The sequence below is a fragment of the Pseudomonas sp. DC1.2 genome (assembly GCF_034351645.1).
In the GTDB taxonomy this organism is placed as follows: domain Bacteria; phylum Pseudomonadota; class Gammaproteobacteria; order Pseudomonadales; family Pseudomonadaceae; genus Aquipseudomonas.
Genome location: NZ_CP133782.1, coordinates 3,566,144 through 3,681,486 on the forward strand (window position 1 = coordinate 3,566,144; position 115,343 = coordinate 3,681,486).

Below are 115,343 nucleotides of genomic sequence, written 5' to 3' on the forward strand. Positions count from 1 at the left end.
GATGAGTTTGCGCGGGGTGTGGCCGAGACTGAGGATGGTGTCGCTATCGTAGATACGCGGGTGCTGGAAATCGATGTCAGCCGGGCGATAAGGACGCGAACCGGTGGCGATGATGATGTGCTTGGCCACCAATTTTTCGACCACACCGTTGGCGCAGACCACTTCGATGGTTTGTTCATCGGCGAAGCTGCCGGTGCCGAAGAACACATCAACGCGGTTACGGGCGTAGTAGCCGGTGCGCGAAGCGACTTGCTTGGCGATCACTTTTTCCGCGCTTTTCAGGACGTCCGGAAACGAGAACCAGCGCGGCTCACCAATGGCCCGGAACATCGGGTTGGTGTTGAACTGCATGATCTGCCGGACCGAGTGACGCAGGGCCTTGGACGGGATGGTGCCCAAGTGAGTGCAGTTGCCGCCGACCTGGCGACGACTGTCAACCATTGCCACCTTGCGCCCTGCTTTGGCGGCGTTCATTGCCGCGCCTTCTCCCGCAGGGCCGGAACCCAGCACCACCACGTCGTAGTTGTAGACAGCCATGCGTACTCCTCAGAACAGGCCGCGGCGCCCTCGGCACCTGCGGCTAAATCACGCCGGTCTGCGGCGTGAAGGAACAATTTGGGGCCAGTAAAGAACCCGGACACAGTCTATAGAAGCGTCAACGCCGGGCACATTAACCCTTGGTCGCGTCGTAGGCTACTTTTGCCTGCACTACAACGCCAGCCTTCAATGCTCGAATCGCCGCAATCATTCGGTTTTAGCGCCACTGAGACGCTCGAACGTCCTGTTGGTCCGCGTGATAAAACCTGTATCGCCACGAATCACAAAGAATGCACCAATGTCATGTTTTTCCGCGTAGTCCCAGCCCCGCTCAGGGCCGAGAATCAGCAACAGCGTCGATAAGCCATCGGCCATCAGGGTTGAAGGATGAATGACCGTAACGGACGCCAGCGCGTGCGTGATCGGCGCACCGGTGCGGGCATCAAAGGTGTGGGAATAACGCTGACCGCCCTGCTCGAAGTAATTACGGTAATCGCCGGAAGTGGACACACCGTAGCCATCCAGACTGACGATGCGCTGGGCGACTTGCTGATCGTCGCGCGGTTCTTCCAACGCAATCTTCCAGGCTGAGCCGTCGAGCTTTTTGCCGACAGCCTTCAGCTCCCCGGTGGCTTCGGCGAGGTAGTTATGGATGCCCATGGCTTCCAGTTTTGCCGCAATCGTATCGACGGTGTAACCGGCGGCGATGCTGTTGAAGTCGACTTCGACGGCGGCGTCCTTGCACAACTGATCGCCGTCAATGCGCAGGTGAGCGTGGCCAACGCGCGTCATTACTTCAGCCAGCGCCTGGCGACTCGGGACTTTTTCCTCTCGACCTTGGGGGCCAAACCCCCAAAGGTTGAGAAGCGGTTCTACCGTCAAGTCGTAGGAGCCGTCGCTTTGCAGCGACAGTTGCTCGCCGACGCGGACTAATTCGAGAATCGGCGCAGGCAGGGTCTGACAGCGATTGGCAGGCAAATCGTTGAAGCGCTCGATGTCCGAGTCGCTGCGGTAGGTGGACATTTGCCGATCGACCTCGGCGAGGATTTTTTCAACCTCGACGCGGACTTCGCCGGAGGCGGGTAGACCAGCATGGCTCACGTATTTGATTGAATAGGTGCTGCCCATCGTCGGGCCGCCAAAGCTTTCCAGGGAGTCGCCATTCCCGCAACCCGCCAAGGCGCTGATCAACACAATGAAACTGCCCCAGCGCCAACTCGACAAATCCTGCATCTCCGGAAGAAACCCCTGACACCACGTCAGCGCCGGCCATTATGCGACACATTAGAACGACGCTGCCCCGACTGTTAATTCACTCACGCCCAAGATATGGCGTGGCTAATGGCTATAACGTTTAAGCAACAGGCTAACTAATGGTTGCCTAGGCCAATCTATACACATATCGTTACAAAACTGATCGGTGCGTGCCTGCATGCCTTAGGCCGACAGCGAGGAAGCGTCAAGATCATGGATTTCCAATAAGACAGCCAAAAGTGAGTGCGTACACATGTCCTCGAATACGGGCAAAGGCAAAGCGATTTTTCGCGTTGTCAGCGGTAACTTTCTCGAGATGTTCGACTTCATGGTCTATGGCTTTTACGCCACAGCCATTGCCAAGACCTTCTTTCCTGCGGACAGCGCTTTTGCGTCATTGATGCTGTCGCTGGCGACCTTTGGCGCCGGCTTCCTAATGCGTCCGCTGGGTGCGATTTTTCTCGGCGCCTACATTGACCGCCATGGTCGTCGCAAAGGGCTGATCATTACCCTAGCCTTGATGGCCGCGGGTACGGTGCTGATTGCCTGCGTACCGGGTTATGCCACTTTGGGTGTCGCTGCGCCATTGATCGTGCTGTTCGGTCGCCTGCTGCAAGGCTTCTCGGCGGGCGTGGAGCTGGGTGGCGTGTCGGTGTACCTCGCCGAAATCTCGACCCCGGGCCGCAAAGGCTTCTTCGTCAGTTGGCAGTCCGCCAGCCAGCAAGCCGCCGTAGTATTTGCCGGCCTGCTGGGCGTGGGCTTGAATCATTGGCTCAGCCCGGAGCAAATGGGTGACTGGGGCTGGCGCGTGCCGTTCCTGATCGGCTGCCTGATTGTGCCGGTGATCTTCGTGATCCGTCGTTCGCTGGAAGAAACCCCTGAGTTCCAGGCGCGTAAACACCGCCCAACCCTGAAAGAGATCGTCCGCTCGATCGGTCAAAACTTTGGCATCGTCATCGCCGGTATGGCCCTGGTCGTCATGACCACCGTGTCGTTTTACCTGATCACCGCCTACACCCCGACCTTCGGTAAAGCCGAACTGCACCTGTCTGATCTGGACGCGCTGCTGGTGACGGTGTGCATCGGCCTGTCGAACTTCTTCTGGCTACCGGTGATGGGGGCGTTATCCGACAAAATCGGGCGTAAACCCCTGCTACTGGCGGCGACCATTCTTGCGATCCTTACCGCCTACCCTGCCCTGTCGTGGCTAGTAGCGAACCCAAGCTTCAGCCATTTGCTGATCGTCGAGTTGTGGCTGTCGTTCTTGTATGGTTCGTACAACGGCGCCATGGTGGTGGCCCTGACCGAAATCATGCCGGTGGAAGTTCGCACGACCGGTTTCTCTTTGGCCTACAGCTTGGCAACCGCGACCTTCGGTGGTTTTACACCGGCGGCCTGTACCTACCTGATCCATGTGCTGGACAACAAGGCGGCGCCAGGGCTATGGCTCACAGGTGCAGCGATCATGGGACTGGTTGCGACGCTGGTGTTGTTCCGTGGTAATCGCCATGAACTGCGTACTGCGCAAGCTGCAATGGTTAGCGCCCGGTAGATAGCCTTTGCAATCCGGCTCGCCCCAGCAATGAGGGCGCGAGCCGGCTCGCGAAGCGCCACTTTCCCGCAGAACATCTCTTACATAGCCACCTTCAACGACTGACTCCAGCCCCCGCCCAACGCCTTATACAACGTCACCTGATTAATCTCCCGTGCCAATTCCAGTTGCGCCCATTTCTGCTGCGCATCAAACAGCGAGCGCTGCGCATCCATGGTGGAAAAATAGCTGTCCAGCCCCGCCTCGAACCGCAAGCGCGACTGCCGATATGCTTCCTGATAATCCCCCACCAGTTTTTTCTGAAACTCAACCTGCGTCAGCATTTCCTGCCGTGCATTCAAGGCATCGGCCGCTTCGCGAAAGGCATTCTGCACCGTGGCCTCATACGCCGCAGCTCGGCCATCGAACCGTGCATGACTGGCATCCACCTGTGCCCGCCGCGCTCCGCCGTCGATCAGTGGCATTGATCCCGCGAGCGCGATCGACCAGAACTCGGCCGGACCGCTGAGCAAACGTGAGAAATCCCCCGTCAGGCTGCCCAGCGCCGACGTCAGGGAAAAGGTCGGAAAATACGCACTGCGAGCCGCGCCAATGTCCGCGTTGGCCGCACGCAGTTGCGCTTCGGCGGACATGATGTCGGGGCGACGCTCGACCAGTTTTGAAGGTAAGCCTGCCGGGACGTCCAGCGTTGCCAACTGTTCACCGAGCGCACCGGTGGGCAACAATCCGACAGGCACCGGTTGCCCGACTAACACGCGCAAGGCGTTGCTGTTCTGCGCCACTTGCATGCGGTAGGTATTGACCTGCACGGCCGCAGTGTTGGTCTGCGCGTCTGCCTGATGCACGTCGATTCGCGCACTGGAGCCCAGGTTGAAGCTCTTGCGCAGCAACTGCGCGTAGCGATCCTGAGACTGATAGGTACTCTGCGCGAGGTCGAGTAAATGTTGATTAGCCTTAAGACTCAGCCAGGTATTAGCCACTTCGCCGATCAGCGCCAGCCGCGCCGTCTGATAATCCGCCTCGGAGGCCTCGAAACGCGCGCCGGCCGCGTTGCGCTGACTGCGAATGCGCCCAAAAAAATCCAGCTCGTAGGACGTAAATCCGCCCGTGGCCTGAAAGGTGTTAGCAATGCTGCCGGAACTGTCGCCGCCGCCCGGCGTGCGCACTAACGGCGGCAACTTGCTGCGCCCGGCGTAGGTATTGACGCCGACTGTAGGAAAAAGCCCCGACTGGGCGCTGTCATAACCGGCCTGCGCCTCTTCGACACTGGCCGCGAACTGACGCAGGCTGCGATTATTGGTCAGGGCCATTTCGATCAGTTGCCGCAGTCGATCATCGACGACAAAACCGTGCCAGTCCTGATCGAATGCCTGCTTGCCGGCACAACACCCACCCGCAGTATTGGCCGGCCACTGTTGATCAATGGGCGCTTCAGGCTTCTCGTAAGTCGGTTCCAGCGAACACCCTCCGAGCAACAGCAAAGACATGAAACATGAGGTCGGTAAGCAACTGTTCATGGCGCGCACCTAAAAGCGTTGACCGAGCAAAGCTCGCAAAGGAGAAAGAAGTACCGACCAAACCCCAGACCGAGAGGCACTGATCGGCGGCAGCGGCTGCTTGCGCGAACGAACAATGACCGGGCGCCAACTGGGCAAAGGAGCGTAGGACGGAACCTTGGCTGCCGCAGGCAAGCGCGGCGGCGGGCGTTTTTCACCTAGCAACGACCGACGCAGCAAAGTGCCGAACGCCAGCGCAGGCTCGGCCTTGCTGACGACATTGATCGTCGCGTCACTGAACAGCCGCGCGATCAGTCGCCGACGCAGCCCTTCATCAAGGTCGACAAACCTCAGCCCCAGTTGCTCCGCGCCATGATTGCGCATGACTTCGACGTCGAGCCAACCGAGTCCGTCAATCCATACCTGACCACACAGTCCCGGCTTGATCGACGACGCAAACGGACAACTCAAGGACGTGCCGCTGAGGGAAATATCGACCAATCGACCGGCAAGAATTTTGCCGCCAAAGCGAAAACCGGTGGGCTTATCGAATGGAAAACGCTCTTCGCCGTGCAACCGTGGTCGGTCGACACAGGCGACCAGTGTCGCGAGGTTGTAGACCATCGCGACCACCGTCCAACCTAGGTTGAACAGCATATTGCCGTCGAACGCCGCTGAGGTGCTGATGGCGATGTAGGCGCCGAACTGCGAAAACAGCGTCAAGGCCAAAAAAAATGCAAACAGCTTCCAGTGGACCATGGTCTTGGTCCTATCCAGGCCTTTAGACGTCACTTTGAACGGTCGCCCAAATGGCTGGATCATGGCGCTGGCAATAGTAGCGGTGACGGCCAGAGAGGCAACGATCTGCGTGACCTCAGTAAAAATGGGCAGAGTGCGCCGGTCGGTGACCCAGGTGCCGTAGCCCCAGAACGCGATCAGCGCCGGCATGCCGAAAGCGAGGAAGTCCACCGGATGCGCGTAGAACCCGGCGATGCCGAAGTACCAATACAACACCGGCGACACCAGCATCATCAAAATGAACGGCTTGGAAAACCAGTGCATCAGCCCGTGGATGTAGTGCAGCCGGTCATTGAGCGTATAACCGCTGCCTCGTAACGGCCCGTCCTTGAGCAGTGCCACTTGAATAGTGCCCAGGCACCAACGCCCGCGCTGGTTGATGTACTCGCTCAGGCCCTCGGCAGATAAACCAATCGACAGACGCTCGTTCAGCCAACGAGTGACGTAGCCCTTTTGCAGCAGCCGATAAGTCGTGTAGATGTCTTCGCAGACCGAACCTGTAGGAAAACCGCCAATTTCATTGATCAGATCGCGGCGCACGACGAAGGACGTGCCAACGCAAAACGCTGCATCCCAGCCATCCTTCGCAGGCTGAAACACATCGAAGAACACCCGCTGCTCATCCACCCAACAGTCAGACGAGCCCAGGTTGTGCTGAATGGGATCGGGGTTGTAGTAGAACTGCGGCGTCTGTACCAAGCTAACCTTGGGGTCGTCGAACAATCCCAGCGTGCGCATTAGGATCGGCTGCTGCGGCGCGAAGTCAGCGTCGAGCACCAGAATGTACGGCGCATTGCTGCTGGCCGCCGAGAGGCGCAAACCGTTGTTCAGGTTGCCTGCCTTGGCGTGGGCATTATCGGAACGACGCGTGTATTGCACGCCGACCTCGGCACAGTAATCGCGCAACCAGTCGCGCCTTGTATCGTCGAGCACCCAGACGGTGACGTTGGGATAGTCGATGGCCTGGGCGGCAATGATCGTTTTTTCGAGGATCTCCAGGCCTTCGTTATACGTGGCAATAAACACGTCCACTGCCGGCACATTCACACCTTGAGCGCGCAAACGTTGCTCGCCCGCATCCGCTTCTCGCGTGTGGTCCGAGCGGCACAGCATCACCACAATGGAGAACAGCGTGTAGCCGATCGCCAGCATTTCGAAAAATAAAAACGTGTAAGCCCAAACCGTAGCAAAGCCCGAATGGCTATCAGGCAAGGTGTCTCGAATCCGCCAGGCGGCATAATTGATCAGTAATAACGCGGTGACGGCGCCGAATCCTGCCCGCGCGGCCCATTGATCCCGGTGAGTGAGGCAGGTGAACAGAATCACCGTCGCCAGTGTCCAGAAATTAATTTGCAGCAGTTGCAGCGAGTCCAGTGCCTGCATGTCAGTCAGCCTCTAGCGAACCGGTAAAGGGATTGACGCCCGTGGCCGCAATCGCCGCCCACGCCGTAGCGCCCAAGTGAGGCAGGTGGTAATAAAAAAAGTCATTGGTGACAGAGTCCGGGCCTATGGCCAGCCCGGTACTGATGCGCGGTGCCGGTGTTGCGAACAGCCAGCCGTGGCCTGCCTCTTGCGCGAGCAACACGCTCCATAGCGGCTGCGCCTTGTCGCCCAGGCCGCTCAATTGCGCAACGGCAGCCGCCTGAGCGGTGCCTTCGGTCCACAAGCCGTCTGGGTCTCGGTTAAAGCCGTAACCTTCTCCAGCACGATGGGTACGATCAATAAAGGCGAAGACCCTACGCCAATCCTTCGGCGGATGTTGCAGCGCAATCAGCGGCCAGATCTGCGCGTCCAAGCCTGAACGCACGCGGTCAGACGTTTGACCATCCGCCCCGGTGCCGATCAGAAAACGTCCCTCTGCGGCGTCCCACTGACTCGCTACAAACTGCCGGGCGATCCGCGCCTGCTGCGCCGCTCCCTGATCGGGCTCCACGGCGTCGAGTGCCGACCACGCCGCCGCCAAGTCAACGTTATGCTCGGTAGATTTCCAGTTCTGCTGGACCTGCTTTGAAAAGTACCCGTAGTAGCCACCGCTGAAACCGGCCGGTGATCGTCCGTCGTAGGTGTTTTGCTGCGACCAATGCAGGACTTTTCGTGCGGCCTCAAGGTAAGACGCTTCGCCGCTCTGGCGAAAAGCTTCCAGCAGAGCCAGTGCCGCCCAGGCCTGATTGCCGGTGGCGCTGCTGACTTGATAAGCGTCCTGATTCCAGGCATTGCGTTCGGTACTCCAATAGCCCGGCAATTTCATCGTCGGCACCCCAACCGACCCTGCGGCGTAGGCATTGCGCAGGCGTCCATCCTGATACTCGGGATCATGATGGGTCGCGAACGCCAGGGCATCGGCAATTCGACGCGCCGACTCGACCTTGCCGCAGGCAAACAACGCAATACTGGCTAGCGCGTTATCGTAAGTGAACGCGACGCCGCGCAACGCCAGGATCGGTGCGGGCTGGCCGTCCAGCGCCGGATAGCTCGCCACCAGAACCGGACCTGCCGCTTGCGACGTCACGGCCTGGTCCAGCGCCGCACATGTAATGGCCGCCAGCTGTGGACGCGCTTGCGCCGCTAGCACCGACGCCCCGCTGCCAACCAACATCACGCCCACGAGACCTCGCAAAACGCTCTTCATGGTCGAGAGACCTCGGCACTGGCCCACAACCCCGGACTACAGGTCATGGCCCGCTCGCTATCCGTCAGATCCGAGGCAAACGTCCCCACCACATACACCGAGTTCTGTTCGGCGTAGGGGAACGGCACGCTGTAGGTGTTGGCCCGAATGTCCGAGGCGCTGGACAACAACTGCACCACGTTAGCCTTGAGCGGTTGATCCAGACCGCGGATTTTTACCGTCAGCACGCTGTCGCGATCAATCTTGCTGGCCATGCGCTCGGGGAACACCGCGATCACGTAGCTCTGGGCACAATCGGTGGCGCGCAGCAAGGTCGATCCGGCTTGTACCAGCGTGCCCTGTGGCGCCAATAGTTCCTGGACGGTGCCAGGCGAATACGCCACAACGTCATAACCGGCCATCAGTTTCACCCGGTTCTGCTCCGTATCAATCAGCTGGTTAAGGTTATCGAGCTCACGTTGATAGGTCGCGCGGTCACGGGCCTGGTTCTCGAGACTGAGTTTAAGGGTGGTCATTTGCGAACTAAGGTCGAACATGCGCAGTTGATCGGGATCGAGGTAAACCTGATTATTGGCAGCACTGACATCGCCATCATTGATCCGCAATTGCGAACGCACCGACTCCGCCGCCCCCTGTAGCGAGGCCAACTGGGCTTTGGATGAGGCAACTACCGCGCCACTCACCGCGCCCTGGGTGAACAACTCAAGGTTGCGCTCTACCGTCTCCTTGGCGTCCATCAACCGGGCACTCGCGGCGCTACTCTCGGCTTTAAGGGCTTTTTGGGTGAAGAGTTGGCGGGTATGAAACGCGGTCTGGTATTGCTGACTGGTTTTCTCTAGCGCTTCGTAATACTGCTGGTCGTGCTCGGCCTGGCTGGCGGAGGACGACAGCTGTTGCTCCAGAGACAAGCGCCGAGTTTGCAGGGTTAGCAGCGTTTCCTGATTGGCTCGCGGGTTTTCCACGACCGCGATCTTTTGGCCCCGAACAAAAGTCGCGCCAGGTTTGACTTCCAAAGTACTCACGACACCATCAATCGGCGTTGTCAGCAGAATCACCGGCGCATTCAAAATTGCCCGCGTGGCAGAGCCCGACACTAAGGGCATGAGTAACGTTGATAACAGCAACCAAACGACAAATACCAGCACACCCAAACCGACCAGCCGTGGCAACAGTGACAATAGTTTTGAGCGTTCTTCAGCCATGTTCGACTCTCCCAATAGACCCATGAACACACATGGCCGTCGCCATGACTGCGTAACAGTCAGGCAATAGCACGCCGTGGCGGCGAGACACTTTTGGCAGGGTAAACACTATCGAAATCAATACACCGCACGGCAACTAAGCCGATGCTAACTTGCTTGGATTTATAGTGATGTGAGCAGGAATGGGATCCCTGTCTTTTTGGAGAGTTGCTGTACCGCCAAGGAGAACGGGTCTTACCGAGCCCAAGGCAGAGCGGGCCATGTCAGGAGCGACACTAAATTCAGCCTCTAATACTGTCAAGCGTTTGAGCCGGACAATTAAATGGCGCCAAATAGGCAGCACCGAGGTTATTGGATCCGTTTTAATGAATTTACCGCGACACAAACACAACTTATTATTTTTACTAAGGGTTTTATTTTTCAATAAAAATTGAACTTCTTATCGAAAAACAGATGGTTCTCACCCTCCAATTAGAAAGATTAAAAAAATATAAGTAGCCACCCTGACGCGCAGTATTAATGGTGAAGGCAAACGTCCCCACGCAGCGTTACGGACAAAGATTCGAGTAGGAGGCGGCTTCACAGCCGCCGTCCTCTCACACCACCGTACATACGGTTCCGTATACGGCGGTTCAGGTTATACGGCTAAGCCGGTTTATCGTATCCAGTATCGAGACCAGCCCGAGTCCATCCCACAGTTTCTTCGGCAGCGCCTGATTCATATGTGGCGCTCCCGAGCTCCACCATGGACCTCGACCGTTGAACGCTGATTTGCAGGCACGCGCTTCGCTGAGTCCTAAGCGCATCAAGTTGCGCGCCCTCGTAGAGGGCTGCTTCCATTGACGCCAGATGATGCAGCGAAGTTTATGCCGCACCCAGCCGTCCAGTTCCTCAAGGGGCCGCTTGCTCTGACTCAGCTTGAAGTAGCCAGCCCAACCGCGTAGTACGGGGTTTATCCGCTCGATGACGTTCGCCATCTTGTGGCCCCGCGCTCCGCGCAGCAGGTCTCTGAGTCGGTCGCGTAAACGACCCAGACTCATCGTCGCCACTCTTAGCCTCGGCTGTTGATGCCAGCTCATCCCATAACCCAGATAGTCACAGGCCCAAGGCCTTGCCACACGGCTCTTTTCCCGGTTCAACGTCAGTTTCAGACGCCGATTGAGAAAGCGCTCAACACTGGCCATCACTCGCGCCCCAGCACGACGACTGCGCACATAAATGTTCGCATCATCGGCGTAGCGCACGAAGCAATGACCCCGCCGTTCCAGCTCGCGATCGAGTTCGTTGAGCAGGATGTTCGACAGCAACGGCGAGAGCGGGCCGCCTTGCGGCGTCCCTTCCTGCCGTCGACTGGCGATACCGCCTGACATCACGCCGGCCTCGAGGTAACGGCGAATGAGCCTGAGCACACGCTTGTCTTCGATTTGACGCTCTACATAAGCCATCAATACATCGTGGTTGACCCGATCAAAGAACTTCTCAAGATCAAGCTCCACACACCAGCGGTGGCCCGCCGCCACATGGGCACGGGCTGTTTCGATGGCGTGGTGAGCGCTTCTGTTTGGACGAAAGCCGTAGCTGTAGTCCGAGAACAGAGGGTCGAAGATTGGCGTGAGCTGTTGCAGCAGAGCCTGCTGGATCAGGCGATCCATCACATTGGGGATACCCAACTGACGGGTTCCGCCTTTGGGTTTTGGGATTTCGACGGCGCGCACACCTTGCGGGTGATACTCGCCGGCCAGCAGCCGCACCTTGAGGGTCGGCCAATACTGATTCACATAGTCAGCCAATTGGTCGACCGTCATGCCATCGGCACCCGGCGCACCCTTGTTGCTGACCACGCGTTGATACGCACGCTTGAGATTTGCCGGTGCAAGCACCCGCTCCATCAGCGTGTCCGGCTCCGCGTTCGTCCACGCCACAGACGCCGCCGATGCCTGCGCACTGCCAGCCGTCGCCCGCGGATTCTGTCCGGAACTTGGGGTCACAGTTCTCCCTCGGAGAAATTTCTGCTTTTCGACATTCGACGAGACTCTGACGCCTACTGGCGGCATAACCTGTTCAGCCCTTGGTGACGGGGTTATTCGTCACTTACTACGGCCTCGGCTGACTTCTGCACGCTCATCCCGTCGCCTCACGACGCTCGGTAGCACAATGGCAAACGTGCAGATCTCCCAAGGTAATTCGCGCGACCTTCCTGCTTATGCCTGTCGGATCTACGTCGTAGCGTTCCGTGCAAGTATCGGGCTTTGGTAATCATGGCCACCTTACCCCGCTACGCCGCCTCATCCGCTTCCTGTTCGTCAGGCCAGCATTTTGCCTAAGGCTTCCTTCAGATTCGCAGTCACCCGCGACACCCTTGCCTTCGGCTAACACTTCCCCTTGCCGGGTGTGTAGAGGACTTGCACCTCCAAGTCACCAGCGTGGCCACCACAGCCAAACTGGTTGCGCTTGCGCGCAACGCGCCATGCCTGGCGCACCACAAAAAAGCCCGCCAAGGCTTAACACCTTGGCGGGCTTTTGCGTAGACGGGAAGCTTAGAACGCGCCCATGTAATCGCGCTTGCCCACTTCCACACCGTTGTGGCGCAGCAGGGCGTAAGTGGTGGTGACGTGGAAAAAGAACTGCGGCAGCCCGTAGCTAAGCAGGTAAGCCTGGCCGGTGAAACGCTTCTCTTTCGGAGTGCCCTGGCGGGTCACGATCTCGATGCCTTCCTTACCGTCGATCTGCTCAGGCTTGATCTCGCCGATAAAGGCCAGAACCTTGGCGATCAGGGCTTGCAGCTCTGCGAACGTTGTTTCGGTATCTTCGTACTTCGGCAGTTCGACTTCAGCCAGGCGCGCGGAAACACCCTTGGCGAAATCAACAGCGATCTGCACCTGACGCACCAGCGGGAACATGTCCGGGTACAGGCGCGCTTGCAGGAGCGCGTTTGGATCGATGTTCTTGGCGCTAGCGTGGGCTTCGGCTTTGTTCAGAACGTCGCTCAGGGCGTTGAGCATTTGCTTGAAAACCGGGATGGAAGCGGCGTACAGGGAAATAGTCATGGCAGTCTCGTGTTGTGGCAGGTGTGAAACGTGCGCCGATTATAGCCATCCCAAGCCGTCCTGCGGCTTGTCTTTTATCCAGCAAGGATTACGCTAGGCGGCTTCGACTGCAGAGGGAAAGCGCGAATGAGCACTGAGCAAGAAACCACCCTGGACGAGCCGCGTCTCAACAGCACGGAAATCCGCATTCTGGGGTCTTTGATCGAAAAGCACGCCACCAGCCCTGAAACCTATCCCCTGACCCTCAATGCGCTGGTCATCGCCTGCAACCAGAAAACCAGCCGCGAACCGGTGATGAACCTCAACCCCGGTCAAGTCGGCCAGAGCCTGCGCGCCCTTGAGGGTCGAGGGTTCACCAAACTGGTGATGGGCAGCCGTGCCGATCGCTGGGAGCACAGGGTAGAAAAAGCCCTGGAGCTGGTGCCCGCCCAGTTAATCCTGACCGGGCTACTGTTTTTGCGCGGTCCGCAGACGGTCAATGAACTGCTGACCCGCAGCGGCCGCATGCACGAATTCGAAGACGCCGAGCAAGTGATCCATCAACTGGAGCGCCTTATTGCACGTGGCCTGGCATTGCTGATCCCGCGTCAGGCCGGTCAGCGCGAAGACCGCTACATGCACGCCCTCGGCGATCCTGCGGACATTGAAACGATCCTCGCCGCCCGACAGAACCCAGCGGAGCGTGCTGCTGGAAGCGGTGTTTCAGTGGAGCGCATCGAGGAACTTGAAGCGCGAATTGCAGCCCTCGAAGAGCGCCTGTCGCGCCTCGAATAACCCTGCAAAGGCTGCCCCACAACAGGCGTTATGAAATGAGGAGCGTTGTTGGCTATTCGCCGTCCCAGTCATCGACACCCTCGGCCTGCCTGGCGATGGCGACAAACCCAGAGACACTGCCTTGAGCGCTGACCTTGAAGTCATCCATCACCGCGTATTGACCGAAATCCGGGTATTCACCTATCTCTGGTGATTGCTGGGTACTGATCGCCAGGTAACGCAACTCATCCTCGCTGTTATTGATGATCTGATGCGCAGCTTCAGGGCCGCGCGGTGGGCAGGCGATCACATCACCGGTGCGGATCGGGAAACGCTCGCCGCCAAGGCAAAGCTCACCTTGCCCGGCCACCACATAAAACATTTCCTTATTGACGCGATGGCTATGAAACGGACTGCCGCGCATGCCGGACTCAAGAACGTGCAAACGATAGCCGAGCTTCTGCGCTCCCAATTGCTGCCCGATACGGGCCATGCGCTGTTGATAACGACCGGCGGCTTCACCCGTGGGGCCTGCCCAGGGGGCAATGGCACGAGTTCAGCCTGATCAAGATTGAAAATGGCAGGAGGCATAGAAACCTCGGTCGGTATTTTTAAAGGGCAAATCATTCTTGCGACAGCGTCAACACTGCCAACCCGTCATTTATAGGATCAGCCGCGGGCAAACGCCACCGCCGCTTGGAACTGCTCCTGCGTCGGGCGCACGCCGGTGTACAACACAAACTGTTCCAGTGCCTGAATCGCGATCACTTCCAACCCCGTGATCACGCGTTTGCCTTCGTTGCGAGCATGCACGATCAGCGGGGTTTCCGAGGGGATAGCCACCACATCGAAAACCGTCTTGGCCTCTGCGATGGCGTCAGCGTCGAACGCCAGTTGATCGGCTTGCGGCCCCCCCGTCATGCCGATAGGCGTAACGTTGATCAGCATTTGCGCGCGCCGATCACCCAACTCAGGCTGCCACTCATACCCCAGCGACTCTGCCAGTGCCGATCCGGCGCGCTCATTGCGAGCCACGATCAAACCGTGGGAGTAGCCGCCATCGCGCAAGGCACTGGCGACGGCTTTGGCCATGCCGCCACTGCCGCGCATGACGAAGGTTGAGTCTTGGGGCACCTGATGAGTTTCAAGCAACTGAGCGATGGCGATGTAATCAGTGTTGTAGGCCTTGAGGTGGCCATTGGTATTGACGATGGTGTTGAGCGACTGAATCGCTGCGGCCGACGCGTCCAGCTCATCGACCAGTGCAATGCTGGCTTCCTTGAACGGCATCGACACACCGCAGCCACGTATGCCCAAGGCGCGTATCCCGCCAACAGCACCCGCCAGGTCCTGACTACTGAAAGCCTTGTAGTAAAAATTCAGCCCCAATTGTTCATAAAGATGATTGTGAAATCGCAGGCCAAAATTCCCTGGGCGCGCAGAGAGGGACATGCATAGCTGCGTATCTTTGTTGGGATTCATCTGCACCGCAAACTCCTTCAATTGCACTTTCAGATGGACGGGATTAGCCATTCCACCCTGTTCTGTCCGATCATGGCGAGGCGTCTGCACCGGATAACACGGGACGGTCAGGAGGCCGATACAGACCTTACACAAAATTTACCTAACGGCTGTGCAGTTTTTCAAAAAAACGCTGTCTTAGAAGTATCCCCGCGACAATCCTTGGGTCTATTGCAGACTCAAGCGCCGGGTCGAAGAACCGAGGAATTATCATGATCCGTAAACTCCCCACAGTAGTCTTGCTGATCGGCGCTCTTGCTATCGCAGGGCAGGCAGAAGCCCATGGCGGTGGCGGTAACTATTGGCAAGGTCCAGCGATATTTGGCGCTCTCGTTGGCTCGGCGATCGTCGGCTCGGCCATCATTAACAGCAACCGGCCGGTGTACGCCGAACAACCGGTTTATGTTCAGCCGCAGCCGGTGTATGTCCAACAACCGCCGCCGGTCTACTACCAACCAGCGCCGGTTTACGTACAACAGCCGGTTTATTACCGCCCGGCGCCGGTTTACTACGGTCCACCACGCGGCTATTACGGTCCTCCCCATGGTTACTATGGCGGCCCACGCTGGTAACAGAATCACCCGGCCTCGCCTCACCCGCGGGGCTTTTTTTGGCCGCCTGTCGGATGACAGTCTGAATAGACATCACCAAGGTCGCTGCAGGGACAGTCGTGGTGGATAAAGTAGGCATGATTGACGTGAGCGCCCATTTCTCATCTTGAGTAAAACGGTCATATTTTTGTCATGCAAGGCCCGCAAGCTTGGGCCTGTCCGCAAACAACAGGTTGATAACAACAAGGACGACCCATGCCCACACAGAACCCACACCGCAATGTCGGCTTGTGCACTTCCAGCAAGGTGTACAACGCGCTGACCGAACTTAAACACCTGGAAGGCCATCGGAGCGCCAAGTTTCTCTCGCTACTCGCGGAGAACCTGGTACGCAAAGGCGTGCTTAATGAACAGGAAGTGGTGCATATGCTCGATCTCGTCGTGGATTGAACGCCAGACTCGCTGGCGTCAATGATCACTATTGAGAATGTTAATTGTTGGTTTAGCAGTTCGGTCCGTAAGGTGGCTCCATTGTTTGATGGAGGTACTTATGTCCCAGGTTCAGATCATGTCCGTTATCGGGAGCGCCGTCCCCGCACCGCTCAGAGAGCTAGGATTGCTCGCCTGTTGGTATTTGGTGCAAGACGGCGAACCGATCAGCGGTCCGCTTACATCACTACCGGCCGCAGAGGCATTGTCACAACGCCTTGGCCACCTGAAGGCTTAAGGCAACTGAACGCGCGGCTTGGTCTCGATAAAAATCCCCCAGCTCGACATAAACAGCGCGGCGATCAACGGCCCGATCACAAACCCGTTCAGGCCAAAGATCGCCATCCCGCCCAAGGTCGAGATCAGGATCAGGTAATCCGGCATACGCGTGTCCTTGCCCACCAGAATCGGTCGCAGCACGTTGTCCACCAAGCCGATGACAAACACCCCGAACAACCCCAGCGCCACGCCCTGCCAGACCGAGCCAGTCAGCAGAAAGTACACCGCCACCGGCGCCCAGACGATCCCGGCACCCACCGCTGGCAACAAAGACAGAAACGCCATCAATACTGCCCAGAGCAACGCGCTGGGGATATCCAAAAACCAGAAAATCAAACCGCCTAATGCGCCCTGCGTGATCGCTACCAGCAGATTGCCTTTTACAGTGGCCCTTACGACGCGGTTGAACTTGAGCTGCAACCGGCGTTTTTGGTGCTCTTGCAATGGCACAGCGGTGCGAATTTTGCGCGCCAGATCAGCGCCGTCACGCAAAAAGAAAAATAGCAGATACAGCATGATGAAAAAGCTCACCACGAAGTCGAAAGTGACCTGGCCGACACTCACTGCCTGAGTCGCAAAAAACTGACTGCCCTGCATTACCCCCTTGACGATTTTTTCCTGCAAACCCTTCAACTCACCGACGCCAAAGCGATCCAGCAAATGCTGGAAGTAAGGCGGTAAACCGTGCTTGAACTGCGTCACAGACCCCGCGATGTCCAGCTCACCGCTTTCGACACTCTTGTACAACGTCGTCCCTTCCTGAACCAACAAGACGCTCAGAATGATGACCGGCAAAATCGCGATCACCACACAGATACCCAAGGTACACAGGGATGTCAGGTTGCGTTTCCAGCCGAATTTAAGTTGCAGCCGGCGCTGCATCGGCGCAAAGACAATGCCAAGGATGACGGCCCAGAACACCGCGCCGTAAAACGGCAGCAGAATCCAGATAAAGGCCAGGGTCACCGCCACCAGCAATACCAGCAGCGATTTATTTTGTAGTGTCGTTTCGTTCATGTCCGATCCATGTCAGTGCGCGGGGGCTGATTCGCACCCTCATGCTTAGTCCGCCACGGGTCGCGCGAGTGCCATCCGTTTGTGCATCAAGCATAGATCCAGATCAATAAACGCCGCGGACAAGGCGCTTACGCTGCCGGACTTTTGTGGTCGACGCCCCCATGCCCCTCATCGCTCCTGAATTACTCGCCCCCGCCGGCACCCTGAAAAATATGCGTTATGCCTTCGCCTACGGCGCCGATGCCGTGTATGCCGGGCAGCCGCGCTACAGCTTGCGGGTACGCAACAACGAATTCGATCACACCAACCTGGTCATTGGCATTAGCGAGGCCCAAGCGCAGGGCAAGCGATTTTACGTGGTGGTGAACATCGCGCCGCACAACGCCAAGCTGAAGACGTTTTTGAAAGACCTGGAGCCTGTCATCGCCATGGCCCCAGACGCATTAATCATGTCCGACCCCGGATTGATCATGCTGGTGCGCCGGCATTTCCCGCAGATGCCGATCCACCTGTCGGTGCAAGCCAACACCGTGAACTGGGCCAGCGTCGAGTTCTGGCAGCAACAAGGCGTGAGCCGGATCATCCTGTCCCGGGAACTGTCGCTTGAGGAAATCGCCGAAATACGCCAGCACGTGCCCGCCATGGAGCTGGAGGTGTTTGTCCACGGCGCGCTGTGCATGGCCTACTCCGGTCGCTGCCTGCTGTCCGGCTACATGAATAAACGCGACGCCAACCAGGGCAGTTGCACCAATGCCTGCCGCTGGAAGTACACGGCGCAAGAAGCCACGCAAAACCAGCTCGGTGAGATTGTTCAACAGCAACCGGCGGTGCCGACCCTCGGTATCGGTGCGCCGACCGATCAGGTTTTTCTGTTGCAAGAGGCCAATCGCCCGGACGAACTGATGCCGGCTTTCGAAGACGAACATGGCACCTACATCATGAATGCCAAGGACTTGCGCGCCGTGCAGCATGTTGAGCGCCTGACACACATAGGCGTGTCCTCGCTGAAAATCGAAGGCCGGACCAAATCCCACTTCTATTGCGCACGCACCACACAGGTGTATCGCCAGGCGATTGACGACGCCGTGGCCGGTCGCGAGTTCGACCGCAGCTTGATGACCGACCTGGAATCTTTGGCCCAACGCGGCTACACCGAAGGTTTCCTGCGTCGGCATGTGCATGACGAATACCAGAACTACCAAAACGGCAGTTCGGTGTCGGAACGTCAGCAGTTTGTCGGCGAGTTGACTGGCGAACGGCGTGATCAATTAGCGGAAGTGAAAGTGAAAAACCGCTTTGGCCTAGGCGATCATCTGGAACTGATGACGCCCCAAGGCAATGTCCACTTCGATCTGCATCAATTGCACAACGCCAAAGGCGAGATGATCCAGGTAGCGCCGGGGGATGGGCACACCGTGTACCTACCCATCCCCGACGCGGTGGACCTAAAGTACGGGTTATTGATGCGTGATATCAGCGAGAACTGAACCTCATCACCTGACACGCAACCCGCCCCACAGCAACTCGCCGGTACTCATGCAATCAGGGCCCAGGCGCTGAAAACCGATCACGGCTGTTACTCAGGTGCAACCACATCGCCGCCCGTGCAGCCTCCGGATCCTGACGTTTGATGGCGTTGAGAATCGCCTCATGCTCAAGATTGGCCAACTGCCCAAGCTTGCTCAGGTCCGTCGCACCGCGCTCGGCGGCGTTAACCCGTGTCCGGGGGATCATCGCACTGCCCAAGTGCTGCATGATTTCGGTGAAACACACATTGTCGGTGGCCTCGGCGATCAACAGATGGAAGCGTTTATCGGCCTCAACACAGCTGTCGTTGTTGGTCAGCAGGTTTTGATAGTCGTCCAGAGCGTCGCGCATGCTCGCCAGTTGCTGTGCCGTGCGACGTACCGCTGCCAGCGCCGCCGCCTGGGTTTCCAGGCCCATGCGTAACTCCAGAATGCTGCGCACCCCCAGCGCCGTATCGATGTTCAGCCGCAAGCCCTGCTCCGCCGCGCGCGCAATGACAAAGGTGCCGATGCCGTGGCGGGTTTCTACCAGCCCAGACGCCTGTAACTTTGAAATCGCCTCGCGCACCACGGTGCGACTGACCCCGTGTTCCTGAACAATCGTGTTCTCCGACGGCAGTTTGTCCCCCGGCAATATCTGGCCGAGCAGGATGCGCTGGGTCAGTTTGGCCACCAGGTCGTGCGCCAAGTTGTGACTGCGCTTGCGGGTGGGGGCTTGAAGGTCTTCTTGCATGGCGCTCATCCGAAAAACAGGGCTGCCGGGATCGTAGCACTGCCCGTGCCTGGAATCTCTGAAAACAGCGTCCAGCTTGTATGACAACAATGAGAAATAACGTTCAAGAAGATATTACCTGATCGAAAAAAATCCAAAAAACAACAAAAATAGTCTTTAAATAGCCGTTTCATTGAGCGTAAGCGCTTGCGATTCGAAAAAACCAAGTTGTATGATGTCTATCAACACGCAGCATCCAGCGATACCCCGCATAAAAATAACGAGTGGGAGAAAAGCAAGTGAATACATCCATATCCAGGATGGACGACGGCGACGATTCAGTCCTGAAATCCGCTATCTCAAAAGTTAAACGCCATGTCCTGCCGCTGTTCGTGATCATGTTCATCGTCAACTACATCGACCGCGTAAACATCGGCTTCGTCCGTGTCCACATGGAGCAGGATTTGGGCATTGGGGCTGCCGCCTACGGCCTCGGTGCCGGTCTGTTCTTCATTGGTTACGCGCTGTTCGAAGTCCCTTCCAACATCCTCCTGCAAAAAGTCGGCGCGCGAATCTGGCTGACCCGCATCATGCTGACCTGGGGCCTGGTGGCCGCCTGCATGGCCTTCATCCAGAACGAAAGCCACTTTTACATTCTGCGTTTTCTGCTCGGCGTGGCCGAGGCCGGTTTTTTTCCGGGCGTGATTTACTACTTCACGCGCTGGCTGCCCGGCGTTGAACGCGGCAAGGCGATTGCGATTTTTCTCAGCGGCTCGGCGGTTGCATCGCTGATCTCCGGTCCGCTGTCGGGGGTGCTACTGCAACTCAACGGCTTCGGGCTACACGGCTGGCAGTGGATGTATTTCATTGAGGGCATGTTCTCCGTGGGCCTGTGCGTATTCGTCTGGTTCTGGCTCGACTCCAACCCCCATGACGCTAACTGGCTCAGCCGCGAAGAACAGGATGCGCTGGTCAATGCTATCGACGCCGAACAACGGGCGCGCGAAGCCGCAACACCGATCAAACCGTCGCTGGGCAAACTGCTCAAGGATCGCCAGATCATCCTGTTCTGCCTGATCTACTTTTTCATCCAACTGACGATCTATGCCGCCACCTTCTGGCTGCCGAGCATCATCAAGAAAATGGGCGACCTCAGCGATATTCAGGTCGGGCTGTTCAATTCGATCCCGTGGCTGCTGTCGATTGTCGGCATGTACGCCTTCGCCGCGCTATCAGCCAAATGGAAACACCAGCAAGCCTGGGTCGCGGCAGCACTGTTGATCGCAGCGGCAGGGATGTTCATGTCCACCACCGGCGGACCGATCTTCGCCTTCGTCGCCATCTGCTTCGCCGCACTGGGTTTCAAATCAGCCTCATCGCTGTTCTGGCCAATTCCACAGGCTTACCTGGATGCACGCATCGCCGCTGGTGTCATCGCGCTGATCAACTCGGTGGGCAATCTCGGCGGCTTCGTTGCACCGACCACCTTCGGCCTTTTGGAAGAACGCACAGGTTCTATCCAGGGCGGACTCTATGGCTTGGCTGCAACGTCAATCATCGCCGCGATCATCGTTTTTGCCGCGCGCAACACACCGAAAGCGACGACCACAGTGGTCGTCAGCACCCCCACGCCAAACCATGCCTGACCTGGCTTTGAAGGATAAGAACATGCAAGCACAAGACGCTGCAAAGGCCCCGATCATCACCAGCATGCAAGTGGTTCCGGTGGCGGGTCATGACGGCATGCTACTGAACCTAAGCGGTGCCCACGGGCCGTTCTTCACGCGCAACATCGTGATCCTCAAGGACAACGCCGGCCACACCGGCGTCGGTGAAATACCCGGCGGCGAGCGCATTCGCCAGACACTGGAAGACGCCCGCAGCCTGGTTATCGGCAGCCCCATCGGCACCTACCAAAAGATCCTCAACCAAGTACGCAAGACGTTTGCCGATCGTGATGCTGGCGGGCGTGGCCTGCAAACCTTCGACCTGCGCATCACCATTCACGCCGTCACCGGCCTGGAAGCCGCCCTGCTCGACTTGCTCGGCCAACACTTGGGCGTCCCTGTGGCCGCACTGCTCGGCGAAGGTCAGCAGCGCGATGAAGTAAAAATGCTCGGTTACCTGTTTTATGTCGGTGATCGCCAGCAGACCGACCTTGCCTACCACAGTGAACCCGACGCCGATAATGACTGGTTTCGCGTGCGTCACGAAACCGCCATGAATGCCGACGCCGTGGTGCGCCTCGCGGTCGCAGCCCACGCCCGCTATGGCTTCAAGGATTTCAAACTCAAGGGCGGGGTACTGAGCGGAGACGAAGAAATCGAAGCCGTCACCGCCCTGGCCGAACGTTTCCCCGACGCCCGCATCACCCTAGATCCAAACGGTGCCTGGTCATTGCAAGAAGCCATACGGCTGTGCCGGGATCAGCATCATGTACTGGCTTACGCCGAAGACCCGTGTGGGGCTGAAAGCGGTTACTCCGGGCGCGAAGTCATGGCCGAATTCCGCCGTGCCACGGGCCTGAAAACCGCCACCAATATGATCGCCACCGACTGGCGGGAAATGGGCCATGCCATTCAGTTGCAATCGGTGGATATCCCCTTGGCCGACCCGCACTTCTGGACGATGCAGGGTTCGGTGCGCGTGGCGCAGATGTGCCATGAATGGGGCCTGACCTGGGGCTCGCACTCCAACAATCACTTCGACATTTCCCTGGCCATGTTCACCCACGTTGCTGCTGCCGCACCGGGTGAAATCACTGCCATCGACACCCATTGGATCTGGCAGGACGGCCAGCGCCTGACCCGCGCCCCGCTGCAAATCATTAGCGGCTGCGTGCAAGTGCCGAAAAAGCCAGGGCTGGGTGTCGAACTGGACATGGATCAGTTGGCCAAGGCCCATGAGCTGTACCGAAGCATGGGCCTGGGTGCGCGGGATGACAGCGTGGCCATGCAGTTTCTGATTCCTGGCTGGAAGTTCGACAACAAACGACCGTGCCTGGTGCGCTAGCCCACGCGTGCCGCGTGTTGTAACCAGCCCTTGAAGGTCGCCATCGCTGACGTTTCCGGGCGCGACTGTAAGCGGGTCAGCCAGTAACTGCCGGTAGTGATTTCGATGGCAAAAGGCTGCAGGATCGCCTCCTCCGCCAGTTGCCGGGCGAACATCAACGGCGGCGCCAAAGCAACACCGGCACCTTGCAGTGCCGCCTCCATCATCGTCAGCGACGAGTCAAAGATGATGCTGCGTGGCGGCGCGGCTTGGGTAGCAAGACCGGCAGCCTGAAACCACTCGGGCCATTCGTCCGTGCGATAAGAGCGCAGCAGCGTTTGCTGCAACACATCCGCTGGTGTCCGCAACTGTCGAGCAATCTCGGGGACACAGAGTACCGACAGCGGCGCGTAGATCAGTTTTGATGCTTCAATACCATGCCATGCCCCGGCGCCAAAGCGGATCGCGTAATCCAGTCCTTCGGCGGCCACATCTACCCGGTTGTTGTTGGTCGACAAGCGTAAATCTATGAACGGATGTTTCGCCTGAAAGTCTGCCAGTCGCGGCAACAGCCAGCCCACTGCAAATGTGCCCACCGCGCCCACCGTTAATACTTCACGAAAATGCCCGCCTTCAAAACGCTCAAGGGTATCGGCGATACGGTCAAAGGACTCGCGCAACACCGGCAGTAAGGTTTCGCCCTCGCTAGTCAGCATCAGGCCGCGGGGCAAGCGTTTGAACAGCGTTACGTTAAGCTGAATCTCAAGGCCTTTGACCTGATGGCTGACCGCCGCTTGCGTCACGCACAGCTCTACCGCCGCACGCGTAAAACTCAAGTGACGCGCTGAAGCCTCGAAGGCACGCAGTGCATTAAGCGGTAACTGAGGCCGAATCATGCCTTACCCCTAATTTTTCTAATGGCTAATCTGAAATATTGTCGGTTGCCGATCAACCGCGGACTGCCTAAATTTAGCGCGCCGCTTACCGGCCCACTTGTAAAAAACACCAGCAGTTTAACGGGTGGAAAACTGAACACGAACGAACTTGAAGTAATGACGGACAAAAAAACATGACCAGACTCAATATTATCGGGGCTTTAATCGCCACACTCGCTGCTGGACCGTGCATTGCACAAGGCCAAACCGACGCGCAAATTCAACGTATTGTCGACGCTGCCATCCAGCCCGTGATGCAGCAGCAAGGTATTCCCGGCGTTGCGATCGCCGTGACCGTCAACGGCACACCGCATTACTTTAACTACGGTTTGGCCTCCAGGGAAAACCAACAAGCGGTCACCTCTGACACCTTGTTTGAAATCGGCTCAGTGAGCAAAACCTTCACGGCCACCCTCGCCGCTTACGCTCAGGCGACCGGCAAACTGTCGCTGTCGGACAAGGCCAGCCAGCTCCTGCCGACCTTGCGCGGCAGCGCATTCGACACCATCAGCGTGCTGCAATTGGGCACCTACACCGCCGGCGGCCTGCCGTTGCAGTTCCCCGACGCGGCAGATCATCCAGACAAGATGCTCGCCTACTTCAAACAGTGGAAACCCACCTACGCCGCCGGCACCCACCGACTCTACTCGAACCCCAGCCTTGGGCTATTCGGCTATCTGGCAGCTCACAGCATGGGCGCGCCGTTTGATCAATTAATGGAAAAAACCCTGTTGCCAAAACTCGGTTTGCAGCACACCTACTTCAAGGTGCCGCAGGACCAGATGGGCCTTTATGCCCAGGGTTACAACAAGGACGACCAACCCGTGCGGGTAGGACCGGGTGCGTTGGATGCGGAGGCATACGGTGTGAAAACCAGTGCCTCGGACATGATTCGCTACGTTCAGGCGAACATGAAACCAGGCAAACTGGAAAAGCCGTTGCAGCAAGCCATTGCCTCAACGCACACCGGCTATTACACCGTCGGCGACATGACACAGGGCCTGGGCTGGGAACGCTACACCTACCCAATCACCCTCGATAAATTGCTCAGTGGTAACTCCACCCCCATGGCAATGGAGGCGCATACCGTTCAATGGCTGAGCCCGCCGCAACCTGAGCCCAAGAGTGTGCTGATCAACAAAACCGGTTCGACCAGCGGCTTCGGCACCTATGTCGCGTTCGTGCCAGCCCGAGACATCGGCATCGTCATCATGGCCAACAAAAACTACCCGAACTCAGATCGAGTGAAAGTGGCTCATCAGATATTGAGTGCCCTGGCTCAATAGCCAGCTCACTGCCAGGCGAAGGTGACCGCTACGGCGCAGGGGACTTCGCATACCCTCTGCGCGCAGCAGCCCGGAGACCGACGCAGAGAGCGAGAGAGTCGATCTCTTGAACTAGGCTAAGGGCCGCGCAGTCATCCCTTTTACCTTCCTTCTAGAGTGAGCCCCCTCATGAACATCGACCTGTCCGGCAAAATCGCCCTTGTCACCGGTTCCACCCAAGGCATTGGCCTGGCCATCGCTAAAGGCCTGGCCCTGTCGGGTGCCGAAGTCGTGATCAATGGCCGCAAGCAAGAGGCGGTAGACGCCGCTGTCACCCAACTCCAGCATTTGCTCCCCTCTGCCAGCGTGCGCGGTATCGCCGCCGATGTCGGTTCAGCCAAGGGTTGCGATGAGATGATCGCCGCCCTGCCCCAAGTCGATATTCTGGTGAACAACGTCGGCATCTATGGTCCGCAGGATTTTTTCGCCACTGAAGACGAGGTCTGGGAGAAGTTCTTCGAGGTCAATGTGATGTCCGGCGTCCGGTTATCCAGGGCGTATCTGCCAGGCATGGCAAAAAATGGCTGGGGGCGAGTGGTGTTCATTTCGTCCGAGTCGGCACTGAATATTCCGGCTGACATGATTCACTACGGTTTTACCAAGACCTCTAATCTGTCGATTTCCCGAGGCTTGGCCAAGCGCATGGCCGGCACGGGGGTAACGGTGAATGCGATTCTGCCAGGGCCAACCCTGTCCGAAGGACTGCAAGGCATGCTTAAAGATGAACAACAAAAATCTGGCGAGCCGATGGAAAAAGTCGCGGCGGAGTTTGTGATGAAAAACCGGCCCAGCTCAATCATTCAGCGGGCGGCGAGCATGGAAGAAGTGGCCAATATGGTGGTGTATGTGGCGTCGCCTCAAGCGTCCGCCACCACCGGCGCGGCATTGCGGGTGGATGGCGGGGTGGTGGACACGATTGCATAACTTGCACCGCGAGTGTCATGCCGCAAGCAGACGCATGACACCTACGACTGCGAGCTTCAATCAGTCATCCGGCTGCTCCAACGGTTTGGCAGGCTTGGCCGGTTTACCGGGTTTTGCAGTTTTTGCGCCCTTGACTGGTGCAGCGTCAGGGGCAGGTGGTGGCGTCGGTGCGGCGGCCTCTTTCTCGGCCATTGGCATTTGGTCGACGGCGTCAAAAATAGCCTTGGGCTCGATCGGCCCCAGATGTTCCATCTTCTTCTCGCCGTCCTTACCCACCAGAATCACCTTGGTTTCAGCGCTCACGCCGAGCTTGAGCTGACGGATCAGCGCCATGGTCGTCTGGGCGTCCAGGTCTTTGCCCTCACGCTGGCCCATCAGGTTGACCACGGTATACAACACCATGTTGCGCTGCTTGAAGCCGTCGCGATTGGCCGGCTCGTCCAGCGCTTTTTTGAGTTTGACCAACGTGGGGTCGATGCTGCTGGACGCGACAATAATCAACGGCCGAGATTTGCCCAACTCGGGTGCCAGGGGTGAGTCGCCATCAGCGGCGAACAGTGGGCCGGCGAAAGCCAGCAGAGTAGCCAGGGTCAAAGACCTTATGAGCATGCGCATCTCCTTTTGATATCCACGCTCTAATGATTGCGCATCGCGGCGATCGTTCCGGGTGACGATCCGCGAATATGTTTCGCGTTGCCCAAAGCTTAGGTCAGCGCCGGCATTGCGCAACAGACGCCAAAGGATTGTGAGCGGCATTTGATTACGTTTGATGACGGCTTCATGGCGGCGCACAACGCCGCCTGAGCCGAGTCAGGTCTTCACGGCTCCCCCGACAAATGCCGGAATGGAAAAAGTGAACACACTGCCCACCCCCGGTTCGCTGTCTGCCCACAACTCGCCGCCATGGGCCTGTACGATGCTGCGGCAGATGTACAAACCCAAGCCGCTGCCATTGGGGTTGCCTTCGCGCACCGACCAGTAGCGCTCGAAGATGTGGGGCAATTGCGCGGCGTGGATACCGCTGCCATTGTCGCGCACCGAAATCAGCACCTTGTCGTCCACTTGCCAGGCATTGAGGTCGATACACCCGCCAGGCGGGGTGAATTTGATCGCATTGCCCAACAAGTTCGACAACACCTGGAACAGCCGTTGCGGATCGGCGTCGATGCACAGGCCGGCGGCGCTGGTACAACTGAGTGCGATGTCCTTGTGCGAGGTCAGGGTCACCAGCAACGCGCACGTCTGCTCAAGCAACTCGACGATATCCAGCGGCTTGCAGTCGAGTGGGTAATGACCGGCATCCAGCTTCGATTTGTCCAGCAGATCGGCAATCAGCGTGTTCATCCGCGCCGAGGCTTCTTCCATGGTGCCCAGCGCGGCACTCAGACGCGGGGAGTTTTTACCTTCGTCCCGAGAGACCAAGCGCTGCATCATCCCGCACTGCATGATGATAATGGTCATCGGGTTACGCAGGTCATGGGACACCACGGCCACCAACTCATCACGCACGCGCACCGCTTCATGTTCTCGGCGCACCTGACGGTCCAGGTCACCTTCAATCGCTGAACGCCGTAACTCCTTCGCCGCGTAGGCATCGGCGGCGCTCCATGTCCGCGACCGGCCCTCCACCTGCTGCTCCCACGCCGCGAACGATTTGCGCGGTTGCAAGCGGTTACTGGCATCACCAGGCGCGCTGAAATGTTCGTCGGGATTACCACTCCACCGCATGCTGGAGCGCAGTTGCGCGCCAAACCACATGACAGCATTGTCCACGGGCTTGGGCAGCACGAAGGCCAGCAGCCCGCTGGCGACATCGCTGTAGAGCGCACTGACGCCGTGCAGACCTTGCAAATGGTCGGTCAGCAACAGCTCGCCGCTCTCCAGACACTGCTCTCTAACCCATAGATACAGTGCCCGCACCTGCTCTTGGGTCGGACATTCGCCGATCAATTGCAGACGGTCCTCAATCAGCACGGCCACCCCGGTGGCGCCGGTCACGGCCAGCAATTGCTTTGAATGATCGACCAGCCCGACCAGCACATCCTTTTCAGCCACGCGCATCGCCAGCGCCAGTTCACTGATCAGCTGGGACTTTTCCTCGCGCTCTGCCTGACGGTCACGCGTGTGCAGTGCGGTGATTTGCACGCTGAGTAGTTGAGCGATCGCGGCACACATCGTGCGCACCGGGTGGCTGACCAGCAACGACTCGGGATGCGCGCAGGTAATCAGGCCCCAGAGTTGGTCGTTCTCCAGCAGAGAAAGACTCATGGAGGCACGCACGCCCATGTTTTCAAGGTACTGGCAATGCACTGGCGAAACGCTGCGCAACATTGAAAAACCAAGGTCCAGCGCCTGTCCGGTATCTGGGCGTAACACCGGGAGGATAGGCACCGGCACATAACGCGCATCGGGAATCACCCGAATCCAGTTCAGTCGATACAGCTCCCGCGCCTGGAGCGGAATGTCCGAGGCGGGGAAACACTGGCCCAGATAACCTGGCAACTGACCGCCCAGCGCCTCGCCGATGACCTGCCCATGCCCTTGAGGTTCGAAGCGGTAAATCATCACGCGATCAAACCCGGTCAGGTGGCGGATCTCTTCGACACTCACGGCATACAAGTCTTGCAGGGTCGTGGCCGCCTGCATCCGCCGCAGGGTTCGCAGCAGAATGGCGGTGTTGTCCTGAACCGGTTCGAGCAACGGCTCCAACTCAAGGATGATCACGGCGTCGTGGCGGCTGAGCGATCCATGCCAGCGCCGGGCGTCGATTTCCAACACCAGCGGGTTGGCGTCTTCCAGGTCCTTGAGCGATAACGCGTGATGCACCTGCTCGGCCACCGCGGCGCCCGTCAGCGTCGTCAACGGTTGCTGTAGCAACGCGGCGACCGACTGACCGAACATCGACACACAGTTGCTGCTGATCTGGTTGATGGTCAACGCCGGTCCGATCAAGGTCAGCAGCACGCCGTGAGGCTGGATCGATCCTGGAATGCGGATCGGTTCACTGGCGCACTGGGCGAGTGCCGTCTCCAGTTGTGCCTCGCTAAGGCGGATCACTTCAGGACTCCGCACTGTTCAAGCCAGCTTTCGAACGCCTTGAAGGTCGTCTCGGCAGCGCGTACCGATGTCGCACGCTCGACAGGGTCGCGGACTTCATACAGGCAAGCCAGAAAGCCACGCCACATCAGTACGGTGCCAGCGCCGTAAACCGCGAAATAGCGACCGCCCTTGTACTCGTCGATATCCAGGCGCGAATACACGCGGTTGCGCAGAATTTGTCCCCCCAGCGTCGCGCCTTCAAGGACGTACAAAACGCCCAGCACCTGGGCAATGGAGTTTGCCTGAAGGGCAAACCGGCACAGGGGGATCGCGTCGATGGCTGCTGCGTCCAGGCCCAGTGCGTAAAGGTCTGCTTCAAGGGAAGGGGTTTTGCTGCGCATCAACCAGTCCAGGTCCGGGACGGTCATCGCCACGTGAGACAGCAGGTTCTCCAACGGGCGATGAAAACCGTAATAGGCTTTGATCAACCGGGTATAGAGGTCCAGATCAGCCGTAAAAAACGGGATACGTTTCTCCAGTGCCTGATGCTGCTGGGTCGTGGCCGTGCGCAGCTCACTGAGAATCAGCGGCAGGCTCTTGGGCGGGGCGTTCAAGACCGGGTGTCGAGGCAATACCCGGTTTCGTGGATCTGAAACTCTGCGATGTCGATTAGCGGGTACACGTGCCACCTCTTCCTTGTCGTTCGCGGAGGGAATGCCGACAGGTCATTCGCAGGCGAATGAAAGGATGGCTTGGCACCGTAGCATCTATGGGATGACAGAAGTGGTTTGTTTTGAAAGCGTTTCTGCAGCAACGATCTGACTGATGGCTCGCAAACAGCCTGTGGCGAGCGGTTCAGAAGGCGAGTTTGTAGCCGATCAACACTAGCATCGTCGCCAGGCACGGTCGCAACAATTCGTCAGAGAGGCGCCCGGTCAGGTGACTGCCCAACCAGATCCCCGGCAACGAGCCGATCAACAGGAAACCCAGCACGTGCCAGTCCATGTTGCCCATGCTCGCGTGCCCAAGGCCCGCGACCAGGGTCAGCGGCACGGCATGGGCGATTTCCGTGCCCACCAGTCGGCGAGTGGGCAGCAGCGGATAGAGAATAAACAGCGCCACCGTGCCCAATGCGCCGGCGCCGATGGACGTGAGCGCAACCATTGTGCCGAGGATCAGACCGGTGACGACGGTCAGCACGTTCAGGCGTGTACCGCTGGGGTTGTAATTGCCACCGGCGCGCTTGTGGGCAAAATCGAGCAGGCGCTTCTTGAAGAAAATCGCCAGGGCCGTGGCAAACAACACGTAACCCAAGGCTTGCTTGATGATCGCGTTCATTGCCTCGGGCGCGGTGTGCAGGCTGCTCAGAAACCACAGCGTCATCATCACCGCCGGCACACTGCCGAGGGTCAACCAGCCGGTAATCGCCCAGTCGATGTTCTTGTTCTTACGGTGTACCAGCACACCGCTGGACTTGGTGATGGCCGCGTACAGCAAATCCGTGCCCACGGCCGTCGCCGGATTGACCCCGAACCACAACAAAATGGGCGTCATCAACGAACCGCCGCCGACGCCGGTCATCCCGACGATAAAGCCGACTACCAACCCTGCAACGACCAACCCGAGATTACCGAATTCCATTAACACGCCCACAAAAACGCATGAAAAAACTGGCCCGCAGCATAGCGATTTTTCTTATAACTACTTATATCAATGCGGTCTATCGTTATGCCCCGACCCGCAAACGCCGTTCCAGGTCAATGCTACCGGCGACCGGGTTTAAAACTGTAACGGCCGTTAACCCAAACCGTAACCAACGCGATCAGCGACAACCCCAGCAGTGCCCACGGAAATGACATCACCCCGGCCTGAGCCAGCAACACACCGCCAAACACCCCTCCGCCGGCGATAGCCACGTTCCAAGAGGTGGTGAGCATGGCCTGCACCACATCGACGTGCTCACCCGCTGAGTCAGCCGCCGCCGTCAGCAGCAGCGTCGCCGAGCCACCGAAGGACAGTCCCCACACCGCCATGCAGGCGTAAATCACCCACGGTGAAGTCGTGGCCAGCGCCAGCACCAACGCGGTCAGGGCAAACACCGCCAGGCAAACTAACGTCAACCGGCGCAACCAGCGATCCACCAGCACGCCGATAATCCAGATCCCCAGCAGAGAACTGAGACCGAACACCAGCAGCACCAAGTCCACCCGCTCGCCCAATCCGGACTGCATGAGGAATGGCGCTATGTAGGTGTAGAGGATGTTGTGCCCCAGCATCCAGGTCAGTACGACAAACAGTACCGGGCGCACGCCCGGCATGCAGAACACTTTGCGCAACGGCAGGCGTTCAGTGTCCGTCTGCCCTGGCCGGTCCGGCACGGCCATGACGATCCACGCCGCCAGCACCAGCGCCAAGGCCGACATGATGCCGAACGAGGCACGCCAGCCCATCACGTTACCCAGCCACGTCCCCGCCGGAGTACCGAGGGACAACGCGACCGGCGTGCCGAGCATCGCGATGGCCAGCGCTCGACCTTGCAGGGACCCCGGCACCAGCCGCCGCGCATAACCGGCCATGATGCCCCACGACAACCCTGCCGCCATGCCCGCCAGGAAGCGCGATACCAGGGTCAGCCCGTAATGGGTAGAGAACGTGGTAACGGTGTTAAACAGCAAAAAACCACCGACAGTTATCAGTAACACCCGACGCCGAGGCCAGCCCCGGGTGGCGACGGTGAGGGGTATGGCGGCGACAATCGAACCCAGCGCATAGAGCGTCACCAACTGTCCGGCCAGCACTTCACTGACGTTCAGCCCCGCGCCGATTTGAGGCAGCAGGCCTGCGGGCAGGGTTTCGGTGAGGATCGCAATGAAACCGGTCATGGCGAAAGCCAACAACGCGGCGTAAGGCAGTTTCTCCGAGCGCGTACTGCGCTCCAGCGACCCGTGGTGGGCGGTGGCGTGGTCAGTCATGTCGGTGACGCTCCTTACTGTCGATAGCGGTGGCGATTGTATACAAAAAACACGCCACCTTAATCGAATCACGACACCGAACTGCGCGTTCAAAATGCGTCGGGGTTACACGTCATCCACAGGATGAGCCGGGTCTACCCGATCTATTTTAGTAATACTTTTACTTGATGAATCCGAACAATAAGCTATAAATCCAGCTTGATTCGTTTATTTAGTATGACTAATAGAGTTTTTACAGCGTCTGCTGTCGGACGTCAGTACCCCCTGAAAAAAACAAGAAAAGGAAACCCCAGTCATGTTTAATTCCCGTTATCGACTGCTTGGCTTAGGACTGTCCCTGATGATTGCTACCGCTTCTGCCCACGCCAGTGGCCTGTCCAGCGAACACAAAGCCTTTGGAAAAACCAGTGACGGCAAGCCCGTCGAGCAATACATCTTGCGCAACAGCCATGGCCTGCAAGCCACCGTCATTACCTATGGCGCTACCCTGCAATCGCTCAAGGTGCCGGATAAAAACGGCAAGGTTGAAGACGTGGTCCTTGGTTTCGATGATGTGAAGGGTTACCAGCACGGCACGGCCTACTTTGGTGCGACCATCGGCCGCTTCGGCAATCGGCTGGCCAACGGCGCCTTCGAACTGGACGGCAAGCGTTATCACGTTCCGCTTAACGATGGCGTTAACTCACTGCACGGTGGGCCTCGGGGGTTCGATAAACACTTGTGGAAGGCCGAAGCCAGCCAAGGCAGCGATTCGGTGGGCGTGACCCTGACTTACGTCTCCCCGGACGGTGAAATGGGGTTCCCCGGCACGCTGAAAACCGAGGTGACTTACAGCCTCAACGAGAAAAACGAGCTGCGCATCGATTACAAGGCCAGCACCGACAAAGCGACGGTACTGAACCTGACCAACCACAGTTACTTCAACCTTGCCGGCGCCGGTAATGGCGATGTGCTGGGGCAGATCGCAACCTTGCACGCCGACCATTACACTCCGGTCAACAGCACACTCATCCCGACCGGTGAGCTGACGCCCGTGGCCAATACGCCGATGGACTTCACCCAGCCAACCGCCATTGGCAAAAACATCAAGGCCGACCACCCACAACTTAAATTCGCCGAGCCAAAACAGGGCGGTTTTGATTTCAACTGGGTCCTCAATGCTCAGGGTGACCCGGGCCAACTCGCCGCCGACGTGTTTGATCCGACGTCAGGTCGTCGCCTAAAGCTCTACACCACCGAACCCGGCCTGCAGTTTTACACCAGCAACTTCCTTGATGGCACGGTCAAGGGCAAGGCTGGTAAAACCTATCGGCATTGGGGCGCGTTCACCCTGGAAACCCAACACTATCCGGACGCGCCTAATCAGCCGGGCTTCCCCTCGACGCGCCTGGACCCCGGTAAAACCTACACCCAGAGCACCGTGTTGAAGTTCTCGGCGCAGTAAAATTGATCGTTGCCGTGGTGCGACCGACTGAACCTCTGCGCTATGGTGATGCCCATTGAAGGAGTGATCGACTCTTGAATGGGAGGTTTGCATGCGTACCCTCGAACTGGCCGGCGTTCACGTACCGGTCATCGGCCAAGGCACCTGGCGTATGGGCGAAGACCGCTCGGCACGCAAACGAGAGGTGACGGCACTGCGCCAAGGCATTGACCTGGGTATGACACTGATCGACACCGCTGAAATGTACGCCGAAGGCGGTGCAGAGGAGATCGTGGGCGAAGCCATTGCAGGCCAGCGCGACCAGGTGTTCTTGGTCAGCAAGGTTTACCCACACAACGCCAGCCGCAAAGGCATCCCTCAAGCGTGCGAGCGCAGCCTGCGGCGGCTGGACACTGACTACATCGATTTATACCTGCTGCACTGGCGCGGCCAGTATCCCCTTGAAGAAACCGTCGACGCCTTCGAGCGCCTGCGCGAAGACGGCAAGATTGGCCGCTGGGGAGTGTCCAATTTCGACGTCGATGACCTTCAGGCTCTGGGGCACCCGGCCTGCGCCGCCAACCAAGTGCTCTACAACCTGGAAGAACGTGGCATCGAATTCGAATTATTGCCAACGTGCCAACAACATCACCTGCCGTTGATGGCCTACTGTCCCATTGGCCAGGGTGGGCCTATGCTGGTCCACTCGACGCTGAAGCACGTGGCCGCCCGTCATGGGGTCACCCCAGCTCAAGTGTCTCTGGCATGGATTCTGCGTCAGGACGGTGTGATCGCCATCCCCAAAGCAGTCAGCCCCGAGCATGTGCAGCTCAATGCACGCGCCGCGCAATTACAGCTGGAGGCTGGAGATCTGGAGGCGCTGGACCACGCGTTTGAGGCGCCACAATGCAAGCAGCGCCTGGCTATGGTCTGAGCCACCCGCAGCCTGTCGGAGGGCTTGGGCATGCGAAGTACCGATTCGCGCGACACCTTCAACCTGCAACGCTTTATCCCGGCGCAGGATCCCGTGTTCGAATGGGTTCAGGAGGAATTGCGCGCTGGCCACAAACGCCGGCACTGGATGTGGTTCATTTTTCCGCAGTTGGCCGGGCTTGGCGGCAGCGAAATGTCCCGCTATTTCGCGATTGGCAGCGTCGAAGAAGCCACGGCCTACCTTGCGCACCCATTACTGGGCGCACGGCTGCGAACGTGTACCCAACTGGTTCTCAACACACGCCAGCGCTCGATTGCCGAAATTTTCGGCCACCCCGACGACCTCAAATTTTATTCTTCGATGACCTTGTTCGCTCTGGTCGCCAGCGCCGGCAGCGATTTTCACCTGGCACTAAAGCGGTACTTCCATGGCATTCCCGATGACACAACGCTGTCACTGTTGGACTCAAAACAAGCCCAACTGCCCCCCAATCAGCGTTGAAAAATCGTCATCGACAAAGGGCAGGATCCCATCCGCAACCGGCTGTAATTGCCGCGTTACGTAGTGATCGTAGTCGATCGGCGCGCTGCGAATTTCCAGTGGCTCGGGCCCGGCGACAGTGATCACGTAGCTGATCCAGCCGCCGTTCTGGTATTGCTGTGGCCGACCCTGCCGAGCGTTGTAGTCGTCCGCCATGCGTGCCGCCCGCACATGCGGCGGCACGTTACGCTCATAGTCATCGAGCGCTCGGCGCAGGCGCTTGCGGTAGATCAAACGGTCGTCGAATTCCCCGGCGAGCGTTTTTCGCACGTAGTCGCGAACATAGTCCTGATAGGGTTTGCGGTGGAAAATCCGGGAGTACAACTCCTGCTGAAACTGCCTGGCCAACAGCGACCAGTCAGTGCGCACGGTTTCCAGGCCCTTGTAAACCATTTCATCGCTGCCATCGGGGCGGATGACCAGCCCCGCATAACGCTTCTTGCTGCCCTCCTCGGCGCCGCGAATGGTCGGCATCAGAAAGCGTGTGTAGTGGGTTTCGAACTGTAACTGCAACGCACTTTCCAGCCCGTATACCTGCTGCACATGCTCGCGCCACCACTGGTTGACGTTTTCCACCAGGGCGTGACCAATCTGCGCGGCCTCTTGCTGACCATGCGCGCGGCGCAGCCAGACGAAAGTCGAGTCGGTGTCGCCGTAAATCACCGCATGGCCCTGGTCTTCGATCAGTTGTCGGGTGCGCAGCATGATCTCGTGTCCGCGCAGCGTTATGGATGACGCCAGGCGTGTATCAAAGAAACGACAACCGCTGGAACCGAGCACGCCGTAGAAGGCGTTCATGATGATTTTCAAGGCTTGCGACAACGGTGCATTGTGTTCGCGCTTGGCCGTTTCCCGGCCCTCGGCGACCCGCGCGACGATGGCCGGCAAGCAATGCTGAGTACGCGAAAACCGCGCCCCACGAAAGCCTGGCACCGACTCGCTGTCGTCAGGGTGTTTGAGCCCTTCAATCAGCCCCACCGGGTCGATCAGGAACGTGCGAATGATCGACGGATAGAGACTTTTGTAATCAAGCACCAACACCGACTCATAGAGCCCCGGTTGCGAGTCCATGACAAAACCACCGGGACTGGCTTGCGGTGGTTTACCGCCGAGATTCGGCGCGACGAAGCCTTTACGGTGCATCAACGGCATGTACAGGTGGGTGAACGCCGCCACCGAACCACCGCTGCGATCTGCCGGCAAACCGGTGACGCTGGCCCGCTCCAGCAGGAAGGTCAGCAGTTGCGTCTTGGCGAAAATACGCGTTACCAGTTCGCAGTCCTTGAGGTTGTACCTGGCCAGGGCCGGTTTGTCCTCGGCAAACAGCCGGTTGATTTCGTCCATGCGCTGGTAAGGCGTGCTGATTGCCTTACCTTCACCCAGCAAGGTTTGCGCAACGTTTTCCAGGCTGAACGAGGGAAAACTCCAGGTTGCCGAGCGCAGCGACTCGATGCCGTCGATGATCAGTCGGCCGGCGGCCGAGGCAAAATAATGGTTGCGGCTACCGTGTTCGCGCCACTGCATTTCTTCACCGCCACGCCCCAGTTGCAGCGGCACCCCCAGGCGTCGGGCGTGCTCATGCAGGACGCGCATATCAAATTGCACAACGTTCCAGCCGATGATTGCGTCCGGGTCATGGCGGGCGAACCATTCATTGAGTTTTTTCAGCAGCAGGGTTCGGGAGTCGCAATACTCCAGCTGGAAATCCACCGCGCTGTCGTCACCGTTTGGCGGGCCTAGCATGTACACCTGGCGCTCACCACAACCTTCCAGCGCGATGGAATACAACTCGCCCTGGGCGGTGGTTTCGATGTCCAGAGACACCAGACGCAGGGATGGCCGGTAGTGCGCATCGGGTTTCATTTGCGCATCGAGCAGCAGGCCGTCAGCGCCGGGCGTGCCGCCAAACAGCACCGGCGCCGTGATAAAACGCTCCATCATGTAGCGCTCCGGTGGGCGCACGTCGGCTTCAAACATCTCGACGCAGGCCTTGCGCAGCGCGGTCTCCAGACGCATCAACTGACCGTGTTGCTGGCAATACAGACCGAGCACCGGGCGGTGCTCGAAATCCAGCAACGCCAGAGGCCGTAGCTCGACATTCTTTTCGCCGCGCAGCACGTTTTCGGCCTGCTCGCGTTGCGCGGCCGGGATAAACGCCACCGACGGTTGATGCGGCAGGCGGATGCGCTGGGGACCCGTCTCGGTCGCCAGCCAGAACTCGACTTCGGTGCCGGCTGCGGTATCGCGCCAATGCCGTGTAAGGACGAAGCCCTGCTGTAAATCCACCACTGCAACCTCAAGATTTGACTCAACGGGCGATTCTACGCGTCATCGACCGCGATAGCGCCCACGGCACCGATTGAGCGGGCGCGCGAAGTGCCTGCGGCGATGCATCGGCCACGGCGGCGTGGCTTTTATCAAAGAAAAACCATTGAATGACGTTATTTGTGTGCTATCGAGCGCTTTCGCGCTTGCTCTGAACGCTCGCGTCTACGATTCTTCAAGAACAACGATAAAACCGAGAAGCCACCATGAAAACCGTCGCCCAACTGCTTAAGTTAAAGGCCAATGAAAATCAGCAAGTGCATACCATCTCGCCCCATCAAATGGTGCTGGAAGCACTGATGGTCATGGCTGCAAAGAACGTCGGTGCGTTACCGGTCGTGGAGAATGGCGAAGTCGTGGGCATCATCAGCGAGCGTGACTACGCGCGCAAACTGGTGCTCAAAGGCCGCTCCTCGGTCGGCACGCCGGTCAGCGAGATCATGGTGTCGCCGGTGATCACCGTCGGTACTCACCAAACCGTCGAAACCTGCATGGGCATCATGTCCGACAAACGCCTGCGCCATTTGCCGGTGGTGGAAAACGGCCAGTTACTGGGTTTGCTGTCGATTGGTGACCTGGTCAAAGAATCGATTGCCGAACAGGCAGAGCTGATTCGCCAATTGGAACAGTACATTCGCGGCGAATGATCCCAGGCCATCGGTGGGAGCCAGCATGCCAGCTCCCACCGATGGCTTACTGCGTGCCTAGGTCGGCCAATGCCGAGCGAAGACCGGCGCCAGCGTCGGATGCCGGTCGATGCGCTCAAGCCAGGCGAAAAAACCGGGTCGGGCGGTACGCAGATGCTCGCGACTGCCCGACCAGCGCGTGACCACCGCCGCCAGCAAATCCAGCGCCCTCGGCGTCTCGTCGCCCAGATACAACTCGCTGGAAAATTGATCGGCAAAGACTTCCCAACTCCAGTGCAGGCGCGCGCTCGCACCGGCCATAAGGTTTTCCCTCGACGATTCATCCGCCTTGGCTAGCCAGCGCTCGGGGTAATCGATGATGCCGATGGCCGCATAACAATTACTGACGATGTACGCCAGGCCACGAATGGCCTGATCGCGCTCGGCGGGACTTTTGGGGAGCAAACCGGACTGCGGAAATTGCAGGCCCAAGTGAATCAGAATCGCCGCACTCTCGGTCAGGCTACTGCCATCCGGTAATTGCAGGGTCGGTATCTGTCTCAGCGGGTTGAGTGTTTGCAACGCGTGCGCCGCCTCGGCCGAGGCGTCCACATCGATGAAGCGGTAAGGAATCTCACAAAGCTCCAGGGCCGCTTCGATGGCCGCCGCACCCGAGTCCTTCTGTCCATAGAGCTGGTACATATCAGCGCCTCCTGATGAGAAGAAATAGTGGCCTGTTGAAGCACGCTCGCACTAAACAGAGTGGCCCCTTCGCGCTCAGCAAACCGATGTATAAATTTTCTTACCTGCGTATCGACTTTGGCACGCTTTTCCCATGCACCTGCAGCTTGCGAAACCATAACCTCGCAAAACAGCGCTTACGGTGCCCACCCCGCACCAAGAGCAATCATCGGACGCTATCCGCGTTCTTGTAAGGTGCGATGCCGAATCAAAAGTTCGTGTATCCGGGCTGGCAATAAGGAAATCACCGCGTGAAGGTTCAAACACTATCAAGGCCTGTTCTGGCCAGCCATTGTACTTTTATACACTACCGCCCCAACGTGTCTCTTGGCAGCGCCCGTCTGTGGGCTCGCGCCAGCCCTCTTCGACATTACTTTATTACCTGACCAACACTACGGCGTTGCGCGGTGGCGCGATGAAACTCGCCCCGCGCGCAGTGCTATTTATTTTTTAAATAATACTCCTCACATTCTGGCGCGCCACAGGCGTAATCAACGACCACCAAAAAGTGTCGGACAATAACCAGTCAATATTATTTATTAGTGATCATCTGTAGACAGCAGTTAGTTTCAACGAACGCACCAAAAGTGTTCTCGAACCTTTAACGACGCTCGTGACCGCCGCCCGGTTTTATTTGCACAACAATAAGGAACATTCCCTGTGATTAGCTAAAACACTGATGCGCACCAAATCAATTCATGACGCACTGTTTGGTGCCATGAATAAATGGCCAGGAGCCGCTGTATTCCGCTAACTATCGGAATACAGCGACCGGCATGACTCGCCCCTGAAAAAGTAACGCACTCAGGGGTGACCGGTCGGTCATTGCCAGCCACAAACCCAGCGACCGGTAAAACTTATATAAATGCGACATGGGTACCGAGACTGAAATATCCACACTATATAAAGCGCAGATTTGGCACACCGGTTGCTAAGCAATTATTACGTAACAAACATGAGACACCGTCGACACATCGACCACTCTCGCCCCATAAAAGATTCACCAGGGACACGGTAATGAACACACGAAGTCGATTGCATTAAGCCACTAGCCTGCAGCAGCCAACTCAATAGATAGTTTAACTATCGGCTTCTGCACACCCTTGAAAAAGTTGAAATAAAACACTCGAACATTGCGCCAATGTTCGGACGGCACCTTATTGCCCTTCATCTACCCGAGGGAGCTTTAATGAACGATGCGGTAAAACATAGAACCCTGCCGGGGTCGCTACGGGATGATCCGATTGCGCCGGCGTCGAGTGGTCTTTCCTTTAAAACCAACACCTCTAGACCCGGAGGATTGAGCAAGCAGCAGGTACTGTTGCTGATCGCGGTATCGGCGCTGATACACGGGGGGGCCTGGTGGTTTTTCCAACAAGCCAAGGCTGAACCGCTGCCCACCCCGCCGCAGATTCCGGAGATGACCGTCGAACTCACCAGCCCGACGCCTCCCGCGCCGCCCACCCCGGAACCGCCACCACCGCCACCGCCACCGCCGGAACCCGAACAACCGGTGGAGGATGAGGACGCGCTTAAGCCGCCGCCCAAACCGGTGGAGAAACCCAAGCCTATCGAAAAGCCGAAACCGGTTGAGAAACCGAAACCGGTGAAGAAGGTCGAGCCGCCGAAAGCTGCGCCAGCGCCCGCCCAACCGGCAGCGCCCGCCACGCCCTCGACGCCCAGCGCCCCCCGCGCCCGCCGCCGCCCCTGGGCCAGTGAAAGAGTCGGCAGCCATTTCCGGCCTGGCCAGTCTCGGTAATCCGCCGCCGGAATACCCGTCCCTGGCTTTGCGCCGGAGCTGGGAAGGCACGGTAGTGCTGCGTATTCAGGTGCTGGCCAACGGTCGCGCCGGGGCGGTAACGGTCACCAAATCCAGCGGTAAACCGCAACTGGACGAAGCGGCAGTCGCGGCAGTGAAGGCCTGGAAGTTTATTCCAGCCAAACGCGGCGACACGCCAATCGACGGCTTCGCCACCCAAACCATCGATTTCAAGTTGCCGCAGTAGCGGCGCAACGAACTGAACTCATCACTGATTAATGCAAGCGAGGTGTAGCCATGAACGATTCACTGTCTTCGATGATTGTCCCGGGCGTGCTCTGGGGCCTGGTACTGTTTTCCGTGGTCAGCTGGGCGATTTTGCTGGTCAAGTCCGCCCAATACTTGCGGCAGAAATCCCAGAACAAACAATTCAGCAAAGCCTTCTGGGGCGCGCCGGATTTGCTCACCGCCGCCGAACACGCCAGCCAATATCCGGGCTCACTGGCGCGGATCGCCAGCAGCGGCTTCGAAGCCTTGCTGGTTGACGAGTCACCCCGTACCACCCAGCAACTGGCCCACACCATCAACCGTTCTGATCGGCTGGAACGCAACCTGCGACAGCAGATCCAGAAAGAGCGTCGCTCGCTGGAAAATGGCCAGGCGATCCTCGCCAGCATCGGCAGCACCGCGCCGTTCATTGGCTTGTTCGGCACCGTGTGGGGAATCATGGAAGCGCTGCAAAGCATCGGCGCCAGTGGTTCCGCCAGCCTGGAAACCGTCGCTGGACCGATTGGCCACGCGTTGATCGCCACCGGTGTCGGCATCGCCGTCGCGGTGCCGGCAGTGCTGATTTACAACTTCTTCCTGCGCCGTTTGAAACTTGCCTCGGCGGACATGGACGACTTCGCCCACGACTTCGACGCCCTCGCCTCACGCAGTGCGTTTTCCATCACTCGCCAGGCCATCGCCAGCAAAAACCCAGCCGCCGTGCGGGAGGCTAGCTAATGTCTTTCTCCACTCAAGACAGCGATGAAGTGCTCAGCGAAATGAACGTCACGCCGCTGGTGGACGTGATGCTCGTGCTGCTGGTGGTGTTCATCGTCACCGCGCCGCTCATGACCAACGCGATCAAGGTGAACTTGCCTAAAACCGACGCCGTCGCCCCTGCTGAAAAGAAAGACCCGGTGGTAGTCAGCGTCGATCAGGACGGCAAGTTCTACCTGGCCAAAACCGAGGTCGCACCCGAATCTCTGGAGGCCAGCCTCAAAGAGGTCAAGGCCAGGGACAGTGAAGTGCGTATCCAGTTGCAGGCCGATTCCGCCGTCAATTACGGGCAGGTGGCGAAGGCCATGGCCTCAATCGAGCGCTCGGGCATCACCAAGATATCGGTGATGACCACCCGCTGAGTCCGGTGCCGGGCGTGCAGTGAGGGTCTCGCCCGGCACCGTTCGTTGATTCCCGTCGCAATCAGCCGACCGAAAAACGCCACGCGTCTTCGGAGGGGATCGGCTTGCTTGAAGAAAGTGGTTTTCCGGGCGCGGTACCACCGATGCCGGAGCAATGAGGGCTCACAAGGCCATTTCGATAAACGTCTAATAAAGTCGGAAGTAACCATGCTGATGAACATTCCACGTTTCACGCTCAAGCCGTTGGTGGCGACGATTCAACGTCACCGTTTTGTTCCGTTGTACCTGGTTGCCATGGGGATGAGCGCCGGGTCGTTGCAGGCCGCGGAAACGGGCGCCGAGGGCGACAGCAGCAACGTCGTACCGGCCGCCAGTGCGGCGGTGGTCGCACCAGCCACCACGCAGCTGCAACGGGTTGAAGTGACGGGCTCGGCGATTCGTCGGGTCGATGCGGAAACGGCGGTGCCGATTACCATTCTCAAGGCCGACGAACTGCGCAAACAGGGCGTGAGCACTACCGCTGAGCTGGTGCAGCGCATTACCGGTAGCCAGTCGATCAACAACAGCGCCGGCTCCGTGGGCTCGGCCACCGGCGGCGCCTCGTTTGCCGACATGCGCGGCATCGGCGCGAACAAGACACTGGTGCTCCTCAACGGCCGGCGCCTGGCCAACAACGCCCTGTCCGGGACTAACTCGGCCGGCGGCGCCGTCGACTTGAACATGATTCCGTTCGCGGCCATCGACCGCGTCGAAGTCCTGCGCGACGGCGCATCGGCCCTCTACGGCACCGATGCGATCGGCGGCGTGATCAACTTCATCACCAAGAAAGCCATGACGGACGGCCAGTTGACCCTTGGCGGCGAGACCCCGACCCATAGCGGCGGCGGTGCGACCAAGGACATGAGCGCCAGTTGGGGTTACGGCGACGTGGAGCAGGACCGTTTCAACGTCCTCGGCGTGTTCAACTACAACAAGCAGCAGAACCTGGAAGCCAACGACCGTTCGTTCGCAACCGATTTCGTCCCCGGCCGAGGCCTCGACCAGACCTCCGGCACCGCGTTCCCCGCCAACTACAGTCAGAATGGCAACGCCACCAACCCGCTGTCCAACAGCAACTGCAACGCACCGAACCTGGTCGGTCGGGACGGCGTATGCCGCTTCAGCACACGGCAGTTCATCGACCTGGTGCCGCAAACCGAGAAGACGTCATTCTTCGGCAAGACCACCGGCAAACTGGCAGACGATCACAACGTCAACCTCGAATACTTCTGGTCACGCAACGACAACGCCACCACCGTGGGCCCGGCTCCGCTGACCGGCCAGACGTTGGACGCCTCCTCGCCCTACTTCCCTGGCAATGGCATCACGGCGGCACCGACCAGTTTCGCCCTGGACCCGACGCAACCAATCGGCGTTAACTGGCGCGAAACAGCGGCCGGCCCACGGCAATCCAAGGACCAGAACACCAGTCAACGGTTCGTATTGAGCTTCGATGGTCTGGTCAGCGGCTGGGATTACAACGTCGGCGCCTCGTATAACCAGAACAAAATCGTTTCCAGCGTTACCAGTGGTTATGTCAGCGACTCGGCCATGACCGCAGGCTTGGCCAGTGGCTTGCTCAATCCGTTCGGCCCGCAAACCAGCGCCGGGCAAACCTACATCGATAACGCGGCCTACCACGGCGCGTACTCCACCGCCGTTGGACGAGTGGCCGGGTTTGACGGGCGCATCAGCCGTGAAATCGGCGACTGGTTTGGTGCTGGCCCTTCAGGACTGGCGTTGGGCGGCGAGTACCGCAAAGAGAAATTCCACCAGGATTACGAACAATTTGCGGGTGATATCCAGAGCTTGGGCGTCGACCCGGCCGGCAGCGTCGAGGGCGACCGGAGCGTGAAAGCTGCCTACGCGGAAATCAACGTCCCGGTGCTCGACAGCCTCGAATTGTCCGCCGCCGTGCGTCACGACAAATACAGCGACTTTGGCAGCACCACCAACCCCAAATATTCGTTCCGTTACCAGCCGCTCAAAGAGCTGGTGGTGCGCGGTGCCTACAGCGAGGGTTTCCGTGCGCCGTCACTGTATGAGCTGTATTCGCCGCGCAGCCTGACCTACACCCTGGGTTACTACAACGACCCGGTGCTGTGTACCGGCGGCGTAGTGCAACCGGGGGGCAACGGCGGGCGCGACTGTGGTCAGCAGTTCCTCAGCCAGATCGGCGGCAACGAGAAACTGGCCCCCGAGAAGGCGCGCAACGTGACATTGGGCTTCGTCTATCAGCCGATTCGCGACCTGTCGGTAGGCTTGGATTTCTGGTGGATTCACATCTCCAACCAAATCCAGCCGTTCCCGGAATCCACCGTATTTGATCAGTCCGGCACTTATGCTGATCGCTTCGTGCGCAATGCCGACGGCACGCTGAACTACATCGTGACCGGCAACGCCAACCTGGGGATCGTCAAGACCAACGGCGTGGACGTGTCCCTCGACTATCGGTTCCCGAACACTCCGTATGGCCAGTTTGGCTTGGGGCTGCAAGGCACCTATGTCGATCGATACGACTTCCAGAGCACCATCAAGGGCCCGTACACCGACAAGGTCGGGGACTTCGAGGGTGATGGCGTGATCGCTCGCTGGAAACACAACCTGAGCGGCACCTGGACCCTGGGCGCCGCGCGGGCGTCGCTGACCAACCGCTTCACCACCGGCTACAACGATTACGACCGCACCACCAACCCTCGTGTTGCTTCGTACTCGGTGTGGGACCTGTCTGCCGGCTATACCTTCGACAAGGTCCTGGACGTGGATGCCGGACTGAAAAACATGTTCGACCGCGACCCACCCTTCTCCAACCAGGCCTACAACTTCCAGAGCGGTTATGACCCGCGCTACGCCGACCCACTGGGCCGCACCTTGTTCGCACGCATGACGTACCACTTCTGAGTCACGGTCGGGGATCGCAATACTCCGGCCTTCCCCGACCTCATTGCGAATTCGCACCCCACGGTGGCACGCCGGCCACTGTGGGCTTTTCGGGTTTAGAGGAACGACTTCATGACATTCATGCGCAACGTGGCGGGTCTGCTGCTCGGCGGCGCCCTGCTCTGCAACGGCGCGTCTGTAATGGCCGCCGGCAGCTACGCGATGACGGTGTATGGCGAGGCGCCAAAGTACCCGGCCAATTTCCAGCATTTCGACTTCGTTGATGCCAAGGCGCCCAAGGGCGGATCGCTCAGCCGCGCGTCCATGGAGATCGGCCAGTACAACTACATCACGCCGTATGCCGACCAAGGGATTTCGGTGGTGCAGGTCAACGACTGGGTGTACGCACCCTTGGCCTTTCGCTCACTGGATGAGCCCTACACAGTTTATGGCCTGGTTGCCCAGCAAATGGAACGCGACGCCGACGGCTTATGGGTACGCTTCACCCTCAACCCCGCCGCCCGCTTCGCCGACGGCACGCCTATCACCGCTGAGGACGTGCGCTACACCTTCGAGCTGCTGATGACCAAGGGCAGCCTGAGCTACCGCCAGCAATACGCCGACGTCCAGGACGTGCTGATCGAAGGACCGAATCAGGTTCGCTTCAACTTTAAGAACAACCTCAACCGCACCCTCGCACTGGATCTGGCGACGATGCGTGTGCTGCCCGAGCACTGGTGGAAAACCCGCGACTTCGCCAATGGCGGCGGTTTCGAGCCACCGCTGGGGAGCGGCCCGTACACCGTCAGCAAGGTCGATGCCGGGCGCAGCATCAGTTTTGCCCGCGACCCGAACTGGTGGGGCAAGGACCTGCCCGTCAGCCGTGGCATGTACAACTTCGACAGCCTGACGGTGAACTTCTATGGCGACACCGACGTCGCCCGCCAACTGTTACAGGCCGGTGCGTTCGACTACAACCGCGAGTTCTCCTCGTCCGGCTACGTGGTCGGTTACGACAGCCCGGCGCTACGTGATGGTCGTTTGCAGCAGTCAATCCTCGCCCCGGCCAAACCAACGGCGGCCCAGGGTTTCGTTTTCAACCTGCAAAACCCGCTCTTCCAGGACCGCCGTGTACGTCAGGCCCTGACCCTGCTGTGGGATTTCGAATGGACCAACAAGCAGATGATGCGCGGCTTCTACGTGCGCCAGAACAGCTACTGGCCGAAAAGCGAAATGGCCGCCAGCGAACTGCCGGACGCGCGTGAACTGGAAATCCTCGAACCGCTGCGCGGGCAAATCCCGGATGAGGTTTTCACGCAGGTTTATCAGGCGCCGAAAACCGATGGCAGCGGCTATATCCGTGACAAGCAACTGCAAGCGTTGAAGCTGCTGGCTGAGGCCGGTTGGACGCCAAAAAACAATCACCTGGTCAACGCCGCCGGCAAGCCGATGGCATTCACCTTCCTCGACGGCCAGGGCGGTTTCGACCGCATGTTGCTGCCGTTCAAGCGAACCCTGGCGCAGATCGGCATCACCCTCGACCTGCGGCGGATCGATTCGGCGCAATACGTCAACCGCCTCAACGCCCGGGACTACGACATGATCGTCACCAGTTTTCCACGCAGCGGCGACCCGATTGTTTCCCCCGGTCGCGAGCTTTACAGCCTCTACGCCTCGCAAAGCGCCACGCAAGTCGGCAGTTCCAACTCGATGGTGCTGGCCAATCCGGCGGTGGATCGGCTGATCGATGGCCTGGTCCAGTCCAACTCCCGCGACGAAATGGTGCATTACGCCCGCGCCCTCGATCGGGTGCTGCAATGGGGTTACTACATGATTCCCAACTACTACTCCAAAGGCACACCGACGGTGTACCAGAATCGCTTCGGCATGCCCGCGACCCAACCGGCGTATGACGAAGGCCTGAACACGTGGTGGGAAGTCGCCGCCAAGCCGTTGGACAACCAGCAGATGAGCGCCCTGCGCAAACTCGCGGGGGTGCAGTGATATGTGGCGCTATCTGAGTCGACGCGTGTTGCTGATCATCCCGACCTTGCTGTGCATTCTGGTGGTCAACTTTCTGATTGTGCAGGCCGCGCCGGGCGGTCCGGTGGAACAGGCCATCGCCCGCCTGCAAGGCTTTGGCGGCAACGCCATGGGCGGCGGCGGCGAAGTCTCGGCCGTCGGTGGCGCCGGGCGCAGTAGCCGCGGCCTCGATCCGGCACTGATCGAGGAGATCAAACACCACTACGGATTCGACAAACCGCTGCACGAGCGGCTGTGGCTGATGCTCAAGAACTACGCGCAACTGGACCTGGGTGACAGCTTCTTTCGCGGCGCAAAAGTCACCGACCTGATTGTGCAAAAGCTCCCGGTGTCGATTTCACTCGGGCTCTGGGCGACGTTGATCACCTACTTGATTTCGATCCCGCTGGGGGTGCGCAAAGCGATCCGCAACGGCAGCGCCTTCGATGTCTGGACCAGCACCGCGATCATCATCGGCTACGCGATGCCAGCGTTTCTGTTTGCGATTCTGCTGATCGTGGTGTTTGCCGGCGGCAGCTACGTCAACTGGTTCCCGGTGCAAGGTTTGGTTTCGGACAACTTCGACACTTTGAGCCCGCTGGGCAAGGTCGGTGATTACCTCTGGCACCTGGTACTCCCGGTGTCCGCGCTGGTGATCGGCGGTTTTGCCACGCTGACCATCCTGACCAAAAACAGCTTTCTCAACGAGATTAGCCGCCAGTACGTCATCACCGCCCGCGCCAAGGGCTTAACCGAACGCCGAGTGCTCTACGGCCATGTGTTTCGCAACGCGATGCTGCTGGTGGTGGCCGGGATTCCCCAGGCGTTGATCGAGGTATTTTTCGCCGGTTCGCTGCTGATCGAAACCATCTTTAACCTCGATGGCCTCGGGCGCATGAGCTACGAAGCCGCCGTATCACGCGACTACCCGGTGGTGTTCGGTGCGCTGTTCCTGTTCACCCTGTTCGGGCTGCTGATCAAGCTGATTGGCGACCTCTGCTACACCCTGCTCGACCCGCGCATCGACTTCTCGGCGAGGACTGCCTGATGTTCACATTCTCGCCTTTGGGTAAACGCCGTATCGCGCACTTCAAAGCCAATCGGCGCGGGCGCTGGTCGTTGTGGCTATTCATCGGGCTGTGCCTGATGTGCCTGGGCGGCGAGCTGATCGCCAATGACAAGCCGCTGATCGTGCATTACCACGGTGCCTGGTACTTCCCGATCATTGAGGACTATGACGAAATCACCTTCGGCGGTGAGTTGCCGTTCCAACCGGACTACGCCAGCGCCTACGTGCATAACCTGATTGAAGGCCAGGGTGGCTGGATGCTGTTTCCACCGATCCCGTTCAGCTATGACACGGTCAATTACGATCTGACAGAACCGGCCCCGAGCCCACCCTCGGCGAGCAACTGGCTGGGCACCGATGACCAGGCGCGAGACGTATTGGCCAGGGTAATTTTTGGCACGCGTATTTCGATTCTGTTTGCCTTGCTGCTAACCGCGATCAGCGCCGTGATCGGCATCGGGGCCGGGGCGTTGCAGGGGTATTACGGTGGCTGGGTTGACCTGATCGGGCAGCGCTTGCTGGAGATCTGGTCGGGGCTGCCAGTGTTGTATTTGCTGATCATCTTGTCGGGGTTTGTCTCACCGAGTTTCTGGTGGTTGCTGGGGATCATGGCGCTGTTTTCATGGCTGGCGCTGGTGGACGTGGTGCGTGCCGAATTCCTCCGGGGGCGCAATCTGGAGTACGTGAAAGCCGCACGGGCCCTGGGCCTGACCGACAGCGAACTGATGCGCCGGCACATCCTGCCCAACGCCATGACCTCGACCCTGACCTACCTGCCGTTCATTTTGACCGGCGCCATCGCCACCCTTACCGCGCTGGATTTTCTCGGGTTCGGCATGCCGGCCGGCACGGCGTCGCTGGGTGAGTTGATCGGCCAGGCCAAGCGCAATCTGCAAGCACCGTGGCTGGGACTGACGGCGTTTTTCGCGCTGGCGCTGATCCTTTCGTTGTTGGTGTTTATCGGCGAGGCCTGCCGCGATGCGTTTGATCCCCGATCTTGATCCACGATCTTGATCCACGATCTTGATCCCTCGAGTTTGCTCCCAGGAACTGAAATGAACGACAACCTGATCGAAATTCGTAACCTGCGTGTCGCCTTCGGTGGCCAGGAAGTGGTGCATGGGCTGGACCTGGATATCCGGCGTGGTGAGTGCCTGGCGCTGGTCGGTGAGTCGGGCTCGGGCAAGTCGGTGACGGCACACTCGATCCTGCGGTTGCTGCCGGGTAAAACCGTCGCCACCGAAGGCACTATTCGCTACAACGGCGTGGACCTGGTGTACGCCAGTGAACAGCAAATGCGCGGTTTGCGCGGCAACCGGATCGCGATGATTTTCCAGGAGCCGATGACCTCGCTGAACCCGCTGCACACAGTGGAAAAACAAGTCAGCGAAGTCTTGGAAATCCACAAGGGTTTGAAGGGCCGTGCCGCTCAGGCGCGCACCATGGAGCTGCTGGAATTGGTCGGCATTCGCGAACCGCACAAACGGCTCAAGGCCTACCCGCATCAGTTGTCGGGCGGCCAGCGGCAACGGGTGATGATCGCGATGGCGCTGGCCAATGAGCCGGAGCTGTTGATCGCCGATGAGCCGACCACCGCGCTGGACGTGACGGTGCAACAGAAGATTCTGGAGTTGCTGATTGAGTTGCAACAACGCCTTGGCATGTCGCTGCTCTTGATCAGTCACGACCTCAATCTGGTGCGTCGTATTGCGCAGCGAGTGTGTGTCATGCGCGAGGGCGAGATTGTCGAGCAAGCCGATTGCGAGACGCTGTTTCGGGCGCCTCAGCATCCCTACAGTCGCTTGCTGATCGAAGCCGAGCCGACGGGCGCGCCCGTGCCCAGTCAGTACGATCACAACTTACTGGAAGTGGACAACCTCAAGGTCTGGTTCCCCCTGCCCAAAGCGCTGTTCAGCCGTCATCAGGACTACATCAAAGCGGTGGACGGTGTCAGTTTGAGCCTGCATCGCGGCAAAACCCTAGGCATCGTCGGCGAGTCTGGCTCGGGCAAGTCCACGCTGGGTCAGGCGATTCTGCGGCTGGTTGAATCCGAGGGTGGCATCCGCTTCGGCAACAAAGAATTGAGCATTCTCAGCCAACGCCTGATGCGGCCCTTGCGCCGGCAAATGCAGGTGGTGTTTCAGGACCCGTTCGGCAGTCTAAGCCCGCGCATGTCGGTGGAGCAGATCATCGCCGAAGGGTTGTTGACACACGGCATTGGTACGGCAGCGGAGCGTGAGGCGGCGGTAATTCGAGTGCTGAAGGAAGTGGGCCTCGACCCACAAAGTCGCCATCGCTATCCGCACGAGTTTTCCGGTGGCCAGCGCCAGCGCATTTCCATCGCCCGCGCACTGGTGCTGGAGCCGGCATTGATTCTGCTGGACGAACCAACCTCGGCGCTGGATCGCACGGTACAAAAACAGGTGGTGGCGTTGTTGCGCGAGTTACAAATCCGCCATGGCCTGACGTATCTGTTTATCAGCCACGATTTGGCCGTGGTGCAGGCGCTGGCCCATGATCTGATCGTGATCAAGGACGGCAAGGTGGTGGAGCAAGGCTCATCGCGGGAGATTTTTTCAGCGCCGCAGCATCCCTACACCCAAGAGCTGCTCGCGGCCTCGAGTCTGAAGCGGCCAGGTGCAGTGAAGCCGCAGGCAATGCCCATCACCTAACGCAGTGGGCTTTGGGGTGGTCCTGAATTTTTTTCAGGTCGCTGCATCCAAACCCCTCTGCGGTGGGTAGTACCTGTAGCAGCCCCTGAGGCTGCGACGCAGGTTACTCATTGACGGAGAGCTATTGATGAACGCTAAACAGCTGATTTGCCTTGCCGGCGTGTTCGCCGCCGCCCCTTTTGCCTACGCACAGAGCGACTTGCCGGACAGTGTCAAAGTCCCGGCTGGGCACAAGGTTGCGATGCAGACCACCGCCATCGGCGAGATTACCTATTGATCTGTTGGCCCCCAAGTTGCGCCTCCTCTACAGATTCAACTGCATCTGAGCCTGTCCCTGGAGGCCGGATACCTGACTGGCGAAAAACCTGTCTCGCCGGAGCTGCTTGAGTCGGTGCTGTCGCGTCAACTGGGTGATCTGGAACCGACGCTGACGCGCCATGGATACTGTATGAAAGACTTGGTGGAGCAGTTCGCCGCCAGCTCCACTGAGATCAAAGCGTTGTTGAGCAATATGCTCGATCCGACACGGGCTACCGAACTGCGGGACAAGATGCTGGCCGCAGGGTTGCCGATTTAACATAACGGTCAGCTATCAGGACGTATTGTGGGGTATTGCGAGCATGGCCGTTTTCGATTGCAAACCGCTACCGATAGCACTCGCCCTATCCCGCATCCACTCATAATTAAGCGGTTACACCGATGAATAAATCTAAGTCCTCTGGTAGAGACTCACCAACAATGCTCGCAATCTGCTGTACCTGTACAGCATCAAGTAGCCAGTCACCATCAGGGCTGCTACCTAGATCAGACCACCCCAGAACATCCAACACTCTTTGTTCAAACTCATGAGCTACATCTAGCTCGTACTTCAGCGAGTCATCTTCGTTATCGCCTGGCAAAAAACCGCTAATCCATAAAAACATGATGATATCTCTCTTATTTCGGGGTTGTTCTTCCCGGTTTGGCGGGTTTGGTTTGTTCACCTGTTTCGGGGTCAAACTCGCCAAGGTGGATGGTTCCTTGCGGGCTATAAATTTCAACTTTCCCGTGCTGGCTGTCCCATTCGTAGATGCGCCCTTTGCTGTCTTTCCAACGTCGCCGCTTACCACCGCCTCCTTGGATAGAGCTTTTATCTTTTGCCGGTTTAGCGTCTGGAAAAGCAGAAAGCTCTTTGGGGGGCTTGTGGTACTTAATATCCCCGCCACCCCTGACGTTGATTGACAGGTAGATCGGCGCAACCTGGGGCTGGCTCGGGAACCAGATTATCGCGTCCTGGTAATCGGGCGGATGCACCGGGTTAATCAGGATCTGGTCGGCCTTCTCGCCCGGTGGATACACCCACACCGCAGGCTTTAACGAGGCGCCCTCGAGCGCAGGAATGCCCAACACTTTGTTGGGATCGGCGGCGGGCGTCCAGATGACCTCGATACCGCCCCCCATGTCCGCAACCAGTTGCGCACCACGCGCCTGCGCGGCGATAACAGGAACACGCTGCCATTCGCGTTTTGTCCCGGTATAGAACCCATATACGCTCACGGAACCATCCGGGAGGTGTTTAACGTTTACTCGCACCCGCGTATTTCCTTCGCTGAGCTGGGCGTATTGCTCGGACGTGTAGAACGCGCTGTCGGGTGAGGTCGTGTTAGGCAGCACCATGCCAATGATGATTTTCACATTCGGCGGGGCCAACGTAGACAAGCTGCCCCCCAAGCGCTTTGCCAACTCGATGGCGCTCCCAGAACCGCCAATCCACTCCAGCGCCGCCCCGGCATTAGAGACCGCCGTCCCCATACCCAGCACCGCATACGCGCCATACTGGCTGAGCGACTCCACCGGCACAAACCCGTTCGCGTTGCTGTGGTTGATAATCCCATCTGGCAACGCACACGATTTGGCGAAAACGCAGCCGTTGAGCAGGGGCGAGGGAACTTTTTTTACTGGAGCTGGGGGCTCTGGCCGGGGTGATGGCTCGACCAACTGCCGGTTCCGTTTTGCACGCAATAACGCGTCTAAACGCGCCTTTTCTTTCATCGCTTGCTCGTAACACACCTTGCAGTGGTGTCCTGCCCAGTTCCCTTCAGCCATTTCATTCTCATCCTGATTTCAGACAAGGAGTCTACCGGCCAGAGAGCAAGTGAAGCCAGACCTGTGCGTTTGGTCGAATAGCGCGTAATTCAATGAGGACGCCATGAGCAAAAGTGATCGCAAAGGTCTTGACCTTGCCCTGTTGATTGCGGGGTCGTGGGGATGTTCTGCGCGGCAAAAGCGGCGTAGATGTCGCTGGCCCAACCGGAGCGGTCGATGGTTTTGGCGGGCAGCAACTGCACGATTTGCGCGGTGACTTCGGCTGCTGGACGGGCCGCTGCCTCGTGGGCGCGCTGAGTGCCGCAACCGGCCAAGGCCAGCAAGCCGACGATGCTCATGATCAATCGATAGGGCGACATGTTGCTCCATGAAATCCGTTTAGCCAGGCCAACCCTACGACTAATGCAAGTTGCAGGCTATGACTGTGGTCATCGGTGGCTGTTCCCTTCTCTGCGCCCACGATTGGCCATGGCTCAATTCCGCGGTGATGACAAAATGATTGCAGGACGTTACTGAGAAACACTACCATTCGTACCTGGAGTCGCATTTGCGCAAGGAGTTCCCCGCGCCGTCATCTTTCCTTTTTCTCATCGGCGGCACGCCGCCAGGATTGAACATGCCCACTCCAGCTCGACTCGGCGTTCCTTTTCGTCCGACGCTCCTCGCCTTGTTTTGCTCACTGTCCTTCACCGCCCATGCTGCCGCCCCCGAAAGTGAAGGTAAAACATGGGTGCTGGACGACGTAAACGTCAACGCACAGGCGCCAACGGCATCGGGCCTCGCCCCGGCCTATGCCGGTGGTCAAGTGGCTCGCGGAGGCCAACTCGGCGTTTTGGGCAATCAAGAGACGATGGACGTGCCGTTCAGCGTCGCCTCCTACACCGCCAAATTGATCCAGGACCAGCAAGCCGAAACCGTCGGCGATGTACTGCTAAACGATGCCTCAGTGCGCCAAGCCACCGGCTACGCCAACCAGGCTCAGGTCTTCGTGATCCGCGGTCTAGCGCTCAATGGCGACGATATTTCCTATAACGGCCTCTACGGCGTGCTGCCACGGCAGATTATTTCCACCGACGCGCTCGAACGCGTGGAAGTCTTCAAGGGCCCGAACGCCTTCATCAACGGCGTCACCCCGACCGGCTCCGGCATCGGCGGCGGCGTAAACCTGCAACCGAAACGCGCCGACGACGTGCCGCTGCGTCGTTTCACCAGCGACATCAGCAGTGACGGTCGGGTCGGCGAGCACTTGGACATTGGCCAGCGTTTCGGCGAGGACAACCGCTTCGGCGCACGGCTCAACCTGGCCCAGCGCGAGGGCGATACCGGTATCGACGACGAAAACCAGCGCTCAAAACTATTTGCCCTCGGCCTCGATTATCGCGGTGACGCCCTGCGCATCTCCGGCGACTTCGCCTACCAGAAGCAGCGCATCAATGGTGGACGCAACTCGGTGTTCCTCGGCAGCGCCACCCAAGTTCCGGACGCGCCGTCGGCCGACACCAACTATGCGCCGAAGTGGGGTTACACCGACATCGAAGACACTTTCGGCATGCTGCGCGCCGAATATGACCTGAACGACAACTGGACCGCCTACGCGGCAGGGGGCGCCAAGCATACCCGTGAAGTCGGTCGCTACAGCTCCACCACCCTGACCGACAACCTCGGCAACGCCACCACCACTGGCTCCTTCATTCCTCACAATGAAGACAACACCAGCGCCATGACCGGTCTCAACGGGCACTTCCAGACCGGCTCGGTCAGTCACAAGCTGAACGTCGGCCTGGCCGGAATCTGGACCGAACAACGCAGCGCCTACGATTTCGACCTCACCCCCTACGCCAACAACCTCTACCGCCCGGCCAATGTGCCGGCGCCAGAGGGTGGCTTCTCCGGCGGCGACCTGAGCGACCCAGGCATCGTCGGCAAAACCTTCGTGCGCAGCGCTGCCGTGTCCGACACCCTGGGTTTGATGGACGATCGTCTGTTGCTGACCGTCGGCTTGCGTCGTCAACAGATGGTGATTCAGGGCTACAGCTACGGCGATGGCACGCGCACCAGCGCCTATGACGAATCGATCACCACGCCGGTGTACGGCATCGTCTTCAAACCGTGGCAACACGTGTCGCTCTACGCCAACCGCATCGAAGGCCTGGCGCAAGGTCCAACCTCGCCGACATCGGCTGGCGGTCGCGTGGTGACCAACGGCAACGAGGTCTACGCCCCGGCCCGCTCCAAGCAAATCGAAGCGGGTGTAAAAGTCGACATGGGCACCTACGGCGCAAGCCTCGGGGTGTACCGCATCGAACAGCCAAGCGATGGCTACCCGCTGATCACCAGCAACACCACGGCGGTCTATGTGCGTGAGGGTGAACAGGTCAACAAAGGCGTGGAACTCAACGTCTTCGGCGAACCGGTCAGCGGCCTGCGCCTGATCAGCGGCCTGACCCTGATGAATACCGAACTGAAGAACACCCAGAACGCCGCCAACGACGGTAACCGGGCGATTGGCGTACCGAGCTTCCAGTTCAACGCTGGTGTGGATTGGGACGTGCCGGGGCTGCAAGGCGTCGCACTGACCGGACGGATGCTGCGCACCGGCGGCCAATACGCCGACGCGGCGAACAACCTGAGCCTGCCCACCTGGAACCGCTTCGATGCCGGTGCCCGCTACGCTTTCAAGGTCTCGCAAAAAGACGTGACCCTGCGTCTGGGCGTCGACAACCTGAGCAACGAGAAATACTGGGAATCGGCCCTCGGGGGTTACTTGACGCAAGGCGAACCACGGGTGGCAAAGTTGTCTGGCACGATCGATTTCTAATCACCGCCGCACAATGAAAAGGCCTCGCAGCTTCAGCTGCGGGGCCTTTTTCCATTGGGCTGTCCGCAGGCCTGTGCGCCCGGAGTGAACCATACTGGGTCCAGACGCCCCGGAGAGCCGAACCATGAATCGTAGTGACGTACTGATTATCGGCGCCGGCCCGACCGGGCTGGTACTGGCGCTGTGGCTGAGCAAACTCGGGATACGGGTGCGCCTCATCGACAAAACCCAGGCACCCGGCACCACGTCGCGCGCACTGGCGATTCAGGCGCGAACCCTTGAGCTGTATCAACAACTGGACCTGAGCGACACCATCGTGCAGCAGGGTCACCGGGTGGCAGCCGCTAACCTCTGGGTCAACGGCGAAGCCGTGACGCGCGTGCCCCTGGACGCCATCGGTGAAGGCCTGACGCCTTATGCGTTCATGAAAATATTTCCTCAGGATGAGCACGAACGGCTGCTGATCGAACGCCTTGAAACCTTCGGCATCACGGTGGAACGCGGCACCACACTTGAACATTTCAAGGAAACCGGTGACGGCATCAGTGCTCAGTTGCGCCTGCCCGATGGCCGCGAGGAAACCTGCCAGGCTTGCTACATTGCCGGTTGCGACGGCACCCGATCAGTGGTGCGCAAGACCCTGGACAGCGCTTTTCCAGGTGGCACCTACCAACACATTTTCTACGTCACCGATATCCAGGCTAGCGGCCCGGCGCTCAACGGTGAATTGCACGTGGACCTCGATGAGGCGGATTTTCTCGCGGTATTTCCGTTGACCCACCCAGGTCATGCCCGGTTAATCGGCACCGTGCGCGACGAACATGCCGAACACACTGAAACCCTGCGTTTTGAAGACGTCAGCCACCGCGCTATCGAACACATGAAGGTAAAGGTCGAACAGGTGAACTGGTTTTCGACCTACCGGGTGCATCACCGGGTGGCGGAATTCTTTCGCAGCGGACGCGCGTTCTTGCTCGGCGACGCCGCCCACGTCCACAGCCCTGCGGGCGGGCAAGGCATGAACACCGGCATTGGCGACGCGATCAACCTCGCCTGGAAACTTGCCGCCGTGCTGAGCGGCGGCGCAACCGCCAAACTACTCGACAGCTACGAAATCGAACGCATCGCCTTCGCCCGACGCCTGGTGTCCACCACCGACCGAGTGTTCAGCTTCGTCACCGCCGAGGGGCGAATCGCCGACCTACTGCGCACCCGGCTCGCACCGTTTGCCATGCCGAAACTGGCGTCCTTCGCCCCGGCCCGGGAATTGCTGTTTCGCACGGTGTCGCAGATCACCCTCAACTACCGTGGCATGCCATTGAGCGAGGGCGTTGGCGGCCTCGTCCACGGCGGTGACCGGCTGCCCTGGGCACACGACGGCGAGGGGGATAATTTCGATTCGCTGAAAAACCCGACCTGGCAAGTACACGTGTACGGCGACACCAGCGACGAAATGATCGCCTGGTGCATCGAGCATCATCTGCCGTTACAGGTCTTCGACTGGCGGCCAGCCTTTGAAAAGGCCGGGTTGGCGCGCAACGGCTTTTACCTGTTGCGGCCCGATACCTATGTCGCGATTGCCGACAACAGTGCCGACCCCAAGGTGATCGAGCGGTACTTGCGGGATCACGGGATTCGGCTGTTTTTTGATTCGCAATGAACCCACTCTCCCCCGTGTGCGAGCGAACTGGCTCACACACGGGGCCTTGCAGTGCGTGTCAGATCCCGGCCAGGGCCAGGTCCATCGCGAAATAGGTGAAGATCAAGTCCGCCCCTGCACGCTTAATCGCGCCAAGGCTTTCACGCACGACGCGGTCTTCATCGATCGCTCCGGCCTGGGCGGCAAACTTGATCATCGCGTACTCGCCACTGACCTGATACGCCGACAATGGCAAGCGCGATACTTCGCGGATATCACGAATGATGTCCAAGTAGGCGCCAGCGGGTTTGACCATCAACGCGTCAGCGCCTTCCTGTTCGTCCAGCAGCGATTCACGTATCGCTTCGCGGCGGTTCATCGGGTTCATTTGATAGCTTTTGCGGTCGCCTTTGAGCGCACTGCCGCCGGCTTCGCGGAATGGGCCGTAGAGTGCGGAGGCGAATTTGGTCGAATAAGCCATGATCGCGGTCTGGGTGAAACCGGCTGCATCCAGCGCCCTACGAATCGCCTGGACCTGGCCGTCCATCGCCGCCGATGGAGCGATCACATCGGCACCGGCGTGAGCCGCAGCAACGGCTTGTTTGCCGAGGTTGATCAAGGTCTGGTCGTTATCGACTTCATGGTGATGCATCACACCGCAGTGACCATGGTCGGTGTATTCGCAGAAACACGTGTCGGACATCACAATCATGTCCGGCACCGCGTCCTTGGCAATGCGCGACATCCGCGATACCAGACCGTTGTCGCTCCAGGTATCGCTGCCGCTGGCATCCAGGTGATGAGACACACCGAACGTCATCACTGACTTGATCCCGGCACGCGCATAACGCTCGATTTCACCCGCCAGTTTCGACTCTGGAATACGCATCACGCCGGGCATGCTTTTAATCGGTACGAAATCGTCGATTTCTTCCTCGACGAAAATCGGCAGCACCAGGTCGTTCAAGCTGAACTCGGTTTCCTGGAACAGGCTGCGCAGGCTCGCATTGCGGCGCAGACGGCGTGGACGTGCTTCGGGGAACTGACTGGACATGGGCCTTCCTGAAAAACCAAAACGAGATGAAAGTCGTAGGGGACGAAGCTTATGCCCTGTGTGGTGCAAGGCACAAACCTCAGGCGTGGAAAAAACCGTTACTGACCCGGCAACAATCCCGGCCCGTGTGGGCGCACCGCACAGGGCTGACTACAGCGTCAGCGTCCCATTGATGCAGGTCACCGCCGAGCCGCCGACCCAGATTTCATCACCGACCTGCTCCACTTGAATCCGCCCGGCACGGCCCATGGTCAAGCCCTGACTAACTACATAGGACGCCGGGGCCAAGCCTTCAGCGAGCAACCATCGGGCAATCCCGGCGTTCAGGCTGCCGGTGGCCGGGTCTTCCGGCATGCCTTCACCGGAGATGAACGCGCGCACTTCAAACTGTGCATCATCGCCATCGCGCTCGGGGCACCACGGGGCGATGACACCCACCTCCAGGCCGCGCATGAGCGAATAATCCGGTTGCAGGTTCAGCACCTGCTGCCGATCCTCGACCATCACCGCCAGCCAGCCTATGCCGTTATCGACCCACTGCGACCTGACGATGAGCCCTTCAGCCAGGCCAAGCCCAAGCCGCACACGCTCCAGCACATCGGCGTCTACCGGCCCGGTCCGCAATAAGGGCGGCGCGAGGAAAGCCAACTCGGCCCCTTGACGACGGATCCGCACCAGCCCCACCCCGCACTCCTGAATGATCTCCTCCCCCTTGGGCACACCGCCCGCCTCAAGCCAGGCATGGCACGAGCCGAGAGTCGGATGACCGGCGAACGGCACCTCGTTCAAGGTAGTGAAAATTCGTACACGATAATCGGCCCGAGGGTCTCGGGGCTGAAGCAAAAACGTGGTTTCGCTAAGGTTGGTCCAGGCCGCGAAGGCCGCCATGCGCTCGTCATTCAGCTCATCGGCGCCAATCACCACCGCCAGCGGGTTGCCCTTGAGCGGGGTGCGACTGAAAACGTCTATCTGCTTGAAATTAAATGAGTGCATGGCCTGCCTTGGTCTTTAAAGTGCTATTTGGGGATGTCGAGCCCGCGGATCACCGCCGGCCGTGCGAGGAATCGCGCCAGAACCCGCGTGACATTGGGGAAGTTCTGAATGCCCACCAGATCGCCGGCCTCATAGAAGCCGATCAGATTGCGCACCCACGGGAACGTAGCGATGTCGGCAATGGTGTAACGCTCGCCCATAATCCAGTCGCGCCCTTGCAGTTGTCCATCAAGAACCTTTAACAAGCGTTTACTTTCCTCCACGTAGCGATCACGGGGCCGCTTGTCCTCGTAGTCCTTGCCGGCGAACTTGTTGAAAAAACCCAGCTGGCCGAACATCGGCCCTATGCCCCCCATCTGAAACATCAGCCACTGAAGGGTCTCGTAACGTGACGCCGATTCCTGGGCCAGCAGTTGCCCGCTCTTGTCGGCGAGGTAGATCAGAATCGCCCCGGACTCGAACAGCGCCAACGGTTGATCACCCGGCCCATGAGGGTCGAGGATCGCCGGGATTTTGTTGTTGGGGTTCAGAGAAAGGAACTCGGGAGAAAGCTGGTCCTGAGTGTCAAAGCCCACACGGTGCGGCTCGTAAGGCAAACCGATCTCCTCGAGCATGATCGACACCTTGACGCCATTAGGGGTCGGCAAGGAGTAGAGCTGCACCCACTCCGGGTACTGGGCCGGCCATTTGTGGGTGACGGAAAACGCGGACAAATCGGTCATCAGAGTCTCAATGCAAACCTTGGAGCGCCGATCATAGTGTGCAGCAGGTGCGGGCTGCGACCTTTTCCAAAGCCCATCGGGTGCGTCACCCTCGCAGACCGGTGCGCGGCAACGGCTCCCAGACTTGTCCTACCTAATCGATCTACTGCGTCCTACGCACTCTCGGGAGCACGCGACAAAGGGGCTGGGCTATCATGACTCAATCTCCCTTAATGTCCGGAATCCTTCCATGTCACTCACATCCGTAGCCGCCCCCACCCGGGGCTGGTCATTCTGGTGGAAACCCGCCCTGTTCTTGCTGGTGGCCTGCGTCGGTCTCTACTACGTCAAGTGGTCGCCTTACTACCTCAAGGCCTTCGTTGCCGCTGACAACCACAGCATCGGCGCCTCCATCCTCAACGACCAACAGTCTTCACCGCTGGCTGCGGCGCTGGCGTATGCCCAGGTGTATTTCCTGGCGATCTGGAAGGCCGCCGTGCTCGCGGTGATTCTCGGTTCCCTGCTGCAAGTATTGATTCCACGGGACTGGTTGCTGCGCTTGTTTGGCCGCGCCGGTTTTGCCTCGACCTTGCGCGGCGGCCTGTTCGCCCTGCCGGGAATGATGTGCTCGTGCTGCGCGGCCCCGGTGGCCGCCGGCATGCGTCGGCAGAATGTCTCGGTCGGGGCCGCGCTGGCGTTCTGGATCGGCAACCCGGTGCTCAACCCCGCGACGCTGGTGTTCATGGGCTTTGTGCTCGGCTGGGGGTTCACCGCGCTGCGGCTGGTGGCAGGTATCGTGCTGGTGTTCGGCGTATCGATGGTGGCCCAGCGAATCGCCGGCCCCGAAAACCTGCCTGAGGCCGCCGTCGAAGCCGTGGCCGAAGCCACCGAGCTGGATTCCCAACCCTTCCTGACCCGCTGGGGCCGGACGATCTGGCAGCTCTTCTGGAGCACGATCCCCATCTACATCCTCGCGGTGCTGGTGCTGGGCGCGGTGCGGGTCTGGGTGTTTCCGCATATTGATGGCGCGATGGCCAACAGTTTGCTGTGGCTGGTACCGCTGGCGATCATCGGCACCCTGTTCGTCATTCCGACGGCCGCTGAAATCCCCATCGTGCAAACCATGATGACCTTGGGCATGGGCACCGCACCGGCCGTCGCGCTGCTGATGACCTTGCCGAGCATCAGCCTGCCGTCGCTGTTGATGCTGCGCAAGGATTTCGAAGCGCGGGTGCTGGTGAGCGTGGCGCTGATGACCATACTGATGGGTGTGGTGTGCGGGTTGATCGGGGCTTGGGTACTTTAAGGTATTGGGTGCAGTGTTCTTGCCCCCTCATCGCGAGTTTGCGCGCGATGAGGGGGCGAAAAACCATCACCCGAGCCGATTAGGGCGCTCTCGCAAATACTCGAGAACAGCGCCCTGCTCGCCGGAAAACTCGATCCGGTGGCCTTTTTTCTCGCGTTGAAAGGCATACATCGGGTCGTAATACTCACCTAGCAGCACCTCAATCCAGTCGCGAAACAGCTCGACCGATCCGGTGCGCGCCTGCTCGGCCAATGCGTCTTCCATTTGTAGAAACATACGCTGGTGACGCTCACCACCGAGGCGGCGATAGATATTGTTCAAGCTTGAGATCAGCCGCTCGGCATAGAGCTCAAATCCCTGATCACCGTGCAGCGCTACAAACTCGGCATGCAGGTTGATCACGTAATCCTGAAGAATCCGTTCCACCCGCCCTTCGACGCTATCCTCCAGCCAAACCATGGCAAACCCTTGCATGCCTTGGTACAGCGGCAACGGCAAGGCACAACTGCCGACCATGCGACTTTCGTCTTCGAGCACAAACTGCTCGATACCCGTGGCGCGCTTTTTCAGCACATCCACCGCCAGACGGTTCTCGAAATCAATGTTGGTCGGTTGGCCTGTCGCCCGTTTGCCGAAACTGGAGCCGCGATGATTGGCGTGACCTTCAAGGTCCAGGCCATTGCTCAGTTGCGCCAGCACCTCAGTCTTACCGGTGCCTGTCATGCCACCCAACAGCACGAAGTCGCACTGTTCAACGGCCTGATCGACGGTTTCCAGCAGAAAAGTACGCATGGACTTGTAACCACCACCAATGCGTGGATAGTCGATGCCGGCCTCTTCTTTGATCCACTGCTGAACGATCTGCGAACGCAAGCCGCCGCGAAAACAATACAAGTAACCCTCGGGATTGGCCCGAGCGAACTCGACCCACGCCTGGATACGTCGGTCCTTGACCTCACCCGAGACCAGTCGTTGCCCCAGTGCAATCGCGGCCTGCTGGCCATGTTGCTTGTAACAGGTGCCAATTTGTTCGCGCTCGTTGTCGCTCATCAGCGGCAGGTTAACCACCCCCGGAAACGAGCCCTTGACGAACTCGATTGGCGCACGGGCATCCATCATCGGCCGGTCATTGAGAAAAATGTCGCGGTAATCGGTGAAGTCCATAGACATCAGAACACCTCTACCGCGTTGGTCTGTCGCTCAACCAGTTCACCAATAGGCTCAAGCGTCAGGCCCAGTTCGGCGGCGACCGCCAGGAACTGTTCGTTGCCCTCAGGCGTGACTGCAATCAGCAGACCACCGCTGGTTTGCGGATCGCACAGCACGCGTTTGTGCAACTCTTGCAAGCGTCCGAGTTTGCTGGCGTAGCTGTCGAAGTTACGCAATGTCCCGCCCGGCACACAGCCCTGGTCCAAGTAATACTCAACGCCGGGCAGCAGCGGCACGCGGGCGTACTCGATGCGTGCGGTCACATGACTGCCGTCGGCCATTTCCACCAGGTGGCCGAGCAGGCCGAAACCCGTGACGTCCGTCATCGCCGTGACACCGTCGAGTTTGCCGAAACGGCTGCCGGGTTTGTTCAGGGTACACATCCAGTCGCGGGCCAGGCCGATGTCGGCGTGACGTAGCTTGCCCTTCTTCTCGGCGGTGGTGAGGATGCCGATGCCCAGCGGCTTGGTGAGGTACAGAAGGCACCCCACGGTGGCGGTATCGTTGCGCTTCATATGGCGCTTTTGCACCAGACCGGTCACGGCCAGACCAAAAATAGGCTCCGGCGCATCGATGGAATGGCCGCCCGCCAGCGGGATACCGGCCTCATCGCACACCGAACGCCCACCGCGAATCACTTCACGAGCAATTTCCGGCGCCAGCACATTAACCGGCCAGCCCAGGATCGCAATCGCCATCAGCGGATCGCCGCCCATGGCGTAGATATCGCTAATGGCATTAGTGGCAGCAATACGGCCGAAGTCGAACGGGTCATCGACGATCGGCATGAAGAAGTCAGTGGTCGAAACCACCCCGCGCTCTTCGTCGATGGCATACACCGCCGCGTCATCGCGCGAGGCATTGCCGACCCACAATTTCGGGTCCAGGTTCTGCGCGCCGCTGCCGGCCAGAATAACCTCCAGCACCTGAGGGGATATCTTGCAGCCGCATCCTGCGCCGTGGCTGTACTGGGTCAGACGAATCGGCTCGCTCATGGGGGTACCTCGTGAAGTCAATGCCGCCGATTCTAGCAGAGCATGGACACCGCAAGGCATTTCGCCAGGTGCGCCGCTGGACGCAAGGTACAGCACAACGATGCAGGGGCCGGGCATTGACCGAAAGGACAGATTAAAGGGTTATTCCTTAGCCTTTTCCGCACCTTGAACGAAATTGGTATGGGATATGCAAACGTTTGCGAGTCGCCGATACCGGCATTTTTGCAACCTGACAGCACACACCCGACAACCGGGCATTCGATCCACACGAAAAGGGACTTTTAATGCATCGCACGTCCAGCCGCGCGACTTGCTCGCGCACTTTTGCTGTTTCCATGTTGTTGGCCAGCGTTACGGGACTACTCAGCTGCAACGTTTTGGCGCAGTCCTCCACCGTCGATGAATCAGCACAGGGCGAAACCCTGAGTCCCGACATCAGCCCGGTGAAAAAAGGCGCGTACCTGTCCGACTGGTTCAACCAGGACCTGACCGTCATTGGCAGCAAGGACATCAGCTTCGGCCCGCGTCCGGCCGACGATGTGTACCTGGAGTACGAGTATTTCGGCCGCAAAGGACCGTTCGAGCTGTATGGCTACGTCGATATTCCGAAGATTTTCGACATTGGCAACAGCCATGACAAAGGCGCATGGGACCATGGCTCGCCGGTGTTTATGGAACACGAACCACGCATTTCCATCGACTACCTGACCGGCCGCAGCCTGGCCATCGGGCCGTTCAAGGAATGGTACGTCGCCTTCGACTGGATCTACGACCACGGCAGCAGCACCGCCAACCGCGCCAATACGCTCTACAGCGGCTTGGGCACCGACATCGACACCCACTCGCGGGTCAACCTGTCAGCCAACTTCTACGGGCGTTATCAGTGGGAAAACTACGGCGCCAGTAACGAGTATTCGTGGGATGGCTATCGCGCGCAGCTCAAATACATAGTGCCCATCAGCCGCTTCAGCAACGGTGCGTCGCTGACCTATATCGGCTTCACCAACTTCGATTTTGGCTCGGACCTGCATAAGGAAAACCCGGCCCGGACTGCCAACGCCACCGTTGCCACCAACGTATTGTTGTACTCGTTCACGCACGTGCGTTTCACCCTGGTCGGTCGTTACTTCCACAACGGCGGCAACTGGGAGGATGGCAGCGAGTTGAACTTCGGTGATGGCGACTTCCGAGCCCGCTCAAACGGCTGGGGTTACTACGCCGGGATCGGCTATCAGTTCTAAGTCTTGTTTGAATCTGGAGATTTTATGAAGGCAATCACCCGTCTTTCCCTCTCCGTAGGCCTGGCCTGCGGCACGCTGCTCGCTTGCACTGCCTGGGCGGCTGAAGCACCGGTCACGCCCAAAGTGATGCTGATCACCATGTTCGCCCCCGAAGCTCAGCATTGGATCGATCGCCTGCAACTCAAACAGGAAATTCGTGTACCGGGGCTGTCCGCCGAGTATCCGAACATTCGCTGTAACACTCAGCAGGTGTGCCTGATGGTCACCGGCATGGGCCAGACCAACGCGGCGGCTTCAACCCTGGCCTTGGCCCTGTCGCCGAAATTCGATCTGCGCAAAAGCTATTTCCTGATCGCTGGCATTGCCGGCATCAGCCCCAAACACGGCACCATTGGCACCGCCGCCTGGGCGCACTATCTGGTGGAGTTCGGCACCCAGTGGGAGATCGATTCCCGGGACGTGCCGAAAGACTGGCCCACCGGTTACCTCGGCATCAACACCCAAGGCCCGAACGAAAAACCGCCGCTGGACTACAAGACCGAAGTCTTCGAACTCAACCCGAAGTTGCAGGCCAAGGCTTTCGCCCTCAGTCACAGCGTCCGGTTGAGCGAGAGCAAAGAGTCGGCAAACTGGCGTTTGAAGTACCCCTCTGCCGTGGCCAACCAGCCGCCGGTGGTCACCCGGTGCGACACCGTGGCGGGTAATACCTGGTTTTCCGGGACGCGCCTGAGTGAACGCGCCGAAGTCTGGACCCGACTTTTAACCGATAACAAAGGTGAATACTGCACGACCCAACAGGAAGACAACTCCACCTATGAGGCGCTGTTGCGGGCCAGCCGTGAAGGGTTGGTGGATATACAGCGCCTGGCGGTGCTGCGTGCCGGTTCCGACTTTGACCAACCGGCGCCTGGGCAGAGCGAAGTAGACAACCTGCTCAAATACGCCGACCAGGGTGGTTTTGTGCCGGCGCTAGAAAACCTGTACCGCACCGCAAATCCATTGGTGCAGGACATTTTGCAGAACTGGTCGGCGTGGGAGAACGGTGTTCCCCATACGTGATCTGAGCTGCAAACCTGTGGGCGCGAGCACGCTCGCGCCGCTGTCGATGGGGGTTACGGCAACAGAATCACTTTGTCGCTCGCCCCTTGATTCACCTCGGCATAGCGCGCCGGCCCCTCGACCAACGGCGACTCAACCAGCCCTTTGGGTAACGGCAACCGCTCTTGATCGAAGAACGTGCCAAATTGATCGAGCATCGCGGCACATGCCTGGACGCCATACAGCAACGAATTGATCCCCACCACCGAACCGCCCTTGCGGTACAAGCCCAGTGCCGGCAATTGCACGAAGCCGTCCACCGGCGCGGCGATGATCGCGATGCGACCGAACGGCGCTAACGCCGCCACCGAGGCCGGCAACCAGAAACCGGTGGTATCGAAGATCACCTCGGCGCCGCCGGTCAATACCGCGTTCACCTGAGCGCCCAAGTCCTCGGGTTTATCCAGTTGCAGGGTCGGATACCCCTGAGCCTGCAAAGCCTTGACCTGCTGGGGTCGCCGCGCCGCCGCCAGCAACTGCGCACCACGGACTTTCGCCAGCGCCAGCGCCGCATTGGCCACCGCCCCGCCACCGATCACCAACAATCGAGTCCCGGCCTTCACCACGCTGCGCTCCAGCGCATCCCACGCGGTGGTGTAAGGAACGCCGAGGCTGGCCGCTTGGGCAAAGCTGAGGTGAGTGGGTTTCAGCGCGACACCATTGGCTGGCAGCTTGACGAATTGCGCGTGGGCTCCGTCAGCGAAAAAGCCCAGTTCGCGGCCTGTGCCCCAGACGGCCTGACCAAGTAACGCCTGCGGCCCTTCAACCACCACACCGGCGAAATCCCGCCCGGGAATCCGTGGCAACGTGGTGTAGGGAAAACGCCCCAACACATTCTTCACGTCGCTGGGGTTGAGCCCCGCCGCCTTGATCTGAACCAGCACTTCGCCGGTGCCAGCCACCGGGGTGGGTACGTCAACGTAACGCAGGGCCGCGAGGTCGCCGGTTTGGTCAAATTGCAGTGCTTTCATGGGCGCGTCCATTAAGTCGATCAATAGGGTTCAGGAGATCCAGCCGGCGAGCAACTGCCGACCCATAGGCCATAACTTCTCGCCGGCCAGCATACCCAACAGCCCCGCCAGCGCGATGGCAGGCGGTGCCGGGGAACGAAAGTCGAGGGCGCCATAGAGCAAGCCGACGCCCAGACCGATGCCCAGCGAAATGAGGTAATTCATGGCGGACTCCAGAGAAGGAATGCACAGAGTCTAGGGGGCCGCGACGCACGCCATCGGCCAAGTGCTTCTGAATTTCGGCCAAAAAACCCGCCGGAACGCTTTAGTCGGCGTGTTGGCTCAGCGAAAACTGTGACGGCGCGACACCGAGCGCCCGCCGAAACATATCGCTGAAACTGCTGGGGGAGTAGCCCAGTTCCCGAGCGATGGCACTGACCGGCACGCCCTGAATCAACGCTGCCACCGCCGTGGCCAACTGCACCTGCCGCCGCCATTCGGCAAACCCCATGCCCAGGCCATCCTTGAACAAGCGCGCCAGGGTGCGCACGCTGGCACCCGCGTTTTCAGCGTGCTGTTCGAAAGCGATGGCCAAGGACGGCGCGGCCATGACCGCCTGACACAGGGTCATCAGGCGCCGGTCGGAATCGTCCGGCAGGGGGATTTTCAGTAACGATCGTTTGGCTCGCCTAAGCGCCAACAGCGTCAGGCTAACCAAAGCCTCGTAATACGCGCCATCACCCGCGTCGCCCTGCGCTACCAGCCCGACGATCAGTTCGCGCAGCAACCCGCCTACTTCGATCACTTGCACCGTGGCGTCGAGTGTTACCGCCAAGGCTGGTCGCAAGTAGATGTTGCGCATCTGTAAGTCCGACACCACGCGAATCCCATGCGGCACGCCTGGCGGTAGCCAGACCGCCCGTTGGGGTGGGACGACCAGCGCTTCATGCGGTGTCTCAACCCACATCACGCCGCTCATCGCGTACAGCAATTGGCCCCAGACATGCTCATGAGGCTCGATGTACAGCCCACGCGAATAGGTGCGCGCGAGCGGCTGCACGAGCACATCGGTATCACTGAGGTCAGGGGGCGCAGCCAGTGCCATGGGCCAGGATCGTTGAGGTTTTCAGGGCTTGCATGGTAACCAGCCACGGGACCTGTCGCCACTGGCGCGCACCGTCCGACAATCCAACTGAATTTTCCGTGCGCCCAGCGATCCTTTTATTACCACAGGGAGGAATACGGGCTTTATGAACAACGCAAAACTCTTCGTCATTGAATACACCCTTCATGGCGCCCCCAAGTCTTTCATCATCCGCCTGGACAAAATGGATAACGCGGAAGCTTGGCATTGGGCCAGTTGCGATGCCGGAGTGGGACGAATTCCGCGCTTTGGCCGTGAGAAGGTGCAAAAAACCAGCAAGCCACTGGCTGAAAAATTCGGCGTCGAAAATGTCAAATGGCGACCGACGAGTTGAAGGCAACACTGAAAACGAAAAGTGGAGCCTCGAAGGCTCCACTTTTTAGTTGGGATGAACGGTCAACCATGGGCACATTTACAACCGTTGCTGGTGCAGGCTTCGCCGTGTTCGTGATGCTTGGCGCAGCCTTCACAGCAGTAGTGTTTGCCGTGGCGCGCAATCGGATGTTCGCCCAGTTTGCATGAGCATTTAGGGCAGTCGCAGGTACGTTCAGTCATTGGTCTGACTCCATTTTTGTGGTCGTCCGGTGCTGCAACTGCGCACCGTTCTTCCAGTGTAGGAGCCTTTTTCAGTCACGCCTGACGAGTGCTGCTGCGATACATGAACACCAGCGCCAAGGCCAGGCACACCATCGCCAGTATCCGACTTGCGGACAATTCAATGGCGGGGTTGCCCAACCAGCCGAAGTTGTCGATCAACATGCCCATGCCCAATTGCCCGACGATCACCGCAACCGTCGCCACCGCCGTGCCAACCCGTGGCACCGCGCCCACCATGACCATCATGTAGACGACGCCGAACAACGCACCGCTGAGCTGCCATTTCGGCACATCCAGCAGGCTGACGGCATGCGCCGGCTCAAAAAACAGGATCAACAGTGCCGTGACCACCGCACCGACAGCGAAGGTCAGCAAACTGCTGCGCAACACGCCGACGGTTTCCCCAAGGCGCCCGTTGATCGCAGCCTGGATGCTCAGTACCGCACCGGCAGCCACGACCACCGCCAACAAAATAATCAGACTCATCATCAACCCCGAGCAATCAGAACAAGTGCCGCGACAATCAGCAGCAAGGCTAGCCAACGTTCACCGTTGACCTTTTTACGGGTGGCGCCGAACCAGCCGAAGTGGTCGATCAACACGCTCTTGCCAACCTGCCCGGACAGGATCGCAATCATGGTCATCGCGATACCGATATGGGGCGTCGCCAAGGTCAGCACCACCACGTAAATCGGTCCGAGAAAGCCACCGATCAACTGCCAGCGCGGTAACGTGCTGAGGGCGGGCCCTTGCTGCGGACCGCTGAACAGCAGTAGCAAAAACAGAATCGCCGAACCCACGCCAAAAATGCTCAAGGTCGCCCACAAGTGCCCGACTTGAACCCCGAGCGGACCGAGCAAGCCGGCCTCCACGGAAAGGCCCATGCCCGCCAGAATCACCAGCGGTAGCAGTAACAAGCGCAGCCCCGGTTTACTGGAAGGTGTTGCGACAACGCCAACGTCGTCGATTGAAGAAGACTGCATACAGAAAACCCATCCAAGGAAACAATGGCGGGCATTATCGGCTGGCGATCCTTTGCGATAAATGGGAGCATCCGGACAACACTTTTGCGTAATACGCACAGCAGGATTAACCATGCACGGGCTTAACGAACTGGGATTCAAGGCACTTCGGCTCTTCGTTGCAGTGCTCGACCACGGCAGTTTTTCAGAAGTCGCACGCCGCGAAGGCCTGGCACCCTCTTCGATTTCACGGCAAATCCAATTAATGGAACAGGCACTGAACCAGCAATTGCTCTACCGCCATACCCGCGCGGTGACACCCACGGAAGCCGGACGGATGCTCGGGCATCATGCGCGGCTGGTGCTGGCGCAACTTGAAGAAGCTGAACAAGCTTTGCAGGAACAGCAAAGCGAGCCCAGCGGCCTGGTGCGGATTAATGCCCCGGTAGTGTTTGGTCAACGGCATCTGACGCCGTGGCTGGGGGCACTGTGCGAGCGCTACCCGAAACTGCAATTGGATATCCAGCAGACAGACAGCTATGTCGATCCCTTGCAGGAGGGCGCCGACCTGTTATTTCGCATCGGCGCGCTGCACGATTCGAGCATGCAGGCGCGCATTCTGGCACCGCACCGCTTTCAGGTCGCAGCGAGCCCGGCCTATCTGAAACGCCACGGCAGCCCGCAACACCCTCAGGACCTGGCGGCGCACCAGTGCCTGGTCTACAAGGGCGTGGCCGGTCAGCAACGCTGGTTCTTTCGTCGCGACCAGCAAGACTGGACGCCCTACACGGTCAAGGGGCCGATCACCGGCAACCACGCCGACACCCTGACCCAGGCCGCCGAGCAAGGGCTGGGGTTGGTGATGTTTCCGTCCTGGCTGATTGGCGAAGCGGTGCGCGCAGGCACGCTGGTGCCGGTGCTGGGCGACTACCAAGTATCCAACAGCCTGGAACCGCAGCAAATTGCGGTGCTGTGGCCTGGCAGTCGGCGCCTGTCAGTGAAGGTGCGCACGGTCATCGACTTCTTTATCGAACGCTTTGGGACTGTGCCGTATTGGGACCGGCCCTGACAGCACACAGTCCCTGCGGACTCAGATACGGAACTGCCCCACCAGTTTGCCGAGGCGCTGACCGAGGTCGGCCAAACTGCGCGAGGTCTGGGCGCCGAGTTGAGTTTCGTCGGCCACGTTGTCCACGGCCACGGCAATCTGATGCACGCTGCGGTTGATCTCTTCAGCCACGGCGGTTTGCTCTTCGGCAGCACTGGCGATCTGGGCGTTCATCGAGTTGATGGTGCCGATCAGTTGGGCCATGGTGTCCAGTGACGCACCCGCTTCGTTGGCCTGGACCGAGGTGCCGTCGCCGGCCTCACTGGAGCGGCGCATGGCTTCGACTGCCGACTGAGTGCCAGCCTGCAAACGGTCAATCATGCTCTGGATTTCCTGGGTACTGACCTGCGTGCGACTGGCCAGCGCTCGCACTTCGTCCGCCACCACCGCAAACCCTCTCCCCGCCTCGCCGGCACGGGCCGCCTCAATGGCGGCGTTGAGGGCCAGCAGGTTGGTCTGCTCAGCAATCGAGCGGATCACGCCCAACACGCTGACAATCGACGACACGTCTTTTTGCAAGTTATCGAGGGAGACGCCGCTGCTGCGAATGTCATTCACCAGCGCATGAATCTTGACGATGCTACCCGCCACCACACGTTTGGCGGCCTGGCCCTCTTCGTCGGTCTGCTGGGCAGCAACCGCCGCGTTCTGCGCACTTTTCGCGACTTCCTGAGCAGCGGCCGACATTTCGTTGATCGCCGTGGCCACCTGATCGGTCTCGTGACGCTGGCGTTCCATGGCCTGCTCGGAGCGCTGGGCCTGCTCGGACACCTGATTCACCAGACCGGTCAGTTGCGAGGTCATTTCGGTGATCTGACGCACCAGTCCGTGGATTTTGTCGACAAAGCGGTTGAAGGAGCCAGCCAGTTGACCGAGTTCGTCCTGGCTGGTGATGTTCAGGCGGCGAGTCAAATCGCCTTCGCCGGCCGCGATGTCGTCCAGGTTGGCTTTCATCAGGTTCAGCGGACGCAAAATGGCGTTGGCCAGCAACATCCCGACGGCCGCGATCACCAGCAACACCACCACAGCGATCCCGACGATGCTCAGCACCACGCCTTCCATACGCTCGGTGACCTTGGCCTGAACCAGCGCGACTTGGGCTTCGATACCGTCCAGGTTGACCGAAGTGCCCACCGCCATGTCCCACTTGGGCAGGTATTCGGTGTAACCCAGTTTGGGCACCAACACCTGCGTGTTACCGGGCAGCGGTGAACTGTATTGCAGGTAGTGAGTGCCGTCCTTGGCGACCTTCACCAGGTCGCGGTTGACGTAGACGCCGTTCGGGTCACGGTTGTCCTTAAAGCTCTGGCCCACGCCGTCAGGACTGTTGGCCTTGAACAGGCGCACGGTGTTGGAGTCGTAGCCGAAGAAGTAGCCGTCCTTGCCGTAGTTGATGCTCGACAGCAACTTAACCACCTGAGCCCGCGCGACGTCGTCGCCCGGCGCGGCTGCGTCATAGAGCGGTTTGATCGCAGTCATGGCCACGGCGACGTAGCTTTGTAGCGTCGCTTTGGCGTCGTTGAGCAGGCTCTGGCGGGTTTCCTCGACCTCCTTGCGGGCCTGATCCTGCAAAATGAACAATGTGGTCAGGCTGATCACTACGGCAAAGAGCAACACCGGGAGAACGGCAAGGGACAGAACTTTAGCCTTCAGGCTCATGCGCATGACGGTTCACTCTTTTAGTTTTTTTGGCGTGGTTAAAGGCTGTAACGGCACGCCGAAGCAAAAGTTGAATCGTCGTCCCCGCTGTGGCCGCGAGCCTACTCACGCTAGCGGTGGCGCCACCAATATTGATGAAGGTCAGGCCGCCATCGCGAATGGGCTCGCTGCACCTGTTGATCCTGGGCATTCAGGAAGACGGGGTTACAACACCATCGCGCCGACCCAGCCAAACACCAACAGGGGCAGGTTGTAATGCAGGAAGGTCGGCACCACCGTGTCCCAGATGTGGTGATGCTGACCGTCAATGTTCAGGCCCGAGGTCGGGCCGAGAGTCGAGTCCGAGGCCGGTGATCCGCTATCGCCCAGCGCGCCCGCAGTGCCCACGATGCACACAATGGCCATCGGGCTGAAACCCAGTTGCACGCACAGCGGCACAAAGATCGCCGCCAAAATCGGCACCGTAGAAAACGATGAACCAATGCCGATGGTGACCATCAATCCCACCAGCAGCATCAGCAACGCGCCAATCGCCTTGCTGTGATCAATCCACGCTGCCGCACTTTCGACCAGCGTGCGCACCTGCCCGGTCGCTTTAAGCACTTCGGCGAAGCCTGAAGCCGCAATCATGATGAAACCGATCATCGCCATCATTTTCATGCCCTCGGTGAACAGGTCGTCGGTTTCATGCCACTTCACCACCCCCGATACCGAGAAAATCAGAAACCCCGCCAACGCACCAATGATCATCGAGTCCAGCCACAATTGGATGATAAACGCAGCGGCAATGGCCACACCGGCAATGCCCAGGGTCATCGGGTTGTAGGCGACGCTAACCTGTTCTACCTGCTCAATCTTCGCCAGGTCGTAGACACGTTTTTTGCGGTAGCTGAACAACACGGCCACCAATAAACCGACGACCATGCCCATCGCGGGAATCGCCATGGCGTGCATGACGTTGATCTGACTGATGTCCACTCCGCTTTTGCTGACGTTGGCCAACAGAATCTGGTTCAGAAAAATATTGCCGAACCCCACCGGGAACACCATGTAGGGCGTGATCAGGCCGAAGGTCATGACGCAAGCAATGAGGCGGCGGTCCAGTTGCAGTTTGGTCAGCACATAGAGAAGCGGTGGCACCAGCAACGGGATAAAAGCGATATGTATCGGCAAGATATTTTGGGAAGCGATCGCCACCACCCACAGCAAACCAATCAGCAGCCACTTGACCTGACGCCCCCCACTGGCGTGCTGGCGATCGACCATCAGTAGAGCCTTGTCTGCCAGGGCATGGGCCAGACCGGACTTGGCGATGGCCACGGCGAAGGCACCGAGCAACGCATAAGACAATGCCACCGTTGCCCCATTGCCAAGGCCGCTGTTGAAGGCCTTAAGCGTCGCATCAATGCCCAGGCCTGCGGTCAGGCCACCCACCAGCGCGCCAATAATCAGCGCGATTACCACATGCACCCGGGACAGGCTTAGCACCAGCATGACGCCGACGGCGGCAATTACAGCATTGATCATCGTGACCTCAAGGCAAACGAAATGAGTCCGGCCGGCAGTCTGCATGAGCCGCCAGCGGATAAAGGAATGGGTTTTATTAGAGGGCGCGCACTTTGCCGCACAGGGGCTCCGGTGTCAAAGCGCAGAGCCTTCGACGCGGTGTAACGGGATGTGATGTTTAAGCCGCACGGCTTATTTGAAGGGCGGTATCAAGAAAGCAGATTCGCCGCCGCTACAGTGCAAAGTCTCAGATATTTATCGAATAAAAGGACGCTTTCATGCCACTCAGACACCTTTCCATTCAATGGAAAATCACCCTGCTGGCCGGGCTATGCCTGGCCGGCATCGTGACCCTGCTGGTCGGTCTTTCGCTGTATCGAATGCAGCAAAGCTCCGAGTTAGTGAAAGCCTCGAGCATGGAGATGCTCAACGATGCGGCGCAAGCACGGATTGAGTCCCAGGGTGAAGTCCAGGCTCTGGGCATTCGCCAGCAGTTCATGGACGCTTATCAATACGGTCACGGTTTTTCGCGCCAGGTGCTGTTCCTGCGCGACCAGGCCGAAAAACGCTTTCTGGATGCCTTTGACCTGCGTGAGGATTTGACCCGTCAAGTCAAGTCAGCACTGCAAGCCAACCCGCAACTGCTCGGATTGTCGCTGGTGTTCGAAGCCAACGCGCTGGACGGCAAGGACGAACTGTTCGCCGGCCAGGCCGAGCTGGGCAGCAACGACAAGGGCCGCTTCGCCCTGTACTGGTCGCAGCCGACTGCGGGCAAGCTGACCTCAATGTCGCTACCGGAGAGTGACATCGCCGACACCCGCTCCGGACCCAGCGGCGAGGCGGCTAACGCCTGGTTCACCTGCCCGCGCGCCACGCTCAAGCCCTGCGTGATCGAACCTTACTTCTATGTAATCGACGGCCAGAACGTGCTGATGACCAGCATCGTGTTCCCGCTGATGGTCAACGGTAAAGTCATCGCGTCGCTGTCGGTCGACATCAACCTCAACAGCCTGCAAGCGGTCAGTCAGGACGCGAGCAAAAAGCTCTACGACGGCCAGACCAGTGTCAGCATTCTCAGCCCCGTCGGTTTACTGGCTGGCTACAGCCCGGATGCGAGCAAGCTCAGCCAGCGCCTGGACGCCGTTGATAAAACCAGCGGCGCCGAGTTGATCCGCCTACTCTCCGAAAGCAACAAAACCCAGAGCCTGCGCAACAACCAGCAACTGAAAGTGCTATCGCCATTCCAGCCAATTCCGGGTGGCAAGTCCTGGGGCGTGTTGCTCGATGTGCCGGAGAACGTCCTCGTAGGGCCGGCCGAAACGCTGAAAAAGCAGTTGGATGAAAGCAACAGCGCCGGCACCCTGACCGAACTCGGCCTGGGGGTTCTGGCGGCGTTGATCGGTTTGTTGCTGGTGTGGCTGATGGCCCGTAGCGTGACCCATCCGATCCTCGGCGTAGCGCGGATGCTAGAGGACATTGCCAGCGGCGAAGGTGACCTGACACGGCGCCTGGCCTATGCCAAGCAGGATGAACTGGGCCAGTTGGCGGGTTGGTTCAACCGCTTCCTCGACAAACTGCAACCGATCATCGCTGAGGTCAAACGCTCGGTGCAGGATGCCCGCAGTACAGCCGATCAATCGTCCGCCATCGCCACCCAGACCAGCGCTGGCATGGAGCAGCAGTACCGTCAGGTGGATCAAGTGGCCACCGCGTCTCACGAGATGAGCGCCACCGCCCAGGACGTCGCCCGGAGCGCCGCCCAGGCAGCCCAAGCTGCGCGGGAGGCCGATCAGGCGACTCGTCAGGGATTGACCGTGATCGACCGTACCACCACCAGCATTGGCAACCTCGCCGCGGACATGAGCGCGGCCATGCTGCAAGTTGAAGGCTTGGCAGCCAACAGCGAGAAAATCGGATCAGTGCTGGAAGTGATTCGCGCCATCGCCGAGCAGACCAATTTGCTGGCCCTCAACGCCGCCATCGAGGCCGCTCGGGCCGGTGAAGCCGGGCGCGGGTTTGCCGTGGTGGCCGATGAGGTGCGCAACCTGGCACGCCGCACGCAAGAGTCCGTCGAGGAAACCCGCGTAGTGATCGAACAGCTACAGAGCGGGACTCAAGAGGTCGTCGGGTCGATGAACAGCAGTCATCGCCAGGCCCAGGGCAGCGTCGAGCAAGTTGGCCAGGCGGTGACCGCGCTGCGCCAGATTGGCGACGCGGTAACGGTGATCAGCGACATGAACCTGCAAATCGCCAGCGCGGCGGAACAACAGAGCGCGGTGGCGGAAGAGATCAACAGCAACGTGGCAACCATTCGCGACGTCACCGAGTCGCTGTCCGAGCAGGCCAATGAATCGGCGCGGGTCAGTCAGTCACTCAACAGCCTGGCGAATCAGCAGCAACGTTTGATGGACCAGTTCCGCGTCTAACGCGAAGGCTGCCTCCACCGAAAATCAAAATGGGCGCGCGGCCTGCTCGCGAAACGCTGATCTGTCAGCGTTTCGCAAGCTTGATGACAACTTTCAAGCCGCCCCACTCGCTCTCCTGCAACGTCAACACCCCGCCCCAGGTGTCGACGATGTCGCGCACAATACCCAGCCCCAAACCATGCCCATGCGTCTGTTCATCCAGCCGCGCGCCACGGCTGAACACAAGATCGCGCTGGTCTTGTGGAATGCCCGGACCGTCATCCTCCACACTTAACTCAAAACTTTCCGCGGTTTCGATCACGCTCAACCGAACCTCGGCATCGGCCCACTTGCAGGCGTTGTCCAAAAGATTGCCCAGCAGTTCAAGCAGGTCTTCGCGATCCCATGGCAGTTGCAAACCAGCAGGTGCGTGAGCGCTGAGTTCAAGGTGTTCGCCATGAATCATGTTCAACGTCGCCAGTAACCCCGGCAGTTCGGCGGCGCAATCAAACAATGCCCCCGGCAGCGCATCGCCGGATAAACGGGCACGGTTGAGTTCGCGATTGAGTCGCTGCTGCACCTGATCGAGCTGCTGCTCAATGCTATTGCGCAATTGTGGGTGGGCGTCGAGTTTTTCGCTGGACGCCAGGCTGAGCAACACCGCCAACGGCGTCTTCAGTGCATGACCCAGGTTCCCCAATGCATTGCGCGAACGCTTGAGACTGTCTTCAGTGTGAGCCAACAAATGGTTGATTTGAGCCACCAAGGGCTCCAGTTCAACCGGCACCTGATCGTCAAGCAGTGACCGCTGGCCCTGTTGCAGTTGCGCGATTTGCTCACGGGCCTTTTCCAGTGGCCGCAAGGCCCGGCGCACAGTGAACCGTTGCAGCAGGAGGATCAGCAGCAACCCCGCCAGCCCCAAGCCCAGCCCGACTTGCCGCATGCGCTGAAAACTTTCGTGTACCGGGGTGTAATCCTGCGCGACGCTGATGGACATTGACTGACCCAGCCTCCGGTAGTCCGAACGCAACACCAGCAACTGCTGCCCCTCCGGCCCCAGTTGCAGGTTGCTGTGCAAACCCGGGCTGTCCATCAGCGGCAGTTCCTGATCCCACAGCGAGCGAGAGCGCCAGTGGCTGTCGACAAAGTCGATGCGGAAGTAGTGCCCTGAAAACGGTCGTTGATAGGCCGGTGCCAGGTGCCGCTCATCCAGTTGCAAGCCTTGAGGACCGCGCACCAGTGCCGCCAACAGGTTTTCGCTGTCGTTGCGCAGACCGGCTTCGAAGTAACGCTGCAAACCCATTTCGAACAGCCACAGACTGGTCTGCGCCAGCACCACGCCGACGATCAGTAACACGCTGATCAGGCCCAGGCTCAAACGGCGCTGGATCGACCTCACTGCGTTTGCCCACCAAACAGATAACCCTGGCCACGACGGGTTTCGATCACGCTGCGTCCGAGTTTACGGCGCAGGTGATTGACGTGGACTTCCAGGACGTTGGAGTCGCGCTCGGTTTCACCGTCGTAGAGGTGTTCGGCGAGGTGGGTTTTGGAAAGGATCTGCTCGGGATGCAGCATGAAATAGCGCAACAGCCGGAACTCGGCGGCAGTCAGCTGGATATCGGCCCCCTCGCGGACCACGCATTGACGACCTTCATCCAAATGCAGGCCGGCCGCCTTCAGGGTGGGCTGATTGGCCTGGCCGTGGGAACGGCGCAATAAGCCCTGAACCCGCAGGTGCAACTCTTCGGGATGAAAGGGTTTGGTCAGGTAATCATCGGCACCGGCCTTGAGGCCTTCGATCCGCTCGGCCCAGGAATCACGAGCAGTGAGAATCAGCACCGGCGTCGCCAAACCGCTCGCCCGCCACTGGGTCAGCACCTCCAGCCCCGGCAAACCCGGCAGGCCGAGGTCGAGGATGATCAGGTCATAGGGTTCGCTGCTGCCCTGATACACCGCGTCTCGGCCATCAGCCAGCCAGTCCACGGCATAGCCCTGTCGGTTGAGGCCAGCCATCAGTTCATCAGCCAGGGGTACGTGGTCTTCCACCAAGAGCAAACGCATCGGTCAATCTTCCTTGTCTTTCAGTAAGCGGCCCGTGGCGGCTTCGATATCCAGCTCACGGACGACCCCTTCGGCGGTCAGCAACTCGACTTCATAAATGTACACGTTGTGTTTTTCTTCAAGTTCGGCCTCCAGCAGTTTGGACCCTGGATAACGGTCCAGCGTCTGCTGCAACAGCTGCTCCAGCGGCAGAATCACCCCTTGCTGACGCAGGCGCAGGGCTTCGTCCTGATCCAGGTCACGCGCCATGCTCACCGAGCAAAAAGTCAGCAGCACCAGCGCCAGGTGGCTGCCGGCGCGCCGATTTAAAAAAGAAAGCACCTTCATTACATATCCTGATGATTCTTGAGAACCTGCCCACTGACAGCATCCAGCTCCACGTCCCACTCAATGCCCTTAGGATCAATCAACTCCACCTGATAGAGGTACTTGCCGTACTGTTCTTCCAGATTGGTTTCATTGACCTGGGCACCGGGATGTTTGGCCAATGCAAGGGCTGTGAGTTTCTCCAAAGTGACGATGGTACCAGCGTCGAGTAACCTGCGTGTCTCATCGGCACCCAGGCTGCGAGCCTGAGCGAAGCTGGCCATGCCGATGACGAACGCAGTGAACAAGACCCTCAGGGGTTTCATGCGGGGGTTCCCTCTTATTTTTATGCCATGCGGGCGAAGGCATCTTAGCCGCATGAACTTAATTGAAACTGAATGGCCATCATTGGCACTGCCCACCGTTTGCCCGAGATCGAGACCGGTATGAGCGCTATCCACATCAAGTTCCCGTCCCTGACCCTCAAGGCCGGGCCACGGGCCTTCACCCGTATCCGTGAGCACGGTTTGAGTGCCGCCGACGTCGGCACTGTGCCGGGTGCCGCCGGCGGACCCAAAGCCTTGGGGATTCAGGGGCTGGACCTGGCGCTGTTTGGCGAGTGGCTGCCGGCAGCGCCACGAGAGCGCTCGCTGATTGGTGCGTCAGTGGGCTCTTGGCGCTTCGCCAGTGCCTGCCTGCCGGAGGCGGCCGAAGGCATTCGGCGCCTCGGCCATCTGTATAACGAGCAGCACTTCGCCAAAGGCGTGACCATGGCGCAGATCAGCCAAAGCTCGCGGCGTATGCTCGACGAACTGCTCGACGGCCGCGATGCCGCGGTCCTGAACAATGCGCATTACCGGCTGAACATCATGGTGGTCAAGAGCCACGGCCTGCTCGCCGACGATCATCGCGGGCGACTAGGACTGGGCCTGTCGTCGGTGATTGCCGACAACCTGCGAAGTCGTGCGCGGCTGTCACGGCACTTTGAACGGCTGATCATCCACGACCCGCGCCGGGCGCCACCGGTCAATGCGCTCAACGACTTCCCGTCGCGTTTCGTCGCGCTCAATGCCGGCAACTTGCGTCAAGCCCTGCTGGCATCGGGCTCGATCCCAATGGTCATGGAAGGCGTGCGCGACCTGCCGGGAGCCGGCGCAGGAACCTTCCGCGACGGCGGTCTGCTGGACTATCACCTGGACCTGCCCTACAGCGGCAACGACATCGTGCTCTACCCGCATTTCACCGACCGAGTGATTCCCGGCTGGTTCGACAAGGCGTTGCCGTGGCGTCGCGCCAGTACCGAGCGTTTGCAGGATGTGTTGCTGCTGGCGCCGTCGAAGGAATATCTGGCACGCCTGCCCTACGGCAAACTGCCCGACCGTAACGACTTCAAGCGTTTCATGGGCGATGCCCCGAGCCGGCAAAAATACTGGCGCGCGGCGATGGATGAAAGCCGTCGATTGGGCGACGAATTCCTCGAAATGGCTGCCAGCGGTCGTCTTGGCGAACGCTTGCTGACCCTTTAGTCAGTGTTTTCCCGCATCACCAAACGCAAGCTGTTAAACTCGCCGACTGCCCACATCGCTGCGGCGATCGCCACCTGACAGAGCTCAAACTACTGTGGAAATTTTCAAAGAATTCACCTTCGAATCCGCCCACCGTCTGCCGCACGTACCGGACGGCCACAAGTGCGGACGCCTGCACGGTCACTCGTTCAAAGTAGCGATTCACCTCAGCGGCGACCTCGACCCGCACACGGGCTGGATCCGCGATTTTTCTGAGATCAAGGCGATTTTCAAGCCGCTCTACGAGCGACTGGACCACAACTACCTCAACGACATTCCTGGCCTCGAAAACCCGACCAGCGAAGTGCTGGCCAAGTGGATCTGGACCGAGTTGAAGCCGCTACTGCCGGAGCTGAGTGCGATTCGCATCCATGAGACCTGCACCAGCGGTTGCATCTATCGCGGCGAGTAAATCCTGGCTGTTAAAAAAACCACCGACGTCGGTGGTTTTTTTATGCCCGGTAAAACGCCACTTTCTGTGAGTCACTTTGCTGTTGAACCTGCGCCCGCGCTAACGTATGAGTGACTGACCGGCGTACCCGGTGCCCGTATCGCCGATGCTCCCCTACAAAATCTCTAAAAGGATTTGCCTGATGCACATCATCAACGCCCGCCTGCGCAACCAAGAAGGCCTGCATGAGTTGCACCTGGAAAACGGCCTGATCCGCAGCATTGCTCGACAAACCGAAGCACCACGCCTGGGCCCTGACGACCTGGACGCTGGCGGCAATCTGGTCGTGCCGCCCTTTGTCGAGCCACACATTCACCTCGACGCCACGCTCACCGCCGGCGAGCCGCGCTGGAACATGAGCGGTACGTTGTTCGAAGGCATCGAATGCTGGGGCGAGCGCAAAGCAACCATCACCCAGGAGGACACCAAAGCCCGGGCCAAAAAAACCATCCAGACCCTGGCCGCCCACGGCATCCAGCATGTGCGCACGCACATTGATGTGACCGACCCGCAATTGACGGCGCTCAAGGCCATGCTCGAAGTGCGCGAGGAAAGCCGTCACCTGATTGACCTGCAAATCGTGGCCTTTCCCCAGGAGGGGATCGAGTCGTACCGCAATGGTCGGGCGCTGATGGAAGAAGCGATTCGCATGGGTGCGGATGTGGTCGGCGGTATTCCGCATTTCGAGTACACCCGTGATCAAGGCGTCAGTTCGGTGAAGTTCCTGATGGACCTGGCTGAGCGCACCGGTTGCCTGGTTGACGTCCATTGCGATGAAACCGATGACCCGCACTCGCGTTTCCTCGAAGTGCTGGCCGAGGAGGCACGCAGCCGCGACATGGGCTCGCGGGTTACGGCCAGCCACACCACAGCGATGGGCTCTTATGACAATGCCTACTGCGCAAAACTGTTTCGCCTGCTCGGGCATTCGGGGATCAGCTTTGTATCGTGCCCCACCGAAAGCATCCACCTGCAAGGGCGCTTCGATAATTTCCCCAAACGCCGGGGCGTGACGCGGGTCAATGAATTGTTGGAGGCCGGCATGAACGTGTGCTTTGGCCAGGACTCAATCGTTGATCCGTGGTACCCGCTGGGCAACGGCAACATCCTGCGGGTACTTGAGGCCGGTCTGCACATTTGCCATATGCTCGGTTACCGCAACCTGCAAAGTGCCCTCGACTTGGTCACCGACAACAGCGCCAAGGCCATGAACCTTGGGCAGCGTTACGGGCTGGAGCCGGGACGTCCGGCGAATTTGCTGATTCTGTCGGCGGACAGTGATTACGAAGTGATTCGCAGCCAGGGCTTGCCGTTGTATTCGATTCGCGGTGGCAAGGTGTTGATGAAGCGGCAAATGCCAGTAGTGGAATTTATGGGTGACTCGATCTGAGACGCCTCATTGATTGAGCGGACGTCATCGCGGCTTATCCGCGATGACGGCCTGCAACTCAGTCGATCAGCCGCGCTGTCCCAAACAGTCTCACCCGGCTCAACTCACCCAGCTCTTCTTCCAGCAAAATCGGTGCTGTCCCACCGGGCATTACCACGCTCACTGCCCCGGCGCTCACCCAGCCCATTCGCCACGCCGCACAAGCCACCGCACTGGCGCTGGTGCCGGACGAGGCTGTCGGCCCTTCCCCGCGCTCGAACACCCGCGCCACGATCCGGCCTTCAGCATCAAGCATCGCCCATTGCAGATTCACCCCCGCGGCACAGGGCCGCCCGGCGCCGCTCGGCGGGGCATAAGCGATGCGCATCAATCCTTCGAACAATCCGGGTTCGAGCATCTGCTCATTACTCGGCAGCGCATCGGCGTCTGTTAACAACGTCACACAATGGGGATTACCGATCCGCACGAACTGGCTCTGGTTCCAGGCTCGCGCAAGCGCCGACAGCAGCGGTAGATGACTGGTCTCACGTCCGTTGCACATCACGTGCTCAACCCCTGATGCGCCCACCGCTTGCGGCCCGAACAAGGGTTTCCCCAAGTCCAGCCAGAAACCGCTCACGCCCTCGACCTCGGCCGTTTTCACGGACGTTTCCACCGGTGAAACCGCATCGCGCTTGTCGTGATGCACCCTAAGCACACTGGTTTGCGCACTTGGCAGCAGGCCTTGCTCACTGAGCGCTTGAGAAAAAATCGTCAAGCCATTGCCACTGCGCTCGGCGAGGGTGCCGTCAGTGTTGACGATCAGCAGGTCAAACGGCGTGGCCGCTTGAAATGGCCCCACGAGCAATCCATCACAACGGTGGTCTTTACTGCCGGGCGGCCGCGCGCCGGGCGTCCAGCCACAGCATGCCGTAACGGCCGCCAACGCCCAAGTCTCGCGCCTAAGCGCGGCCTGGCTGGCCTGCTCAGGCACATCGAAACCGCCAGCACGCAAGGCTTCGGGCGTCACAACTGCATAAATATTGCCCCGGGCATCGTAGAACGCGGTCATGGTTCGGTCCTGAAGTCCGTCACAAAGAGACCGTACTTTAGGGGGTGACGAGAAAAATCACACCTGCGAAAAACCGGGTCAAGGCCAACGCCGGGCCGTGACGCAAGATTGTGCCAGTCAGATGTGCAAGGATGTCAGCCTGCCTGAACGCGAGCCCTCGCAGAGGCTGATCGAACCCTTGGCGGTGAGTCAGGTCCTTTGGGTACACGACGTTTTTTTGCCAAGGAATGATATGACTCAACTCAACAACCAAGCCTCATTTGTTCCAGGGCGTCTGGAACAGATGTCCACCCGCATCGCCTTTTTCATCGCCGGTTTCGGGATTGCCGCGTGGGCACCGCTAGTACCCTACGCCAAAGCCCGTGCCGGGCTGGATGAAGGCACCCTCGGTTTGCTGCTGTTGTGTCTCGGCGTGGGGTCGATTCTGGCGATGCCGGTCGCCGGGATTCTAGCCACTCGTTTTGGTTGTCGCCGAGTAGTGAGCGCCGGCGTATTGCTGATCTGCATGGCCTTGCCGATGTTGGCGACGGTGTCCTCGATTCCGGCGTTGATCGTTGCGCTGTTTATGTTTGGCGCGGGGCTGGGCACCGTGGATTCGACGGTAAACCTGCAAGCGGTAATCGTTGAGCGGGCCAGCGGCAAGACCATGATGTCGGGGTTCCATGGGCTGTTCAGCCTGGGTGGGATCGTCGGCGCGGCAGGTGTCAGCGCCTTGCTCGGGCTGGGGGTTTCGCCATTGGGAGCGATGCTGGTGGTGATCGTGTTGCTGGTGCTGGCCTTACTCAAAGCTGGGCCGCACCTGTTGCCTTACGGGAGTGAACGCTCTGGCCCAGCCTTTGCCGTGCCCCACGGCATCGTGCTGTTTATCGGCGTGATGTGTTTCATCGTATTCCTCACTGAAGGCGCGGTACTCGACTGGAGCGCGGTATTCCTCGCATCCGAGCGTGGCATCGACACCGCGTATGCAGGGCTGGGTTATGCAGCGTTCGCCCTGACCATGACCGTGGGACGTTTGACCGGCGATGCCATTGTCCGGCGCCTGGGCGCCACCAAGGTCATCGTATTCGGTGGACTGACCGCCGCGGTGGGTCTGTCAGTCGCCACATTTGCACCGACCTGGGAAGCCGCACTGGTGGGGTATGCACTGGTGGGGGTGGGCTGTTCGAACATTGTGCCGGTGCTGTACACCGCCGTCGGCAAGCAGAAAGTCATGCCCGAGAGCATCGCCGTACCGGCCATTACCACACTGGGCTACGCCGGAATTCTTGCAGGGCCGGCCGTGATTGGTTTCGTGGCCCATGGCAGTAGCTTGAGCTTTGCCTTCGGATTGATGGCGATGTTACTGGTGGCGGTGGCCATCGGCGGCAAGGTGTTGAAAGTCTGAAAGGCATGGCGGGCAACGTCGCTCGCCCAGCACGGATTCTTAGTTAAAACGGGGTGGCGGTGACGGCAGAGCGCCCTGGTTCAAATGGGCCGTCGTCACGCAGACTTAGGCCCTGAAAACCGAGTCTGAAGCAGCGCCACCCAAGACCCGGCGCGTCCCCCCCCTTTTCATCAGGGACGCGCGCGCATCAGCCATCGGGCGTCATGCCGAGCCGGCCAGAGGTCGTATTACGTGCGGCTGCGCAGCCATTGCAGGAAACCTTTTTTTGGCGCCGCATGCGGTAGGTCCTGAGTCAGTGCGTGAGCTGTGTTCAGGCGAAAATCCAACAAGGCTTTCATTGCCTCGTTGATGTCATGGCGAGCGTCCAGGCACGGTTTGAGGTATTCCTTCTCAACGCGGTAAAGCGCGCACCGGGTCTTGGCTGAAAAGTCCGCCGGCACCGACTCGTCGGAGAGAATCCCGGCTTCACCGATCACCTCCCCAGGCCCCATGCGCCCGGCCTCGAACTTGCTGCCCGCGCGGGTCAGGGCCACCGACACCACGCCGGACTCAATGATGAACAGGTGATCGCTGACCTCCCCACTTGCCAGAATCACGTCCCCGGCACGGAAGGTTTGTAGCGTCATGTTCTGGCTGAAGGTTTCTTTCTCTTCCTGGCGCAGGGTGGAGAAGATGCTCGAACTATCGAGCAGTGCCCATGCCCGCGACAGCTTCGCCGGCACGTTAGGCTCAACACTCGACAACAGGCTCACACCAGACGCCTGAAGGTGCCGGTAGGCCAGGTCAAACAATTGATTACGGACCATGCGTTTTTGGTCCATGGACACCACGAACCCACTGATTTCGTACTCCACGCCACTGCTGCTGGACGTTTTCAGGGCCACACTCGGCGCCGGCTTGTTCAGCAAAAAGTGACAGCCTTGCACGGCTCGCTCCAGCGCTTCTATAACCGTGTGCGGTCGGGCATGAGGGCTCAACTGCAGGCTGATGGAGACCCCGAAAATATCTCTGGGCCGACTGAAATTGATGATCTTGGACTTGGCCGCCAGCGAGTTAGGAATGACCGCCAGGCTGCCTTGCGCCGTCTGCATGCGCGTGGCGCGCCAATCGATGTCAGTCACCCGACCTTCGGTGCCGTCAATCGAGATCCAGTCATCGATTTGATAGGGTTTAGTGGTGTTGAGCACGATGCCGGAGAACACATCACTGAGGGTGCTTTGCAGTGCCAGACCGACAATGATCGCCACCGCGCCCGAGGTGGCGAGCACGCCCTTGACCGGCAGGTCGAGCACATAAGCCATGGCGGCGATGATCGCAATCAGGAAAATCACCGCACCCAGCACATCCTGCAACAAGCGCCCGGTGTGCCCGACCCGCTGCATCATGACCGCGCCGATCAACACCGTCAGGGTTCGCGCGCCGAACAGCCACCAACCGATCTGCAAACCGGTCGCGGCCAGGTGCAACGGCACGTTGTCGGCCCAGGGCGGCGGCTCCATCGGGTTCAAGCCCTCGTTGAACAGCAAGACACTGAATAACGAGAAAATCACCAGGCGCACGCCCAATTTCCATTGGCGGCGGCTGGAACCGATCAAACGCCACAAGCCGATATCGATCAGAACCAGGGCCAACGCGCAGAGCAGCGGGTGATCGGTGAACAATGACAGCATCAAGCAACTCCAGCGAAGACCAATCAAGCGAAGATCTCACAGATTGGCCGCGGTGTTACAGCGTTCGATTCATTCGCTCATCCGTCCAAACCGACCCGACTGGAAATCGGCAAAGGCTTGGTGGATCTCTTGCTCGCTGTTCATCACGAATGGACCGTGGCCGACGATGGGCTCGTCGATCGGCTCGCCGCTGAGCAATAGCACCACCGCGTCGTCATTGGCTTTCAGGCTGAGCTGATGACCCTTGCGCTCAAATAACGCCAATTGCCCTTCGCGCGCCCACTCCAGCCCGTTAACCTGAACGGCGCCGTGAAGCACCACCAGGGCGGTGTTACGACCCTCGTGCAAATCAAGTGTCAGCAATTTTTCGCTGTTCAAGCGAATGTCCCAGACATCAATCGGGGTGAAGGTACGCGAGGGGCCTGTGAGGCCCTGGAACTCGCCGGCGATCAAACGCAGGCTGCCGGCCTGATCCTTGAGCGCAATAGTCGGAATGTCGCGGTCGAGAATCGTCTGGTATCCGGCGTCGGCCATTTTATCCTTGGCGGGCAGATTGACCCACAGCTGGACCATTTCCATGGTCCCACCGCTGTTGGCAAAGCCTTCGGAATGGAACTCTTCATGGATAATCCCCGATGCGGCGGTCATCCACTGCACGTCTCCCGGACCGATTTTGCCGCCACCGCCAGTGGAGTCACGGTGCTCAAGCTCACCTTTATAGACGATGGTCACCGTTTCAAAACCGCGGTGCGGGTGCTGCCCGACACCACGCCGCTCGCTGGTCGGGGTGAATTCGTAAGGCGCTGCGTGATCCAGCAGCAAAAACGGGCTGATGTGTTTGCCGAGGTTGTCGTAAGAAAAAAGCGTGCGAACCGGGAAACCGTCGCCGACCCAATGCGGTCGTGGGCTGCTGTAAATACCGATGATTTTTTTCATGGTGGCTCTCTAATCTGTCGCTGAGTCAGAGGGTGACGCGATGGACGGAGCTTAAAACTCATACCTCTTGAGCACTAGACGGCAAAAATCAGCTTTAGCGTTCTACCTGAAGAACAATGAGCGAAGGCTGGCCCGCCGTCTTCTGCAATCATCGATGGCTATTGCTGCGTTGGCGTTTGGTACGTTTGGCCTGCAAGGTACTGATCCAGGCTTGCCATGGCCTGTTGCAAGTGCTCGACGGCCGTGTCGATCAACGCCGCGCTTCCTTCATTGCAGGCCTGTTCCAAGTGCTCGCACCCCTCGATCAGACGCACCGCCTGAACCATCCGCGCACTGCCCTTGATGCGATGCGCCAGATCCCGCAGGACGTGTCGATCGCCCGCGGTTCGGGCCAGAAGCAGCTGGTCGCGGTCCTGGCGATTAGTCACCGCCAGCTCGTGCAGCAGAAGATCGAGCAACTGCCGGTCCGCGCCGATGTAGCACTCAAGGCCTGTGAGGTCGATGTCAGTCATGGAGGGTTCCTCTTCCGTCACCACCGACTCGCCGGAAAACTTTGATACCAGCCACCCGCGCAGATCTGCCAGGCGAATGGGCTTGAACAGACAATCGTCCATGCCCGCCTCCAGACAGCGCAGCTTTTCCTCCGGCTGAGCATTGGCGGTAAATCCCAGAATCAGCGTGCGAGGCAATCCCAAGGCGTGTTCTTCAGACCGTATCATTGCGGCCAATTCATAACCGCTACAGACCGGCATATTGCAATCGGTGATGAGCACATCAAACACCTGACATCGCCACTGCTCAAAACCCTCACTGCCCTGCTCGGCCTCTAGCACCTGATGCCCCAGATAACTCAGTTGGCGCGCCAGCAACAGACGATTGGGCGGATAGTCATCAACCACCAAAATCGTCAACGCGCGGGTCAGGACCGGTAATCCGCTAGCTGCCGCGGCACTGACGGGCAATGGGTCCAGGGCCAGCAGTTCAAGACTGACCTCGACCCGCGTACCTCGACCGAGATCGCTGTGCAACTGCAACTGCCCCCCCATCATTTCGCATAGGTTGCGGCTGATCACCAGCCCCAGACCTGAACCACCGCGGCCCGACTGTGCATGGTTGTCAGCCTGAATAAACGGGCTGAATAAGCGCTGTTGATCGGCCGCGCTGATGCCGATGCCACTGTCTTCGATACTCACGCTCACCGCCAAATGTCCGCCCGTGACGGGCTCCAGGCGCAGGGCCAAACTGACTTCACCGCCCTCAGTGAACTTGATGGCGTTGCTCAGCAAATTGGACAACACCTGTTTGAAACGCGTGGGGTCGATCAGCACATCGCGGTCGCTGGAACCGTCCAGTTCAACGCGCCATGCTAATTCCTTCTGTCGAGCCAGTCCTTCAAAGACCCGGCACACCGATTCGACCAACGAGCGCAAATTGGCCCGCTCCGGGGTGAGGGATAAATGCCCGGACTCAATGCGGGCGATGTCCAGAATGTCGCCAATCAATGCCAGCAATTGCTGCGCGGCATTCGACGCGACTTCAATGGCAAAACGATCAGTCTCACCCTCCTCCGAGCGTTTCAGCGCTAATTCGAGCATGCCGATCAGGGCATTCATCGGCGTGCGAATCTCATGGCTCATGGTCGCCAGAAAGGTGGTTTTGGCGCGACTGGCTTGGTCGGCGGCATCCTTGGCGTTCTGCAATTGTTGCAACCACTGCTGGCGCTGCCGGATCTGCCGACGCTGCCAGGCAATCCAGCCCAACGCTAACAGCAGCAAAGCGCCTGCTGCACCGAAGCCCTGGAGAATGCCATCACGATGGCGCAGCCAATAGTTGCCATTCAATGCCTCGTCATTGCTCCAGCGGGCCACCAGTTCTTCCATCTCCTGCGGCGAGATACTCAATAACGCCTTATTCAAAATCGAGTGCAATTCCAGCGCACCCCGATCGGTGGCCAGCGCAATACGGGCCGGTTCGTCACCCACGGTACTGCTGATGCGCAGACGCTCGTTATATTGCCGGGCAATTAAATAGCGGGCCACGATCAACGAGCTAACCACCGCATCGGCCTGCCCTTTGCTCACCCACTCCATGCCCTGGGAGGGGCTTTGCACTTCCACCAGGCGCACCGTTGGCGCGCGCGCCTGAATAAACTCATACAAAGGGTGCCCGCGGTAAATTGCCAAGCGCTTGCCAGCCAGATCGTCGAGGGTTTGAAGGCCCTGCGGGGCGGCGAGCGTGACCAACACAAATGGATTTTTCAAATACGCGCGGGTGAAGCTCAACTCGGACTCGCGCTGGGCACTCGGCGTGATAACGGGCAAAACGTCTATCTCGCCGGCCTTGAGCTGCTCAATCTGCCGGTCCAGGGAGTTGCCCCGCAGCACCTTGAAGTTTAATCCGCTGCGCTGGCTGATCAGGGTCAGCAATTGCGCAGTCAACCCGCGAAACCGCCCTTCGGCGTCGTAGAACGTCAGGGGTGCATAATCCTCGATGACGCCCACAGTGAGCATCGGATGCCGATCCAGCCAGCGTTGTTCAGAGACGCTCAAATGCACCCGTTGCTGTGCCGCCATATTGGCCCGACCCGCGCTCCAGCGCAGCTCGATAGCCGTGCGTTGATCCATGGGAATCGCCGCCAGGGCCTTGTCGATGATGCTTTTCAGCCGCGAGTTCCCTGCGGCCAGGGCAAAGCCGAACGCGTTCGCATCCAGACCAGAAGTCCCAGCCAGGTGCAGGTTATTCAAGTAGTTGTTGTTAATGAGGTAGTTGGCGCTGATCAAGTCGCCCAGGTACACGTCATCCTGGCCGAACGCGACGGCGCCGAGCGCTTCAAGCGTCGATGGATACAGGTGCAGACTCGCCTTGGGATAAAACGCCTCGACACTGGCTGCCGGTAAATAATCATCGACCATCGCAATGCGCTTACCAGCAAGATCGTCGGAGATAGGGTCGTCCTGCAAACTCACCAGCATGGGCTGGTCGTCGGCATAGGCACGCGAGGTTGTCAGTTCGGGATCGGCTAACTCGAAGTTGTTCGACGTCCCGAGCAAATCCAACTCACCGCGTTTGAGGGCGGCCATGGCCGCTGCGCGAGTGTCGTAATGCAACACGTCGATCTTGATGTACAGCAGTTGCGCAAGCAGGTCGGCGTAGTCGGCGGTAATGCCCTCCAACTCCTCACGGTTTCGAGTCACCTCAAAGGGTGGGTAGTCCGCCCCTGAGACGCCGAGGCGCAAGACCCGCTTGCTGCGCAACCACTGCCAGTCCTTTTCGTCCAGCCGCACCTCATACCCACCCACCGTAGAGCGGCCCAACAGCTGCAACGTCTGCGGTTCGTCCGCCCTGACCGTCAACGCGTGCAGCACTGAGAACAATGTCAGGACGAACAGAAAAGTCCGCACGGCAGGGCCACTTAAATCAGCTGATTGCGCATGGCAAACTCACGCAAATGCACCGCAGAGTCCAGCCCGAGCTTTTCCTTAAGACGGGTCTTATAGGTGCTCACGGTTTTGTGGCTAAGGTGCATGTGCAAGGCGATGTCCTGGTTTTTCGAGCCACGGGCCAAGTGCTGAAAAATAGTGAGTTCGCGATTGGAGAGGCTATCGATCATCTGCTTTTCGCTGAACTGGAGAGCGTTGGGTACCCCTGGCCCCGAGGACAGTTGGGCGAAATAGGTGTAACCGGCCATGATCGCGTGCGCCGCCTTTTGTAATTGGCTCAAGTCATTGGTCTTGGAAACATAGGCCATGGCGCCGGCACGCATGCACCGTTCTTGAAAAAACGCAGGGTCAAGCGAAGTGAACACCAACACCCGGCTCGATAGCTCGCTGGCCTTGATCCGCTCCAGCACATCAATCCCGTCGAGGGACGGCATGACCAGATCCAGCACCACCAGTTCGGGTGCGTGATCGCGCATCAACGCCATGACCTCACTGCCGGTGGACGCCTCGTAAATTCGCCTGAACCCTTCCTGTTGAAGAACGATTTTGACTGCGGCGCGCACAACAGGGTGATCGTCCACAATCAATGCTGACTTCATAACAACTCCTTGAAGCAAAGACCTAACGATCGCGCCACGAATACCCAGGACGTGGCCTGGTTCAGACGCAACGGCTGCGCTCGGACCTTCACATGAGAGACAAAACGAATCTACCTGTCAGAACTGACAGTAGCGACGAACGGTAGCGATTTTCAGCCGGTCTTTTGGTCGCAGCGTTCGGGCAACCAGCGCCGACCGCGCTCACTCACTGCGGGGTCGATGATCGCCATCAGCCGCTCAATGGTCCTGAAGTCAGGCATTAACCCGTGGCTGACCTGGACCTTTTGCTCCCGGCAGGCCGGGATCGGCGGCAACTGGATCGACTCACCCTGGTAGATCAGGGCATGCCGAACCTGTGGGTTATCAAGAAAGAACCCCAGCAGATCGAACGCGCCGGCCGCCAGCGCAGCATTGATCACCACCAGATCGAAGGGCTCGAGACCGTACTCCACCAGGTTCAACAGTTCTTCCACGTTTTGGACGGGTGCCACTCGGTAGTAGTCGAGCTGATTGAACAGCCGCTCGATTTTCATCCGGTGAAAATGCTGTTCGTCTGCGATCAGGATACGCAAGGCTTTGTTCGACATCGCAGGCCTCCAGGTCGGTCGCTGAGTGTTGGACGCCCAAGGCTACGCATGCATGAAGGCACTATCTGTAGGAAAAATCCTAAAGTATTCAAGACTTCATCGATCATTCACCCCGCAACGGCAGCCTGCGGCGCAAAGACTCACGGCGCGCAGGCGATATCGCACACGGCGATCGTCTGGTTCCGATGGCGTTTATTCAGTCGTACTCGGACTCCAGAATGCCTGCACCACCAACGCCGACATCGAGATCCGCGCCACCAAGGCATCCAGTTCGTCGCCATCCACCGAGGTGGTCGCCAGCGTTGCCTCCACCTCAATTTCGTCCGCACCGAAGGCGCGCACATCCACATCGCTGGCCGGGTAGTTGCTGCGCTCCAGCTCTGCCTCGAGGAGTGCCAACACGCTTTTTTGCTGCGAGCGACGGGCGATCACGTAGACGATGTTGGTCACCTCTGCCGAAATCACGTCCAGCGGCTGGCGGTTGATGTTGTTGACGATCGGGCGCAACAAGGTGTTGGCCGCGAGCACGAAGATCGTGCCCAGGAGCGCTTCCAGCACCAGGTCGGCACCTGCGCAAGCCCCCACCGCTGCGGAGGCCCACAAGGTGGCAGCGGTGTTGAGCCCCCGCACGTTGCCTTCCTCGCGCATGATCACCCCGGCCCCGAGAAAACCGATGCCGGAAACCACGTAAGCCACCACCCGCACCGCGCCTTCGGCCCCCCCGAGACGGTTGGCCATGTCAACAAAAATCGCGGCACCGACCGCTACCAGTACGTTGGTGCGCAGACCGGCGGTGCGTTGTCGGTACTGGCGTTCAAAACCGATCAGGCCACCCAGGATGAACGCCGCGCTGAGGCTGACCAAGGTGTCGACCAGGGACGTCAGGTTGATGTTTTCGATGGCTTTCATGCGTACCTGCCCTGATTACCTGGGATTTGGAACGTTCTCACTTAGCGTGAGAACGCTCGTCACCTGCCTATTGCCAGCCGAACCGCCGAATGTAGAAGCCCTTCACCATCTGGGTCAGGCCCATGTACGCCAGCAGAATCACCGGTAGGAACACAAAGTACAGCGAAGGCAGTGCCTGTAGCTTGAAGTAGTGGGCCAGCGGCCCCATCGGCAGAAAGATCCCGACCGCCATGATGATCCCGGTCATGACCATCAGCGGCATGGCCGCGCGGCTTTGCAGGAACGGAATCTTCGGTGTACGGATCATGTGCACGATCAGCGTCTGGGTCAGCAGCCCCACCACGAACCAGCCGGACTGGAATAACGTCTGGTGGTCAGGGGTGTTGGCATCAAAGACATACCACATCAAGGCGAATGTTGTGATGTCGAAGACCGAACTGATCGGGCCGAAGAACAGCATGAAGCGCCCAACCTCCACCGGCTGCCAGCGCAGCGGTTTTTTCAGCATCTCGTCATCGACGTTGTCGAACGGGATCGCGATCTGCGAAATATCGTAGAGCAGGTTCTGCACCAGCAAGTGCATCGGCAGCATCGGCAGAAACGGAATAAACGCGCTCGCCACCAATACCGAGAACACGTTGCCGAAATTCGAGCTGGCGGTCATTTTGATGTACTTGAGCATGTTGGAAAAGGTTCGACGCCCCTCCAGCACGCCCTCTTCAAGCACCATCAGGCTCTTTTCCAACAGGATAATGTCGGCAGCTTCCTTGGCGATGTCCACGGCGCTGTCCACAGAAATACCGATATCAGCCGCACGCAGCGCCGGCGCGTCGTTGATACCGTCGCCCATGAAACCCACCACATGACCATTGCCTTTGAGCAAACGCACAATGCGCTCCTTGTGGGACGGCGTCAGCTTGGCAAAGACGTTGGTTGTCTCCACGGCCAGCGCCAGCTCGGTATCGGTCATGCGCTCGATGTCATTACCCAGCAGCAGGCCTTGTTGTGCCAGACCCACTTCACGGCAAATTTTGGCGGTCACCCGTTCGTTGTCGCCGGTCAGCACTTTCACTGCAATGCCATGGGCGGCCAGCGCGCGCAGGGCAGGTGCGGTGCTTTCCTTGGGCGGATCGAGGAAAGCGACGTAGCCGATCAGTGTCATCTGCTGCTCGTCGGAGACGTTGTAAACCGTCTGTTCATTGGGCGTATGCCGTGCCGCCACGGCCACAACTCGCAACCCTTCCTCGTTGAAAGAGGCGGTCACCGCACGAATGCGCGCCAACAGTTCATCCGTCAGCGGCTCGTCATTGTCACCATGGCGAACCCGAGTACAACCGGCGAGAATTTCCTCCACCGCGCCTTTGCACACCAGCAAGTGATGCTGCTGGTCATGTTCAGCCACCACCACCGACATGCGGCGACGGGTGAAGTCGAACGGCACTTCATCGATCTTGGCAAACGCGGTGGCCACTTCCAGTTCACGATGAACTTCGACGTGCTGAAGCACGGCCACGTCCAGCAGGTTTTTCAGGCCGGTCTGGTAGTAGCTGTTGAGGTAAGCCATTTCCAGCACGTCATCGGACTCTTCGCCCCAGACGTCCACATGACGGGCGAGGAAGATCTTGTCCTGGGTCAAGGTGCCGGTTTTGTCGGTACACAGCACGTCCATAGCGCCAAAGTTCTGGATAGCGTCGAGGCGTTTGACGATGACTTTTTTACGTGACAGAAACACCGCCCCCTTGGCCAGGGTAGACGTGACAATCATCGGCAGCATTTCCGGGGTCAGACCCACGGCAATCGACAGCGCGAACAGCAGCGCCTGGGTCCAGTCACCCTTGGTAAAACCATTGATGAACAGCACCAGCGGCGCCATCACGAACATAAAACGGATCAACAACCAACTGACGTTGTTGACCCCGGTCTGGAAGGCCGTGGGTCCACGATCGGTGGAACCAACCCGTTGCGCCAACGTCCCGAAATAGGTGCTGTTGCCGGTCGCGAGGACCACCGCCATCGCCGTGCCGGACACGACATTGGTGCCCATGAACAGAATGTTGTCCAGGTCCAGCGGATTGAGGGTGCCGCGGTCCTGCTGACGCGGGAATTTTTCCACCGGCATCGATTCACCGGTCATCGCGGCCTGGCTGACGAACAGGTCCTTGGCGCTGAGCACGCGGCAGTCGGCGGGAATCATGTCACCGGCCGAGAGCACAATCAGATCGCCCGGCACCAGTTGCTTGATGGGTAACTCCAGGCGAGCACCTTTACCCGAACCCTGGGGTGCGCTGAAGTCGCGACGCAGCACCGTGGCCGTGTTGCTGACCATTGCCTTGAGGGCATCGGCAGCCCGGTTGGATTTGCTTTCCTGCCAGAACCGCAGGAGGGTCGAGAGCACCACCATGGAGAAAATCACGGTGGCCGCTTTCAGGTCATCTGTCAGCAGTGACACGACAGCCAGCAGGGTCAGCAGCAGGTTGAACGGATTTGTATAGCAGTGCCACAAGTGTGTCCACCAGGGCAGTGGCTGCTCATGCTCAACCTCATTGAGGCCAAATCGCTGGCGCAGGGTTTCAGCTTCCTGCTCGCTCAAGCCATCAGTGTGGCTACCGAGTTTATTCAGCAGTTGGCCGGTGTCACTGTTGGCAGCCGTTACCAGGGTTTGCGCCAGCGTCGGCGGGACTTCGCGGTTGACCTTGGCGTCAGTGAAACTTTCCAGCAGCGCCAGGCGGCGGAAGTGCCGGGCGATGTGGCGGGTGCGCAGGAATCCGGCAAAGAATTCTTTGAGCAGGGTCAGGTTCATGGCAGTTTCTCCCTGGGGTTAGCCAGGAGAACGTCGAGCGAGTACGGGCCGAGACAGGCCAGCAAACGGCGCTCGAACATGTACCCACTGTGGATCTCCGCTATTTATAAATCGCGCGAAGTGTGCGCACCGAGAGCGCGAGAGTAAACGAAGCCAAGGCTGATATTGGGGGAAACAGGGGGATCTTCAGGAAGGGTTCAGGATTGGGTACAGGTGATGTTTTTGATGCCTCTCCTCGAATCGCCGTCCGCAGCGAGCAGGTTCCGGGCGGTGATCCGAAGCAGGTCGTTTTTTCAGACGCGGAAAAATCTCAGCTCGCTGTCGCCAACAACAGGTCCATTACCGAACGACTGTGCCCACGGTGTTTGCCATGGTCGTACAGCGAACCGGCAATTTCATCGGCGCGGATCGGCAGGATCGACAGCAATGTGTCGCTCAAGCCATGGCTGGCCTGGCAGAAGCCCTGCATGTAGAGACCGGCCTTGCAGCGCTCGTCCGTGATCAGCTTGTAGTTGCGATCAACCTCAAAATCGCCCAGATATTGCGCCAGCGGTGCCAGCAGCTTGCGGTGCATCTGCCGCTCGTAACCGGTGGCCAGCACCACCGCGTCGTAATGACGGACCGCGACTTCACCGGTGGCATTGTTGCGCAGCGCCAACTCGATGCCGTGCTCAGTGGCGGTAGCCTTTTCGACCGTGGTCAGGGTACGGAACGCATGGCGCGCAATGCCCGAGACTTTCTGCCGGTAAAAGATGCCGTAGATGCGCTCGATGAGGTCGATGTCCACCACCGAATAGTTGGTGTTGTGGTACTCGTTGACCAGGCGCTCGCGTTCACTGCTGGCCTGCTGGAACACCAAGTCAGTGAACTCGGGCGAGAACACTTCGTTGACAAACGGGCTGTCGTCCGCCGGTTTCAGCGCCGAGCCACGCAGGATCATGTCCACCTGCACCGATGGAAAACTGTCGTTGAGGTCGATGAAGGCTTCCGCTGCACTCTGCCCGCCGCCGATGATCGCAATGCTCATCGGCTGATTAGCGACGCACGGCTGCTTGGCCATGCGTTCAAGGTACTGGGAATGATGGAAGACCCGACTGTCATCCTTGAACGCCTTGAAGGCCTCGGGAATACGCGGCGTGCCACCGGCGCTGACAACCACTGAACGCGCGGTGCGCACACACTGCTGGCCCTGCGTGTCCCGAGAGATGACTCGCAGTGCCTCGACTTGCTGCTGGTGCAGCACCGGTTCGATGGCCAGTACCTCTTCACCGTAGCGGCTCTGCTCGGTGAATTGCCCGGCCACCCAGCGCAGGTAGTCGTTGTACTCCATACGGCAAGGGTAAAAGGTGCTGAGGTTGATAAAGTCCACCAGACGGCCGTGCTGTTTGAGGTAATTGACGAAGGAATAAGGGCTGGTGGGATTACGCAGCGTCACCAGGTCCTTGAGAAAGGAGATCTGCAACTCGCTCTGGGTCACTAGGGTGTTGCCGTGCCAGCGATAGTCGGCCTGCTTGTCGAGAAACAGCACATCCAGCTTGCCCTGGCTCGGCCCCCGTTCTTGCAGGGCGATGGCCAACGCCAGGTTCGAGGGGCCGAAACCGACGCCGATCAGGTCGTGAACGATGGGCGATGCAATTGCCTGTGTCATTTCCAGTGTCCTCTGGATGAACCCCTCAACAGTGGGGGATAAAACCTGGGTGACCTGACCGGCCTTGGGCAGCACAGCAGATCGTCTGTTGAGTAGGAACGAGGGCAATGAAAATAAATTTAACGGCAAAGGATCAATGGGCGTCCCATTGTTTGATGCGTACCCGGCAATGCTTCATCGCATTGACGATGTGTTTCTCCACCAGTGCCCGGGAAATGCCCAGGTGCTCGGCTATCTCCAGGTGCGACAAGCCGTCGATTTTGCGCAACAAAAAACTCTCGCGACACAGCTGGGGCAATTGCGCCAATGCGCGCTGGAGCATCTCCAGGCGCTGGCCATGATCGAGGCTGTTATGGGGAGACGGAGTGAAGTAACGCTCTTCGTTGTCGAGCACTTCCAGCGGTTCGACCTGACGCAGCGCGTTGCGTCGGTGATCATCGATTACCAGGTTCAGCGCGGTGCGATAAAGGAACGCACGGGGCTGCTCGATCGGGGTGTCACCGGAGCGTTCCAGAACCCGCACATAAGCGTCATGCACCACATCTTCGGCAACCTGACGGTTGCCCAGCCTGGCGTTCAGGAAACACACCAGCTCACGATAGTAGTTTTCCAACATGACTCCCGGCCGCACACGGTGCGGATTCTGTCTTTTAGCCAGATCGGCGCTATCACCCTCGATAGCGGCACGATGATGGCCGCTCGAGGTGCGTAATTTATAGTAATTCTCATATAGATTTAAAGCACTGCGTCCACTTGCCCGCCAAATAGCGGGGAACCGCACCTGTAATCCTCGGTATCAAGGCTTAAATTCTCCCCCGGACTTCTCGTTTACAGGACAGCTTCCCGTGTCTGTCGGCCCTCCGACAGCGTATGGCGGCGCGCGAGACTGGCGCGAATGCCGCACGACGGGCCGACTCCCACCGGCTGGAACCCTGCATGAAACGTCCCCGTCCTACCCGACGCGCCCTGCTTGTAGCACTCTGCCTGATCCCCGCCATGGCCTTAGCCGCCTGGCAAGTTATGCCGGGGCGCGAGAAACCGGCCACCGCCAGGGTCAGCCGCGCCGACATCGAAAGCAGCGTGACAGCCCTCGGCACTCTGCAACCGCGTCGTTACGTTGACGTCGGCGCGCAGGCTTCCGGGCAGATCCAGAAAATCCATGTCGAGGCCGGTGACGAAGTCGAGGAAGGCCAACTGCTGGTCGAAATCGACCCCTCGACGCAGAAAGCCAAACTCGATGCCGGTCGCTTCTCGATCGATAACCTCAAGGCACAATTGCAAGAACAGCGCGCCCAGCACGATCTGGCGCAGCAAAAATACCAGCGTCAGCAAAAACTCGCGGCCGGTGGCGCCACCCGCGAAGAAGATGTGCAGACCGCCCAAGCCGAAGTACGGGCCACCCAGGCTCGCGTTGACATGTTCCAGGCGCAGATTCGCCAGGCCCAGGCGAGCTTGCGCAGCGATGAGGCCGAACTGGGTTACACCCGTATTTATGCACCAATGTCCGGCACCGTCGTGGCGGTTGGCGCGCGGGAAGGCCAGACACTCAACGCACAGCAGCAGACCCCGTTGATCCTGCGCATTGCAAAGCTGTCACCGATGACGGTGTGGGCGGAAGTCTCCGAAGCCGATATCGGTCATGTCGAACCCGGCATGAGCGCCTATTTCACCACCCTCAGCGGCGGCAACCGACGCTGGCGCAGCACCGTCAGACAGATTCTCCCGGTGCCGCCCCGCCCACTCGAACAAGCCCAGGGCGGCAGCCCCACCAGCGGACGCAGTGGCAGCGAGCGCGTTGTGCTCTACACCGTGTTGCTGGATGTCGATAACGCCGATAACGCTTTGATGGCGGACATGACCGCACAGGTCTTCTTCGTTGCCCAACACGCACAGAACGTCCTCACTGTACCGACCGCCTCGCTGCAAAGCAGCCCGCAGGCAGATCGACAACGTGTGCAGGTGGCGGCGGCCAATGGCGACATTCAGCCAAGGGACGTGCGCACCGGCATCAGCGACCGGTTACGCACACAGATCCTCGACGGGCTGGTCGAAGGTGATCACGTGCTGGCCGTTCCCGCTGCCAGCAATGGAGGCTGAATGCAAACGCCCCTGATTGAACTGCGCCAGATCCGCAAAGCCTACGGCGGTAACGACAGCCCGTTGGTCGAGGTACTCCGAGGCATCGATTTGTCGATTCATGCCGGCGAGTTCGTGGCGATCGTAGGCGCTTCCGGCTCCGGTAAATCGACGTTGATGAACATCCTTGGCTGCCTCGACCGGCCCACCCGCGGCGACTATCTGTTTGCCGGCGAAAACGTCGCGCAACTGGACACTGACGAGTTGGCATGGCTGCGGCGCGAAGCATTCGGCTTTGTGTTCCAGGGTTACCACCTGATTCCTTCCGGCTCAGCCCAGGAAAACGTCGAGATGCCAGCCATCTACGCCGGCACCCCGGCGGCTGAGCGCCACGCCCGCGCCAGCGCCTTGCTTGAGCGCCTCGGTTTGGCGAGCCGCACCGGCAACCGCCCGCATCAGCTCTCTGGCGGCCAGCAACAAAGGGTGTCGATTGCCCGAGCCTTGATGAACGGCGGTCACATCCTCCTCGCCGACGAACCCACCGGCGCGCTCGACAGCCAGAGCGGCGCCGAAGTCATGACGTTGCTTGACGAACTTGCCAGCCAGGGCCATGTGGTGATCCTGATCACCCACGACCGGGAAGTGGCCCAACGCGCCAACCGTATCATCGAAATTCGCGATGGCCTGATCATCAGCGATACCGCCGATGTCCCCTCAACCACCCCGCGCCGGGACAATCCGGGCGCATTGCAAGCGGTGGACCTGCGCCAGCGCCTGAGTGCTGGCAGCGAACACACAGGGGCCTGGAAAGGCGAACTGCTGGACGCCGTTCAAGCGGCGTGGCGGGTGATGTGGCTCAACCGGTTCCGCACTGCGCTGACCCTGCTGGGGATCGTCATCGGGGTCGCCTCGGTGGTGGTGATGCTCGCGGTGGGCGAAGGCAGCAAACGCCAGGTCATGGCGCAAATGGGCGCCTTCGGTTCCAACATCATTTACCTCAGCGGCGCCGCCCCCAACCCGCGCACACCGCCGGGAATCATCACCCTCAATGACGTCGCTGCGCTGGCCGATCTACCCCAGGTGCAACGCATCATGCCGGTCAACGGCTCGACGGCCGGCGTGCGTTTCGGCAACGTCGATCACACCAGTTATGTGGGTGGCAACGACACCAACTTCCCAAGCATTTTCAACTGGCCAGTGGTCCAGGGCAGCTACTTCACCCAGGCCGATGAAGACAGCGCTGCGGCTGTGGCGGTGATCGGGAAGAAGGTCCGGGACACACTGTTCAAGGGTATAGCCGACCCCATCGGTCACTACATCCTGATCGAAAACGTGCCCTTTCAGGTGCTCGGCGTGTTGGCCGAAAAAGGCTCCAGCTCCGGTGACTCTGACAGCGACAACCGCGTTGCGGTGCCTTATTCCGCGGCCAGCGTGCGCCTGTTTGGCAGCCGCAATCCTGAATACGTGGTGATCGCCGCCAGGGATGCACGCAAGGTCAAGGACGCTGAGCAGGCCATCGAGCACTTGATGCTGCGCCTGCACCAAGGCAAAAAAGATTTCGAACTGACCAACAACGCCGCCATGATCCAGGCCGAAGCCCGCACCCAGGGCACGCTGTCGCTGATGCTGGGCGCTATCGCCGCCATTTCCTTGCTGGTGGGCGGCATTGGCGTGATGAACATCATGCTCATGACAGTGCGCGAACGTACCCGGGAAATTGGCATCCGCATGGCTACCGGCGCCCGTCAGCGCGACATCCTGCGCCAGTTCCTCACCGAAGCGGTGATGCTCTCGGTGGTGGGCGGCCTCGCCGGGATCGGTCTAGCGTTGCTGGTCGGCGGCGTGCTGCTACTGAGCAATGTGGCCGTCGCCTTCGAGTGGGTCGCGGTGTTCGGCGCCTTCGGCTGCGCGTTAGTCACCGGTGTCATCTTCGGCTTCATGCCCGCCCGCAAGGCTGCCCGGCTCGACCCGGTCACGGCCCTTACCAGTGAATGATCGACCTATGAAAGCGCACTTGACCCTCGTTGCCGCCAGTCTGTTACTGGCGGCCTGCAACAGCCCTGCGCCACGCCCCGAGAGCGGACTGCAACCGCCCGTGGCATGGCAATCGCCCAACACGGCCACCGCCGCGCAGCGCAATCAGCAATGGTGGACAGGCTTCGGCAGCCCGCAGCTTGATCGTCTGGTTGAACAGGCGCGATTGGGCAGTTATGACCTCGCCGCTGCGGTCGCCCGAGTCCAGCAGTCCAAGGCCAGCGTAATCATTGCCGGCGCGCCGCTGCTGCCCGAGGTCAAGGCCGGGGTCAACGCCAATCGGCAACGACTCCTCCATGGCAAGGGTTACAGCCAGCTGGATGTGAGCCCGACGAATCGTTCGCTGGACTACTACGACGCCGAACTGAGTGCCAGTTATGAAGTCGATTTCTGGGGCGGCAAACGCGCGACCCGCGACAGCGCCGTGTTCGGCTTGCAGGCCAGTGAGTTCGACCGGGCCACGGTCGAACTGACCTTGCTCAGTGGCGTCGCCAACAGCTACACCCAAGTCCTGGCGTTGCGCGAACAAGGTCGAATTGCCGAACTGAACCTGGCCAATGCGCAAAGCGTGCTGCACCTGGTGCAAACCCGCTACAGCGCCGGTAGCGCGACGGCCCTGGAACTGGCGCAGCAAAAGAGCCTGGTGGCCGAACAACAACGCAAACTGCCACTGGTGCAGCAGCAAGCCCGCGAAGCCCTGATTACCCTGGCCGCCTTGCTCGGCCAACCGGTACAGGCACTGACCCTTTCCACGCAGCCGTTCGATCAATTGCGCTGGCCACAGATTGCCAGCGGAGTGCCCAGCGAACTGCTGAGCCGGCGTCCGGACATTGCCAGCGCCGAGGCTAAACTGGCCGCCGCCCAAGCTGACGTCACGGTCGCCCGGGCGGCGATGCTGCCCAACGTCACCCTCACCGCCAGCCTGGGCACTGGCGCCGATGTGGCGGCGGACTTGCTGCGCACGACTTTTTACAACCTGACAACCGGGCTCGCGGCCCCGGTCTTCAACAGCGGTCGCTTGAGCGCCGAGCGTGACAAAGCCACCGCACGCCAGCAGGAGCTGCTGGAGACCTACCGCGGCGCGATCATCAACGGTTTTGCCGACGTCGAAAAGGCCCTCATTGGCATTCGTGGCCTCGATGAACAACGTCAGTGGCAACATGAAGAGCTAACCCAGGCGCAAACAGCGTTCGACATCGCCCAGAGCCGCTACCAGGCCGGCGCCGAGGACCTGCTCACAGTCCTGCAAACCCAGCGCACGCTGTATGCCGCGCAAGATATGAACGTGCAACTGCGGTTGTCGCGATTACAGGCCAGTATTGCCTTGTACAAAGCGCTGGGCGGCGGCTGGCAGGTCATCTGACGAGGTGAATGCGGAGACCGCTTTCGCAAGCGGTCTCGCGTCCACATGAGGCTGATGATTCACCTTATCGACGGCTCAATATGAGCGCGAGCCTGCTCGCGAAGACCCCTAACGCGGGGCCCGGACTAAACCGGCCACCCCTTGACCTTCAAATGCCGCGCATACCAGGGCCGTTGCGGCACCTTGCGAAACAGCTCAGTCATGTTGTCTTCGTCGCCAAAGGTGATGCGTAACGCCAACTTCATGGTTTCGGGGTCCATCTCCACCGATCGCCCCACCTGCAAACCCGCGACCGTGCTGCAACCATGGGTATCCGGCCCGAGCCACGGGTCATCGACTTCCACCCAACGCCCCGGTGCAAACCACGGCACACCGTTGACCTCTCTTCGGTGCAGTTCCCCCGGATGAAAGCGCTCGTGGGCACGAAACCAGTCTTCGATGCGATCGTCGATCCAGCCGTGGAAACGCCAGAACACCGGGTTCACGTGAGACGAGAACGGATCACCGAGAAAGTCGTTTTCCGGGGCGTACCAACGCGCCGCAAAGTCGGCCTGATCACGAGCCATCGGCACTGGAATGTTATTGGACGGATCGCGGGCCACCGAAGCCCAGCGCATGTGCAACCAGTCGTGCAGGCCGAGTTCGACCTCCGAGCCGAACTGGCCAAGGGTCAGCGTCGACAGATACCGAGGGTCGCGGTACTGCGACTCCCACACCTGGAAGTTGCTGTGATAGGTCTCAGCGGCTTTTATGTCACTGACCCATCGCGTGTACTCGTCGTCGCCCTCGGTCAACCAGGTCGGCGGCAAGGCATTGCCATCGTGATTATCGAAGTAGCGGGCGAACCCTTGACGATCTCGCTCAAGCGCCGGTTGCGGTAACGGGAACGCCAGCCATGACGGCAAGTCCTGCTTGGAACGGGCGATGCCCAGCATGTGCCGGTGCATGAAGAAAAAATCGATGCCCGAGCCATTGCGATCCTTGCGCGGCCCTCGGGCATCGCGCTCTTTGTCTCGCGGGCCGGGTTGCCAGCCAATCCCACGCAATGCGTCGCGCTTTTTTTCCGACAGCTTGTGCCACTTATCTCGGGACGCATGCCAGAGCTGGTGGAACAAGCGGTGCTCGGGCGCTACCAGCCAGGCCAGCAGTTGCGGATTCAGGCCCGTGCGCTCCCGCGCCTCGGGAAACCGGCGCTTGATTGCGATAAACCGATTGTCCAGTTCCGGCAACGCCAGCGGCCGATCCAGGCGCAGCACCTGGCCGTTGAACGTACCGCTGCCGGCATTGCCGAATGCGGCCCAGACCTCGTCGAGTTTGACTTTGAACTCATACACCGGGGGTGCCGACGGCGCATCGGTGCGCATCAGTCGCCAATACAACTCGGCACCATTGCCTGGCGCCAGGTCACCGATCACCTGGTAACACGGCGTTTGTTCCGCACGCAGATTGACCGCCGTGTCCAGGTAACCGCGCAATCCACGCCCGCGGTGGGCGATGTCCAGAAACAGCTCCAGGCCTTCGTCCGGCACGCCATCGAGACCGGCATCGGCGCCCGTAAAACGCAGAGTCCAAACCCCGCGCAGGGCATCCGCCAACTGTTGGCCGGCCGTGTCCGCCAGATCGACTGTGGCCTCTCCCGGCGTAATCGGCTCCTGCTCGCGGATCAGTTCACGGTGCGCATAAAAAGCGGCAGGCAGCGCAGCGCCCGTAAGCGCCAGGCCCGCCATGAACCAGCGTCGAGAAATCGTCATTGCCCTACCTGTGTCAGCCATGAAGCAGGCTTTATCCAAGCTAGAACGTTTGCTGGCCGGACAAATTTAAAAGCACCACGGGTGCGCCTCGTCGCCCAGGAAAACCCGCCTAATTTTTTTCCGCTGTCACTCGTTCCTCCCAGATAGCAAAGGCCCCTGCGCCTGATCCACAACGGCGAACCTGACTGAGATGGCAATGACAAAAACACGTTCGAAAAAGGCGTTGTACCTCGGCCTGCCATTGGCCCTGGCCATCGGTGCCGGAGCAGGCTTTCTGGCCTGGGATTATGGGTTCAGAGACAACCCCGGCTACCCGGTCAAGGTGATGAAGCAAGCCACCGAGCTACAGGACCGTCTCATTTCCTTCGACAGCCACATCACCGTACCGCTGAGCTTCGGCGCCCACGGCAACGAGGCGGACAAAGACGGCAGCGCTCAGTTCGACCTGATCAAAGCCAACCGCGGGCGCCTGTCCGGCGCCGCCCTGACCGTGTTCGGCTGGCCGGAAATGTGGAATGGTCCAAACGCGCCGCATCGGCCCACCGAAGGCTTCGTCGAGGAAGCGCGTAATCAGCAAGAAGTACGCTACAAAATCATCACCGGCCTGGTGCGTGACTTCCCCAACCAAGTCGGCATCGCCTACACACCCGACGACTTTCGACGCCTGCACGGCGAAGGCAAATTTGCGATTTTCATCAGCATGCTCAACGCCTACCCACTGGGTAATGACCTGAACGCGCTCGACCGGTGGGCAGCTCGCGGCATGCGCATGTTTGGCTTCAGTTACATCGGCAACAACAGCTGGGCCGACTCCTCTCGACCGCTGCCGTTCTTCAATGATTCCCCCGATGCCCTCGATGGCCTGTCGCAGATCGGCCAGCAAGCCGTACACCGGCTCAACGACCTCGGCGTCATCATTGATGTCTCGCAGATGTCGACCAAGGGCCTGGAGCAAGTGGCGCGGCTGAGCCGCACGCCGATGGTGGCCTCACATTCGGCGCCCAGGGCCGCGGTGGACATCCCGCGTAACCTCAGCGACAAAGAACTGCAACTGATCAAAAACAGTGGCGGCGTGGTTCAGGTGGTCGGTTTCTCGCAATACCTCAAGCCGCTGACCCAAGCCACCCAGGACAAACTCAACGTTCTGCGTACACGTTTCGATCTGCCGCCCCTGCCGAATCTGGCCATGGCGCTGATGCCCGGAGATCCGATCATCAGCGCCTGGTCCGAACAAAAGCTTGGTCAATACGCCAGCGGCCTGTACGCGATTCTTGAAGAGGAACCCAAGGCAACCCTCAAGGACCTCGGGGACGCGATTGATTACACCGTGCGCAAAATTGGCATCGACCATGTTGGCATTGCCTCGGACTTCAATGACGGCGGCGGTATCAAGGGCTGGGAAAACGTCGGTGAAATACGCAACGTAACCGCCGAGCTGATCCAGCGCGGTTACTCCGAAGCCGATATCGCCAAACTCTGGGGCGGCAATTTCCTGCGGGTCTGGGAAGAGGTGCAACACGCCGCCAAGCCAACGCTGATTTCTCGCCAGGAGCCTGCCAAGCCATGACCGACCGCCGAACCTTTCTCAAGCAGGCCGGCGTCATTGCCGTCGCTCTGCCGCTGGGCGCTGGCCTCGGCAACCGCGCCACGGCCGCCAGCCTGCCAGCCCTCCCCCAAGACAAATGGGCGCAATTTCGTCAACTGTTCGAGCAGGACCCGAACTGCCTTCACTTTGCCAACTTCCTGATCACCTCCCACCCCAAACCGGTGCGTGAGGCCATCGACCGTCACCGTGCCGCACTCGACCTGAACCCAGGCCTGGCCATGGACTGGGACATGGGCGTCACCGAACAACGGGAGGAAAACGTGCGGGTCTGGGCCGCAAAATACCTGCAAGCAAAACCGACCCAGATCGCCCTCACCGGCAGCACCACCGAGGGCCTGGCGATGATTTACGGCAGTGTCCAGGTGCGCCCCGATCAGGAAATCCTCACCACGGTTCACGAGCATTACTCCACCCGCAATATCCTGGCGTTGCGCACCCAACGTGACGGCACCCAAGTGCGCAAACTCACGCTGTTCGACAACCCGCAAACGGTTTCGGCAGATCAGATACTCGACACCATCAACCGCAACATCCGCCCCGCAACCCGAGTGCTGGGCATGACCTGGGTGCATTCGAGCAGTGGGGTGAAGCTGCCAATCAGCGACATCGCGACCCTGGTCGATGAACACAATCGTCAACGCGAGGACAAGGACCGGATTATTTACGTGGTCGATGGCGTACACGGCTTCGGGGTTGAAGACCTGAGTTTTCCGGCGATGAACTGCGACTTCTTTATCGCCGGCACCCACAAATGGATGTTCGGCCCACGCGGGACTGGCCTGGTGTGCAGCCGCAGCGAAGAGTTGAAGTACGTCAGCCCCAGCGTGCCGACGTTCTCGGAAGCCACCACGTTCTCCACCACCATGACCCCCGGCGGTTACCACGCTTTCGAGCATCGCTGGGCCGTGGATGAAGCCTTCAAGCTGCACCTGGAACTGGGCAAGGCCGAGGTGCAGACACGCATCCACCAGCTCAATAACGACTTGAAACAACGCCTGCTGGCACATCCGAAAATCGAACTGGTGACCCCGACCGACCCGTCGTTGTCCGCCGGGTTCAGCTTCTTTCGGGTCAAGGGCCAGGACAGCGACGCGATGGCCGCCTACCTGATGCACAACCGCGTGGTCTGTGACGCCGTGAGCCGCGATGTCGGCCCGGTGATCCGCACCGCTCCCGGCTTGCTCAATACCGACGCCGAAATAGACCGGTTCATGACCGTTCTCAGCAAAAAGCTGAACGCCTGAACTCCGCCCTGAAGTGCAGTTTCCTTGACGAGAGACGACTCATGAACAAGCCCCAAACGCCCTCCGCCCTCAAGCACTTGTCGGCCCTGGCCCTGACCGCTCTGCTCGCCGGCCTGCTGCCCGTCACCGCCGAGGCCGCCAGCCTGCCGGCGCCCGGCAAAGTGTTCAAGGACTGCAAGGACTGCCCGGAAATGGTCGTACTGCCCACCGGCAGCTACACCATGGGCACCCCGGACGATGAGGTCGGCCGCGAACCCGATGAAGGTCCGCGACACGAAGTGACTTTCACCAAACCCTTTGCCATCAGCCGCTTTCAGGTATTGGTCAGCGAATGGGACGCCTATGTCCGGGCCACCGGCAACCAACCCTACGATTTCGATGATCGACCGGGTCGTCGCTGCACCGCCGGCAAGCCCACCTTTGCGCAAACCGCGCGCGACCCGGCCGTGTGCATGAACGTGGCCGAAGCGCAGGGTTACATCGCCTGGCTGTCGAAGAAAACCGGGCAGGCCTACCGTTTGCCCAGCGAATCAATTCGCGAGTACGCCGCGCGGGGTGGCAGCACCGGTTCGTTCCCCTTCCCCTTCGACGACGGGAAGGACTACCAGATAGCCAAACACGCCAACACCTATGGCGCAGCCGACGGCTATAACTTCACCTCCCCGGCAGGCACGTTCCCGGCCAACGCCTTTGGCGTGTACGACATGCACGGCAACGTTTACGAGTGGACCGCTGACTGCTACCACACGGACTATTCCGGTGTCCCTTCCGACGGCAGCCCCTGGTTGCAGGCCAACTGCGAACGTCAGGTCATGCGCGGCAACGACTGGGGCGAAGCCCCGGTGTTCTCACGTTCCGGCAATCGCAACAGCAGTTGGCCCACCAGCAAAGGCGACTGGCTGGGCTTTCGCGTAGTGCGCGACCTCTGATCCTGCCCCACGCGACCGCAGCCTCGCCTGCGGTCGTTTAAAGAAAGTGCGCAATCGTTCGTTTTCCTTAAGTCACTCCCTCCGCACCGAAGCAGGAATCCTCCATGACCAAGCCAACGCGAGGGGCGATCAACGAATTGTTCGCCCTGCTCAAGCCCTTCCGCCTGATCGTCTCTGTGTCCATCGTGCTCGGCATGATCGGCGGCCTGAGCGTCACCGTGTTGCTGGCAACCATCAACAATGCCCTGCATTCTGCCGACGGCCTGACCCGCACCGTGGTCATGATTTTTGCCGGCCTGTGTGTGCTGGCGCTGCTGACCTCGATTCTGTCCGACATCGGCACCAACTACGTCGGCCAGCACATCATTGCCAGGTTGCGAAAAGACTTGGGGGAGAAAGTGCTGTCGGCGCCCATCGATCAGATCGAGCGGTACCGCAGTCATCGCTTGATTCCGGTACTGACGCATGACGTGGACACCATCAGCGACTTCGCTTTCGCCTTCGCGCCCCTGGCGATCTCCCTGACCGTGACCCTCGGCTGTCTGGGCTACCTGGCAATGCTGTCCTGGCCGATGTTTTTGATGATGCTGGTGGCGATTGCGATTGGCACCACCATTCAAGCCATTGCCAGGGCCAAGGGCATGCGCGGTTTTTATGCAGCACGCGACAGTGAAGACGAACTGCAAAAACACTACAACGCAATTGCCGAGGGCGCCAAGGAACTGCGCATCCACCGCCCACGGCGCCAGCGTATGTTCGTGTCGGGTATTCAGAAGACTGCCGAAAAAATCTGCGACACGCAGATCCGTTCAATCAACATTTTCGTGATTGCCAAGTCGTTCGGCTCAATGCTGTTTTTCGTTGTGATCGGCCTGGCATTGGCCCTGCAATCGTTCTGGCCCAGTGCCGACAAAGCGGTAATGAGCGGCTTTGTGCTGGTGCTGCTGTACATGAAAGGGCCGCTGGAGCATTTGGTCAGTACCCTGCCCATCATCAGCCGGGCGCAAATCGCGTTCCGCCGAATCGCCGAACTCAGTGAGCAATTTTCCTCCCCCGAGCCGCACCTGCTGCTGGAAGACCAGGGACGTAAGCCGGGGCCGGTAAACAGCCTCGAACTGAGCAACGTGCGCTATGCCTTCCCCACTGTGGAAGGCAGCGAGCCGTTCCGTCTGGGACCGGTCAACCTGAAAATCGAACAGGGCGACATCGTGTTTATCGTCGGTGAAAACGGCTGTGGCAAAACCACCTTGATCAAACTGTTGCTGGGGCTCTATGCGCCCACCGAAGGCGAGATTCGCGTCAACGGTCAGCCGATCACTGCCCTCAACCGCGATGACTATCGACAGCATTTCACCACGGTGTTTGCCGACTATTACCTCTTCGACGATCTGATCCAGGGCGACCAGCAGGTGCCGCAGGATGCCACCCGCTATTTAGAGCGCCTGGAAATCGCACACAAAGTCAGCGTGCGCGACGGCGCCTTCAGCACCACCGACCTGTCCACCGGCCAGCGCAAGCGCTTGGCCCTGGTCAACGCCTGGCTCGAAGAGCGGCCGGTGCTGGTGTTCGATGAATGGGCAGCCGATCAGGACCCGACCTTCCGGCGAATTTTCTACACCGAGCTGTTGCCCGACCTCAAGCGACTGGGCAAGACCATCATTGTGATTTCCCACGATGACCGCTACTTCGACGTCGCCGATCAACTGGTACGGATGGAGGCCGGCAAGGTCAAAAGCGAACTGCAACCGGCTTGACCGACGAGGCCGCGACGCGACCGGAAAATAGTTTTCCGGTTTCCCGCGGCCTCCTCGTCTTAATGAGATGAATAAGAACCATTAACAACTATACCTGCCAAGGTCTTAACCTCATGTCCGCATTCCGCTTCATGCTTCGTCCCTTGACCCACGCTCTGCTGATGCGCAGCACCCCACGCTCCCGAGTCGCCGCCACCGGCCTCAGCCTGGCAATGACACTGGCCGTCGCGCCCTATGTCCACGCCCAGGAATGGACCCTGAACATTCCCGCTCAGCCACTCGCTCAAGCCTTGCAGAGCCTCGGCCAGCAAACCAGCCTGCAAATCATCTACAGCCCCGAGAGCCTGCAAAATCTGCGCTCCAGCGCGCTCAAGGGTCGCTATCAGGAGGATGACTCGCTCAGCGCCTTGCTCAAGGGCACGGGCATTCGCCATCAGCGCGACGGCAACACCGTGACACTCCTCGCGCCGGCCACTGGCAGCGCCATGGAACTGGCACCGACCAGCGTCACCGGTCAGCAGTTGACCGCCACCACCGAGGGCAGCAACGCCTACACCACCGGCGGCGTAACGATTGGCAAGGGCGTGCATTCGCTCAAGGACACGCCGCAGTCGGTCACGGTGATGACCCGCAAAATGCTCGACGACCAGAACCTCAACACCATCGAACAGGTCATGGAAAAGACCCCAGGCATCACCGTTTACGATTCGCCCATGGGCGGCAAGTATTTCTACTCGCGCGGCTTCCGCATGACCGGCCAATACCAGTACGACGGCGTGCCGCTGGACATCGGCAGCAGCTACGTTCAGGCCGACAGTTTTAACAGCGACATGGCCATCTATGACCGCGTCGAAGTGCTACGCGGCGCGGCCGGCATGATGAAGGGCGCAGGCGGCACCTCGGGTGCGGTCAACTTCGTGCGCAAGCGTGGCCAGGACACCGCGCATACCGAACTGTCGATGTCGGCCGGTTCCTGGGACAACTACCGCGCCCAGGTCGATACCGGCGGCCCGCTGAACGACACTGGCACCGTCCGTGGTCGCGCCGTGGTCACCCAGCAGACTCGGCAATACTTCTATGACATCGGTGATCGCAAGGACCAGATCTACTACGGCGCTCTGGACTTCGACCTGAGCCCCGACACCACCCTGGGCCTGGGCTTCGCATATGAAGACGTGGACGCAACGCCTTGCTGGGGTGGCCTGCCCCGCTACGCCGATGGCAGCGACCTGCACCTCAAGCGTTCCACCTGCCTGAACACCGCCTGGAACAACCAGCGCAGCAAACGGGCCACCTATTTCACCGACCTGAAGCAACAGCTCAACGACGATTGGGCACTGAAAGTGGCGGGCGTCTACTCGCGTAATACCCAAGACATGGAATACGCCTTCCCGAGTGGCTCGGTGCCGGTGGGAGCGACGCGCTCCTCAACCCTGATGCTGGGCAGTACGTATGACTACGATCAAGTCGATTACGGCCTCGACGCCTATGTCGATGGCAAATTCAACGCATTCGGCCAGCAACACGAACTGACCGTCGGTGCCAACGCCAGTCGCTCGCGCAAGGACGATTTCTACGCCGTGGCCGCCCTGCCCCAGCGCCAGAACGTGCTCGACCCCAACCATCACATCGCCAAGCCTGACGACAGCTACTACCTGGCGAATGCCTCGCGGGGGGGGCCGGTGGACATGAGCATCCTGCAATATGGCGTGTACTCGACTGCACGCCTGAAACTCGCCGACCCACTGACCTTCGTCTTGGGCAGCCGCGTCAGTTGGTACAAATCCGAGACTGACTCGGTGCAGTATTACCGAGGCGAAGGGACACAGGTCAACACCAGCTCCACCGAAACCGGGCAAGTCACACCGTTTGCAGGTTTGCTGTTTGACATCAACGACAACCTGACCGCCTACGCCAGCTATTCAGACATCTTCACCCCGCAAGGCGGCTACAAAACCATCGACGGCGCGACGCTCAAGCCGCTGATCGGTCAAAGCTACGAACTGGGGATCAAGGGTGAATGGTTCGCCGGGCGCCTCAACAGCTCCTTCAACCTATTCCGCACCCTACAGAAAGACGCCGCCCAGGATGATCCCGCCTGCGAAGACAGCAGTTGCTCGATGAACTCCGGCAAAGTCCGCGCCCAGGGTTTCGAAGCAGAAGTCGGCGGTGAAGTCATTGACCGCCTGCAACTGCTGGCCGGTTACACCTACACCCAAACCAAAGTGTTGGAAGACGCCGACGTAAGCCAGGATGGTCTGTCGTACAACACCTACGTGCCACGCCACTTGCTGCGAGTGTGGGGGGATTACGCCCTCAGCGGCCCGCTGGACCGCGTCACCGTCGGGGCCGGCGTCAACGCCCAGAGCAGCAACTACCGCACTTCACCCACCAGTGGCAACAAAATCACCCAGTCGGGTTATGCGATCTGGAACGGCCGCATCGGTTACCGCATCGATGACACCTGGTCCGTGGCCCTCAACGGCAACAACCTGTTCGACAAACGCTACTACGCCACCATCGGCACCGAAGGTTTCGGTAACTTCTACGGCGATCCGCGCAACTTCGTGATGTCGGTCAAAGCTGACTTCTGATTGCACTGAACAACCAGAAAGCCGCGCATTTAGCGCGGCTTTTTTGTTTAGGGTGGAACGCAGGCTGAAGTCAAAACGGCTAGCCGCTACCGTGATGTTTTCTTAACCGAATCCGCAGGCCTCGGTGTAACGGCTTTTATCACATCATCTATCACTGCCTTCCCCATCGCCGTCAGATAGTGCGCGGCCCAAGCATGCCGGTCAGTGTCTTTTGCAAAAGCCGCGTCTTCTGCAAGCGCCTTGGCAAGAAACAGCAAATCAGAGGCCTGTGACAATGCCTGGCTGATGGGAACACCAGCGCTTACGTGGAAAAGTGCTCGATCTGAACAGTAGATGAAAGGAGTGACACCAATGGTTGTGGCGTGTTTTTTTTCAGTCATTGGCCACCTCCATTAACGCGGAGGCCGTGAGGGCAAGGGTCTATATCAAGAGGAGAAAAATGCCTGACTTTGTGCAGATTTACAGCGCGCATGGTGTAACTCCTTAACATGCTGTTGCGCGACTCATCGGGTTTCCAAGCCCGTTCGCTGAATGCTTCAGCGACAAGAAACGATAACGGCGGCCCACCCTACCCACAAGCCGGGCGATTCTGGCGGACTTGTAGGCAATGACCCAAGGTGACGTAGCCCGAAGATATAACCAGCGGCAACCTCTGTAGAAACTGTCGAAGGCTCGGCCGGCGCTTTAATTGCAGCGCGCATAAAAAACGCCGCGTGCTCGTTAGGGGTAAGCGGCGTTTTTTAGGCTTGCCTATCAATCCGACACTCAACCCAAATACCGACTCAACGTCCGGCTCAAGGTTTCATGCACTGCCAGTACCTCGGGCATGACTGAGGCCATGCGCAGCAGGTCATGGGTCAGCCCTGGGCAGTGTTCAAGTTCGACGCTCACGCCCTGCGCGCGCAGTTTATCGACGTAGGCCTGGCCTTCGTCGAGTAACGGATCGAGCCCGGCAAGAAGCACAATCGCGGGCGCGAGGCCGCGCACGTTTTCGGCTAACAACGGCGAGAAGCGCCAGTCGAGAACGTCTTCAGGCGTGCGCGCGTAGTGCTGATAGAACCAGTCCAGCGTTGCGTTTTCCAGCAGATAGCCCTCGCCGAACAACACCCGTGAATCATGGGCGCGTGAGGCATCCGTGACGGGGTAGCAGAGCAACTGGACTGTCGGCGCGATGGCCACGGTGGCGGGCTGAATCACAGCTTGTAAGGCCAGCACGGTCGCCAGTGTCGCCCCCGCACTGTCGCCGCCAAATGCCACGCGTGCGGGATCCAGCCCGAGCGTGCGCGCCTGTTCGGCCAGCCACGACAATGCGTCCTCACCATCCTCGAGCGCCGTCGGAAAACGGTGTTCCGGCGCCAACCGATAACCGACGCTGAGGACTGCGCACGGTGTGCGCCGGCAAAACTCACGGCAAACGCCATCGTGAGAGTCGAGGCTGCCGACCACGAAACCGCCGCCATGGAAGTACACCAGCACTGGCATAGGCTCGGTCACAGCGTGCGGGCGATACAGACGTAACGCCAAAGGCGCGCCGTCGCGGCCCAGCGTGTTGATCGGCTGCACGTGCAGCTCGTCGGGCGCGGGCCAGCGCAGTTGCGCGGTGGTCTGTTCGAAGGTGTCACGGGCCTGGGTCGGCGTCAGTTGGTGCATCGCCGGCAGGCCCGCGTCGCGGCTGTCTTGCGCCAGGTCGAGAAAGGCTTCGAGATCAGGGTGTAACGGCATCGATTAGGTCCTTGTATGCACAAAAAAAGGAGAACGCAGCGGCCTACCTGTAGGCGTGAGCCTGCTAACGCCTACAGGGGGCTGCCGATCAGCTGATACGTGCCATGCAATGCTCGATCAGCGCTTCGAGTTCCTGCTGATATCCCTGCATGAAGCCCTCCATGGTCTGGGCCCGATAGCGCTGAGTGCTGTAAATACAGCGCAACGCCAATTGACCGTCATAGACCTGGCCGACAATTTCCAGCCAGTTTCCCAAGTTCGCTTTCAGGCTGTAGTTATCGCCGCTGTCCTCCAGCGCCGGCACCAGCAGCGCCTGCTCGTCGAAACTCTGGTCGAACTGCCCCAGGTAGTTGAAGGTCACACGCGCCTGCGGCAGATCGGCGAGTTGTCGCCCCAGTGACGTGCCGGCCAGATGGCGCAGAACGCCATAGCCGATGCCCTTCTGAGGCACGGCCGCCAACTGCGACTGGACGTTGAGGATCGACGTACCGATATCCTCGCGGTCTGGGTTCAGGCGCACAGGGAACATGCTGGTGAACCAGCCCAGGCTGCGACTCAGATCAATACTGTCGAACAGGTCTTCGCGACCATGCCCTTCCAGCAGGATCAACGCCGATGACTGTTCGCTCCAGCGGCACAACGCACGACTGAGCGCGGTCAGTAACAAATCGTTGATCTGGGTGCGGTACACCGCCGGAGCCTGTTTGAGCAACTGGTCGGTGTGCTCGCGAGACAACTTGAGCCGTGCCTGGGCTTGCTGGCGCACCTGGTTTTTGCCACGGGGGTTGTCGCACAGCAGATCGACGCTCGGCTGATCCAGTTGTTGCAGCCAGTACCCCAACTCCTGTTCGGCGATGACCGGCGCCTGCGTCTGCAAGGCTTCGGCAAACGCGCGGTAACTGCTGGTGCGAATCGGCAGTTGCGGTTCAAGGCCCATGGCGCATGCCTCGTAGGCCACTTTCAGGTCGTCGAGCAGAATCCGCCACGACACCGTATCGACCACCAAATGGTGAATGACCATTAACAGTCGCGCTGCACCGTCCGGCAACGCGATATGCACGGCGCGCCAGGCCGGCCCATCATCGAGTTTGAGACTGCGTTGGGTCAGGTTGGCCAGGGCTTCTACGTGTTCACTGGTTTGCGCCTCGCGCCGCCACAACAACGGCTCGCGCTGTTCGGTCGGCGTCGCGTAACGCTGGAGCCAGCGGCCACCTTCCTGACAGAAACGCAGGCGCAGCGCGTCGTGATGTTTTTCGATCCAGCCCAAGGCCTGTTCAAGTGCATCCAGGTCCAGGGCCTGACGCGCACTCAACAGCAGTGACTGGTTGTAGTGGTGCGGTTCGGCCATGCCCTCGGCGAAGAACCACTCCTGAATCGGCAACAAATTAAACAAGCCAGCACTGGCAACGTGGGTGACATCTTTCACCGGTGGCGGCGTGCCCGCTTTCGCCACGTCCTGTTCGACCAGCCCAGCGATGGTCTGCAAACGCATCAAGTCGCGAAGCTTGAGGTCCATGTTCAGCGTCGGGTGGTTCCTGACGCGTGAAATCACTTGAAGACTGAGGATCGAGTCCCCCCCCAATTCGAAAAAGTTGTCACTGATACCGACCTGCTCCACCTGGAGTACCTGCGCCCAGATCTCGGCCAACAGTTGCTCCTGCTGAGTGCGTGGCGCGACGTATTCCTCGCTTTTGAACGTTGGCTCCGGCAACGCCTTGCGATCCAGTTTGCCATTGGGCGTGACCGGAAAAGCGTCAAGGCAGACGATCTGCGCCGGCACCATGTACTCCGGCAACGTCGCCCTTAGCCCGGCCTTGAGTTCATCACCCAGGTCCTGCCCGCCGTCGGTCACCACGTAACCGATCAACTGCTTGCCGCTGGCGTTGTCGCGGGCGATCACCAGCGCATCGTTGACGGCTTCCAGTTGCCGCAGGCGGGCCTCGACTTCACCCAACTCAATACGGAACCCGCGGACTTTGACCTGATGGTCGATGCGCCCGACATAGTCGAGCACA

At 59.5% G+C, this 115,343-nt stretch carries 93 protein-coding genes and 6 pseudogenes (2 of these 99 running past the window's edge); 44 read left to right on the forward strand and 55 right to left on the reverse strand.

What is annotated here, in order from left to right; all coding sequences use genetic code 11:
• Both sthA and RHM68_RS16085 read right to left on the reverse strand, forming a co-directional pair.
• Positions 1–537, reverse strand: the beginning of a protein-coding gene (sthA, locus tag RHM68_RS16080) for a Si-specific NAD(P)(+) transhydrogenase (RefSeq protein WP_322216487.1). 858 nt of this gene lie to the left of the window's left edge; 537 of the gene's 1,395 nt are visible here — the first part of the coding sequence; the start codon lies at positions 535–537; the stop codon falls past the left edge of the window.
• Between the two features lie 207 nt (positions 538–744).
• A complete protein-coding gene (locus RHM68_RS16085) occupies positions 745–1,770 on the reverse strand; it encodes an FAD:protein FMN transferase (protein WP_322216490.1) in 1,026 nt (341 codons plus the stop codon).
• A 274-nt stretch (positions 1,771–2,044) separates the two neighbouring features.
• Between RHM68_RS16085 and RHM68_RS16090 the strand changes: the two genes are divergently transcribed.
• A complete protein-coding gene (locus tag RHM68_RS16090; protein WP_322216492.1) occupies positions 2,045–3,343 on the forward strand; it encodes an MFS transporter in 1,299 nt (432 codons plus the stop codon).
• Positions 3,344–3,423: 80 nt separating this feature from the next.
• Here RHM68_RS16090 and RHM68_RS16095 read toward each other — a convergent pair whose 3' ends face one another.
• From RHM68_RS16095 to RHM68_RS16120, 6 genes are all read right to left on the reverse strand, one after another.
• Positions 3,424–4,860, reverse strand: coding sequence for an efflux transporter outer membrane subunit (locus tag RHM68_RS16095; protein WP_322216494.1), 1,437 nt, complete (start codon positions 4,858–4,860; stop codon positions 3,424–3,426).
• 9 nt (positions 4,861–4,869) lie between these two features.
• Positions 4,870–7,020, reverse strand: coding sequence for a glycosyltransferase family 2 protein (locus RHM68_RS16100; RefSeq protein ID WP_322216496.1), 2,151 nt, complete (start codon positions 7,018–7,020; stop codon positions 4,870–4,872).
• A gap of 1 nt (position 7,021) precedes the next feature.
• The gene (locus RHM68_RS16105) at positions 7,022–8,266 is read right to left on the reverse strand and encodes a hypothetical protein (protein ID WP_322216498.1); all 1,245 of its coding nucleotides are present in this window, start codon (positions 8,264–8,266) and stop codon (positions 7,022–7,024) included.
• The gene (locus RHM68_RS16110; RefSeq protein WP_322216500.1) at positions 8,263–9,468 is read right to left on the reverse strand and encodes an HlyD family efflux transporter periplasmic adaptor subunit; all 1,206 of its coding nucleotides are present in this window, start codon (positions 9,466–9,468) and stop codon (positions 8,263–8,265) included. The genes RHM68_RS16105 and RHM68_RS16110 overlap by 4 nt, the downstream gene beginning before the upstream one ends.
• Positions 9,469–10,100: 632 nt before the next feature.
• Complete coding sequence (ltrA, locus tag RHM68_RS16115; protein ID WP_322216502.1) at positions 10,101–11,522, reverse strand: group II intron reverse transcriptase/maturase; 1,422 nt, start codon at positions 11,520–11,522, stop codon at positions 10,101–10,103.
• A 483-nt stretch (positions 11,523–12,005) separates the two neighbouring features.
• Positions 12,006–12,515, reverse strand: coding sequence for a DUF1993 domain-containing protein (locus RHM68_RS16120; RefSeq protein ID WP_322216505.1), 510 nt, complete (start codon positions 12,513–12,515; stop codon positions 12,006–12,008).
• 126 nt (positions 12,516–12,641) lie between these two features.
• Here RHM68_RS16120 and RHM68_RS16125 point away from each other — a divergent pair, with 126 nt between their 5' ends.
• Positions 12,642–13,289: a YceH family protein gene (locus RHM68_RS16125; RefSeq protein ID WP_322216506.1), complete on the forward strand. Its 648-nt coding sequence runs from the start codon at positions 12,642–12,644 to the stop codon at positions 13,287–13,289.
• Between the two features lie 52 nt (positions 13,290–13,341).
• Here the strand turns inward: RHM68_RS16125 and RHM68_RS16130 are convergent.
• Positions 13,342–13,859 (reverse strand): annotated as a pseudogene (locus RHM68_RS16130) (cupin domain-containing protein).
• Between the two features lie 78 nt (positions 13,860–13,937).
• Complete coding sequence (locus tag RHM68_RS16135; protein ID WP_322223817.1) at positions 13,938–14,756, reverse strand: shikimate 5-dehydrogenase; 819 nt, start codon at positions 14,754–14,756, stop codon at positions 13,938–13,940.
• Between the two features lie 245 nt (positions 14,757–15,001).
• Between RHM68_RS16135 and RHM68_RS16140 the strand changes: the two genes are divergently transcribed.
• Positions 15,002–15,361: a hypothetical protein gene (locus RHM68_RS16140; protein WP_322216508.1), complete on the forward strand. Its 360-nt coding sequence runs from the start codon at positions 15,002–15,004 to the stop codon at positions 15,359–15,361.
• A 234-nt stretch (positions 15,362–15,595) separates the two neighbouring features.
• The gene (locus RHM68_RS16145; RefSeq protein ID WP_322216511.1) at positions 15,596–15,790 is read left to right on the forward strand and encodes a hypothetical protein; all 195 of its coding nucleotides are present in this window, start codon (positions 15,596–15,598) and stop codon (positions 15,788–15,790) included.
• Between the two features lie 273 nt (positions 15,791–16,063).
• On the opposite strand, the gene RHM68_RS16150 is transcribed toward RHM68_RS16145, so the two are convergent.
• Entirely contained in the window at positions 16,064–17,125 is a 1,062-nt protein-coding gene (locus tag RHM68_RS16150; RefSeq protein WP_322216513.1) for an AI-2E family transporter, read from the reverse strand.
• Between the two features lie 161 nt (positions 17,126–17,286).
• Here RHM68_RS16150 and yegQ point away from each other — a divergent pair, with 161 nt between their 5' ends.
• The gene (gene yegQ / locus RHM68_RS16155) at positions 17,287–18,612 is read left to right on the forward strand and encodes a tRNA 5-hydroxyuridine modification protein YegQ (RefSeq protein ID WP_322216515.1); all 1,326 of its coding nucleotides are present in this window, start codon (positions 17,287–17,289) and stop codon (positions 18,610–18,612) included.
• A gap of 55 nt (positions 18,613–18,667) precedes the next feature.
• On the opposite strand, the gene RHM68_RS16160 is transcribed toward yegQ, so the two are convergent.
• Positions 18,668–19,384: a FadR/GntR family transcriptional regulator gene (locus tag RHM68_RS16160; protein ID WP_322216518.1), complete on the reverse strand. Its 717-nt coding sequence runs from the start codon at positions 19,382–19,384 to the stop codon at positions 18,668–18,670.
• A gap of 278 nt (positions 19,385–19,662) precedes the next feature.
• On the opposite strand from RHM68_RS16160, the gene RHM68_RS16165 reads away from it, so the two are divergent.
• Positions 19,663–21,009, forward strand: a complete 1,347-nt coding sequence (locus tag RHM68_RS16165) for an MFS transporter (RefSeq protein ID WP_322216520.1) — start codon at positions 19,663–19,665, stop codon at positions 21,007–21,009.
• Between the two features lie 22 nt (positions 21,010–21,031).
• The gene (gudD, locus tag RHM68_RS16170) at positions 21,032–22,375 is read left to right on the forward strand and encodes a glucarate dehydratase (protein ID WP_322216522.1); all 1,344 of its coding nucleotides are present in this window, start codon (positions 21,032–21,034) and stop codon (positions 22,373–22,375) included.
• Here the strand turns inward: gudD and RHM68_RS16175 are convergent.
• Positions 22,372–23,250 (reverse strand): LysR family transcriptional regulator, encoded by an 879-nt coding sequence (locus tag RHM68_RS16175; RefSeq protein ID WP_322216525.1) that lies wholly within the window; start codon positions 23,248–23,250, stop codon positions 22,372–22,374. The genes gudD and RHM68_RS16175 overlap by 4 nt on opposite strands.
• Before the next feature lie 173 nt (positions 23,251–23,423).
• Between RHM68_RS16175 and ampC the strand changes: the two genes are divergently transcribed.
• Positions 23,424–24,575: a class C beta-lactamase gene (ampC, locus tag RHM68_RS16180; protein WP_322216527.1), complete on the forward strand. Its 1,152-nt coding sequence runs from the start codon at positions 23,424–23,426 to the stop codon at positions 24,573–24,575.
• Positions 24,576–24,743: 168 nt separating this feature from the next.
• Positions 24,744–25,538 (forward strand): SDR family oxidoreductase, encoded by a 795-nt coding sequence (locus RHM68_RS16185; RefSeq protein WP_322216530.1) that lies wholly within the window; start codon positions 24,744–24,746, stop codon positions 25,536–25,538.
• A gap of 60 nt (positions 25,539–25,598) precedes the next feature.
• On the opposite strand, the gene RHM68_RS16190 is transcribed toward RHM68_RS16185, so the two are convergent.
• The 5 genes from RHM68_RS16190 to RHM68_RS16210 form a co-directional block, all read right to left on the reverse strand.
• A complete protein-coding gene (locus RHM68_RS16190) occupies positions 25,599–26,147 on the reverse strand; it encodes a DUF4174 domain-containing protein (protein WP_322216533.1) in 549 nt (182 codons plus the stop codon).
• A gap of 201 nt (positions 26,148–26,348) precedes the next feature.
• Positions 26,349–28,595 carry an ATP-binding protein gene (locus tag RHM68_RS16195; protein ID WP_322216535.1) on the reverse strand — a complete coding sequence of 749 codons (2,247 nt, stop codon included), beginning with the start codon at positions 28,593–28,595 and terminating at the stop codon, positions 26,349–26,351.
• A complete protein-coding gene (locus RHM68_RS16200) occupies positions 28,592–29,191 on the reverse strand; it encodes a biliverdin-producing heme oxygenase (protein ID WP_322216537.1) in 600 nt (199 codons plus the stop codon). The genes RHM68_RS16195 and RHM68_RS16200 overlap by 4 nt, the downstream gene beginning before the upstream one ends.
• A gap of 241 nt (positions 29,192–29,432) precedes the next feature.
• Positions 29,433–30,218 carry a sulfite exporter TauE/SafE family protein gene (locus tag RHM68_RS16205; RefSeq protein WP_322216539.1) on the reverse strand — a complete coding sequence of 262 codons (786 nt, stop codon included), beginning with the start codon at positions 30,216–30,218 and terminating at the stop codon, positions 29,433–29,435.
• 122 nt (positions 30,219–30,340) lie between these two features.
• The gene (locus tag RHM68_RS16210) at positions 30,341–31,549 is read right to left on the reverse strand and encodes an MFS transporter (RefSeq protein ID WP_322216542.1); all 1,209 of its coding nucleotides are present in this window, start codon (positions 31,547–31,549) and stop codon (positions 30,341–30,343) included.
• Positions 31,550–31,844: 295 nt separating this feature from the next.
• On the opposite strand from RHM68_RS16210, the gene RHM68_RS16215 reads away from it, so the two are divergent.
• The 3 genes from RHM68_RS16215 to RHM68_RS16225 all read left to right on the forward strand — a co-directional run bounded on the left by RHM68_RS16215 (position 31,845) and on the right by RHM68_RS16225 (position 34,407).
• Positions 31,845–32,993: an aldose epimerase family protein gene (locus tag RHM68_RS16215; RefSeq protein ID WP_322216544.1), complete on the forward strand. Its 1,149-nt coding sequence runs from the start codon at positions 31,845–31,847 to the stop codon at positions 32,991–32,993.
• Between the two features lie 91 nt (positions 32,994–33,084).
• Entirely contained in the window at positions 33,085–33,906 is an 822-nt protein-coding gene (locus RHM68_RS16220; protein WP_322216546.1) for an aldo/keto reductase, read from the forward strand.
• Between the two features lie 30 nt (positions 33,907–33,936).
• Positions 33,937–34,407, forward strand: coding sequence for a DUF1810 domain-containing protein (locus RHM68_RS16225; protein WP_322216548.1), 471 nt, complete (start codon positions 33,937–33,939; stop codon positions 34,405–34,407).
• Here RHM68_RS16225 and RHM68_RS16230 read toward each other — a convergent pair.
• Positions 34,372–36,732, reverse strand: coding sequence for a DNA polymerase II (locus tag RHM68_RS16230; protein WP_322216551.1), 2,361 nt, complete (start codon positions 36,730–36,732; stop codon positions 34,372–34,374). The genes RHM68_RS16225 and RHM68_RS16230 overlap by 36 nt on opposite strands.
• Positions 36,733–36,977: 245 nt before the next feature.
• Between RHM68_RS16230 and RHM68_RS16235 the strand changes: the two genes are divergently transcribed.
• Entirely contained in the window at positions 36,978–37,418 is a 441-nt protein-coding gene (locus tag RHM68_RS16235; protein WP_322216554.1) for a CBS domain-containing protein, read from the forward strand.
• A 57-nt stretch (positions 37,419–37,475) separates the two neighbouring features.
• On the opposite strand, the gene RHM68_RS16240 is transcribed toward RHM68_RS16235, so the two are convergent.
• Positions 37,476–38,099: a glutathione S-transferase gene (locus tag RHM68_RS16240; protein WP_322216556.1), complete on the reverse strand. Its 624-nt coding sequence runs from the start codon at positions 38,097–38,099 to the stop codon at positions 37,476–37,478.
• 1,228 nt (positions 38,100–39,327) lie between these two features.
• Here RHM68_RS16240 and RHM68_RS16245 point away from each other — a divergent pair.
• The 10 genes and pseudogenes from RHM68_RS16245 to RHM68_RS16290 form a co-directional block, all read left to right on the forward strand.
• Positions 39,328–40,144: pseudogene (locus RHM68_RS16245) on the forward strand (energy transducer TonB).
• A 50-nt stretch (positions 40,145–40,194) separates the two neighbouring features.
• Positions 40,195–40,902, forward strand: a complete 708-nt coding sequence (locus RHM68_RS16250) for a MotA/TolQ/ExbB proton channel family protein (RefSeq protein WP_322216558.1) — start codon at positions 40,195–40,197, stop codon at positions 40,900–40,902.
• A complete protein-coding gene (locus RHM68_RS16255) occupies positions 40,902–41,303 on the forward strand; it encodes a biopolymer transporter ExbD (protein ID WP_322216560.1) in 402 nt (133 codons plus the stop codon). The genes RHM68_RS16250 and RHM68_RS16255 overlap by 1 nt, the downstream gene beginning before the upstream one ends.
• A gap of 207 nt (positions 41,304–41,510) precedes the next feature.
• Complete coding sequence (locus RHM68_RS16260; protein WP_322216562.1) at positions 41,511–44,243, forward strand: TonB-dependent receptor; 2,733 nt, start codon at positions 41,511–41,513, stop codon at positions 44,241–44,243.
• Between the two features lie 111 nt (positions 44,244–44,354).
• Entirely contained in the window at positions 44,355–46,226 is a 1,872-nt protein-coding gene (locus tag RHM68_RS16265; RefSeq protein WP_322216564.1) for an extracellular solute-binding protein, read from the forward strand.
• 1 nt (position 46,227) lies between these two features.
• Complete coding sequence (locus RHM68_RS16270; RefSeq protein WP_322216565.1) at positions 46,228–47,292, forward strand: microcin C ABC transporter permease YejB; 1,065 nt, start codon at positions 46,228–46,230, stop codon at positions 47,290–47,292.
• Positions 47,292–48,314 (forward strand): ABC transporter permease, encoded by a 1,023-nt coding sequence (locus RHM68_RS16275; protein WP_322216567.1) that lies wholly within the window; start codon positions 47,292–47,294, stop codon positions 48,312–48,314. The genes RHM68_RS16270 and RHM68_RS16275 overlap by 1 nt, the downstream gene beginning before the upstream one ends.
• A 54-nt stretch (positions 48,315–48,368) precedes the next feature.
• A complete protein-coding gene (locus RHM68_RS16280; RefSeq protein ID WP_322216570.1) occupies positions 48,369–49,985 on the forward strand; it encodes an ABC transporter ATP-binding protein in 1,617 nt (538 codons plus the stop codon).
• A 127-nt stretch (positions 49,986–50,112) separates the two neighbouring features.
• Complete coding sequence (locus RHM68_RS16285; protein WP_322223955.1) at positions 50,113–50,262, forward strand: hypothetical protein; 150 nt, start codon at positions 50,113–50,115, stop codon at positions 50,260–50,262.
• A pseudogene (locus RHM68_RS16290) lies at positions 50,258–50,562 on the forward strand (AAA family ATPase); the annotation flags it as partial. The gene RHM68_RS16285 and the pseudogene RHM68_RS16290, both read left to right, overlap by 5 nt.
• A gap of 106 nt (positions 50,563–50,668) precedes the next feature.
• On the opposite strand, the gene RHM68_RS16295 reads toward RHM68_RS16290, so the two are convergent.
• The 3 genes and pseudogenes from RHM68_RS16295 to RHM68_RS16305 all read right to left on the reverse strand — a co-directional run.
• Positions 50,669–50,908 (reverse strand): pyocin S6 family toxin immunity protein, encoded by a 240-nt coding sequence (locus RHM68_RS16295; RefSeq protein ID WP_322216572.1) that lies wholly within the window; start codon positions 50,906–50,908, stop codon positions 50,669–50,671.
• A 13-nt stretch (positions 50,909–50,921) separates the two neighbouring features.
• A complete protein-coding gene (locus RHM68_RS16300; protein ID WP_322216574.1) occupies positions 50,922–52,070 on the reverse strand; it encodes a colicin E3/pyocin S6 family cytotoxin in 1,149 nt (382 codons plus the stop codon).
• Between the two features lie 143 nt (positions 52,071–52,213).
• A pseudogene (locus RHM68_RS16305) lies at positions 52,214–52,429 on the reverse strand (DUF1615 domain-containing protein); the annotation flags it as partial.
• Positions 52,430–52,686: 257 nt separating this feature from the next.
• On the opposite strand from RHM68_RS16305, the gene RHM68_RS16310 reads away from it, so the two are divergent.
• On the forward strand, positions 52,687–54,888 hold the full coding sequence (locus RHM68_RS16310; protein ID WP_322216576.1) for a TonB-dependent siderophore receptor: 2,202 nt from the start codon (positions 52,687–52,689) through the stop codon (positions 54,886–54,888).
• Between the two features lie 124 nt (positions 54,889–55,012).
• Positions 55,013–56,548, forward strand: coding sequence for an FAD-dependent oxidoreductase (locus RHM68_RS16315; RefSeq protein ID WP_322216579.1), 1,536 nt, complete (start codon positions 55,013–55,015; stop codon positions 56,546–56,548).
• Positions 56,549–56,606: 58 nt separating this feature from the next.
• On the opposite strand, the gene hemB is transcribed toward RHM68_RS16315, so the two are convergent.
• From hemB to RHM68_RS16330, 3 genes are all read right to left on the reverse strand, one after another.
• Positions 56,607–57,581 carry a porphobilinogen synthase gene (hemB, locus tag RHM68_RS16320; protein WP_322216581.1) on the reverse strand — a complete coding sequence of 325 codons (975 nt, stop codon included), beginning with the start codon at positions 57,579–57,581 and terminating at the stop codon, positions 56,607–56,609.
• 150 nt (positions 57,582–57,731) lie between these two features.
• Positions 57,732–58,574, reverse strand: a complete 843-nt coding sequence (locus RHM68_RS16325) for a PhzF family phenazine biosynthesis protein (RefSeq protein ID WP_322216584.1) — start codon at positions 58,572–58,574, stop codon at positions 57,732–57,734.
• 23 nt (positions 58,575–58,597) lie between these two features.
• Positions 58,598–59,296 (reverse strand): glutathione S-transferase family protein, encoded by a 699-nt coding sequence (locus tag RHM68_RS16330; RefSeq protein ID WP_322216586.1) that lies wholly within the window; start codon positions 59,294–59,296, stop codon positions 58,598–58,600.
• Positions 59,297–59,525: 229 nt separating this feature from the next.
• Here RHM68_RS16330 and RHM68_RS16335 point away from each other — a divergent pair, with 229 nt between their 5' ends.
• The gene (locus RHM68_RS16335; RefSeq protein ID WP_322216589.1) at positions 59,526–60,581 is read left to right on the forward strand and encodes a permease; all 1,056 of its coding nucleotides are present in this window, start codon (positions 59,526–59,528) and stop codon (positions 60,579–60,581) included.
• A 66-nt stretch (positions 60,582–60,647) separates the two neighbouring features.
• Here the strand turns inward: RHM68_RS16335 and mnmH are convergent, their stop codons facing one another.
• Positions 60,648–61,751, reverse strand: a complete 1,104-nt coding sequence (gene mnmH / locus RHM68_RS16340) for a tRNA 2-selenouridine(34) synthase MnmH (protein WP_322216591.1) — start codon at positions 61,749–61,751, stop codon at positions 60,648–60,650.
• A complete protein-coding gene (gene selD / locus RHM68_RS16345; protein WP_322216593.1) occupies positions 61,751–62,785 on the reverse strand; it encodes a selenide, water dikinase SelD in 1,035 nt (344 codons plus the stop codon). Before selD ends, mnmH begins: the two co-directional genes overlap by 1 nt.
• Before the next feature lie 284 nt (positions 62,786–63,069).
• Between selD and RHM68_RS16350 the strand changes: the two genes are divergently transcribed.
• Positions 63,070–64,026, forward strand: a complete 957-nt coding sequence (locus RHM68_RS16350; protein WP_322216596.1) for a nucleoside-specific channel-forming protein Tsx — start codon at positions 63,070–63,072, stop codon at positions 64,024–64,026.
• Positions 64,027–64,050: 24 nt separating this feature from the next.
• A complete protein-coding gene (locus RHM68_RS16355; RefSeq protein ID WP_322216599.1) occupies positions 64,051–65,085 on the forward strand; it encodes a purine nucleoside permease in 1,035 nt (344 codons plus the stop codon).
• A 53-nt stretch (positions 65,086–65,138) separates the two neighbouring features.
• Here RHM68_RS16355 and RHM68_RS16360 read toward each other — a convergent pair whose 3' ends face one another.
• From RHM68_RS16360 to RHM68_RS16370, 3 genes are all read right to left on the reverse strand, one after another.
• Positions 65,139–66,095, reverse strand: a complete 957-nt coding sequence (locus RHM68_RS16360; RefSeq protein WP_322216602.1) for a zinc-binding alcohol dehydrogenase family protein — start codon at positions 66,093–66,095, stop codon at positions 65,139–65,141.
• A gap of 30 nt (positions 66,096–66,125) precedes the next feature.
• Entirely contained in the window at positions 66,126–66,299 is a 174-nt protein-coding gene (locus RHM68_RS16365; RefSeq protein WP_322216604.1) for a DUF1427 family protein, read from the reverse strand.
• A 100-nt stretch (positions 66,300–66,399) separates the two neighbouring features.
• Positions 66,400–67,179: a helix-turn-helix transcriptional regulator gene (locus tag RHM68_RS16370; protein WP_322216607.1), complete on the reverse strand. Its 780-nt coding sequence runs from the start codon at positions 67,177–67,179 to the stop codon at positions 66,400–66,402.
• Between the two features lie 145 nt (positions 67,180–67,324).
• On the opposite strand from RHM68_RS16370, the gene RHM68_RS16375 reads away from it, so the two are divergent.
• Entirely contained in the window at positions 67,325–67,552 is a 228-nt protein-coding gene (locus tag RHM68_RS16375) for a DUF6555 family protein (protein WP_322216610.1), read from the forward strand.
• Between the two features lie 62 nt (positions 67,553–67,614).
• Here RHM68_RS16375 and RHM68_RS16380 read toward each other — a convergent pair whose 3' ends face one another.
• The 3 genes from RHM68_RS16380 to RHM68_RS16390 all read right to left on the reverse strand — a co-directional run bounded on the left by RHM68_RS16380 (position 67,615) and on the right by RHM68_RS16390 (position 68,798).
• A complete protein-coding gene (locus RHM68_RS16380) occupies positions 67,615–67,773 on the reverse strand; it encodes a metallothionein (RefSeq protein WP_322216611.1) in 159 nt (52 codons plus the stop codon).
• 75 nt (positions 67,774–67,848) lie between these two features.
• Entirely contained in the window at positions 67,849–68,304 is a 456-nt protein-coding gene (locus tag RHM68_RS16385; protein ID WP_322216613.1) for a DMT family transporter, read from the reverse strand.
• A complete protein-coding gene (locus tag RHM68_RS16390; protein WP_322216615.1) occupies positions 68,304–68,798 on the reverse strand; it encodes a DMT family transporter in 495 nt (164 codons plus the stop codon). Before RHM68_RS16390 ends, RHM68_RS16385 begins: the two co-directional genes overlap by 1 nt.
• Positions 68,799–68,910: 112 nt before the next feature.
• On the opposite strand from RHM68_RS16390, the gene RHM68_RS16395 reads away from it, so the two are divergent.
• Entirely contained in the window at positions 68,911–69,846 is a 936-nt protein-coding gene (locus tag RHM68_RS16395) for a LysR family transcriptional regulator (RefSeq protein ID WP_322216618.1), read from the forward strand.
• Positions 69,847–69,867: 21 nt separating this feature from the next.
• On the opposite strand, the gene RHM68_RS26750 is transcribed toward RHM68_RS16395, so the two are convergent.
• From RHM68_RS26750 to RHM68_RS16405, 3 genes and pseudogenes are all read right to left on the reverse strand, one after another.
• The gene (locus tag RHM68_RS26750; RefSeq protein ID WP_416195247.1) at positions 69,868–70,689 is read right to left on the reverse strand and encodes a methyl-accepting chemotaxis protein; all 822 of its coding nucleotides are present in this window, start codon (positions 70,687–70,689) and stop codon (positions 69,868–69,870) included.
• A gap of 84 nt (positions 70,690–70,773) precedes the next feature.
• Positions 70,774–71,550, reverse strand: a pseudogene (locus RHM68_RS26755) (cache domain-containing protein); the annotation flags it as partial.
• A 198-nt stretch (positions 71,551–71,748) separates the two neighbouring features.
• Entirely contained in the window at positions 71,749–73,068 is a 1,320-nt protein-coding gene (locus RHM68_RS16405; protein WP_322223819.1) for a Na+/H+ antiporter family protein, read from the reverse strand.
• 1,403 nt (positions 73,069–74,471) lie between these two features.
• Here RHM68_RS16405 and RHM68_RS26760 point away from each other — a divergent pair.
• Both RHM68_RS26760 and RHM68_RS26765 read left to right on the forward strand, forming a co-directional pair.
• Positions 74,472–74,618, forward strand: a pseudogene (locus tag RHM68_RS26760) (HAMP domain-containing protein); the annotation flags it as partial.
• A gap of 102 nt (positions 74,619–74,720) precedes the next feature.
• Complete coding sequence (locus RHM68_RS26765; RefSeq protein WP_416195248.1) at positions 74,721–75,476, forward strand: methyl-accepting chemotaxis protein; 756 nt, start codon at positions 74,721–74,723, stop codon at positions 75,474–75,476.
• A gap of 64 nt (positions 75,477–75,540) precedes the next feature.
• Here the strand turns inward: RHM68_RS26765 and RHM68_RS16415 are convergent, their stop codons facing one another.
• The 4 genes from RHM68_RS16415 to RHM68_RS16430 are packed head-to-tail and all read right to left on the reverse strand — an operon-like array spanning position 75,541 to position 78,151.
• Entirely contained in the window at positions 75,541–76,854 is a 1,314-nt protein-coding gene (locus RHM68_RS16415) for a sensor histidine kinase (RefSeq protein ID WP_322216625.1), read from the reverse strand.
• A complete protein-coding gene (locus RHM68_RS16420) occupies positions 76,851–77,519 on the reverse strand; it encodes a response regulator transcription factor (protein ID WP_322216627.1) in 669 nt (222 codons plus the stop codon). The genes RHM68_RS16415 and RHM68_RS16420 overlap by 4 nt, the downstream gene beginning before the upstream one ends.
• A gap of 3 nt (positions 77,520–77,522) precedes the next feature.
• A complete protein-coding gene (locus RHM68_RS16425; protein ID WP_322216629.1) occupies positions 77,523–77,846 on the reverse strand; it encodes a PepSY domain-containing protein in 324 nt (107 codons plus the stop codon).
• Positions 77,846–78,151 (reverse strand): PepSY domain-containing protein, encoded by a 306-nt coding sequence (locus RHM68_RS16430; RefSeq protein ID WP_322216631.1) that lies wholly within the window; start codon positions 78,149–78,151, stop codon positions 77,846–77,848. Before RHM68_RS16430 ends, RHM68_RS16425 begins: the two co-directional genes overlap by 1 nt.
• Before the next feature lie 120 nt (positions 78,152–78,271).
• On the opposite strand from RHM68_RS16430, the gene RHM68_RS16435 reads away from it, so the two are divergent.
• The 3 genes from RHM68_RS16435 (at position 78,272) to codA (ending at position 81,231) form a co-directional block, all read left to right on the forward strand.
• The gene (locus RHM68_RS16435; RefSeq protein WP_322223821.1) at positions 78,272–79,351 is read left to right on the forward strand and encodes a patatin-like phospholipase family protein; all 1,080 of its coding nucleotides are present in this window, start codon (positions 78,272–78,274) and stop codon (positions 79,349–79,351) included.
• Between the two features lie 94 nt (positions 79,352–79,445).
• On the forward strand, positions 79,446–79,802 hold the full coding sequence (gene queD / locus RHM68_RS16440; protein ID WP_017736453.1) for a 6-carboxytetrahydropterin synthase QueD: 357 nt from the start codon (positions 79,446–79,448) through the stop codon (positions 79,800–79,802).
• Positions 79,803–79,983: 181 nt separating this feature from the next.
• On the forward strand, positions 79,984–81,231 hold the full coding sequence (gene codA / locus RHM68_RS16445) for a cytosine deaminase (protein WP_322216641.1): 1,248 nt from the start codon (positions 79,984–79,986) through the stop codon (positions 81,229–81,231).
• 58 nt (positions 81,232–81,289) lie between these two features.
• On the opposite strand, the gene RHM68_RS16450 is transcribed toward codA, so the two are convergent.
• Entirely contained in the window at positions 81,290–82,282 is a 993-nt protein-coding gene (locus RHM68_RS16450) for a diaminopimelate epimerase (protein WP_322216643.1), read from the reverse strand.
• A 232-nt stretch (positions 82,283–82,514) separates the two neighbouring features.
• Here RHM68_RS16450 and RHM68_RS16455 point away from each other — a divergent pair, with 232 nt between their 5' ends.
• On the forward strand, positions 82,515–83,666 hold the full coding sequence (locus RHM68_RS16455) for an MFS transporter (RefSeq protein WP_322216645.1): 1,152 nt from the start codon (positions 82,515–82,517) through the stop codon (positions 83,664–83,666).
• A 227-nt stretch (positions 83,667–83,893) separates the two neighbouring features.
• Here the strand turns inward: RHM68_RS16455 and RHM68_RS16460 are convergent, their stop codons facing one another.
• From RHM68_RS16460 to RHM68_RS16500, 9 genes are all read right to left on the reverse strand, one after another.
• Positions 83,894–85,336, reverse strand: a complete 1,443-nt coding sequence (locus tag RHM68_RS16460) for a mechanosensitive ion channel family protein (protein WP_322216648.1) — start codon at positions 85,334–85,336, stop codon at positions 83,894–83,896.
• A 69-nt stretch (positions 85,337–85,405) separates the two neighbouring features.
• Positions 85,406–86,272 carry a pirin family protein gene (locus tag RHM68_RS16465; RefSeq protein WP_322216651.1) on the reverse strand — a complete coding sequence of 289 codons (867 nt, stop codon included), beginning with the start codon at positions 86,270–86,272 and terminating at the stop codon, positions 85,406–85,408.
• A 158-nt stretch (positions 86,273–86,430) separates the two neighbouring features.
• Positions 86,431–89,673, reverse strand: coding sequence for a transporter substrate-binding domain-containing protein (locus RHM68_RS16470; protein WP_322216653.1), 3,243 nt, complete (start codon positions 89,671–89,673; stop codon positions 86,431–86,433).
• A gap of 11 nt (positions 89,674–89,684) precedes the next feature.
• Entirely contained in the window at positions 89,685–90,311 is a 627-nt protein-coding gene (locus tag RHM68_RS16475) for a response regulator transcription factor (RefSeq protein WP_322216656.1), read from the reverse strand.
• A 152-nt stretch (positions 90,312–90,463) separates the two neighbouring features.
• Positions 90,464–90,898 carry a response regulator gene (locus tag RHM68_RS16480; RefSeq protein WP_322216659.1) on the reverse strand — a complete coding sequence of 145 codons (435 nt, stop codon included), beginning with the start codon at positions 90,896–90,898 and terminating at the stop codon, positions 90,464–90,466.
• 192 nt (positions 90,899–91,090) lie between these two features.
• A complete protein-coding gene (locus tag RHM68_RS16485) occupies positions 91,091–91,807 on the reverse strand; it encodes an MgtC/SapB family protein (RefSeq protein WP_322216660.1) in 717 nt (238 codons plus the stop codon).
• Positions 91,808–91,874: 67 nt separating this feature from the next.
• A complete protein-coding gene (gene mgtA, locus RHM68_RS16490; protein WP_322216662.1) occupies positions 91,875–94,607 on the reverse strand; it encodes a magnesium-translocating P-type ATPase in 2,733 nt (910 codons plus the stop codon).
• A 310-nt stretch (positions 94,608–94,917) separates the two neighbouring features.
• A complete protein-coding gene (locus tag RHM68_RS16495) occupies positions 94,918–96,255 on the reverse strand; it encodes a lysine N(6)-hydroxylase/L-ornithine N(5)-oxygenase family protein (protein WP_322216665.1) in 1,338 nt (445 codons plus the stop codon).
• A gap of 133 nt (positions 96,256–96,388) precedes the next feature.
• On the reverse strand, positions 96,389–96,871 hold the full coding sequence (locus RHM68_RS16500) for a sigma-70 family RNA polymerase sigma factor (RefSeq protein ID WP_322216668.1): 483 nt from the start codon (positions 96,869–96,871) through the stop codon (positions 96,389–96,391).
• A gap of 320 nt (positions 96,872–97,191) precedes the next feature.
• Here RHM68_RS16500 and RHM68_RS16505 point away from each other — a divergent pair, with 320 nt between their 5' ends.
• Genes RHM68_RS16505 through RHM68_RS16515 form a run of 3 tightly spaced genes read left to right on the forward strand, consistent with a single transcriptional unit; the run spans position 97,192 to position 101,728 of the window.
• Positions 97,192–98,352, forward strand: a complete 1,161-nt coding sequence (locus RHM68_RS16505) for an efflux RND transporter periplasmic adaptor subunit (RefSeq protein WP_322216670.1) — start codon at positions 97,192–97,194, stop codon at positions 98,350–98,352.
• Positions 98,353–100,326: a MacB family efflux pump subunit gene (locus tag RHM68_RS16510; RefSeq protein WP_322216672.1), complete on the forward strand. Its 1,974-nt coding sequence runs from the start codon at positions 98,353–98,355 to the stop codon at positions 100,324–100,326. It begins immediately after the preceding gene.
• 7 nt (positions 100,327–100,333) lie between these two features.
• A complete protein-coding gene (locus tag RHM68_RS16515) occupies positions 100,334–101,728 on the forward strand; it encodes an efflux transporter outer membrane subunit (RefSeq protein ID WP_322216674.1) in 1,395 nt (464 codons plus the stop codon).
• 125 nt (positions 101,729–101,853) lie between these two features.
• Here the strand turns inward: RHM68_RS16515 and RHM68_RS16520 are convergent, their stop codons facing one another.
• Complete coding sequence (locus tag RHM68_RS16520) at positions 101,854–103,479, reverse strand: PvdJ/PvdD/PvdP-like protein (RefSeq protein ID WP_322216676.1); 1,626 nt, start codon at positions 103,477–103,479, stop codon at positions 101,854–101,856.
• A gap of 196 nt (positions 103,480–103,675) precedes the next feature.
• Here RHM68_RS16520 and pvdM point away from each other — a divergent pair, with 196 nt between their 5' ends.
• From pvdM to RHM68_RS16545, 5 genes are all read left to right on the forward strand, one after another.
• Positions 103,676–105,046, forward strand: coding sequence for a pyoverdine-tailoring dipeptidase-like protein PvdM (gene pvdM, locus RHM68_RS16525; RefSeq protein WP_322216679.1), 1,371 nt, complete (start codon positions 103,676–103,678; stop codon positions 105,044–105,046).
• A complete protein-coding gene (locus RHM68_RS16530; RefSeq protein ID WP_322216680.1) occupies positions 105,043–106,329 on the forward strand; it encodes an aminotransferase class V-fold PLP-dependent enzyme in 1,287 nt (428 codons plus the stop codon). The genes pvdM and RHM68_RS16530 overlap by 4 nt, the downstream gene beginning before the upstream one ends.
• A 41-nt stretch (positions 106,330–106,370) precedes the next feature.
• The gene (locus RHM68_RS16535) at positions 106,371–107,258 is read left to right on the forward strand and encodes a formylglycine-generating enzyme family protein (protein WP_322216682.1); all 888 of its coding nucleotides are present in this window, start codon (positions 106,371–106,373) and stop codon (positions 107,256–107,258) included.
• A 104-nt stretch (positions 107,259–107,362) separates the two neighbouring features.
• A complete protein-coding gene (locus tag RHM68_RS16540; protein ID WP_322216683.1) occupies positions 107,363–109,012 on the forward strand; it encodes a cyclic peptide export ABC transporter in 1,650 nt (549 codons plus the stop codon).
• A gap of 113 nt (positions 109,013–109,125) precedes the next feature.
• Complete coding sequence (locus tag RHM68_RS16545; protein WP_322216685.1) at positions 109,126–111,606, forward strand: TonB-dependent siderophore receptor; 2,481 nt, start codon at positions 109,126–109,128, stop codon at positions 111,604–111,606.
• A gap of 86 nt (positions 111,607–111,692) precedes the next feature.
• Here the strand turns inward: RHM68_RS16545 and RHM68_RS16550 are convergent, their stop codons facing one another.
• From RHM68_RS16550 to RHM68_RS16560, 3 genes are all read right to left on the reverse strand, one after another.
• Positions 111,693–111,986: a DUF3077 domain-containing protein gene (locus RHM68_RS16550; RefSeq protein ID WP_322216686.1), complete on the reverse strand. Its 294-nt coding sequence runs from the start codon at positions 111,984–111,986 to the stop codon at positions 111,693–111,695.
• 385 nt (positions 111,987–112,371) lie between these two features.
• Positions 112,372–113,328, reverse strand: coding sequence for an alpha/beta hydrolase (locus RHM68_RS16555; protein ID WP_322216688.1), 957 nt, complete (start codon positions 113,326–113,328; stop codon positions 112,372–112,374).
• 88 nt (positions 113,329–113,416) lie between these two features.
• Positions 113,417–115,343 carry the 3' portion of a non-ribosomal peptide synthase/polyketide synthase gene (locus RHM68_RS16560; RefSeq protein WP_322216691.1) on the reverse strand. It continues 11,690 nt past the right edge of the window, so 1,927 of the gene's 13,617 nt are visible here — the last part of the coding sequence; the start codon falls outside the window, past its right edge — the gene reads right to left on this strand; its stop codon occupies positions 113,417–113,419.

Excerpts from the sequence above, each read along its gene's own strand:
- RHM68_RS16095 (WP_322216494.1), bottom strand. The coding sequence starts at position 4,860 with ATGAACAGTTGCTTACCGACCTCATGTTTCATGTCTTTGCTGTTGCTC.
- RHM68_RS16270 (WP_322216565.1), top strand. The coding sequence starts at position 46,228 with ATGTGGCGCTATCTGAGTCGACGCGTGTTGCTGATCATCCCGACCTTG.
- RHM68_RS16145 (WP_322216511.1), top strand. The coding sequence starts at position 15,596 with ATGCCCACACAGAACCCACACCGCAATGTCGGCTTGTGCACTTCCAGC.
- RHM68_RS16530 (WP_322216680.1), top strand. The coding sequence starts at position 105,043 with ATGACCGACCGCCGAACCTTTCTCAAGCAGGCCGGCGTCATTGCCGTC.
- RHM68_RS16500 (WP_322216668.1), bottom strand. The coding sequence starts at position 96,871 with ATGTTGGAAAACTACTATCGTGAGCTGGTGTGTTTCCTGAACGCCAGG.
- RHM68_RS16255 (WP_322216560.1), top strand. The coding sequence starts at position 40,902 with ATGTCTTTCTCCACTCAAGACAGCGATGAAGTGCTCAGCGAAATGAAC.
- selD (WP_322216593.1), bottom strand. The coding sequence starts at position 62,785 with ATGAGCGAGCCGATTCGTCTGACCCAGTACAGCCACGGCGCAGGATGC.
- RHM68_RS16435 (WP_322223821.1), top strand. The coding sequence starts at position 78,272 with ATGAGCGCTATCCACATCAAGTTCCCGTCCCTGACCCTCAAGGCCGGG.
- RHM68_RS16205 (WP_322216539.1), bottom strand. The coding sequence starts at position 30,218 with ATGGAATTCGGTAATCTCGGGTTGGTCGTTGCAGGGTTGGTAGTCGGC.
- RHM68_RS16510 (WP_322216672.1), top strand. The coding sequence starts at position 98,353 with ATGCAAACGCCCCTGATTGAACTGCGCCAGATCCGCAAAGCCTACGGC.
- RHM68_RS16175 (WP_322216525.1), bottom strand. The coding sequence starts at position 23,250 with ATGATTCGGCCTCAGTTACCGCTTAATGCACTGCGTGCCTTCGAGGCT.
- RHM68_RS16280 (WP_322216570.1), top strand. The coding sequence starts at position 48,369 with ATGAACGACAACCTGATCGAAATTCGTAACCTGCGTGTCGCCTTCGGT.
- RHM68_RS16335 (WP_322216589.1), top strand. The coding sequence starts at position 59,526 with ATGTCACTCACATCCGTAGCCGCCCCCACCCGGGGCTGGTCATTCTGG.
- RHM68_RS16475 (WP_322216656.1), bottom strand. The coding sequence starts at position 90,311 with ATGAAGTCAGCATTGATTGTGGACGATCACCCTGTTGTGCGCGCCGCA.
- RHM68_RS16090 (WP_322216492.1), top strand. The coding sequence starts at position 2,045 with ATGTCCTCGAATACGGGCAAAGGCAAAGCGATTTTTCGCGTTGTCAGC.
- RHM68_RS16325 (WP_322216584.1), bottom strand. The coding sequence starts at position 58,574 with ATGCACTCATTTAATTTCAAGCAGATAGACGTTTTCAGTCGCACCCCG.
- RHM68_RS26765 (WP_416195248.1), top strand. The coding sequence starts at position 74,721 with ATGGAGCAGCAGTACCGTCAGGTGGATCAAGTGGCCACCGCGTCTCAC.
- RHM68_RS16105 (WP_322216498.1), bottom strand. The coding sequence starts at position 8,266 with ATGAAGAGCGTTTTGCGAGGTCTCGTGGGCGTGATGTTGGTTGGCAGC.
- RHM68_RS16310 (WP_322216576.1), top strand. The coding sequence starts at position 52,687 with ATGCCCACTCCAGCTCGACTCGGCGTTCCTTTTCGTCCGACGCTCCTC.
- RHM68_RS16215 (WP_322216544.1), top strand. The coding sequence starts at position 31,845 with ATGTTTAATTCCCGTTATCGACTGCTTGGCTTAGGACTGTCCCTGATG.
- RHM68_RS16160 (WP_322216518.1), bottom strand. The coding sequence starts at position 19,384 with ATGCAAGAAGACCTTCAAGCCCCCACCCGCAAGCGCAGTCACAACTTG.
- RHM68_RS16555 (WP_322216688.1), bottom strand. The coding sequence starts at position 113,328 with ATGCCGTTACACCCTGATCTCGAAGCCTTTCTCGACCTGGCGCAAGAC.
- RHM68_RS16380 (WP_322216611.1), bottom strand. The coding sequence starts at position 67,773 with ATGACTGAACGTACCTGCGACTGCCCTAAATGCTCATGCAAACTGGGC.
- RHM68_RS16185 (WP_322216530.1), top strand. The coding sequence starts at position 24,744 with ATGAACATCGACCTGTCCGGCAAAATCGCCCTTGTCACCGGTTCCACC.
- RHM68_RS16085 (WP_322216490.1), bottom strand. The coding sequence starts at position 1,770 with ATGCAGGATTTGTCGAGTTGGCGCTGGGGCAGTTTCATTGTGTTGATC.
- RHM68_RS16355 (WP_322216599.1), top strand. The coding sequence starts at position 64,051 with ATGAAGGCAATCACCCGTCTTTCCCTCTCCGTAGGCCTGGCCTGCGGC.
- RHM68_RS16485 (WP_322216660.1), bottom strand. The coding sequence starts at position 91,807 with ATGAAAGCCATCGAAAACATCAACCTGACGTCCCTGGTCGACACCTTG.
- RHM68_RS16100 (WP_322216496.1), bottom strand. The coding sequence starts at position 7,020 with ATGCAGGCACTGGACTCGCTGCAACTGCTGCAAATTAATTTCTGGACA.
- RHM68_RS16365 (WP_322216604.1), bottom strand. The coding sequence starts at position 66,299 with ATGAATTACCTCATTTCGCTGGGCATCGGTCTGGGCGTCGGCTTGCTC.
- RHM68_RS26750 (WP_416195247.1), bottom strand. The coding sequence starts at position 70,689 with ATGACCTCGCAACTGACCGGTCTGGTGAATCAGGTGTCCGAGCAGGCC.
- RHM68_RS16395 (WP_322216618.1), top strand. The coding sequence starts at position 68,911 with ATGCACGGGCTTAACGAACTGGGATTCAAGGCACTTCGGCTCTTCGTT.
- RHM68_RS16125 (WP_322216506.1), top strand. The coding sequence starts at position 12,642 with ATGAGCACTGAGCAAGAAACCACCCTGGACGAGCCGCGTCTCAACAGC.
- RHM68_RS16535 (WP_322216682.1), top strand. The coding sequence starts at position 106,371 with ATGAACAAGCCCCAAACGCCCTCCGCCCTCAAGCACTTGTCGGCCCTG.
- RHM68_RS16330 (WP_322216586.1), bottom strand. The coding sequence starts at position 59,296 with ATGACCGATTTGTCCGCGTTTTCCGTCACCCACAAATGGCCGGCCCAG.
- RHM68_RS16370 (WP_322216607.1), bottom strand. The coding sequence starts at position 67,179 with ATGGCACTGGCTGCGCCCCCTGACCTCAGTGATACCGATGTGCTCGTG.
- RHM68_RS16140 (WP_322216508.1), top strand. The coding sequence starts at position 15,002 with ATGATCCGTAAACTCCCCACAGTAGTCTTGCTGATCGGCGCTCTTGCT.
- RHM68_RS16515 (WP_322216674.1), top strand. The coding sequence starts at position 100,334 with ATGAAAGCGCACTTGACCCTCGTTGCCGCCAGTCTGTTACTGGCGGCC.
- RHM68_RS16420 (WP_322216627.1), bottom strand. The coding sequence starts at position 77,519 with ATGCGTTTGCTCTTGGTGGAAGACCACGTACCCCTGGCTGATGAACTG.
- RHM68_RS16360 (WP_322216602.1), bottom strand. The coding sequence starts at position 66,095 with ATGAAAGCACTGCAATTTGACCAAACCGGCGACCTCGCGGCCCTGCGT.
- RHM68_RS16300 (WP_322216574.1), bottom strand. The coding sequence starts at position 52,070 with ATGGCTGAAGGGAACTGGGCAGGACACCACTGCAAGGTGTGTTACGAG.
- RHM68_RS16350 (WP_322216596.1), top strand. The coding sequence starts at position 63,070 with ATGCATCGCACGTCCAGCCGCGCGACTTGCTCGCGCACTTTTGCTGTT.
- yegQ (WP_322216515.1), top strand. The coding sequence starts at position 17,287 with ATGCCCCTCATCGCTCCTGAATTACTCGCCCCCGCCGGCACCCTGAAA.
- RHM68_RS16520 (WP_322216676.1), bottom strand. The coding sequence starts at position 103,479 with ATGACGATTTCTCGACGCTGGTTCATGGCGGGCCTGGCGCTTACGGGC.
- RHM68_RS16430 (WP_322216631.1), bottom strand. The coding sequence starts at position 78,151 with ATGAAACCCCTGAGGGTCTTGTTCACTGCGTTCGTCATCGGCATGGCC.
- RHM68_RS16110 (WP_322216500.1), bottom strand. The coding sequence starts at position 9,468 with ATGGCTGAAGAACGCTCAAAACTATTGTCACTGTTGCCACGGCTGGTC.
- RHM68_RS16540 (WP_322216683.1), top strand. The coding sequence starts at position 107,363 with ATGACCAAGCCAACGCGAGGGGCGATCAACGAATTGTTCGCCCTGCTC.
- RHM68_RS16210 (WP_322216542.1), bottom strand. The coding sequence starts at position 31,549 with ATGACTGACCACGCCACCGCCCACCACGGGTCGCTGGAGCGCAGTACG.
- RHM68_RS16120 (WP_322216505.1), bottom strand. The coding sequence starts at position 12,515 with ATGACTATTTCCCTGTACGCCGCTTCCATCCCGGTTTTCAAGCAAATG.
- gudD (WP_322216522.1), top strand. The coding sequence starts at position 21,032 with ATGCAAGCACAAGACGCTGCAAAGGCCCCGATCATCACCAGCATGCAA.
- RHM68_RS16295 (WP_322216572.1), bottom strand. The coding sequence starts at position 50,908 with ATGTTTTTATGGATTAGCGGTTTTTTGCCAGGCGATAACGAAGATGAC.
- RHM68_RS16315 (WP_322216579.1), top strand. The coding sequence starts at position 55,013 with ATGAATCGTAGTGACGTACTGATTATCGGCGCCGGCCCGACCGGGCTG.
- RHM68_RS16550 (WP_322216686.1), bottom strand. The coding sequence starts at position 111,986 with ATGACTGAAAAAAAACACGCCACAACCATTGGTGTCACTCCTTTCATC.
- RHM68_RS16425 (WP_322216629.1), bottom strand. The coding sequence starts at position 77,846 with ATGAAGGTGCTTTCTTTTTTAAATCGGCGCGCCGGCAGCCACCTGGCG.
- RHM68_RS16285 (WP_322223955.1), top strand. The coding sequence starts at position 50,113 with ATGAACGCTAAACAGCTGATTTGCCTTGCCGGCGTGTTCGCCGCCGCC.
- RHM68_RS16480 (WP_322216659.1), bottom strand. The coding sequence starts at position 90,898 with ATGTCGAACAAAGCCTTGCGTATCCTGATCGCAGACGAACAGCATTTT.
- RHM68_RS16265 (WP_322216564.1), top strand. The coding sequence starts at position 44,355 with ATGACATTCATGCGCAACGTGGCGGGTCTGCTGCTCGGCGGCGCCCTG.
- pvdM (WP_322216679.1), top strand. The coding sequence starts at position 103,676 with ATGACAAAAACACGTTCGAAAAAGGCGTTGTACCTCGGCCTGCCATTG.
- RHM68_RS16390 (WP_322216615.1), bottom strand. The coding sequence starts at position 68,798 with ATGCAGTCTTCTTCAATCGACGACGTTGGCGTTGTCGCAACACCTTCC.
- RHM68_RS16450 (WP_322216643.1), bottom strand. The coding sequence starts at position 82,282 with ATGACCGCGTTCTACGATGCCCGGGGCAATATTTATGCAGTTGTGACG.
- mnmH (WP_322216591.1), bottom strand. The coding sequence starts at position 61,751 with ATGTCTATGGACTTCACCGATTACCGCGACATTTTTCTCAATGACCGG.
- RHM68_RS16495 (WP_322216665.1), bottom strand. The coding sequence starts at position 96,255 with ATGACACAGGCAATTGCATCGCCCATCGTTCACGACCTGATCGGCGTC.
- RHM68_RS16260 (WP_322216562.1), top strand. The coding sequence starts at position 41,511 with ATGCTGATGAACATTCCACGTTTCACGCTCAAGCCGTTGGTGGCGACG.
- RHM68_RS16545 (WP_322216685.1), top strand. The coding sequence starts at position 109,126 with ATGTCCGCATTCCGCTTCATGCTTCGTCCCTTGACCCACGCTCTGCTG.
- RHM68_RS16150 (WP_322216513.1), bottom strand. The coding sequence starts at position 17,125 with ATGAACGAAACGACACTACAAAATAAATCGCTGCTGGTATTGCTGGTG.
- RHM68_RS16240 (WP_322216556.1), bottom strand. The coding sequence starts at position 38,099 with ATGTACCAGCTCTATGGACAGAAGGACTCGGGTGCGGCGGCCATCGAA.
- ampC (WP_322216527.1), top strand. The coding sequence starts at position 23,424 with ATGACCAGACTCAATATTATCGGGGCTTTAATCGCCACACTCGCTGCT.
- RHM68_RS16225 (WP_322216548.1), top strand. The coding sequence starts at position 33,937 with ATGCGAAGTACCGATTCGCGCGACACCTTCAACCTGCAACGCTTTATC.
- mgtA (WP_322216662.1), bottom strand. The coding sequence starts at position 94,607 with ATGAACCTGACCCTGCTCAAAGAATTCTTTGCCGGATTCCTGCGCACC.
- codA (WP_322216641.1), top strand. The coding sequence starts at position 79,984 with ATGCACATCATCAACGCCCGCCTGCGCAACCAAGAAGGCCTGCATGAG.
- hemB (WP_322216581.1), bottom strand. The coding sequence starts at position 57,581 with ATGTCCAGTCAGTTCCCCGAAGCACGTCCACGCCGTCTGCGCCGCAAT.
- RHM68_RS16275 (WP_322216567.1), top strand. The coding sequence starts at position 47,292 with ATGTTCACATTCTCGCCTTTGGGTAAACGCCGTATCGCGCACTTCAAA.
- RHM68_RS16455 (WP_322216645.1), top strand. The coding sequence starts at position 82,515 with ATGACTCAACTCAACAACCAAGCCTCATTTGTTCCAGGGCGTCTGGAA.
- RHM68_RS16465 (WP_322216651.1), bottom strand. The coding sequence starts at position 86,272 with ATGAAAAAAATCATCGGTATTTACAGCAGCCCACGACCGCATTGGGTC.
- RHM68_RS16375 (WP_322216610.1), top strand. The coding sequence starts at position 67,325 with ATGAACAACGCAAAACTCTTCGTCATTGAATACACCCTTCATGGCGCC.
- RHM68_RS16250 (WP_322216558.1), top strand. The coding sequence starts at position 40,195 with ATGAACGATTCACTGTCTTCGATGATTGTCCCGGGCGTGCTCTGGGGC.
- RHM68_RS16385 (WP_322216613.1), bottom strand. The coding sequence starts at position 68,304 with ATGATGAGTCTGATTATTTTGTTGGCGGTGGTCGTGGCTGCCGGTGCG.
- RHM68_RS16190 (WP_322216533.1), bottom strand. The coding sequence starts at position 26,147 with ATGCTCATAAGGTCTTTGACCCTGGCTACTCTGCTGGCTTTCGCCGGC.
- RHM68_RS16220 (WP_322216546.1), top strand. The coding sequence starts at position 33,085 with ATGCGTACCCTCGAACTGGCCGGCGTTCACGTACCGGTCATCGGCCAA.
- ltrA (WP_322216502.1), bottom strand. The coding sequence starts at position 11,522 with ATGCCGCCAGTAGGCGTCAGAGTCTCGTCGAATGTCGAAAAGCAGAAA.
- RHM68_RS16505 (WP_322216670.1), top strand. The coding sequence starts at position 97,192 with ATGAAACGTCCCCGTCCTACCCGACGCGCCCTGCTTGTAGCACTCTGC.
- RHM68_RS16460 (WP_322216648.1), bottom strand. The coding sequence starts at position 85,336 with ATGCTGTCATTGTTCACCGATCACCCGCTGCTCTGCGCGTTGGCCCTG.
- RHM68_RS16235 (WP_322216554.1), top strand. The coding sequence starts at position 36,978 with ATGAAAACCGTCGCCCAACTGCTTAAGTTAAAGGCCAATGAAAATCAG.